At 72.8% G+C, this 115343-nt stretch carries 93 protein-coding genes and 5 pseudogenes (1 of these 98 only partly in view); 44 read left to right on the forward strand and 54 right to left on the reverse strand.

What is annotated here, in order from left to right:
• Positions 1–141 carry the start of a helix-turn-helix domain-containing protein gene (locus tag BKD26_RS26755; protein ID WP_084903090.1) on the reverse strand. It extends 729 nt beyond the left edge of the window, so 141 of the gene's 870 nt are visible here — the first part of the coding sequence; the start codon lies at positions 139–141; the stop codon falls past the left edge of the window.
• A 193-nt stretch (positions 142–334) separates the two neighbouring features.
• Here BKD26_RS26755 and BKD26_RS26760 point away from each other — a divergent pair, with 193 nt between their 5' ends.
• Positions 335–1387 (forward strand): hypothetical protein, encoded by a 1053-nt coding sequence (locus BKD26_RS26760; protein ID WP_084903092.1) that lies wholly within the window; start codon positions 335–337, stop codon positions 1385–1387.
• A 522-nt stretch (positions 1388–1909) separates the two neighbouring features.
• Here the strand turns inward: BKD26_RS26760 and BKD26_RS26765 are convergent.
• Positions 1910–2941, reverse strand: a complete 1032-nt coding sequence (locus tag BKD26_RS26765) for a PHP domain-containing protein (protein ID WP_084903095.1) — start codon at positions 2939–2941, stop codon at positions 1910–1912.
• Positions 2941–5034 (reverse strand): SpoIIE family protein phosphatase, encoded by a 2094-nt coding sequence (locus BKD26_RS26770; RefSeq protein ID WP_084903098.1) that lies wholly within the window; start codon positions 5032–5034, stop codon positions 2941–2943. Before BKD26_RS26770 ends, BKD26_RS26765 begins: the two co-directional genes overlap by 1 nt.
• Before the next feature lie 222 nt (positions 5035–5256).
• On the opposite strand from BKD26_RS26770, the gene BKD26_RS26775 reads away from it, so the two are divergent.
• Together BKD26_RS26775 and BKD26_RS26780 are read left to right on the forward strand one after the other, a co-directional pair.
• Entirely contained in the window at positions 5257–7755 is a 2499-nt protein-coding gene (locus BKD26_RS26775; RefSeq protein ID WP_241518870.1) for an alpha-L-arabinofuranosidase C-terminal domain-containing protein, read from the forward strand.
• A gap of 186 nt (positions 7756–7941) precedes the next feature.
• The gene (locus BKD26_RS26780; RefSeq protein WP_084903103.1) at positions 7942–8952 is read left to right on the forward strand and encodes a LacI family DNA-binding transcriptional regulator; all 1011 of its coding nucleotides are present in this window, start codon (positions 7942–7944) and stop codon (positions 8950–8952) included.
• Here BKD26_RS26780 and BKD26_RS26785 read toward each other — a convergent pair.
• The 5 genes from BKD26_RS26785 to BKD26_RS26805 are packed head-to-tail and all read right to left on the reverse strand — an operon-like array spanning position 8939 to position 16927.
• Positions 8939–11140 (reverse strand): glycoside hydrolase N-terminal domain-containing protein, encoded by a 2202-nt coding sequence (locus tag BKD26_RS26785; RefSeq protein ID WP_107418017.1) that lies wholly within the window; start codon positions 11138–11140, stop codon positions 8939–8941. The two genes, BKD26_RS26780 and BKD26_RS26785, sit on opposite strands and share 14 nt — an antisense overlap.
• Positions 11137–13113, reverse strand: coding sequence for a beta-galactosidase (locus tag BKD26_RS26790; protein ID WP_084903108.1), 1977 nt, complete (start codon positions 13111–13113; stop codon positions 11137–11139). The genes BKD26_RS26785 and BKD26_RS26790 overlap by 4 nt, the downstream gene beginning before the upstream one ends.
• Before the next feature lie 44 nt (positions 13114–13157).
• A complete protein-coding gene (locus tag BKD26_RS26795; protein WP_084903110.1) occupies positions 13158–14069 on the reverse strand; it encodes a carbohydrate ABC transporter permease in 912 nt (303 codons plus the stop codon).
• Positions 14066–15169: an ABC transporter permease subunit gene (locus tag BKD26_RS26800; RefSeq protein WP_241518863.1), complete on the reverse strand. Its 1104-nt coding sequence runs from the start codon at positions 15167–15169 to the stop codon at positions 14066–14068. Before BKD26_RS26800 ends, BKD26_RS26795 begins: the two co-directional genes overlap by 4 nt.
• A gap of 36 nt (positions 15170–15205) precedes the next feature.
• The gene (locus BKD26_RS26805) at positions 15206–16927 is read right to left on the reverse strand and encodes an extracellular solute-binding protein (protein ID WP_084903113.1); all 1722 of its coding nucleotides are present in this window, start codon (positions 16925–16927) and stop codon (positions 15206–15208) included.
• Positions 16928–17261: 334 nt separating this feature from the next.
• On the opposite strand from BKD26_RS26805, the gene BKD26_RS26810 reads away from it, so the two are divergent.
• Complete coding sequence (locus BKD26_RS26810; RefSeq protein ID WP_241518864.1) at positions 17262–20108, forward strand: glycoside hydrolase family 3 protein; 2847 nt, start codon at positions 17262–17264, stop codon at positions 20106–20108.
• 114 nt (positions 20109–20222) lie between these two features.
• Positions 20223–22292: pseudogene (locus BKD26_RS26815) on the forward strand (SpoIIE family protein phosphatase).
• Between the two features lie 10 nt (positions 22293–22302).
• Here the strand turns inward: BKD26_RS26815 and BKD26_RS26820 are convergent.
• From BKD26_RS26820 to BKD26_RS26850, 7 genes are all read right to left on the reverse strand, one after another.
• Entirely contained in the window at positions 22303–23451 is a 1149-nt protein-coding gene (locus BKD26_RS26820) for an aldose epimerase family protein (protein WP_084903114.1), read from the reverse strand.
• Positions 23452–23474: 23 nt separating this feature from the next.
• On the reverse strand, positions 23475–24704 hold the full coding sequence (gene mmsB, locus BKD26_RS26825; protein ID WP_193791269.1) for a multiple monosaccharide ABC transporter permease: 1230 nt from the start codon (positions 24702–24704) through the stop codon (positions 23475–23477).
• A gap of 9 nt (positions 24705–24713) precedes the next feature.
• On the reverse strand, positions 24714–26249 hold the full coding sequence (mmsA, locus tag BKD26_RS26830) for a multiple monosaccharide ABC transporter ATP-binding protein (RefSeq protein ID WP_084903336.1): 1536 nt from the start codon (positions 26247–26249) through the stop codon (positions 24714–24716).
• A 20-nt stretch (positions 26250–26269) separates the two neighbouring features.
• Positions 26270–27382: a multiple monosaccharide ABC transporter substrate-binding protein gene (gene chvE, locus BKD26_RS26835; protein ID WP_084903117.1), complete on the reverse strand. Its 1113-nt coding sequence runs from the start codon at positions 27380–27382 to the stop codon at positions 26270–26272.
• Positions 27383–27385: 3 nt separating this feature from the next.
• Positions 27386–28354 carry a hypothetical protein gene (locus BKD26_RS26840; protein WP_084903119.1) on the reverse strand — a complete coding sequence of 323 codons (969 nt, stop codon included), beginning with the start codon at positions 28352–28354 and terminating at the stop codon, positions 27386–27388.
• Between the two features lie 102 nt (positions 28355–28456).
• On the reverse strand, positions 28457–29467 hold the full coding sequence (locus BKD26_RS26845) for an alcohol dehydrogenase catalytic domain-containing protein (protein WP_084903122.1): 1011 nt from the start codon (positions 29465–29467) through the stop codon (positions 28457–28459).
• Positions 29464–30618: a mandelate racemase/muconate lactonizing enzyme family protein gene (locus BKD26_RS26850; RefSeq protein ID WP_084903124.1), complete on the reverse strand. Its 1155-nt coding sequence runs from the start codon at positions 30616–30618 to the stop codon at positions 29464–29466. The genes BKD26_RS26845 and BKD26_RS26850 overlap by 4 nt, the downstream gene beginning before the upstream one ends.
• Positions 30619–30836: 218 nt before the next feature.
• Here BKD26_RS26850 and BKD26_RS26855 point away from each other — a divergent pair, with 218 nt between their 5' ends.
• The 7 genes from BKD26_RS26855 (at position 30837) to BKD26_RS26885 (ending at position 39123) form a co-directional block, all read left to right on the forward strand.
• Complete coding sequence (locus BKD26_RS26855; protein ID WP_084903127.1) at positions 30837–31610, forward strand: IclR family transcriptional regulator; 774 nt, start codon at positions 30837–30839, stop codon at positions 31608–31610.
• Complete coding sequence (locus BKD26_RS26860; RefSeq protein WP_084903129.1) at positions 31607–32461, forward strand: SMP-30/gluconolactonase/LRE family protein; 855 nt, start codon at positions 31607–31609, stop codon at positions 32459–32461. The genes BKD26_RS26855 and BKD26_RS26860 overlap by 4 nt, the downstream gene beginning before the upstream one ends.
• A gap of 157 nt (positions 32462–32618) precedes the next feature.
• Positions 32619–33182, forward strand: coding sequence for a SigE family RNA polymerase sigma factor (locus tag BKD26_RS26865; protein ID WP_084903338.1), 564 nt, complete (start codon positions 32619–32621; stop codon positions 33180–33182).
• Positions 33170–33790 carry a hypothetical protein gene (locus BKD26_RS26870; protein WP_084903131.1) on the forward strand — a complete coding sequence of 207 codons (621 nt, stop codon included), beginning with the start codon at positions 33170–33172 and terminating at the stop codon, positions 33788–33790. Before BKD26_RS26865 ends, BKD26_RS26870 begins: the two co-directional genes overlap by 13 nt.
• Positions 33791–33888: 98 nt before the next feature.
• Positions 33889–34746 carry a pectate lyase gene (locus tag BKD26_RS26875; protein ID WP_084903133.1) on the forward strand — a complete coding sequence of 286 codons (858 nt, stop codon included), beginning with the start codon at positions 33889–33891 and terminating at the stop codon, positions 34744–34746.
• Between the two features lie 69 nt (positions 34747–34815).
• Complete coding sequence (locus tag BKD26_RS26880; RefSeq protein WP_084903136.1) at positions 34816–35709, forward strand: arginase family protein; 894 nt, start codon at positions 34816–34818, stop codon at positions 35707–35709.
• 144 nt (positions 35710–35853) lie between these two features.
• The gene (locus BKD26_RS26885) at positions 35854–39123 is read left to right on the forward strand and encodes an AfsR/SARP family transcriptional regulator (RefSeq protein ID WP_179166722.1); all 3270 of its coding nucleotides are present in this window, start codon (positions 35854–35856) and stop codon (positions 39121–39123) included.
• Between the two features lie 3 nt (positions 39124–39126).
• On the opposite strand, the gene BKD26_RS26890 is transcribed toward BKD26_RS26885, so the two are convergent.
• Positions 39127–39963: a siderophore-interacting protein gene (locus BKD26_RS26890; protein ID WP_084903139.1), complete on the reverse strand. Its 837-nt coding sequence runs from the start codon at positions 39961–39963 to the stop codon at positions 39127–39129.
• 160 nt (positions 39964–40123) lie between these two features.
• Between BKD26_RS26890 and BKD26_RS26895 the strand changes: the two genes are divergently transcribed.
• The gene (locus tag BKD26_RS26895; RefSeq protein WP_073756061.1) at positions 40124–40324 is read left to right on the forward strand and encodes a hypothetical protein; all 201 of its coding nucleotides are present in this window, start codon (positions 40124–40126) and stop codon (positions 40322–40324) included.
• A 706-nt stretch (positions 40325–41030) separates the two neighbouring features.
• On the opposite strand, the gene BKD26_RS26900 is transcribed toward BKD26_RS26895, so the two are convergent.
• Complete coding sequence (locus BKD26_RS26900; RefSeq protein ID WP_084903141.1) at positions 41031–42071, reverse strand: iron-containing redox enzyme family protein; 1041 nt, start codon at positions 42069–42071, stop codon at positions 41031–41033.
• On the reverse strand, positions 42068–43642 hold the full coding sequence (locus tag BKD26_RS26905; RefSeq protein ID WP_084903144.1) for an FAD-dependent oxidoreductase: 1575 nt from the start codon (positions 43640–43642) through the stop codon (positions 42068–42070). The genes BKD26_RS26900 and BKD26_RS26905 overlap by 4 nt, the downstream gene beginning before the upstream one ends.
• Before the next feature lie 64 nt (positions 43643–43706).
• On the opposite strand from BKD26_RS26905, the gene BKD26_RS26910 reads away from it, so the two are divergent.
• Genes BKD26_RS26910 through BKD26_RS26925 form a run of 4 tightly spaced genes read left to right on the forward strand, consistent with a single transcriptional unit; the run spans position 43707 to position 45281 of the window.
• Positions 43707–44366, forward strand: a complete 660-nt coding sequence (locus BKD26_RS26910; protein WP_179166718.1) for a HemK2/MTQ2 family protein methyltransferase — start codon at positions 43707–43709, stop codon at positions 44364–44366.
• Positions 44350–44559: a CDGSH iron-sulfur domain-containing protein gene (locus BKD26_RS26915; protein WP_277622420.1), complete on the forward strand. Its 210-nt coding sequence runs from the start codon at positions 44350–44352 to the stop codon at positions 44557–44559. Before BKD26_RS26910 ends, BKD26_RS26915 begins: the two co-directional genes overlap by 17 nt.
• Positions 44560–44604: 45 nt before the next feature.
• Positions 44605–44850 (forward strand): DUF6480 family protein, encoded by a 246-nt coding sequence (locus BKD26_RS26920; RefSeq protein WP_084903149.1) that lies wholly within the window; start codon positions 44605–44607, stop codon positions 44848–44850.
• A gap of 14 nt (positions 44851–44864) precedes the next feature.
• A complete protein-coding gene (locus BKD26_RS26925; RefSeq protein ID WP_084903152.1) occupies positions 44865–45281 on the forward strand; it encodes a CBS domain-containing protein in 417 nt (138 codons plus the stop codon).
• A 138-nt stretch (positions 45282–45419) separates the two neighbouring features.
• Here the strand turns inward: BKD26_RS26925 and BKD26_RS26930 are convergent, their stop codons facing one another.
• Together BKD26_RS26930 and BKD26_RS26935 are read right to left on the reverse strand one after the other, a co-directional pair.
• The gene (locus BKD26_RS26930; protein WP_084903154.1) at positions 45420–45809 is read right to left on the reverse strand and encodes an ATP-binding protein; all 390 of its coding nucleotides are present in this window, start codon (positions 45807–45809) and stop codon (positions 45420–45422) included.
• Positions 45810–45900: 91 nt separating this feature from the next.
• Entirely contained in the window at positions 45901–46542 is a 642-nt protein-coding gene (locus BKD26_RS26935) for a fasciclin domain-containing protein (protein ID WP_084903157.1), read from the reverse strand.
• A gap of 379 nt (positions 46543–46921) precedes the next feature.
• On the opposite strand from BKD26_RS26935, the gene BKD26_RS26940 reads away from it, so the two are divergent.
• Both BKD26_RS26940 and BKD26_RS26945 read left to right on the forward strand, forming a co-directional pair.
• Positions 46922–47506 carry a sigma-70 family RNA polymerase sigma factor gene (locus tag BKD26_RS26940; protein WP_084903159.1) on the forward strand — a complete coding sequence of 195 codons (585 nt, stop codon included), beginning with the start codon at positions 46922–46924 and terminating at the stop codon, positions 47504–47506.
• Complete coding sequence (locus tag BKD26_RS26945) at positions 47503–48246, forward strand: anti-sigma factor (RefSeq protein WP_084903162.1); 744 nt, start codon at positions 47503–47505, stop codon at positions 48244–48246. Before BKD26_RS26940 ends, BKD26_RS26945 begins: the two co-directional genes overlap by 4 nt.
• A gap of 66 nt (positions 48247–48312) precedes the next feature.
• On the opposite strand, the gene BKD26_RS26950 is transcribed toward BKD26_RS26945, so the two are convergent.
• The 3 genes from BKD26_RS26950 to BKD26_RS26960 all read right to left on the reverse strand — a co-directional run bounded on the left by BKD26_RS26950 (position 48313) and on the right by BKD26_RS26960 (position 50785).
• On the reverse strand, positions 48313–48762 hold the full coding sequence (locus tag BKD26_RS26950; protein ID WP_179166719.1) for a DUF4383 domain-containing protein: 450 nt from the start codon (positions 48760–48762) through the stop codon (positions 48313–48315).
• A gap of 79 nt (positions 48763–48841) precedes the next feature.
• Entirely contained in the window at positions 48842–50410 is a 1569-nt protein-coding gene (locus BKD26_RS26955; RefSeq protein WP_084903164.1) for a molybdopterin-dependent oxidoreductase, read from the reverse strand.
• A 60-nt stretch (positions 50411–50470) separates the two neighbouring features.
• Positions 50471–50785, reverse strand: a complete 315-nt coding sequence (locus BKD26_RS26960) for a hypothetical protein (RefSeq protein ID WP_084903166.1) — start codon at positions 50783–50785, stop codon at positions 50471–50473.
• Between the two features lie 132 nt (positions 50786–50917).
• Between BKD26_RS26960 and BKD26_RS26965 the strand changes: the two genes are divergently transcribed.
• The 4 genes and pseudogenes from BKD26_RS26965 (at position 50918) to BKD26_RS26980 (ending at position 56922) form a co-directional block, all read left to right on the forward strand.
• Positions 50918–52096 (forward strand): acyl-CoA dehydrogenase family protein, encoded by a 1179-nt coding sequence (locus BKD26_RS26965; RefSeq protein ID WP_084903168.1) that lies wholly within the window; start codon positions 50918–50920, stop codon positions 52094–52096.
• A gap of 9 nt (positions 52097–52105) precedes the next feature.
• Positions 52106–52960, forward strand: a pseudogene (locus BKD26_RS26970) (oxygenase MpaB family protein); the annotation flags it as partial.
• Positions 52961–53071: 111 nt separating this feature from the next.
• The gene (locus BKD26_RS26975) at positions 53072–55336 is read left to right on the forward strand and encodes a serine/threonine-protein kinase (RefSeq protein WP_084903173.1); all 2265 of its coding nucleotides are present in this window, start codon (positions 53072–53074) and stop codon (positions 55334–55336) included.
• Between the two features lie 32 nt (positions 55337–55368).
• Positions 55369–56922, forward strand: coding sequence for an NAD(P)/FAD-dependent oxidoreductase (locus BKD26_RS26980; RefSeq protein ID WP_084903175.1), 1554 nt, complete (start codon positions 55369–55371; stop codon positions 56920–56922).
• A 4-nt stretch (positions 56923–56926) separates the two neighbouring features.
• Here BKD26_RS26980 and BKD26_RS26985 read toward each other — a convergent pair whose 3' ends face one another.
• From BKD26_RS26985 to BKD26_RS26995, 4 genes are all read right to left on the reverse strand, one after another.
• Positions 56927–57817 carry an NAD(P)-dependent oxidoreductase gene (locus BKD26_RS26985; RefSeq protein ID WP_084903178.1) on the reverse strand — a complete coding sequence of 297 codons (891 nt, stop codon included), beginning with the start codon at positions 57815–57817 and terminating at the stop codon, positions 56927–56929.
• A 322-nt stretch (positions 57818–58139) separates the two neighbouring features.
• Positions 58140–58316, reverse strand: a complete 177-nt coding sequence (locus BKD26_RS40545; protein WP_158071137.1) for a hypothetical protein — start codon at positions 58314–58316, stop codon at positions 58140–58142.
• A 188-nt stretch (positions 58317–58504) separates the two neighbouring features.
• Positions 58505–58699 carry an antitoxin gene (locus BKD26_RS26990; RefSeq protein ID WP_084903182.1) on the reverse strand — a complete coding sequence of 65 codons (195 nt, stop codon included), beginning with the start codon at positions 58697–58699 and terminating at the stop codon, positions 58505–58507.
• An 86-nt stretch (positions 58700–58785) separates the two neighbouring features.
• Positions 58786–60564 (reverse strand): serine hydrolase domain-containing protein, encoded by a 1779-nt coding sequence (locus BKD26_RS26995; RefSeq protein ID WP_084903348.1) that lies wholly within the window; start codon positions 60562–60564, stop codon positions 58786–58788.
• Between the two features lie 178 nt (positions 60565–60742).
• Here BKD26_RS26995 and BKD26_RS27000 point away from each other — a divergent pair, with 178 nt between their 5' ends.
• The 3 genes from BKD26_RS27000 to BKD26_RS27010 all read left to right on the forward strand — a co-directional run bounded on the left by BKD26_RS27000 (position 60743) and on the right by BKD26_RS27010 (position 64719).
• Positions 60743–61849, forward strand: coding sequence for a nitronate monooxygenase family protein (locus BKD26_RS27000; protein WP_084903185.1), 1107 nt, complete (start codon positions 60743–60745; stop codon positions 61847–61849).
• Complete coding sequence (locus tag BKD26_RS27005) at positions 61849–63402, forward strand: acyl-CoA synthetase (RefSeq protein WP_179166720.1); 1554 nt, start codon at positions 61849–61851, stop codon at positions 63400–63402. The genes BKD26_RS27000 and BKD26_RS27005 overlap by 1 nt, the downstream gene beginning before the upstream one ends.
• A 201-nt stretch (positions 63403–63603) precedes the next feature.
• Positions 63604–64719 (forward strand): ionic transporter y4hA, encoded by a 1116-nt coding sequence (locus BKD26_RS27010; protein WP_084903190.1) that lies wholly within the window; start codon positions 63604–63606, stop codon positions 64717–64719.
• On the opposite strand, the gene BKD26_RS27015 is transcribed toward BKD26_RS27010, so the two are convergent.
• Together BKD26_RS27015 and BKD26_RS27020 are read right to left on the reverse strand one after the other, a co-directional pair.
• Complete coding sequence (locus BKD26_RS27015) at positions 64709–67120, reverse strand: penicillin acylase family protein (protein ID WP_107418018.1); 2412 nt, start codon at positions 67118–67120, stop codon at positions 64709–64711. The genes BKD26_RS27010 and BKD26_RS27015 overlap by 11 nt on opposite strands.
• A gap of 65 nt (positions 67121–67185) precedes the next feature.
• Complete coding sequence (locus BKD26_RS27020) at positions 67186–68280, reverse strand: glutamate--cysteine ligase (RefSeq protein ID WP_179166721.1); 1095 nt, start codon at positions 68278–68280, stop codon at positions 67186–67188.
• A 163-nt stretch (positions 68281–68443) separates the two neighbouring features.
• On the opposite strand from BKD26_RS27020, the gene BKD26_RS27025 reads away from it, so the two are divergent.
• The gene (locus BKD26_RS27025) at positions 68444–69130 is read left to right on the forward strand and encodes a restriction endonuclease (RefSeq protein ID WP_084903196.1); all 687 of its coding nucleotides are present in this window, start codon (positions 68444–68446) and stop codon (positions 69128–69130) included.
• Between the two features lie 44 nt (positions 69131–69174).
• Here BKD26_RS27025 and BKD26_RS27030 read toward each other — a convergent pair whose 3' ends face one another.
• The 3 genes and pseudogenes from BKD26_RS27030 to paaK form a co-directional block, all read right to left on the reverse strand.
• Positions 69175–70800 (reverse strand): serine/threonine-protein kinase, encoded by a 1626-nt coding sequence (locus BKD26_RS27030; RefSeq protein WP_084903198.1) that lies wholly within the window; start codon positions 70798–70800, stop codon positions 69175–69177.
• A gap of 37 nt (positions 70801–70837) precedes the next feature.
• Positions 70838–71056: pseudogene (locus BKD26_RS27035) on the reverse strand (DUF664 domain-containing protein); the annotation flags it as partial.
• Positions 71057–71078: 22 nt separating this feature from the next.
• Entirely contained in the window at positions 71079–72371 is a 1293-nt protein-coding gene (paaK, locus tag BKD26_RS27040) for a phenylacetate--CoA ligase PaaK (RefSeq protein ID WP_084903204.1), read from the reverse strand.
• A gap of 127 nt (positions 72372–72498) precedes the next feature.
• On the opposite strand from paaK, the gene BKD26_RS27045 reads away from it, so the two are divergent.
• Entirely contained in the window at positions 72499–73374 is an 876-nt protein-coding gene (locus BKD26_RS27045; protein WP_084903207.1) for an alpha/beta hydrolase, read from the forward strand.
• Positions 73375–73615: 241 nt separating this feature from the next.
• On the opposite strand, the gene BKD26_RS27050 is transcribed toward BKD26_RS27045, so the two are convergent.
• Both BKD26_RS27050 and BKD26_RS27055 read right to left on the reverse strand, forming a co-directional pair.
• Positions 73616–74107, reverse strand: coding sequence for a GNAT family N-acetyltransferase (locus tag BKD26_RS27050; protein WP_084903210.1), 492 nt, complete (start codon positions 74105–74107; stop codon positions 73616–73618).
• 46 nt (positions 74108–74153) lie between these two features.
• Positions 74154–75770: an acyl-CoA synthetase gene (locus BKD26_RS27055; RefSeq protein ID WP_084903212.1), complete on the reverse strand. Its 1617-nt coding sequence runs from the start codon at positions 75768–75770 to the stop codon at positions 74154–74156.
• Positions 75771–75924: 154 nt separating this feature from the next.
• Between BKD26_RS27055 and BKD26_RS27060 the strand changes: the two genes are divergently transcribed.
• The 5 genes from BKD26_RS27060 to BKD26_RS27080 all read left to right on the forward strand — a co-directional run bounded on the left by BKD26_RS27060 (position 75925) and on the right by BKD26_RS27080 (position 80621).
• The gene (locus BKD26_RS27060; protein ID WP_084903351.1) at positions 75925–76725 is read left to right on the forward strand and encodes a crotonase/enoyl-CoA hydratase family protein; all 801 of its coding nucleotides are present in this window, start codon (positions 75925–75927) and stop codon (positions 76723–76725) included.
• A gap of 329 nt (positions 76726–77054) precedes the next feature.
• Complete coding sequence (locus BKD26_RS27065; protein ID WP_084903215.1) at positions 77055–78041, forward strand: OB-fold nucleic acid binding domain-containing protein; 987 nt, start codon at positions 77055–77057, stop codon at positions 78039–78041.
• The gene (locus BKD26_RS27070; protein WP_084903218.1) at positions 78038–79117 is read left to right on the forward strand and encodes a thiolase domain-containing protein; all 1080 of its coding nucleotides are present in this window, start codon (positions 78038–78040) and stop codon (positions 79115–79117) included. The genes BKD26_RS27065 and BKD26_RS27070 overlap by 4 nt, the downstream gene beginning before the upstream one ends.
• Positions 79107–80276: a thiolase domain-containing protein gene (locus BKD26_RS27075; protein ID WP_084903220.1), complete on the forward strand. Its 1170-nt coding sequence runs from the start codon at positions 79107–79109 to the stop codon at positions 80274–80276. Before BKD26_RS27070 ends, BKD26_RS27075 begins: the two co-directional genes overlap by 11 nt.
• A gap of 102 nt (positions 80277–80378) precedes the next feature.
• Positions 80379–80621: a DUF397 domain-containing protein gene (locus BKD26_RS27080; protein ID WP_084903223.1), complete on the forward strand. Its 243-nt coding sequence runs from the start codon at positions 80379–80381 to the stop codon at positions 80619–80621.
• Here BKD26_RS27080 and BKD26_RS27085 read toward each other — a convergent pair.
• Positions 80614–81186: a hypothetical protein gene (locus BKD26_RS27085; protein WP_084903225.1), complete on the reverse strand. Its 573-nt coding sequence runs from the start codon at positions 81184–81186 to the stop codon at positions 80614–80616. The genes BKD26_RS27080 and BKD26_RS27085 overlap by 8 nt on opposite strands.
• Entirely contained in the window at positions 81183–81560 is a 378-nt protein-coding gene (locus tag BKD26_RS27090) for a PadR family transcriptional regulator (RefSeq protein ID WP_084903354.1), read from the reverse strand. Before BKD26_RS27090 ends, BKD26_RS27085 begins: the two co-directional genes overlap by 4 nt.
• 87 nt (positions 81561–81647) lie before the next feature.
• Between BKD26_RS27090 and BKD26_RS27095 the strand changes: the two genes are divergently transcribed.
• From BKD26_RS27095 to BKD26_RS27110, 4 genes are all read left to right on the forward strand, one after another.
• Entirely contained in the window at positions 81648–82283 is a 636-nt protein-coding gene (locus BKD26_RS27095) for an ABATE domain-containing protein (RefSeq protein WP_084903228.1), read from the forward strand.
• Positions 82284–82388: 105 nt separating this feature from the next.
• A complete protein-coding gene (locus BKD26_RS27100) occupies positions 82389–82790 on the forward strand; it encodes an ACT domain-containing protein (RefSeq protein ID WP_084903357.1) in 402 nt (133 codons plus the stop codon).
• Between the two features lie 135 nt (positions 82791–82925).
• Positions 82926–83426, forward strand: a complete 501-nt coding sequence (locus BKD26_RS27105) for a hypothetical protein (protein WP_064070633.1) — start codon at positions 82926–82928, stop codon at positions 83424–83426.
• 35 nt (positions 83427–83461) lie between these two features.
• The gene (locus tag BKD26_RS27110) at positions 83462–83851 is read left to right on the forward strand and encodes an RNA-binding S4 domain-containing protein (protein WP_084903230.1); all 390 of its coding nucleotides are present in this window, start codon (positions 83462–83464) and stop codon (positions 83849–83851) included.
• A 27-nt stretch (positions 83852–83878) separates the two neighbouring features.
• Here the strand turns inward: BKD26_RS27110 and BKD26_RS27115 are convergent, their stop codons facing one another.
• The 4 genes from BKD26_RS27115 to BKD26_RS27130 form a co-directional block, all read right to left on the reverse strand.
• On the reverse strand, positions 83879–86215 hold the full coding sequence (locus BKD26_RS27115) for a terpene synthase family protein (protein WP_241518865.1): 2337 nt from the start codon (positions 86213–86215) through the stop codon (positions 83879–83881).
• A 181-nt stretch (positions 86216–86396) separates the two neighbouring features.
• Complete coding sequence (locus tag BKD26_RS27120; RefSeq protein WP_241518866.1) at positions 86397–88274, reverse strand: peptidoglycan recognition family protein; 1878 nt, start codon at positions 88272–88274, stop codon at positions 86397–86399.
• 248 nt (positions 88275–88522) lie between these two features.
• Positions 88523–90280, reverse strand: a complete 1758-nt coding sequence (locus tag BKD26_RS27125) for a PP2C family protein-serine/threonine phosphatase (RefSeq protein ID WP_084903235.1) — start codon at positions 90278–90280, stop codon at positions 88523–88525.
• Between the two features lie 111 nt (positions 90281–90391).
• Positions 90392–90676: a GlsB/YeaQ/YmgE family stress response membrane protein gene (locus tag BKD26_RS27130; protein WP_073756124.1), complete on the reverse strand. Its 285-nt coding sequence runs from the start codon at positions 90674–90676 to the stop codon at positions 90392–90394.
• A gap of 233 nt (positions 90677–90909) precedes the next feature.
• Between BKD26_RS27130 and BKD26_RS27135 the strand changes: the two genes are divergently transcribed.
• On the forward strand, positions 90910–91293 hold the full coding sequence (locus tag BKD26_RS27135) for a hypothetical protein (protein ID WP_084903238.1): 384 nt from the start codon (positions 90910–90912) through the stop codon (positions 91291–91293).
• A 42-nt stretch (positions 91294–91335) separates the two neighbouring features.
• On the forward strand, positions 91336–91656 hold the full coding sequence (locus BKD26_RS27140; RefSeq protein WP_084903240.1) for an ANTAR domain-containing protein: 321 nt from the start codon (positions 91336–91338) through the stop codon (positions 91654–91656).
• Positions 91657–91770: 114 nt separating this feature from the next.
• On the opposite strand, the gene BKD26_RS27145 is transcribed toward BKD26_RS27140, so the two are convergent.
• A complete protein-coding gene (locus tag BKD26_RS27145) occupies positions 91771–92889 on the reverse strand; it encodes an aminoglycoside phosphotransferase family protein (protein ID WP_084903243.1) in 1119 nt (372 codons plus the stop codon).
• A gap of 234 nt (positions 92890–93123) precedes the next feature.
• Between BKD26_RS27145 and BKD26_RS27150 the strand changes: the two genes are divergently transcribed.
• Positions 93124–94617 carry a hypothetical protein gene (locus tag BKD26_RS27150; RefSeq protein WP_073756128.1) on the forward strand — a complete coding sequence of 498 codons (1494 nt, stop codon included), beginning with the start codon at positions 93124–93126 and terminating at the stop codon, positions 94615–94617.
• Positions 94618–94844: 227 nt separating this feature from the next.
• On the opposite strand, the gene BKD26_RS27155 is transcribed toward BKD26_RS27150, so the two are convergent.
• On the reverse strand, positions 94845–96305 hold the full coding sequence (locus tag BKD26_RS27155; protein WP_084903245.1) for a SpoIIE family protein phosphatase: 1461 nt from the start codon (positions 96303–96305) through the stop codon (positions 94845–94847).
• 163 nt (positions 96306–96468) lie between these two features.
• On the reverse strand, positions 96469–97251 hold the full coding sequence (locus BKD26_RS27160) for an SDR family oxidoreductase (protein WP_084903249.1): 783 nt from the start codon (positions 97249–97251) through the stop codon (positions 96469–96471).
• Positions 97252–97454: 203 nt separating this feature from the next.
• On the opposite strand from BKD26_RS27160, the gene BKD26_RS27165 reads away from it, so the two are divergent.
• Positions 97455–98483: an SDR family oxidoreductase gene (locus tag BKD26_RS27165; protein WP_084903252.1), complete on the forward strand. Its 1029-nt coding sequence runs from the start codon at positions 97455–97457 to the stop codon at positions 98481–98483.
• Between the two features lie 21 nt (positions 98484–98504).
• Here BKD26_RS27165 and BKD26_RS27170 read toward each other — a convergent pair whose 3' ends face one another.
• Positions 98505–100073 carry a hypothetical protein gene (locus BKD26_RS27170; RefSeq protein WP_084903254.1) on the reverse strand — a complete coding sequence of 523 codons (1569 nt, stop codon included), beginning with the start codon at positions 100071–100073 and terminating at the stop codon, positions 98505–98507.
• 322 nt (positions 100074–100395) lie between these two features.
• Here BKD26_RS27170 and BKD26_RS39375 point away from each other — a divergent pair, with 322 nt between their 5' ends.
• Positions 100396–101130 carry a hypothetical protein gene (locus BKD26_RS39375; RefSeq protein WP_107418020.1) on the forward strand — a complete coding sequence of 245 codons (735 nt, stop codon included), beginning with the start codon at positions 100396–100398 and terminating at the stop codon, positions 101128–101130.
• A 133-nt stretch (positions 101131–101263) separates the two neighbouring features.
• Here the strand turns inward: BKD26_RS39375 and BKD26_RS27185 are convergent, their stop codons facing one another.
• The 5 genes from BKD26_RS27185 to BKD26_RS27205 form a co-directional block, all read right to left on the reverse strand.
• Entirely contained in the window at positions 101264–102535 is a 1272-nt protein-coding gene (locus tag BKD26_RS27185; RefSeq protein WP_084903261.1) for a cation:proton antiporter, read from the reverse strand.
• Positions 102532–103338, reverse strand: a complete 807-nt coding sequence (locus BKD26_RS27190) for a VOC family protein (protein WP_084903363.1) — start codon at positions 103336–103338, stop codon at positions 102532–102534. Before BKD26_RS27190 ends, BKD26_RS27185 begins: the two co-directional genes overlap by 4 nt.
• Before the next feature lie 136 nt (positions 103339–103474).
• Positions 103475–104356, reverse strand: a complete 882-nt coding sequence (locus tag BKD26_RS27195; RefSeq protein WP_084903264.1) for a YhjD/YihY/BrkB family envelope integrity protein — start codon at positions 104354–104356, stop codon at positions 103475–103477.
• A 96-nt stretch (positions 104357–104452) separates the two neighbouring features.
• The gene (locus BKD26_RS27200; RefSeq protein ID WP_084903267.1) at positions 104453–105112 is read right to left on the reverse strand and encodes an HAD family acid phosphatase; all 660 of its coding nucleotides are present in this window, start codon (positions 105110–105112) and stop codon (positions 104453–104455) included.
• 161 nt (positions 105113–105273) lie between these two features.
• Positions 105274–105849, reverse strand: a complete 576-nt coding sequence (locus tag BKD26_RS27205) for a TetR/AcrR family transcriptional regulator (protein WP_084903269.1) — start codon at positions 105847–105849, stop codon at positions 105274–105276.
• A gap of 51 nt (positions 105850–105900) precedes the next feature.
• Here BKD26_RS27205 and BKD26_RS27210 point away from each other — a divergent pair, with 51 nt between their 5' ends.
• Positions 105901–106800, forward strand: a complete 900-nt coding sequence (locus BKD26_RS27210; protein WP_084903271.1) for a DUF2867 domain-containing protein — start codon at positions 105901–105903, stop codon at positions 106798–106800.
• Positions 106801–106821: 21 nt separating this feature from the next.
• Here BKD26_RS27210 and BKD26_RS41625 read toward each other — a convergent pair.
• A pseudogene (locus BKD26_RS41625) lies at positions 106822–108045 on the reverse strand (tannase/feruloyl esterase family alpha/beta hydrolase); the annotation flags it as partial.
• Positions 108046–108129: 84 nt separating this feature from the next.
• Positions 108130–109395 (reverse strand): annotated as a pseudogene (locus BKD26_RS39380) (PHB depolymerase family esterase); the annotation flags it as partial.
• Positions 109396–109861: 466 nt separating this feature from the next.
• Here BKD26_RS39380 and BKD26_RS27220 point away from each other — a divergent pair.
• Positions 109862–110053 (forward strand): hypothetical protein, encoded by a 192-nt coding sequence (locus tag BKD26_RS27220; RefSeq protein ID WP_084903276.1) that lies wholly within the window; start codon positions 109862–109864, stop codon positions 110051–110053.
• Between the two features lie 45 nt (positions 110054–110098).
• On the opposite strand, the gene BKD26_RS27225 is transcribed toward BKD26_RS27220, so the two are convergent.
• The 3 genes from BKD26_RS27225 to BKD26_RS27235 form a co-directional block, all read right to left on the reverse strand.
• A complete protein-coding gene (locus tag BKD26_RS27225; RefSeq protein ID WP_241518867.1) occupies positions 110099–110449 on the reverse strand; it encodes a hypothetical protein in 351 nt (116 codons plus the stop codon).
• 66 nt (positions 110450–110515) lie between these two features.
• Positions 110516–113347 (reverse strand): PQQ-dependent sugar dehydrogenase, encoded by a 2832-nt coding sequence (locus BKD26_RS27230; RefSeq protein ID WP_084903281.1) that lies wholly within the window; start codon positions 113345–113347, stop codon positions 110516–110518.
• A 273-nt stretch (positions 113348–113620) separates the two neighbouring features.
• Positions 113621–114538, reverse strand: coding sequence for a S1 family peptidase (locus tag BKD26_RS27235; protein WP_084903284.1), 918 nt, complete (start codon positions 114536–114538; stop codon positions 113621–113623).
• Positions 114539–115343: the final 805 nt, after the last annotated feature.

The raw sequence follows: 115343 nt of genomic DNA on the forward strand, positions 1-115343 counted from the left end.
GTGCAGGATCTGGTCGATCTGTGCCTGCGAGAGCCCGCGAGCGCGCCTGCCCTGCCGCGTGGGGCGCGACAGGCCCTGGCTCTCCGGCGTGATCGACGCCCGGCGCTCGCTGAGCAGGAGACGCAGTGCAGCCTTGTCCATGACGTTTCTTCCCCAAGGGGGCGGCCGCCGGTTGTGCCGTGGCCGCCGTGGTGTGCCGTGGGCCGTTCCGGGAAGAGGAGCCCGGGAGGGCCACACCGGTACGCTGGCCCGTCGTACGTCAGCGATCAAGCGTCTGTGTGGTGCGTACATGCGCACGGCGCACACACGCAGGCGTCAACGGGGGCATGGGGCGATGGACCAGGACAATTCCGCGCGCGGCCAGTCCGGCGCCCGCGCCGGTGCGCAGGCCGACGCGCGGGACAGCCTGTCGGCGGCCGCGAAGGCGCTGTACGCCGGGATCACCCGGGGCGAGCCGGTCGGCGCGGCGGACGACGCCGCGCTGCGGGAACTGCTGGCGTGGCGCCTGGTCGCCGTCGACCCCGACCGGCCCGAGGCGCCGATCGCCCTGGACCCCCAGGAGGCGGGCCGGCGCCGGCTCGACGAAGGGCTGCGCGAACTGGCCGCCCGGGCGGCCGGCATGGCCGCCGTACCCGACGTCGCCGACGAGCTCGCGCTGCACTTCGAACGCGCCAAGTGGCGTTCCGGCTCGGGCAGCGAGTTCCTCGCCGAGCCCGAACAGGTCGGCGCCCGGATCGGCGAGGCCGCCGGGCAGGCCGAGACCGAGCTGCTGATCGCCCACCCGCTCGGCCCGCGCGGCACCGACGTCATGGCGGCCGCGCTGGCCCGGGACGCCCGCGCCCTGGCCCGAGGGGTGAGCGTGCGCACCCTGTACCGCGACGGTGAGCGGGACGACCCCGCGACCCGCGACCGGGTGACCGGGCTCACCGCGAAGGGCGCCCAGTTCCGTACGCTGGCCGCCCCCTTCCAGAGCTGTGTCGTCGTCGACCGGCGCCAGGCGTTCATCCCCGACCACGTGGTCAACTCCAGTCCCACGCACGCCGCCTGGCACGTCATGGACCGGGCCCTGGTGGCGTTCATCGCCGAGGGGTTCGAGGACGCCTGGCGCCGCGCCGACATCTGGTACGGCGACGCCCGGCGGGCCGTCCCCGACGGCGGGACGGGACTGACCCACCGCCAGCGCGAGATCCTCATCGACACGGCGGCCGGCATCGACCAGCGCATCACCGCCCGGCGCCTGAGCATCGGCCTGCGCACCCTCACCAAGGAACTCGGGGTGCTGCGCGCCCGCTGGGGCGCCCCCACCCTCGCGGCGCTCTCCTACCAGTGGGCCCTGTCCGCCGAGCGGCGGCGAATGGCCGAAGAGGCGGCCGGGCCGGAGGGGTGACGATCCGGCCTCCGGCGGCCGCGCGATGGCCGAAGGTTTTTCACCGAAGAAGCATCAGAAGAAATCGCTGGAGGATTGCTGCATCCTGGACGAGTTGATCGGCACGTCCTCCGGGTACCGGCCGGTCCACGAAACCGCTATTACGGGGGGCGTTGTCCGCGCCTCATGCCAGAAACGGGCAACGCAGGGCACGGGCAGCGTGTCCTGCCGGGCATCGCGTGGATACCGCAAGGTCGAGCCAGGGCCTTCCGGGCCGCCACACCGGATCATCGGTACGTCCCCCGTGATAGGGCGGCCTCCAGTCGGCCGAGGGGCAGTTGCCCGGGACCAGGCCCCGTCGGGCCGGTCTTGCCGGGCTCGCGTGCCCTGGCACGCGCATCTGCGGCGTTGTCGTCGGTCGCCGATGTCCCCCGTAGCCCTTCGGGCACGGGAGGTGCCCCCACCGCAGTGGCTCCCCCCTCCGCCTTGCATCTGCACGCACCAGACCCCGCTCACTGATCCGGCCTGACGACCGGACAGGACCTAGCCGTTCGGCGCCATCCGCGTGCGCGTCCAGGCGAGCAGGTGCTCGGCGGGCCAGGTGTTGATCACCCGGTCGGCCGGTACGCCGCACTCCTCGGCACGCGCGCAGCCCAGGATCTGCCAGTCCAGCTGCCCCGGCGCGTGCGCGTCGGTGTCCACCGCGAAGAACACCCCGGCGTCCACGGCCTGCCGCAGCAGCCGCCGCGGCGGGTCCAGCCGCTCCGGACGGCTGTTGATCTCCACCGCCGTCCCCGACTCGGCGCACGCCGCGAAGACCCGCTCCGCGTCGAACTCCGACTCCGGCCGCTTCCCGCCCACCAGCCGGCCCGTACAGTGCCCCAGCACGTCCACCAGGGGATTGCGTACGGCCTTCACCATCCGCCGCGTCATCGCCGGAGCGTCCATCCGCAGCTTGGAGTGGACCGAGGCGACCACCAGATCGAGCCGGTCGAGCAGCTCGTCCTCCTGGTCCAGCGAGCCGTCCAGCAGGATGTCGCACTCGATGCCGGTGAGCATCCGGAACGGCGCCCACCGCTCGTTGAGCTCCGCCACCACGTCCAGCTGCTCCCGCAGCCGCTCCGCCGACAGGCCGCGGGCCACCGTCAGCCGGGGCGAATGGTCGGTCAGCACCACCCACTCGTGGCCCAGCTCCGCCGCGGCCCACCCCATGGCGTCGATCGGGCTGCCGCCGTCCGACCAGTCGGAGTGCGTGTGGCAGTCGCCCCGCAGCGCCGCCCGCAGCGCCACGCCCCGCTCCGGCGCGTCGCCCTCCGCGCCCTCGGCCTCGCTCTCCAGCCGCTTCAGATACGCCGGTACGTCCCCGGCGAGCGCCTCCCGCACGACCTGCGCCGTCTTGGGCCCGACGCCCTTCAGCTGCTCCAGGGTCCCGGCCGCCGCCCGCCGCGCCGCCTCGCCCTCACCGAGCGCGGACAGCGCCGCCGACGCCGTACGGAACGCCTTGACCCGGTACGTCGGTGCCTGTGAGCGCTCCAGCAGGAAGGCGATCCGGTCCAGCGCCTCGACGGGGTCCATCACGGGCCTCCTCGCCTGTCCGGGCCCATCCGGGCCTCTCCGGGCCGCGACGACGGGCCGATCTCGCACCACACCGCCTTGCCCTCGCCGCGCGGCTCCACCCCCCAGCGCAGCGCCAGCGCGTCCAGCAGCAGCAGCCCCCGACCCGACGTGGCCGCCTCTCCCGGCGTACGGCGCCGGGGCCACGCGCTGGAACGGTCCTGCACCGTCAGCCGCACCCGCCGCACCGGTTCCGGCAGCACCTCCAGGGTCAGCACCGCGCCGCCCTCCGTGTGCAGCAGCACATTGCCGAGCAGCTCCCCGGTCACCAGCTCGGCGTCGTCGGCGAAGCCGCGCATGTCCCAGTCCCGCAGCGCCCGCCGCACCACCGCCCGTGCCTCCGACAGCCCTTGCGGGTCCGCCTGGTGGATGTACTGGTGGATGCGCGGCGCCCGTGGCGTACCCGGGTCCGGGCTGCGCCGCAGCACCAGCAGCGCCACGTCGTCGCCCGCCCCCCAGCGCTCCCAGAACCGCTGCGAGAGATGGTCCGCCAGCGCCTCCGCGCCCGGCGGCCCGCTGCTCACCGCCGCCTCCAGCGCGGCCATCCCCTCCCCGATGTCCACCCCGGGCTGCTCGACCAGCCCGTCGGTGCACATCACCAGCGTCTCGCCGGGCACCAGGTCCAGCCGCGTCTCGGGGAACTCCTCGTCCCCGAAGACCGACGCCACCCCCAGCGGCAGGCCGCCCGGCAGCTTCGGCTGCCCCACGCGCCCGTCCGTGTGCCGGATCAGCAGCCCCAGGTGGCCCGCCCGCACCGCCCGTACCGTGCCGGAGTCCAGGTCCACCTGCGCGTACGTACAGGTCGCGAACCGCTCCGTGTCGAGTTCGGCGAGGAACCGGGACGCCCGGGCCAGCACCGTGGAGGGGGCGTGGCCCTCACCGGCGTACGCCCGCAGGGCGATCCGCAGCTGGCCCATGATCGCGGCGGCGTGCGTGTCGTGGCCCTGGACGTCGCCGACCACGATCCCCACCCGCCCCCGGGGCAGCGGGATCACGTCGTACCAGTCGCCGCCGACCTGCCGGCCGCTCCACGCCGAGTGGTACCGCACGGCGATCTCGCCGCCCTCGACGGCCGGGATGCGGCGGGGCAGCATCGTGGCCTGGAGACCGGTGGCGAGCTCCCGCTCCTCGTCGAAGAGGATCGCCCGCTGGAGCGACTGGGCCACGATGGCGGCCAGGCCCAGCGAGAGGTTCCGCTCGTCGGCGCTGAAGGCGGTGCGCCCCCGGTAGAACAGCGCCATCCCGCCGAGCGTGCGCGCCTGGGCGACCAGCGGCAGGTAGGCGGCCGCCCGGAACCGCAGCCGCCCGGCGAACGGGGCGAGCACCGGATAGTCCTTGATCAGCTCCTGGAACGAGCTGCTGAACAGCGGGCGCCCGCTCAGCACCGTCTCCGCCAGCGGCATCCCCGGTTCCAGTCGTCGCACCCGCAAATGCTCCAGGACGTCCAGGGACTCACCACTGAGCGCGATGATGTTCAGCGAGCCGTTCTCCACCAGACCCAGCGCGAACCCGTCCGCGCCCAGCCGGGCGAGGCCCCCGGGGCCGGTCAGCGCGGCCGTGACGTCGTCCACCGTCACCGCCCGGGACAGCGCCTGCGTGGTGCGCTCGACCATGTTCGTCTGCCGCTGCCTGCGCTTCTCCAGCTCCAGCACGAACGCCGAGTGGGTGATCTCGGACGTGGCGTCCCGGACGATCCCGACGATCCGGTGCGCCCGGCCGTCCCGGTCGCGCAGGATGCGGGCCTGGACGTGCGTCCACTGCACCGACCCGTCGTCGAGCGGGATCTGGAACCGCGCGGCGTACGAGGACCGGCCGCTGACCAGCGCCTCCTTGATCACGGCGTCCAGGCGGGCGCGCTCCTCCGGTTCCAGCCGGTGCACCAGGGAGGCGGGCCGGGAGTCGAACGTGCCGGGCGCCAGGCCGAACACCAGCAGTCCCGCCTCGTCGATGTCGATCGTGCCCGCGTCGAGATCCCAGTCGAAGCTGCCCGTGCGGTTCATGGCGAGCCGCTCGGTGGGCCCGATCTCGCCGCTGTGTGCCCGGTTGTCCGTCATCCCCCTCATTGTCGAGCCGGTCAGGTGGGAACGCCAAGGCGTCGGTCCGGCCGGGTGGGCCAGGCCCGGCGCCGTCCCGGTGGGTTGACGCCTCAACCGCCCCTGCCTATCTTCCTGTTCGAAGTCCTGGTCAATGTCCGATATCTCGAACAACTGAAGAAATCCAGGAGCACACACATGGCACCCATACGGCCGAGGCTCGTCCTCGCGCTGGCGGCCCTCATGGTGGGCACGGTGATGGCCGCCCCCACCAGAGCCGATGCACCGCCCCCGGCCGACTACTCGCTCACCGTGTCCCCCGACCGGGCCGGCCCGGCGATCGATCCGACCATGTACGGCGTCTTCTTCGAGGACATCAACAACGCCGCCGACGGCGGCCTGTACGCCGAACTCGTACAGAACCGCTCCTTCGAGTTCGGCCCCGCCGACAACCGGGCCTACACCCCGCTCACCGGCTGGCAGCAGACCGCGACCGGCGGCGCCACCGGCACCGTCCAGGTGGTGAACGACGCCGAGCGCCTGAACGACCGCAACCGCAACCACCTGCGCCTCGGCCTCGCCGGAACCGGCGGCTCCGGCGCCCGCTTCGGCGTCGTCAACAGCGGCTACGGCGCCGGGATGGCGCTCAAGGAGGGCGCGCGCTACGACTTCTCCGTCTGGGCGCGTACGGACAGCGGCGCGGGCGCACGCCTCACCGCCGAACTGCGCTCCTCCGACGGCACCGTCCTGTCGTCGCCGCTCGGCATCACCGTGCGCGGCGACCGGTGGACCAAGTACACCGGCACGCTGACCCCCAAGGTGTCGGCCACCGGCGGCCGCCTCGCCGTCACCGCCGCCGGCAGCGGCACCGGCCCCAGCACCGTACGCCTCGACATGGTCTCGCTCTTCCCCCGCGACACCTACAAGGGCCGGGCGAACGGGCTGCGCAAGGACCTCGCCGGGAAGATCGCCGCCCTGAAGCCCGGCTTCGTCCGCTTCCCCGGCGGCTGCCTGGTCAACACCGGCAGCCACCGGGCGTACGAGGCCCCGGACTGGGAACGCCGCCGCTCCTACCAGTGGAAGGACACCATCGGCCCGGTCGAGCAGCGGGCCGTCAACGCCAACTTCTGGGGCTACCACCAGAGTTACGGGCTCGGCTACTACGAGTACTTCCAGTTCGCCGAGGACATCGGCGCGATGCCGCTGCCCGTCGTCCCCGCCCTCGTCACCGGCTGCGGCGAGAACAAGGCCACCGACGACCCGGCGCTGCTGAAGCGGCACATCCAGGACACCCTCGACCTGATCGAGTTCGCCAACGGCCCCGTCACCACCGAGTGGGGCCGCAAGCGGGCCGCCATGGGCCACCCCAGGCCCTTCGGCCTGACCCACCTGGGTGTCGGCAACGAGGAGAACCTGCCCGACCAGTTCTTCGCCCGCTTCACCGCGTTCCGCGAGGCCATCGAGGCGAAGCACCCGGACATCACCGTCATCTCCAACTCCGGCCCCGACGACGCCGGAGGCGTCTTCGACCGCGCCTGGCAGCTGAACCGTGAGGCCGGCGTCGACATGGTCGACGAGCACTACTACAACAGCCCGCAGTGGTTCCTGGAGAACAACGACCGCTACGACGCCTACGACCGCCAGGGCCCCAAGGTCTTCCTCGGCGAGTACGCCTCCCGCGACAACCGGTTCTTCAACGCCCTGTCCGAAGCCGCCTACATGACCGGCCTGGAACGCAACGCCGACGTCGTCAAGCTCGCCTCCTACGCCCCGCTGCTCGCCGACGTGGACAACACGCAGTGGCGCCCCGACATGATCTGGTTCGACAACCACCGCTCCTGGGGCTCCACCAGCTACGAGGTGCAGAAGCTGTTCATGAACAACACCGGCGACCGGGTGGTCCCCAGCCGGGCCACCACCACCCCGGCCGTCTCCGGCCCGATCACCGGCGCGGTCGGCCTGTCCACGTGGGCGACGAGCGCCGCGTACGACGACGTGGAGGTCACCGCCGCCGACGGCACCACGCTCCTGAAGGACGACTTCTCGGCCGGTGACGCCCGCTGGACGCGGGCCGCCGGGCGCGGCGACTGGGCGGTCGTCGACGGCGCGTTCGTCCAGTCCGACACGGCCGCCGAGAACACCCTGGTGACGGCGGGCGACAGCGGCTGGCACGACTACGACCTGCGGCTCAAGGCCACCAAGAAGGCCGGCAAGGAGGGCTTCCTGATCGCCTTCGGGGTGCGCGACACCGGCAACCACTACTGGTGGAACCTGGGTGGCTGGAACAACACCCGCTCCGCCGTCGAGAAGTCCGTCGACGGCGGCAAGGAGACGCTGGCCGACAACGGCACCACGATCGAGACCGGCCGGACGTACGACCTCCACGTCAAGGTGCGCGGCCGCCAGGTCACGCTCCACCTCGACGGCAAGGTGTGGGGGAGCTTCACCGACGACAAGGCCGCCGAACCGTTCCGGCAGGTGGTGACCCGGGACAAGGGCGACCTCGTCGTCAAGGTCGTCAACGCCCAGGCCGTGCCCGCCCGGACGCGGATCGACCTCGGTACGGCGAAGGTCGCCCCGGCCGCCCGGCTCACGACCCTCCAGGGGGCGCCGGACGCCGTGAACACCGCGGACGCCCGGCCGGTCCGGCCGCAGGAGTCGACTCTGCGGGGGATCGGAAAGGAGTTCACGTACACCTTCCCGGCGCATTCGGTCACCTTCATGCGCGTCAAGACCGGGTAGGGGCTCAGAGCCGCACGTTTCACTACTCTGGCCGGGGAGGGCGCGCCTGCCCTCCCCGGCCCTTCCACATGCGCGTCGAAGCGCTTCGACGCATTCCCTGGACAGGTCATCGTGGCGGCTCTAATCTCGGGTGAACCCGTCGAAGCGCTTCGACTCCCTGCCGCCCCATCCGACCTGGAGAGCTGAATGGTCACCCTTGCCGACGTCGCTCAGCATGCCGGAGTCTCCGCCAGCACGGTGAGCTACGTCCTCAGCGGCAAGCGGTCCATCTCCGCCTCCACCCGCGAACGCGTCCAGCGCAGCATCGAACAGCTCGGCTACCACCCCAACGCCGGCGCCCGCGCCCTCGCCAGCAGCCGGTCCAACATCATCGCCCTGATGATCCCGCTCCGCACCGACATGTACGTACCGGTGATGATGGAGATCGCCATCGCCGTCGCCACCACCGCCCGCGCCCACGGCTACGACGTCCTGCTGCTGACCGGCGAGGAGGGCCCCGCCGCCGTACGCCGCATCGAGGGCAGCGCGCTCGCCGACGCGATGATCCTGATGGACGTGGAGCTGGACGACGACCGGCTCCCGCTGCTGCGCGAGGCCGCCCGGCCCGGCGTCCTCATCGGCCTGCCCGCCGACACCACCGGACTGAGCTGCGTCGACCTGGACTTCGAGGCCGCCGGCGCCCTGTGCGCCGAACACCTCGCCTCCCTCGGCCACCGCGAGATCGCCGTCATCGGCGAGGCCCCCGCCGTCTACGAACGCCACACCGGCTTCGCCGAACGCACCCTCGCCGGCCTCCGCGACCACAGCCACGACCTGGGCCTCCGCCTCCTGCACCGCCCCTGCGAGGGCAGCTACGCGGCCGTCGCCGCCACCCTCGCCCGCGTCCACGACGAACGCCCGGGCACCACCGCCTTCGTCGTCCAGAACGAGGCCGCCACCGATCCGCTCCTCGCCCTGCTCCGCCAGCAGCGCCGCGCCGTCCCCGAGGACGTGTCGGTGATGGCCATCTGCCCCGACCAGGTCGCCGCGCACGCCTCCGTACCGCTCACCTCGGTCGCCGTACCCGCCCAGAAGATGGGGCAGTACGCCGTCCAGCAGGTCGTCGCCAAGCTGGAGGGGCGCGGCACCGACGAAGTCGTCCTGCTCGCACCGGAGCTGACCGTCCGCGACAGCACGGGCCCCCTCAGCGCACGCTGAACCGCAGGACGCGCTCCTCGCCGGCCACCAGGGTGAGCGACTCCGCGCCGTCAGGCCTCCTCAGATCGATCCGCACCGTACGGGACGGCCGGATCGTCGCCGTGCACGTCCCCTCGCCCCACACCAGGTCCACCTCGGCGCCGAAGCCGGTGCGGATACCGCGCAGCTCGCCCGCCGGATGGGCGGCGGGCAGCGCGGGCAGCAGGACGAGGCGGTCCGGCGTGGACTGGACGAGCATCTCGACCAGCAGCGCGGGCAGGGCGTGCGCGGCGTCGGCGTTGTAGACGTCCCGCCCCGGATAGTGCGCGCTCATCAGCGAGACGTGGAAGAAGTCGCCGCCCAGGACCCGGCCGAGAGCGGCCGCCGCCCGCTCCCCGTCCCGCAGCCGCGCGGCAACCAGCGCGTGGTGGAGGTGACCGTGGGCGGAGTCGTTCTCGGCGCCGCGCAGCTGAAGCGCCCGGTGCGCGGCGCGGGCGAGCCCGGGGGTGTCGTACGGGTTGATCTCGCCGAGCGGCCACACCGGGTACAGGTGGCTGAGGTGGCGGTGGACGTAACGGTCGCCCAGCCCCGGCCACGCCCACTCGGCGAGCGCGCCGTCCTCGTTGATCCGGTAGCCGGGCAGCCGGCCGGCGAGGGCGCGCAGCCGTGACGCGTGCGCCGGGTGGTGGTCCGCCGCCGTGGTGAGGGCGTGGCGGGCGGCCGCGATGTCCATCGTCGCGTTGAGCGCGCCCCAGCTTCCGCCCACGGGCCGGTTCTCCGGGGAGTACGAGGGCACGATCACGATCCGCCCGTCGGGGGCGGTGCGGGTGAGGAAGTCCTCGTAGAACAGGGCCACTTCGGCGAGGGCGTCCGTCAGGCGGGCATCGGCGACGCCGGTCGTCCCGGCGGCCTCCAGCAGCGGGTGCAGCAGCCAGTCCGCGCCCGCCGTCCACAGGTGCAGCGGGTAGGCGCGCTGGAAGTGGTACGTGTGCCCCGACACGCCGTCCGTGTGGGACGGCGCCACCACGCCCCGGGCGCCGAAGATCGCCCGGGCGTTGTCCCGCCAGTCCGCCAACTGCCCGTACACCAGGGCCGCGTGGGCCTCGGTGACCTCCGGGAGGGCGGCGGCCGCCGCCGACGCCACCTGGAGGTTGAGGTTGGCGTTCGTGGTGAACGCCCCGGACCACGCGGTGTTCCAGTCGCCGGTCCACAGGCCCACCAGGCGGGGCGGCAGCATGCCGCTCGCCGACAGCAGGTGGTAGCGGCCCGCTGCGAAGAGCCGCTCCACCAGGGCGGGGCTCGTGGCCTTCAGGAGCAGCTCGCCGCCGGGCAGCGCGCGGTCGGCCGGGCTGCCGCCCAGATCCAGCGCGACCCGCTCGTACGCGGTGCGGTGCAGCCGCTCGTGCCGGGCGAGCAGCCGCGCGTACGCGTCCAGGGGCGCCTCCGCTCCGGCCGTCAGGGCGCGCAGGGACGCCATCTCGGCCGGGACGTCCAGGTCACCGGTGTGGCGGCGCACCCGCGTCAGCAGCAACAGGCCCGTCGCCCCCGCCACCTGGACGCCGCCCGGGCCGACCGAGGCGCGGCCACCCGCGACGACCGCCAGGGTCACGCCCGTGTACGACACGTCGCTGCCGGGGTAGCGGGCCCGCAGGGTGAGCAGCGCGCCGCCGTCCGGGGACAGGACGGTGCCCCGGCCCACCGCCAGGGCGCCCGGGGCACCCGGCAGCCGGGGGTCGAGGGTGACCGTGGCGGTGACGGGCCCGCCGCCCACGTACTGGACGATCACGTCGTCGGCGCGGGAGACGAACACCTCGCTGGCGCGGCCGGCGCGGACGGAACGCACCACACCGGTCGCGAAGTCGACCGAGCGGCGGCAGCCGCCCGTATCCGGGGCGTCCCGCCGCACCCGTACCTGGAACGCCGGATGGAAGGCGCCCACCCAGCGCAGCTCACGCCCGTCCGTGAACCGTTCGGCGGCCTCCGTGTCACCCGCCAGCAACCGGTCCTGGAGCCCCGGCAGTTCGGCGGCGAGCCGTGGCGGGGCGGTGTTCTCCACCGGCCGCACCAGCGCGTGGTGGTTGACGACCACCCGATCGTCGTCCGGATCGCCGAACACCATGGCGCCGTGCCGGCCGTTGCCGCTCAGGAACGCGTCCTCCCAGCGGCCCGCGGGCCGGGGCTCCCACGTGCCGTGCACCGGGCCCCTCACCGACCGGTCTCCCGCAGCACCGCCACCCCGTACCGCTCCAGAGAGACCGCCCCGCGGACCTCCGCGCCGGTCAGCACCTCGCGGTACACACCCGGCACGCCCACCCTCACCGGCTCCCGCCCATGGTTCAGGACGAACAGCAGCGCGCCGCGCCGCACCGCCTCCACGCCCGCCGGCAGCCCGTCCAGGACCGGCCGTACGCCCGCCTCCCCGGCCACCCGGGCGAGCAGGTCGCGCAACGCAGACGGCACCGGCAGCGTCGACACGTACCAGGCACGGCCGTGGCGCAGCACCGCCGGGAGCCCGTCGAGCTCCCCGCCCCGGTACGCGGCGACCACCTCCCCGCCGTCCGCCGCCAGCTCCTCCGACCACAGGGTGCCGTCGAAGCCGTCGCACCCGACGGTCTCACCCGCCTCCAGCGGCCACCACTCGTGCACCGTGCCGATGCCGAACAGCGCCCGCAGCCGCGCGTCCATGCCGCCCTCACGCACCCGGTCGTCGCCGTCGGCGACCCCCGTCAGGAAGCCGGACACCAGGGTGCCGCCGCCGCGTACGTACGCCACCAGGTTGCCGATCACCCGGTCGGTGAGCAGGTACAGGTGCGGGACGACGACCATCCGGTAACCGGTCAGATCGTGCTCGGGGTGGGCGAAGCCGGTGGCGAGGTGCGCCTCCCACAGGGCGCGGTGCCAGGCGCGTACGACCTCCTCGTAGGCCACCTCGGTGGACAGCCGGCCGTCCTGCTGACCGGCCCACCAGGAGTCCCAGTCGTGCAGCACCGCGACACCGGCCGTGGTACGCGTGCCCGCCACCTCGGGGGCGAGCGCGGCGAGCTCGGCACCGATCCGCTTGACCTCCTGGAACGTACGGCTCCGCTCACCCGCGTGGGACACCATCCCCGAGTGGAACTTCTCGGCGCCCTGGCGGGACTGGCGCCACTGGAAGTAGCAGATGGCGTCCGCGCCGTGGGCGACGGACTGCAGGGACAGCAGCCGGTTCAGGCCGCGCGGTCTGGGGTGGTTCACCCCCCGCCAGTTGACCGGGCCGGCCGCCTGCTCCATCACCATCCACGGGCCGCCGCCCGCCTGCGACCGCGTCATGTCGCCGATCATCGCGTTGTACTGGCCGCCCAGCGGGTCCTTCGGATCGGGGTAGACGTCGACCGACACCACGTCCTCCCGTCCCGCCCACGCCCACGCGTCCTGCCCCGGCCACAGCGGCATGAAGTTCGTCGTCACCGGGATGTGCGGGGTGTGCCCGGCGACGATGTCGCGCTCCGCGACGTAACACTCCATCAGCGCGTCGGACGTGAACCGCTTGAAGTCCAGTGTGTGGGCGGGGTTGCGCAGGTACTGGGCGCGGCGCGGCGGGATGATCTCGTCCCAGGTGTCGTAGCGCTGGCTCCAGAAGGCCGTGCCCCACGCCTCGTTGAGGGCGTCGAGGGTGCCGTGGCGGGCGTGCAGCCAGCGCCGGAAGTGGCGGGCGGTCTCGTCGCACCAGCAGTGCGTGCAGTACTCGTTGTTGATGTGCCACATGGTGAGGGCCGGGTGCGCCCCGTACCGCCGCGCCAGGTCCTCGGTGATGGCGGCGGCGTACGAGCGGTAGGTGGGGGAGCTGGGGCAGAAGTGCTGGCGCGAGCCCCACCACACGGTCTGCCCGTTCTCGTCGCGCGGCAGCGTCTCGGGGTGGCGCGCGCCCATCCAGGGCGGGGGAGAGGCGGTCGGGGTGGCGAGGACGACCCCGATGCCGTGCGCGTGCAGGAGGTCCATCAGCCGGTCGAGCCAGCCGAAGTCGCGGGCACCGGGGCGGGGTTCGAGCCGGGACCAGGAGAAGACGCCGAGCGTGATGGAGTTGACGCCGGCGTCCTTCATCAGCCGGACGTCGTCCTGCCAGGTCTCCTCCGGCCACTGCTCGGGGTTGTAGTCGCCGCCGAACAGCAGGCGGCCGCGGGTGGTGTCGTCGAGCGAGGGCATCGGGCGGGGTCTCCAAACGGGTTCGGCGGGGCCGGGCCGGGGGCTCAGCCCTTGACGGCGCCGGTGAGCATGCCCTTCCTGAAGTGCTTCTGGACGAAGGGCGACGCGATCGCGACCGGCACCAGGGCCAGCACCATGACCGCCATCTGCACGGACAACGGCGACAGCTGATTGGTCCTGATCATCTGGCCGAGCCCGGTCGGGGGTTCCTGCTTCTGCACGATCTGGATCATGACGTTCTGCAGCGGCATCATGTCCTGGTCGGTGAGGTAGATGGAGGCGTTGAACCACGCGCTCCAGTACCCGACCGCGTAGAACAGCGAGATCACGGCCAGCACCGCCCGGGACAGCGGCATGACGATCCGCCACAGGATCCGCACGTCGCCCGCCCCGTCGATCCGGGCGCTGTCGATCAGCTCCGGCGAGATGTTCATGAAGAACGCCCGCAGCACCAGAATGTTGAAGACACTCACCGCACTCGGCAGGATCAGCGCCAGATACGTGTCGGTCAGGCCCAGCGCCTGCACCAGCAGATACGTCGGGATCAGTCCCGCGCCGAAGAACATCGTCGCCAGCAGGGTCATCAGCACCCAGCGGTGTCCGAGCGAGCCGGGGCGCGACAGCCCGTACGCGCACAGCACCGACACCGTCATGCTGAACAGGGTGCCCACGGCGGTGACACCGAGGCTGACCAGCGCCGCCCGCTGCACCTGGCCCCCGCCCAGCAGCTCCTGATAGGCGACGAACGTGATGTCCCGCGGGATCACGACCAGGCCCCCGGCCCGGCTGATGGTCTGCGGCGTGGACAGGCTGGTGACGATCACGATCCACAGCGGGAAGAGGACCGCGAGGCACGCGCCGGCCAGCACGATGCCCTTGCCCGCGAGGCCCGTCCTGCTCGGCGGCTCCTCCCACACCGGCCGGGGCGGCGCGGCCCACCGGCTCACGGCACTCACTTCCTGTACACCCCCTGCTCGCCCATGAGATGGGCGACCTTGTTGGCCGCCAGGACCAGCCCCAGCCCGACGACACCCTTGATGAGGCCCGCGGCCGCGGCGTAACTGAAGTCCTGGTTGCGGATGCCGTTCCACCACACGTACGTGTCGAGCACCTCGGCGGCGTCCGGGCCCACCGCCTCGCGCTGGAGCAGCAGTTGCTCGAAGCCCACGGTCAGCGCGTCACCGACCCGCAGCACCAGCAGCAGGGCGATCACCGGGCGCAGCGCGGGCAGTGTCACATGCCACATGCGCCGCCAGCGCCCGGCCCCGTCCATCGCGGCCGCCTCGTACAGGTCGTTGCTGACGGACGACAGCGCGGCCAGGAAGACGATGATGCCCCAGCCCGCGTCCTTCCAGACGCCCTCCGCCGTCACCAGGAGCTTGAAGATTCCCGGGTCGGTCATCAGGTCGAAGCCCTCGATGCCGTGCTGCCGCAGCGTCTGGGCGATGATGCCCGCGCCGCCGAAGATCTGCTGGAAGACGGTGATGACCAGCACCCAGGAGAAGAAGTGCGGCAGATACAGGATCGCCTGGGCGACCGCGCGCACCCGGGGGCGGACGATGCTGTTGATCAGCAGTGCCAGCAGGACGGGGACCGGGAAGAACAGCACCAGCTGGAGGAAGAACAGCACCAGGGTGTTCTCGACCGCCCGCCAGAACGCCGAGTCGGCGAAGATCCGCTCGAACTGGGCGAACCCGGTCCACGGGCTCTCCAGCATGGCGATGAAGCCGTTCTCGCTGAGATACGGGTCGTAGTCCTGGAACGCCACGACATTGCCGAGGATCGGTACGTAGGTGAAGACCAGGACCAGCAGCAGCGCGGGCACGGTCATCAGCAGGAGCGTGCGGTCCCGCCGCCACCTGAGGCGCCGGCTGGGCTTCCCGGCGGTTCTCCCGCCGCCGCGGCCGTCCGGGCCGGGCGGGTTCGCGGCGTGGAGCGCGGGGGCCGCCGGGCGGGGCGGCACGCCGTCACCGGACGCGCCCCGCGCACCGGGTGCGTCCGCGGCGTCTTCCCGGGCCGGGCCGGGCGCGCCCGGCACCGTGCTGTGCTGCGACACGGTTTCCCTCCTCGCGTCTGTCTCGCGCGCGGCCGGTCAGTTCGCAGCGGCCGAGCCGGTCGCCGAGCCGGTCTCGTCGAGCAGCTTCCGGTACCAGTCGCGCAGCTGGTCGCCGCCCTTGTCACGCCACTCCGACACGGCCTGCTGGACGTCGCCGATCTTCTTGCGGCCGCGCACGACGTCGTCCTCCAACTGCTCGAAGTCGTCCGCGAGGTTGGCCCAGCGGGCCGGCTCGGTGATGGTCAGCCCGTAGAAGGAGGTCTTCCTGGTGAAGGCGCCCATCCGCTGCTGCCACCCGACCTGGAGCCGGGTGATGTCGGGCCGGTCGGGGTGGGCGATGTACGCGGCCGGGTCGCCCAGGTAGTCGAAGGCGCCCACGACCTGGAGGTTGCCGGTGTCGTTCTTGACCGGCAGGCCCTTCTCCAGCGTGTAGTGGGTGCCTTCGACGCCGTAGTCCGTGAGCATGCGCTCCTTGGTGCCGTACGGCGCGGCGCAGAAGTTCGCGATGGCGAGGACGTCCTTGACGACGGCCTCGGAGGCCTTGGTGCTGACGAAGGTCCAGATGTTCGCCGGCTGGGTGGCGTAGAGGACCGGGTCGGAGCCGTCGTGTCCGGTGATGTCGAAGGCGCCCATCCGGAAGCCGGGGTTGCGCGCGGCCTGTTCGGCGCTCTTGCTGTACCAGTGGGAGAGGTCCTGGTTGTAGACGAGGACCTGGCCGGCGGTGAAGCGGTTGCCCGGGTCCCCCTGTGTGGAGCCCGCCCTGGCGTCCGGGTGGACGACACCCGCCGCGAAGAGCTTGCGCGTCCACTCCAGGGCCTCGAGGTACTCCTCGGTCTCCACGCGGTTGACCAGCTTGCCGTCGACCAGGTTCCACCACAGCGCCTTGTCGCCGCCGGGCAGGACGCCGAACATGCTGAAGGCGGTCCACTTCATGTCGTCGCAGGCCCACACCTTCGCCCGCGCGTCGGTGGCCTCCTTCGCCCAGGCGAGGAACGCGTCCGCGCTCTTCGGCACCGGGTAGCCCTCCTTCTCGAAGACGTCCTGCCGGTAGAAGGGCGCGATGTTGACGACGGACGAGCCGGGCATCGGGATGCCGCGCAGCGCGCCGCCGAAGATGGAGCGCTGCCACGCGTCCGTCGGTACGGCGGCCAGGTTCGGGTAGGCCTTGACCTTGTCGCCGGAGAGGTACGGGCCGAGGTCGGCGAACTTGGCGCCGACGGCGCTCGGGATCTTGCCGGTGAGGTTCCAGGCGGGCACGACCACCACGTCGGGGATGTCGCTGGAGGCGAGCACCGCGCCCAGTTTCTCGTCGTACGTGTTGCCGTCCTGGTTCTGCCAGACGGTCCGGACGCCGATGGCCTCGTCCATGGCCCTGTAGTACGCGTTGTCGCTCTTGGGCGGGCTGCCCCACAGCGGCGCCATGATCCGGACGGTGCTTCCCCGGCCCGCCTTCCGCGTCACCGACGTCTTCAGCCGCTCCGTCGCGATCGCCGTGGTGAAACCGGCCGAGGAGCCGTTCTTCGACGGGAGGTCGGGCGCGACGACGTTCTGCGCCACGAAGGCCGGAAGGATCTTCCTTGCGTCCTTGCCGGAGGTGGTGCCGTCCTTCTTCGCACGCGGCGCGCCCCCGCAGGCCGCGAGCAGGGGCACCCCGCCGGCCACCGCGGTCGCGGCGAGGGCCGTGGAGGCGAGGAAGCTTCGCCGGCCGACGCCGGAGCCCGGGGCGGTGGTCGGTGCGGGGGAGGAGCTCGGCGTCATTGCGTCAACCCTTCATGGCGCGCCAGGACACCCGGCGGATGCCCGCCGGTCGGCTGCGGTGTCGGTGCGGGCGGGAACTGGCCCAATGGAAGCGGCAGTTCGTCGAAGCGCTTCGATATTGCTGCGAGGTTAAGTGAACCCCTGCGGCCGCACAAGGGTCGATGGCAATATTGCTGGGACCTGCCCGGGGCGCGCTGGCCCGCAACGTGCCACGGTGGCCGCCGGGTTGGTGCCGCGCCGTGTCTTGACACCCGGCCTCGGCCGACCCGAGCATCGAAGCGCTTCGAAGGAGCGCGTTCCGAACTCCGTAAGAACTCCGCAAGGGGAACCGCACGTGACCGCAGACCGGCCGCCCTTCCGCGACCCGCAGCTGCCCCTGGCCAAGCGCGTCGACGATCTGCTCGGGCGCCTCACGCCCGCCGAACGGATCGCGATGCTCCACCAGTTCGCGCCCGCCGTCGACCGCCTGGGCGTCGCCGCCTTCCGCACCGGCCAGGAAGCCCTCCACGGCGTCGCCTGGATGGGCCCCGCGACCGTCTTCCCCCAGGCCGTCGGCCTCGGCGCCACCTGGAACGACGACCTCGTGCGCCGCGTCGGCGAAGCCGTCGGCAACGAGGCGCGGGCCATGCGCGCCCGGGACGACCGCGTCGGCCTCAACGTCTGGGCCCCCACCGTCAACCTGCTGCGCAACCCCCTGTGGGGGCGCGGCGAGGAGGGCTACTCCGAGGACCCCGCCCTCACCTCCGCCATCGCCGTCGCCTACACGCGCGGCCTGCGCGGCGACCACCCCACCTACTGGCGCACCGCACCGGTCCTCAAGCACTGGCTCGCCCACAACAACGAGACCGACCGGGACACCACCTCCGCCTCCGTACGCCCCCGCGTCCTGCACGAGTACGACCTGCGCGCCTTCCGCCCCGCCGTCGAGGCGGGCGCCGTGGCCGGCGTCATGCCCGCCTACAACCTGGTCAACGGCCGCCCCAACCACCTCTCGCCCCACCTGCGCGACCACCTGCGCACCTGGACCGACCGTGAACTCCTCGTCTGCTCCGACGCCGGCGCGCCCAGCAACCTGGTCGACTCCGAGCACTACTTCGCCACCCACGAGGAAGCCACCGCCGCCGCCCTGCGCGCCGGAGTCGACAGCTTCACCGACCACGGCACCGACAGCACCACCACCGTGGCCCGGCTGCGCGGCGCCCTCGACCGGGGGCTCATCGACGAAACCGACATCGACACCGCCGTACGCCGCCAGCTCCACGTCCGCTTCTCGCTCGGCGAGTTCGACCCGGACCTCGACCCCTACGCGGCGACGACGGCCTTCGACACCGACGAGCACCGCGCCCTCGCCCAGGAGGCCGCCGAACAGGCCGTCGTGCTCCTCACCAACGACGGGACCCTGCCGCTGGACGCGGCCGCCCGGCCGCGCGTCGCCGTCGTCGGCCACCTCGCCGACGCGTGCAAGCTCGACTGGTACAGCGGCACCCTCATCCACCGCTCCACACCCCTGGACGGCCTGCGGGAACGGTTCGGCGCCGAGAACGTCACCCACGCCGAAGGCACCGACCGGGTACGGCTGCGCTGCGCCGCCGGGTACCTCCGCGTTCCTGACTCCGAGGCCCCCACCGGCACCCGCGGCGCCGAGGGCTCCCTCGACCCCGCCCTCCTCACCGGCCGCACCGACCTGCCGCCCCTCCACCCGGACGCCCACGGCACCGAACTCGCCCTCACCGACTGGGGCGACGGCGTCCTCACCCTCCGCGCGCCGGACGGCCGCCACCTCTCCGTCGCCGACGACGGCCTGGTACGCGCCTCCGCCGACCAGCCGGGCGGCTGGGTCGTCCAGGAGACGTTCCGGCTCGAACCCCATGCCGACGGTCACCTCCTGAAGCACATCGGGACGGGTGGGTACGTCTCCGTCGCCGCCGACGGCGCGAAGGTTGCCGCCCACGCCGACCAGGCCGAGGTCTTCACGGTCGTCACCACCGAGCGCGGCGCGGACGCGGTCGCCAGGGCGGCCGCCGGCGCGGACGTCGTCATCGTCGTCGCCGGCAACGACCCGCACATCAACGGCCGCGAGACCGAGGACCGCACCACGCTCGCCCTGCCCGCCGCCCAGGACCGGCTCTGGCGCGCCGCCCACGCGGCCAACCCGCGCACCGTGCTCGTCCTCGTCTCCTCCTACCCGTACGCCGTGCCCGACGCCGCCACCGAGCTGCCCGCCCTGCTGTGGACCGCGCACGGCGGGCAGGCCGCCGGCACCGCCCTCGCCCGCGTCCTCGCCGGGGACGTCTCCCCGGCCGGGCGGCTGCCCCAGACGTGGTACGCCACGGACGACGACCTGCCGGGCCTGCTGGACTACGACATCATCGGCAGCCGCCAGACCTACCTCTACTTCGACGGCACCCCCCTGTTCCCGTTCGGCCACGGCCTGTCGTACGCGTCCTACGCCTACGCCGACGCCACCGCCGAGCGCCACGACGGGACGCGGACGATCCGGGTCGCGTTCACCGTCACCAACACAGGGCCCGTCGCCGCCGACGAGGTCGCCCAGCTGTACGTACGGGCCGTCGCGCCCTCCGTGCCCCGGCCGCTGCGGGAACTCGTCGGGCACCGGCGCGTCCACCTCGCGCCCGGCGAGGCGCGGCGCCTGGAGTTCGACGTGCCCGTCCCCGCGCTCGGGTTCTGGGACGTCGCCCACGGCCGCTGGACGGTCGAGCCGGGGGCGTACACGTTCCTCGCCGGCGCCTCCAGCACCGACATCCGGCTGACCGCCACCGTCACCGTCGACGGCCCGGCCCGCGCCCCGCGTCCGGTCCTCGACCGGCCCCTCGCCGCCGCCGACTACGACGAGGAACACCTCACCGAGCTGGCCGACCGCACCAAGGTCCGCGGCGACTGCGTCACGCCGGCCGCCCCCGGCCGCGCGGGCGGCCTGCTCTTCCGCGACTGCGACTTCGCCACCGGCGCCTCGGCCGCCGCCCTGGAGGTCTCCGGCACCGGCACGGTCACCCTCACCCTCGGCGACGGCACCGCGCTCGCCTCCGTGGACGTGGCGGCGCCCGGCGGCCCGTACGACTACACCACCCTCACCACACCCGTCGACGTACGGGGCGTGCGGGACGTACGCGTCGGGCTGACCGGCACCGTACGGCTGGCGTCCCTCACCTTCACCCGCTGAGGGCACCCGGCCCGAACTGCGCCCGCCGCCGGGGCGGGGCACGCTTGAACCGTGAAGAATCCCGGGGAGACGGGCTCGGGCCTGCGGTCGCTGGGCGCCGCCCTGTCCGACGTCATGCGGCGGACGGGTGCCACCATCGGCATGGTGTACCTGCGGCCGCCGGGGGACAGCGCGCTGCGGCTGGCGGTGCTGAGCGGCGTCTCCCTGGAGTTCGCCGCGCCCTGGATGCGGGTGGCGCCGCGTGACCCCGTCCCGGTGGCGGACGCCGTGGCCGAGCGGCGCCTGGTGTGGATCGGGGACCGGGAGGAGATGGCCCGCCGCTACCCCCGGCCGGGCCTCGTCCTGCCGTACCCGTTCTCCCTGGCCGCCGCGCCGATCGCCGACGGCCCGGCCGCCGGGGGCGGCCTGGTGCTGCTGTGGCCCGGAGGCCACGCGCCGCAGCTCTCGGCACCCGAGGAGGACGCCGTCCGGGCCGGTTGCGACCGGATGGCGCTGGTGCTGGCGCGGGCCGTCGACCGGGGCAGCCCCGTCCTGCCGGGGGCGCAGCCGTGGATCGTCCGGCCCTCCCGGCGCACCCCCGGGCCCGTCGAGGCCACGGCGGCGGTGTAGTTCATCGACCGCCTGCCCGGGGGAAGCTGCGCGCTGGACCTGAACGGCCGCATCACGTTCATCACCGCGGACGCCGCCGACCTGCTGGGAGCGGAGGCCGAGGACCTGACCGGCGCCCTGCCGTGGGAGGCCCTGCCGTGGATGGACGACCCCGCCGTCGAGGACCGGTACCGGGCCGCGGTCATCAGCCGCCGGACCACGTCGTTCACCGTCCTCCGGCCGCCCGACAACTGGCTGCGCTTCGAACTGCACCCGGACGCCACCGGCGTCAGCGTCCGCATCACCCCGGCCGCCGCTGCCGCCGACCGGGGCGACGAGGCCACCATCGCCGCCCCGGAACACACGGCGCACTCGCCGCTGCCGAGCCGGGCCACCGCCCTGTACCACCTGATGCACCTGGCCGCCACGCTCACCGAGGCCGTCGGTGTACAGGACGTGGTGAACCAGGCCGCCGACCAGATCACGCCCGCCCTCGGCGCCCACGCCCTCGCCCTGCTCACCACGGAGGACGGCCGGCTGCGGGTCGTCGGCCACCGCGGGTACACCACCGACGCCATGGCCCGGTTCGACTCCGCGCCCGTGACCTCGGACACCCCGGCCGTACGCGTCCTGACCAGCGCAGCCCCGCTCTTCTTCGGCAGCCGCGAGGAACTCGAACGCGACTACCCGTCCGCCTTCGTGCTCGACAGCGAGGGCGCCGCCTGGGCCTTGCTCCCACTGATCGCCTCCGGTCGCCCGGTCGGCTCGCTGATCATCGCCTACGACCGGCCCCGGCCGTTCCACCCCGGAGAGCGCGCCATCCTCACCTCCCTGGCCGGGCTGATCGCCCAGGCCCTGGACCGGGCCCGGCTCTACGACAGCAAGCACGAGCTCGCCCACCGCCTCCAGGCAGGCCTCCTCCCGCACACCCTGCCCCACATCCCCGGCCTGGAGGTCGCCTGCCGCTACCTCCCCGCCGGCCACGGCACGGGCATCGGCGGCGACTTCTACGACCTGATCAGGCTCAGCGGCACGACCGCCGCCGCGACCATCGGCGACGTCCAGGGCCACAACGTCGAGGCGGCCGCCCTCATGGGCCAGGTACGAGCCGCCGTCCACGCGAGCGCCGGCGCGCCGCCCGGCGAGGTCCTCGCCCGCACCAACCGCCTGCTCACCGACCTCGACCCGGGCCTGTTCACCAGCTGCCTGTACGCGCACATCGACCTCAGGCACCACCGGGCGCTGCTCGCCACCGCCGGGCACCCTCCTCCCCTCGTACGCCACCCCGACGGGCACACCGAGGTGCTCGACCTGCCTCCCGGCCTCCTCCTCGGCATCGACCCGGCCGCCGACTACCCCACGGCCGGGGTCACCCTGCCCATCGGCACCGTGCTGGCCCTCTACACCGACGGCCTCGTCGAGGCACCCGGCGTCGACATCGACGACGCGACCGCCGAACTGGCCGGGAAACTCGCCGAGGGCGAGGCGCTGAGCATGGACGACCTCGCCGACACGCTCATCGGCCACGCCCACGGCCCGGCGCCCCGCGACGACGACATCGCCCTGCTCCTCCTCCGTACGACCGCGCCGTCATGAGCCCCGTGGCTCAGCGTGCCGAGAAGCCGTGCACCGTCGTCGACCGGTAGGTCTCCCCCGGCCGCAGCACCGTCGACGGGAACGTGGCCTGGTTGGGCGAGTCGGGGAAGGCTTGCGTCTCCAGGCACAGCCCGTCGCCCTGCCGGTACGTACGCCCCGACGGCCCGGCCAGCGTGCCGTCCAGGAAGTTCCCCGAGTAGAACTGCACGCCCGGCTCCGTCGTCGCGATCGTCATCGTGCGCCCCGATCCGGGGTCGCGCAGCGTCGCGAAGGGCTCCGGCCGGTCCGTGACGCCCTTGTCCAGCACCCAGTTGTGGTCGTACCCCTTGGCCAGGACCAGCTGCGGGTGCGTCGTACGGATGTCCTCGCCGATGGTCTTGCCGTGCCGGAAGTCGAACGGCGTGCCCGCGACCCTCGCCCGCTCACCGGTGGGGATCAGGGTCGCGTCGGTCGGCGTGTAGCGGGACGCGGCGAGCCGCAGCTCGTGGCCGAGGATGTCGCCGCCGCCTTCGCCCGCGAGGTTGTAGTACGTGTGGTTCGTCAGGTTCACCACCGTCGCCCGGTCGGTGGTCGCCGTGTAGTCGACGCGCCAGTCCCCGCGCGCGGTGAGGGTGTACGTCACCGTCACCTTCAGGGTGCCCGGGTAGCCCATCTCGCCGTCCGCGCTCACATACCGCAGCACCAGCCCCACACCCGTGGCGTCCGTGAACGGCTCCACGTCCCACACGCGCTTGTCGAACCCCTCAGCGCCGCCGTGCAGACTGTTGGGCCCGTCGTTCACGGACAGCTGGTAGGTCGTACCGTCCAGGGTGAAGCGGCCGCCGGCGATCCGGTTGCCGTACCGGCCGATCAGCGCGCCGAAGAACGGCGACGACGACACATAGGCGTCGAGGTCGTCGAAGCCCAGCGACACATTGGCGTACCGGCCGCGCCGGTCCGGTATCTCCAGGGACTGGACGATGCCGCCGTACGACAGCACCTTCAGCCGGGTCCCGCCGTTCTCCAGCGTCCAGCGGTACACCTTCGTGCCGTCGTCGAGCGTCCCGAAGAGCTCCCTCACCGGCTTCCTTCCGTTCGAGGCGTACGACGGGGAGCCCGCCGCCGCCATGAGTCCCGTGGCGGCCGCGGCCGCCAGCACCGTGCGTCTGCTCGTTTCCATCCACAACTCCTCGGGAAGAACGGTTACTTGCCGGCCTTGCGCTTGTTCCAGACGTCGAACCCGACCGCCGCCAGCAGCACCAGGCCCTTGATGACCTGCTGGTAGTCCGTGCCGATGCCGACCAGCGACATCCCGTTGTTGAGCACGCCCAGCACCAGGCCGCCGATCACGGCACCCATCACCGTGCCGACGCCGCCGCTCATCGAGGCGCCGCCGATGAACGCCGCGGCGATCGCCTCCAGTTCGAAGTTCAGGCCCGCCTGCGGGGTGCCCGCGTTCAGCCGCGCCGCGTACACACAGCCCGCCAGCGCCGCCAGCACGCCCATGTTGACGAAGACCAGGAAGGTGACCCGCTTGTCCTTGACGCCCGACAGCTTCGCCGCCGCCTTGTTGCCGCCCAGCGCGTACACATGGCGCCCGATGACCGCGTTGCGCATCACATAGCCCAGCCCGATCAGCAGCGCGCACATGATGAGCATGACCACCGGTACGCCGTGGAAGCTGGCCAGCGTCAGCGTGAACGCCACCACCGCGGCCGTGATCGCCACGCACTTCAGCGCCCAGATGCCGGCCGGCAGCACGTCCAGCTCGTACGCCACCTGCCGCCGCCGGTCGCGCCACTCGCGCAGCAGCAGGAAGACGACCGCGACGAGCCCGAGGAACAGGGTGGGGTTGTGGTACTGGGTGTAGGGGCCCATCTCGGGGATGAAGCCCTTGGCGATGTTCTGGAAGCCCTCCGGGAACGGGGCGATCGACTGGCCCTCCAGCACGATCTGCGTCAGGCCCCGGAAGAGCAGCATGCCGGCCAGCGTCACGATGAACGACGGGATGCCGACGTACGCGATGAAGAACCCCTGCCAGGCGCCCGCGACCGCGCCGATCAGCAGCGACAGCACCAGCGCCAGCACCCACGGCATGTCGTGTTTGACCATCATCACCGCCGACATGGCGCCGACGAACGCGACGACCGAACCGACGGACAGGTCGATGTGGCCGGCGATGATGACGATCATCATGCCCATGGCCAGGATGAGGATGTAGCCGTTCTGCTGGATCAGGTTGGAGACGTTGTTCGGCAGCAGCAGCGTGCCGTCGGTCCAGATCTGGAACAGCACGACGATGAACGCGAGGGCGATCAGCATGCCGTACTGGCGCATGTTGCCGCGCAGCCCGTTCAGCAGCAGGGCCGCTGTCGAGGGCTGCGGCGGGGCGTCCTGTGGCTGGGGACGCGGGGGAGTGGTCGTGGTGGTCATGACGGTGCCTCAGCTTCTGTTCATGGTCATCTGGCGCATCAGGACTTCCTGGGTGGCCTCCGCGCGGGCGACCTCACCGGTCAGCCGGCCTGAAGCCATCGTGTAGATCCGGTCGCACATCCCGAGCAGCTCCGGCAGTTCGGAGGAGATGAACAGCACGGCCTTGCCCTGCGCCGCGAGCCGGTCGATGACGGTGTAGATCTCGTACTTGGCGCCCACGTCGATCCCGCGCGTCGGCTCGTCGAGGATCAGCACCTCGGGGTCGGCGTGGATCCACTTGCTGAGGACGACCTTCTGCTGGTTGCCGCCCGACAGCCGCCCCACCTGTTCGAAGACGGTCGGCGCCTTGATGTTCATGGTGGTGCGGTAGCGCTCGGCGACCCGGCGCTCGTGGTGCTCGTCCACGACCCCCCGGCGCCGCATCCCGGGCAGGGAGGCCAGCGAGATGTTGCGGTTGATGGTGTCGATGAGGTTCAGGCCGTACTGCTTGCGGTCCTCGGTGCAGTACGCCAGGCCCGCGTCGATCGCCGCCGGCACGGTCTTCGTCACCACTTCGCGCCCGCCGACCTCGACCGTCCCGGCCACGTACTGGCCGTAACTGCGCCCGAAGACGGACATCGCGAGCTCCGTGCGGCCCGCGCCCATGAGCCCCGCGATGCCCACGATCTCGCCGCGCCGCACGGTCAGCGACACGTCGTCGACGACCGTGCGCTGGTGGTCGACAGGGTGGCGGACCGTCCAGCCGCGCACGCTCAGCGCGACCTGGCCGGCGTCCTCGCCCTCGTACGGCGTACGGTCCGGGAAGCGCTGGTCGAGGTCGCGGCCGACCATGCCCCGGATGATCCGGTCCTCCGACAGCCGGGGCTCGTCGTCCGGGGTCTCGCGGACCGTGAGGGTCTCGATGGTCCGCCCGTCGCGGAGGATCGTCACCGCGTCGGTGATCCGCCGGATCTCGTTCAGCTTGTGCGAGATGATGATGCAGGCGATGCCCTGGTCGCGCAGCTCCAGGATCAGGTCCAGGAGCTTCGCGCTGTCCTCGTCGTTGAGCGCGGCCGTCGGCTCGTCCAGGATGAGCAGCTTCACCTCCTTGGCCAGCGCCTTGGCGATCTCCACCAGCTGCTGTTTGCCCACGCCGATGTCGGTGACCGGCGTCTGCGGCTTCTCGCGCAGCCCCACGCGCTTCAGCAGGACGCCCGCCCGGCGCAGCGTCTCGTTCCAGTCGATGACACCGTTGGTGGCCTGTTCGTTGCCGAGGAAGATGTTCTCGGCGATCGACAGGTACGGGACGAGCGCCAGCTCCTGGTGGATGATCACGATGCCGTGCCGCTCACTGGCGCGGATGTCCTTGAAGGCCACCGGCTCGCCCTCGAACCGGATCTCACCCTCGTACGAGCCGTGCGGATGGACCCCGCTGAGCACCTTCATCAGCGTCGACTTGCCCGCGCCGTTCTCGCCGCAGATCGCGTGGACCTCCCCGGCCCGCACCGTCAGGTTCACTTCGGAGAGCGCCGTGACGCCGGGGAACGTCTTGGTGATCCCGCGCATCTCCAGTACGGGGCGGCCGCTCACCGCAGCTGCCCGGCGGTGAAGTAGCCCTCGTCGACGAGGAGCCGCGTGTTCGACTGGTCGATGCTGACCGGGTCCAGCAGGAACGACGGCACGGTCTTCTTGCCGTTGTGGTAGTCCGTGGTGTTGTTGACCTCGGGCTTCTTCCCGTTGAGGACCGCGTCGCCCATCTTCACCGCCTGCGCGGCCAGCTTGCGCGTGTCCTTGAAAACGGTCTGCGTCTGCTCGCCCCGGATGATCGACTTCACCGAGGCCAGCTCGGCGTCCTGCCCGGTGACGACCGGCAGCGGCCGGCTCTTGGTGCCGTAACCGGCGCTCTTGAGGGCCGAGATGATGCCGATGGAGATCCCGTCGTAGGGGGACAGGACCGCGTCGACGCGCTCCTCGCCGTAGTTCTTGCTGATCAGGTCGTCCATCCGCTTCTGCGCGGTGCCGCCGTCCCAGCGGAGCGTGGTCGCCTGGTTCATCCGGGTCTGCTTGCTGCGCACCACGAGCCGGCCGCCGGCGAGGTACGGCTGGAGCACCTTCATGGCGCCGTTCCAGAAGTACTTGGTGTTGTTGTCGTCCGGCGAGCCCGCGAACAGCTCGATGTTGTACGACTTCCCCTCGGCGTCCGGCGGGCCCAGCTTCAGCGCGTCGACGATGTACTTCGCCTCCAGCTCACCCACCCGCTCGTTGTCGAACGACGCGTAGTAGTCGACGTGCTCGGTGCCCATGATGAGGCGGTCGTACGAGATCACGGGGATCCCCGCGTCCTCCGCCCGCTGGAGCACCTCGGTGAGCGCGGAGCCGTCGATGGCGGCGACCACCAGCAGCTTGCGCCCCTTGGTGATCATGTTCTCGATCTGGGCGATCTGGTTCTCGACCTTGTCGTCGCCGTACTGGAGGTCGGTGTCGTAACCCGCCTTCTCGAACTGCTCGGCCATGTTCTGCCCGTCGGCTATCCACCGCTCGGAGGCCTTGGTGGGCATGGCGAGCCCGATGGTGCCGCCCTTGCCTCCTGACGCCTTGTAGCGGCTGCCGCCCCTGGCCTCCTGGCCGCAGGCGGCGAGCGAGAGGGTGAGCAGGGCGGCGAGCGACACCGCCATGGTGGTTCTGCGGGTGATGCGCATGGTTCAGTGGCCTTCCGGGACGGGGAAACGGCGGAGCTCCCCCGGCAGTCGCGAGCCGAGCGGGGACATCCCGCCGTCCGCGCCGTGCCGGGCCAGCAGGTCGAGGACGAGCCGCCCCCGGCGGACCCGCTCGCGGGCAGTGGCGAGCGCGGTGTCGCGCAGCTGCGCGCCGTACGGGTAGATGCCTGGGGAGCGGCTCAGGCCGAACTTCAGGTAGAGCGGCGCGCCGCGCCGGATCAGCTCGGCCGCCTCGTACATCCGGATGTAACCGCCGAGGTCGTCGGGCGCCTCGACGTACATGTCCATCGGCGCGCGGGCGGCCAGCCGGATCTCGGTGAGGTGGTCCAGGGTCAGGTCGGACGGCACGTTGATGGAGTCCGCGCCGAGCGCCTCGTACACGGCGTACGAGGCCGGGTTGACCGGGCCGGTGAGCGCGGACAGCTTGAGCGTGGTGCCGGCGGGCAGGTGCCCGGCCGCACGCAGCCGGTGCAGCGTCCACAGCACGCCCTCGTCGGCGACGAGCAGGCAGCGCACCCCGAGTCCGGTGGCGCGGCAGGCGTCCTCGACACAGCCGGCGAGCGCGTCGTGCCCCCGGGCGCGCAGCCCGGCGCCGCCCGAGTCGGTGCGGGTGCCCGCGCCGATGTCCCAGGTGCCGCGCGGGCCGGTGAACAGGCACAGCTCGATGTCCCGTTCGGCGCAGGACTCCACCATCTCGGTGATCTCGGAGTCGGTGAGCATCCAGACGCCGCTGCCCTGGCTGATGCGGTGGATCGGTACGTCGAGCCGGGAACTCTCCTTGAGGACGACGGCCAGGGCCTCCGGGCCCTCCACGGAGGGGATCTCGGTGCGCCAGGTGCCACCGTCGGGGAAGGCGTGCGGCGAGGCGTCGGCCGGGTCGACGGCGGGCGCCGGATGGCCGATGGCGGCCAGGGCGTCGGCGCCGGGACGGCGAGGTGCTGACGGGGCGGTCACAGGACTCCAATGTTCGATATTTCGGACGTGGTTCGTGGAGTTGGGTGTACGGCGGTACGGAGTGCGAGCAGGGCACCCCGTACCGCCGTACGGCAGGGTGGGTTACGGAATCAGCAGCACCTTGCCGGTCTTCGGGTCGCCGCCGCCCACCAGCGCGACGGCGTCCGTGAACCGCTCCAGCGGGAACTCGTGCGTGATCAGCGGCGCCGGATCGAGCAGCCCGAGCCCGAAGGCCCGCACCGCGTCGCACCACGCCGACGACGGCGCGCCGAAGACGCTGCGGATCTCCAGCTGGCTCACCGACAGGTGTACGGGGTCGATGCCGACCGCACCGGGCGTGAACATCCCGGTCAGCACCACCCGGCCGCCCCGCCGCGCCAGCAGGCACGAGGCGGCCGCCGTGGACGGCGCCCCGGCGGTCTCCACCACCAGGTCGAAGCGGCCGTTCAGCCCCTCCGCCTCGGCCGGCCCGATCGCCTCGGTCGCCCCGAACGCCACGCCCTGTTCGGCCCGGGCCGCCCGCGGGTCGATCACCGTCAGCTCGGCGGGGGAGGAGGCGGCCAGCAACTGCACGGCCAGCAGCCCCAGCGTCCCCGCGCCCACCACCGCGACCCGCTCACCGGGGCGCGGCCGCCCCGCCCGTACCGCCGCCGCGACCACGGCGGCCGGCTCCAGCAGGGCCGCGGCCCGCAGGTCGGCGGCGTCGTGCAGCGGGTGCAGCAGCCGCGCCGGCACGGCGACGTGGTCGGCGAAGGCGCCCGGCTCGGTGAACCCGGTCTCCGCGTACCCGCCCTCGCAGAGGCTGGTCTCGCCGCACCGGCAGCGCTCGCACGCCCCGCACGCCCGGAACCCCTCCGCGACCGTCTTCCGGCCGACGAGCGCGGGATCGACGCCCTCGCCCACCGCCTCGACGGTCCCGGCCCACTCATGGCCCGGGACCACCGGGTAGCGGACGTACCCGGGGTCCCGGTGGCCGTCGTACACCTCACGGTCGCTCATGCAGATCCCGGCCGCGGCGACCCGGACGAGCACCTCGCCGGGGCCGGGCGCCGGCACATCGCGCTCGACGATCCGGTGCGAACCCGGCTGGTGGATCACCAGCGCACGGCTCACTTCGGGGCCCTCTTCTCCCAGCCCTCGGCCCACAGGTCGAACCGGGCCCGCTGCTGCGGGAACTCGGCCGCCGCGTCCACGTCCAGCTCCACGCCGAGACCCGGCGCGTGCGACACCTCGAAGCAGCCGGTGGCCGGGTCGACCTGAGGCGCGCCCTTGACGACCTTCTTGATCTCCGCGTCCGCGAAGTCGTTGAAGTGCTCCAGGATCTTGAAGTTGGGCGTGCAGGCCGCCAGTTGGAGGGACGCCGCGGTGAGCACCGAACCGCCCACGTTGTGCGGGGCGACCAGCATGTAGTGCGTCTCGGCGGTCGCCGCCAGCTTGCGGGCCTCCAGGATGCCGCCGATGTGCCCCAGGTCGGGCTGGATGATGTCGACGGCCTGCGACTCGAACAGCTCGCGGAACTCGATCCGGTCGTGGATCCGCTCGCCCGTCGCCACCGGCAGGTCCACCTTCTCGGCCACCTTCGCCAGCGCCTTCAGGTTCTCCGGCGGCACCGGCTCCTCCAGCCATGCGGGCGTGAACGGCGCCATGTCCTTCGCCAGCCGTACCGCCGTGGCCGGGCTGAACCGCCCGTGCATCTCCAGCATCAGCTCCGCGTCGGGCCCGATGGCGTCCCGCACCGCCTCGATCAGCGACACCGCGTACCGCGTCTGCTCGGCGTCCAGCTCGAAGTGCCCGGTGCCGAACGGGTCGATCTTCAGCGCCCGGTAACCGCGCGCCATGACCTCCTTCGCCGCCTGGTGGTACGCCTCGGGTGTCCGCTCGGTGGTGTACCAGCCGTTCGCGTACGCCTTGACCCTGTCGGTCACCTTGCCGCCGAGAAGCTGCCAGACCGGCACCCCCAGCGCCTTGCCCTTGATGTCCCAGCACGCCATCTCGACGACCGCGATGCCCGACATGACGATCTCGCCCGCCCGGCCGTAGTCGCCGTACTTCATACGGCGTACGAGATCCTCCACCGCGAAGGGGTCGGAACCCGCGATGTGGTTGGCCTCGGCCTCCTTGAGGTAGCCGATCAGCGCGTCCGTATGCCCCAGCATGCGCGTCTCGCCCACACCGGTGAGTCCCTCGTCGGTGTGGACGAGCACATAGGTGAGATTGCGCCAGGGGGTCCCGACGACATGAGTGCTGATTCCCGTGATGCGCACGGCAGTTGCCCTCTCCGAGCTCGTTCGATATTTCGTCACACGTTCGAAATCTTGGCGTGACCGTAATCAGCCACTCGGGAGGTGTCAATGGTTCGCACCGCTCTGCTTCCGGATCCGTTTCCCCCGCGGCCATTGCCCGGCGAAGTCGGCTGCGGTTAGCCTGTGTTCGTCATACCGGTCAAAGGCCGAAGTTTCGAACGAAGGGGTGGGTGGACGGTATGGGTCGTCTTGTCCCCGCTGTGACCAGGGCGCTCGACATCCTGGAACTGTTCCTGGAGGGCGACGGAACCCTCTCCGCACCGGAGGTCACCCGCAAGCTCCAGCTGCCCCGCACCACCGTCCACGAACTGCTCACCACCCTCGCCGCCCGCTCCTACCTGGTGCCCCTGCCCGAGCAGCCCGGCCGCTACCGCCTCGGCGTACGCACCTACCAGCTCGGCAGCCGGTACGCCGAACAGCTCGACCTCGCCGCCGAGGGCCAGCGGGTCGCCCGGGAGGTCGCCGAGACCTGCGACGAGACCGTGCATGTCGCCATCCTGGAGGACACCGACGTGATCTACATCGCCAAGGTCGACTCCACCCACGCCGTCCGCATGGTCTCGGCGGCCGGCCGCCGGCTCCCCGCCCACTGCACATCCGTCGGGAAGATGCTCCTCGCCTCCCTGCCGCAGCGTGAACGGGACGCCCGGATCGAGGGGCGGGACCTGGTCGCGATGACCCCCAACAGCCTCACCGACCCCGACGCACTGCGCGCCGAGCTCACCGCGATCCGCGAGCGCGGCATCGCCTCCGAGCACCGCGAGTCCAACCCGGACGTCAGCTGCGTCGCCGCCCCCGTGCGCGACAGCGCCGGCCGGGTCGTCGCCGCCCTGTCCATCTCCGTCCCCATGATCCGGTGGAGCGAGGAGCGCGAGGCCGAACTCGCCGAACTCGCCGCCAAGGGCGCCGACGACCTCTCCGTCAGCCTCGGCCACCGCGGCGGCGGCCGGTGAGGCGGGCGACCGGTGTCGAGCTCGCCGTACGGGAGTACGCCAGGCTCGGCGAAGGCCCCACCTGGGACCCCGCCGGTCGGCGGCTCATCTGGGTCGACATCCTCGGCTCCCGCGTCCACACCTACGACCCGGCGAGCGGCCGCCGTACCGTCATGGCCACCGAGCAGCACGCCGGCGCGGCCAAACCGCGGGCCGGCGAGGGACTGGTCGTCAACCTCAGGGACGGCATCGGACTGTACGACGCCGATGGGGCGTTCTCCTGGCTGGTCCACGACCCCGTCCCCGGGCGGCGCGGCAACGACGCGGCCGTCGCCCCCGACGGGGCGCTGTGGGCGGGCACGATGCGCTACGACGAGGCGGCCGGCGGCGGCACCCTCACCCGTATCGCCCCCGACGGGACCGCCACCACCGTCTTCCCCGGCGTCGCCGTCAGCAACGGCACCGGCTGGAGTCCGGACGGCACCCTCATGTACTACATCGACAGCCCCACCCGGCGCGTCGACGTGTGCCGCGTCGACGGCGAACGGGTTGTCGAACGGCGCCCATTGGTGGCGATCGAGCCCGGCGCCGGCTTCCCCGACGGCCTCACCGTCGACACGGACGGCTGCGTCTGGGTCGCCCTCTGGGACGGCGCCGCGATCCGCCGCTACACGGCGGACGGCACCCTGGACAGAGTCGTCGAGCTGCCCGTACGCCGCCCCACCGCCTGCGCCTTCGGTGGCCCCGGACTGCGGGACCTCTACATCACGACCGCCCGCACCGGCCTCACCCGCCCCCATCCGCTCTCCGGCTCGCTGCTGGTGCTCCCGGACGCGGGACAGGGCCTGGAGGGCGTGCCGTTCGGGGGCTGACATCCGGCGGCAAGCGCTTGCTACGATCGCGCCCTCGCACCGGCGGAGCGGGGGCCGTGCGAGCCCATCACCACCAGCTACGCAACGCGCGACGACGCGCAGGGAGAGGCCGCCGGTGATTCCCCTGACCCCCCACCCCCAGAAAGCACCGAGACCCCTGCCCCGGCCCGTCCCCGCACGGCGGGGGACAGCCGCCGACAGTGACGCCGCCGCCGAGTTCCACGACTTCTTCGAGCGTCACTACGCCGAACTGGCCCGCCTCGCCCACCTGCTGACCGGCGAGGCCGACGCCGCCGACGACCTCGCCGCCGACGCCCTGCTCGCCCTCTGGCACCGCTGGGACCGCGTCCGCGCCGCCGAACACCCCGCCGCCTACGCCCGCGGCGTCGTCGCCAACCTCGCCCGCAGCCGCATCCGCAGCGCCGTACGCGAACGCCGCCGCATCGCCCTGTTCTGGTCCCAGCACGCCACCCACACCGACGACCCGGACATACCGTCGGTCGTCGACGTCCAGGGTGCCCTGCGCACCCTGCCGTTCCGCAAACGCGCCTGCGTCGTCCTGCGCCACGCCTTCGACCTGTCCGAACGGGACACCGCCCTCTCGCTGGGAATCTCGGTCGGTACGGTCAAAAGCCAGACGTCCAAGGCCATGGCCCAGCTCGAACGGCTGCTCGGCGGCCGGGCGGCGACGCACCTCATGGGGAAGACATGGACGAGCTGAAGCGCCGGCTGCGGGACGCGGCCCACGCCCACCACCCCGACCGCGCGCGCATCCTCGCCCGTGTCGCACACGGCATGGCACCGGCCGCGACACGTACGCCGTGGATCAGGGTCGCGGGCGTCACCGCCGCGGTCGCCGTGGTGCTGGGCGCCGGGGCCTACACGGCGGCCGCCGGGCTCGGCTCCGACGTGGCCGACCGGAGCGTGAGCGCGCCGCGCCCGGGCCGCGTCCTGGCGGACGGCGCCGTCGCCCCGCACGGCAACCGCTTCTGGGCCCAGAACAACATCACCCTCACGTCCCCCCGGCCGCTCACCGCCCTCACCATCGACCTGCGGGTCACCCAGACGGGCGGCGTCGCGAGCACCGGCCACTGGCGCACCCTGCCCGCCGACGACTTCACCGTCTTCGTACGCGAGGACAAGGACGGCGCCCTCCACTACACCTGGACGCTCAAGCCCGGCCGTACCGCCCCCGCCGGACGGCACGTCTTCGCGGCCCAGTACAACCACGCGGAGGGCGGCCGCGACGCCACCGGAGACCGCTATACGGTCACCGCCACCGGCGCCGACGGCGAACCGACGTCCGTACGCGGCGACTTCGTCCCGTAACCCGCGCGCAACAATCTCCGTTCCGGCGGCAACCCTTCCGGTGGCGGCGACGACCAGCACCCGCAAGGTCTCACCCCCACACGAAGGAAACGGGACACATGAGTCAACGAGCCTCCGCACGGCCCGCACGGGCCGGACGTTCCACACGGGCCGCACACTCCCCACGGCGCACCGGGCGCCGCGCCCTCGCCGCCCTCACCGGCGCGGTCGCCCTGACCGGCGCCGCCGTCACCGCCGGCGTCGCCCTCCCCACCGCCGGTGCCGCGGCCGCCTGGCCGACCCCCAACGGCAGCAAGCCCGTTCCGGCGACCATCGAGTTCTCCGGCACGTACGACGGCGGCATGGCACGCCACTACGGCACCGGCGACCTCGGCGACGGCGGACAGGACGAGGGCCAGTCCCCGCTGTTCACCCTGGCGGACGGCGCCGTCCTGAAGAACGTCGTCCTCGGCTCCCCGGCCGCCGACGGCGTCCACTGCCTGGGCAGCTGCACCCTCCAGAACGTCTGGTGGGAGGACGTCGGCGAGGACGCCGCCACCTTCAAGTCGAAGTCGTCGAGCGCCGTGTACACGGTCACGGGCGGCGGCGCGAGGAAGGCGTCCGACAAGGTCTTCCAGTTCAACGGCGCGGGCAAGCTCACCATCACCGGCTTCCAGGTCTCGGACTTCGGCAAGCTGGTCCGCTCCTGCGGCAACTGCTCCACCCAGTACAAGCGCACCATCGTCGTCGACAACGTCGACGTGACCGCGCCCGGCGGCAGCATCGCCGGCATCAACACCAACTACGGTGACACCGCCACCTTCCGCAACATCCGCATCCACGGCGACAGCAGCAAGAAGATCAAGCCGTGCGTGCGCTACACCGGCAACAACACCGGCGCCGAGCCGGTCCAGACGGGCAGCGGTCCCGACGGCACGTACTGCCGCTACACGGCCTCCGACATCACCTACCAGTGACGACGCGGCCCTGCCGGCACCGGTTCGACCCCGGTGCCGGCAGGGGCCTTCGCCGGTAATGTCCGCTGCATGGTCACCATCATCGAGGCGCCGTCCGTGCTGGGGCTGCGACCCTCCGGCGTCCAGGACCTGCCGACGGCCCTGCTCGACGCAGGTCTCGCCGACCGCCTCGGTGACGCGGTACGCGCGGGCCGCGTCGACCCACCCGCGTACGACCCGAGGCGCGACGACGCCACCGGAATCCTCAACCCGGACGGCATCGCGCGGTACGCCGTCGACCTGGCCGACGCGGTCGGCGACGCCCTGGACTCCGGCCGCTTCCCCGTCGTCCTCGGCGGCGACTGCAGCATCCTGCTCGGCACCCTCCTCGCGCTGCGCCGCCGCGGCCGCCCCGGGCTGCTGTTCCTGGACGGCCACACCGACTTCTACCAGCCGTCGGCGGAACCGGCCGGCGAGGCGGCCTCGATGGAACTCGCCCTGGCCACCGGCCGGGGCCCGCGCCCCCTCACCGACCTCGAAGGCCGGGGGCCGCTGCTGCGGGACGAGGACGTCGTCGCCCTCGGCTTCCGCGACGCGGAGGAATCCGCCGAAGCGGGAATGCAGCCCCTCCCACCGGGGCTGTACGCCATGGACCTCGACGCCGTACGCGCGGTGGGCGCCGCCGCAGCGGCCCGCCGGGCGGTCGACCGGCTCACCGGCGGCGACAGCGACGGGTACTGGGTCCACCTCGACGCCGACGTCCTGGACGACGCCGTCATGCCGGCCGTCGACTACCGCATCCCGGGTGGGCTGACCTGGCAGGAGCTCGAAACCGTGCTGAGGACGGCACTCGCCGACGAGCGGGCCCGGGGGCTCGACGTCACGATCTTCAACCCGCGCCTCGACCCCGGCGGCCGTATCGCGGCCCGCCTGACCGAATGCCTGGCACGGAGCCTCGCGGCCCGCGCCCGCACCGGCCACTGAACCGGGACGCCGGGGGGCCGCGCCGGCCGTCGCCCCTGAGGCATCGTCCGGGGCGACAATGATCCCGTGACGAACGGCTCGCTCGACAACGGTGCGGTGGACGACGGTGTGGTGCACCGGGACGACGGGGTGAGCGACGACGGCGTGGTGGGCCACAGCGCGGCGGCGCGGCGCTACCGCGTGCTCGGCTCCACCCAGGCGCTCCGCCCCGACGGGACGGAGGCCCCGGTCGCCGGGGCGCGGCTGCGGGCGGTGCTCACCGCGCTCGCCGCGGCCGGAGGGCGGGCCGTCCCGGTCGGGCAACTCGCCGCCCAGGTGTGGACCGGCGCCCCGCCCGCCGACGAACCGGCCGCGGTGCAGGCCCTCGTCGGGCGGTTGCGCCGGGCGCTGGGCCGGGACGCCGTGGTGTCCGTACCGGGCGGGTACCGGCTGGGCGCCCGCCCCGAGGACGTCGACCTGTTCCGCTTCGAGCGGCTCGCCGCCGACGGGGCCACCGCGCTCGGCGCCGGCGACCCGGCGTGCGCCGCCCGGCTGCTCGACGAGGCGCTCGGCCTGTGGCGCGGGCCCGCCCTGGCCGACCTGCCCGGCCGGGACGGCGATCCCCTCGCCGTACGGGCCGAGCGCCGCCGCACCGAGGCGCGCCGGGACCGGCTGGCCGCCGACGTCGCGCTCGGCCGTCCGGAGGGCGCCCTGGCGGGCCTCGCCGAACTGGCCGCCGAACAGCCGCTGGACGAGCCGCTGGCCGCGTTGCGCATCCGGGCGCTGCGGTCGGCCGGCCGCCCCGCCGAAGCCCTCGCGGCGTACGAGGAGGTACGCACCCGCCTCGCCATCCGGCTCGGCACCGACCCCGGCCCGGACCTCAAGGCGCTGTACGCCGACCTGCTGGCGGCCGGCCCGGCACCCGAACCCGGCCGCCCCACGCCCGGCAACCTGCGCGCCCGGCTCACCACCTTCGTCGGCCGGGCCGGCGAACTGGCCGCCCTCGCCGACGAGGTGCGCGAGCGGCGGCTGGTCACCCTGCTCGGGCCCGGGGGCGTCGGCAAGACCCGCCTGGCACTGGAGGCCGCCGACGCCGCGCAGGACGCCTGGCCCGACGGCACCTGGCCCGACGGCACCTGGCCCGACGGCACCTGGGTCGCCGAACTCGCCCCCGTACGCGACGAAGCCGACGTCCCCGAGGCCGTACGGAACGCCCTCGGCGCCCGCGAACCGGTGCGCTGGGGCGCCGAAACCCCGGCCCGTGACCCGCTCGCCCACCTCCTGGACCACTGCGCCGGGCGCCGTCTGCTCCTGGTGCTCGACAACTGCGAGCACCTCGTCGGCGCGGCGGCCCGCCTCGCGGAGGCGCTGCTCACCACCTGCCCCGGCGTCACCGTCCTCGCCACCAGCCGCGAACCGCTGGGCGTCCCCGGCGAAGCCGTACACGCCGTCGAACCCCTGCCTGAAGACGCGGCGCTCCGGCTCCTCGCCGACCGCGGCGCGGCCGCCCGCCCCGGCTTCCGCACCGACGACGACCCGGCGGCGTGCGCCGAGATCTGCCGCCGCCTCGACGGGCTGCCCCTCGCCCTCGAACTGGCCGCGGCCCGGCTGCGCGCCCTGACCCCCCGCCAGATCGCCGACCGGCTCGACGACCGCTTCCGCCTCCTCGACCGCGGCAGCCGCACCGCCCTGCCGCGCCGGCAGACCCTCCGCGCGGTCGTCGACTGGTCCTGGGACCTGCTCGACCGGACCGAGCGCACGGTCCTGCGGCGGCTGGCCGTCTTCTCCGGCGGCTGCACCCTCGACCAGGCCGAAGAGGTCTGCGCCGAGCCCGACACCCTCGCGTGCCTCACCTCCCTCGTCGACAAGTCGCTCGTCGTCGCCGCCCCCTCGCCGGCCGGTGACGCAATGCGCTACCGGCTCCTGGAGACCGTCCTCGACTACGCCGCCGAACGGCTCGCCGAGGCGGGGGAGCGGGAGGCCACCGCCCGCCGCCACCTGACCGCCGTACGCGAACTCGCCCGCACCGCCGGTCACGACCTGCGCGGCCCGCGCCAGACCGCCGTGCTGGAGACGCTCGACACCGAGCACGACAACATCCGCGCCGCCCTCCGGACCGCCGTCGACCTGCGCGAGGAGCACGAAGGACTGTGCCTGGCCCTGTCGATGAGCTGGTTCTGGCAGCTGCGCGGCCACCTGAGCGACGCCCGCACCTGGTCCTCGGCCGTCGCCGCACTCGGCCCCGACCCGTTCCTGCCGCCGGTACGACACGCCGTGCCGCTGCCCGGACGGTGCACCGACACGCCGCCGCCGTGGGCCGAGGAACAGTTGTGGGAGGCCAGGCGGGGCGTACGCCTGATGGTGCTGGCCGCCGACGACAGCCAGGGCGCGACCCGCCCGTACCTGGAGGCGGTCGCCGAGGCGTACCGGCCCGGCATGCCGCAGAACGGCCGCCAGCCCGGCGCCATGTGGTTCTTCGCCCGGCTGCTGCTCGGCGAGTTCGGCGGTCTCGGCGAGACACTGGACGCGTACGTGGCGTCCTGCCGGGAGTACGGCGAGGACGCGGACCTCGGACTCGCCCTGCTGATGCGCGCCAGGCTGTCACCGGACGGCGGCGGCGACGCGGCCGAGGCGCTGGGCCGGTTCGAGGCGGCCGGCGACCCGTGGGGCGTCGCCGAGGCGCTGTCGGCGCGCGGCGAGGCGCACGACGCGGCGGGCAGGTACGCCGAGGCCGCCCTCGACTTCGAGCGGGCCATGGAGAGCGCCGAGCGGATCGGCGCGCGCGGCCAGGTCCCGGTCTTCCGGGCGCGGCTGGCGTCCGTACGGCTGCGCGGTGACGCCGGAGCGGCGGAGCGTGAGCGCGCCGAGCGCATGCTCGTGGAAGCGGCCGAGGACGCGGCGCGGCACACCGTCGAGGCGGTCGGCACCGCCCGGCTGCTGCTCGCCCAGCACTACGGACGTACCGGGCGCGTCGCCCTCGCCAGGCAGCAACTGGACATCCTCCGGGCGAGGTCCGTGCCCGGCACGCCCCAGATGTTCACCGGGATCATCCTCGGCCTGCACGGCTGGCTGGACTGCCTCGACGGCGACCACACGCGCGCCCGGCAGCGTCTGGCGGAGGCCGTGCGCCGGCTGGAGACCCTGGCGTACACGGTCGCCCCGGACCTGATCCTCAGCCAGTTCCCCACCGCCGCCTGGGCCATGGCCCGGCAGGGCGACCCGCGCGACGGGGCACGGCTGCTCGGCGCGTACGACCGGCACGCCGACGGCCCCGCCGGTACGGGCTTCGGCCGGCTCCCCCTCGACGTGGAGGCGGACCTCAGGCGCCGTGCCGAGGCGGAACTGCGCGCGGTGCTGGACGGCGAGGCGTACGCCCGCGCCCACGCCGAGGGCGGCGACCTCACGGTGGAGGGCGCCGCCGCCCTCGTACGCTGACGGCTACCCTCCCGCCGACCGCTCCCGCGCCTCGGCGAGGTCGGCGTCCGTCGGCGCGTCGTCCTGGCTCAGCCGGCGGCGCCAGTACCCGGTGAAGTCGACCGACCGCTTGTCCAGGCCCCGCTCGTCGACCAGGTGCCGGCGCAGTGCGCGCACCACGCCCGCCTCCCCGGCCAGCCACGCGTACCCGGTCCCCGACGGCAGTCGGGCCGCCCGCACCGCGTCGAGCAGCAGCCCCTCGCCGTGCAGCCAGTGCACGGTCAGTTCCCCGTAACCGATCAGCGGCTGTTCCTCCGCCGCGTCGGGCACCTCGATGTACGCCACCGCCCGTTGGCCTGCCGGCAGCGCCTCCACCAGGGTGCCGAGGGCGGGCAGCGCCGACTGGTCCCCGGCCAGCAGCGTCCAGTCGGCCCGCCCCAGGACGACCGGCCGGGCGAACGCCTCCGACGGGCCGAACATCCCGAGCGTGTCCCCCGGCCGCGCGGCCCGTGCCCAGCGGGTCGCGGGCCCTTCGTCGCCGTCGTGGAGCACGAAGTCGATGTCGATCGTCCCGCGCCGCGGATCGTGCGCCCGGACGGTGTAGCTGCGCATCCAGGGCCGTTCGTCCTCCGGTATGGCGCTGTACGCCGCGTACCAGCGCATCACGTCGCCGTCCGCCCCGTCCGGTTCGGGCAGCACCGGTGTGGCCCGGCCCGGCTTCGGGAAGTACAGCTTCACCTGCTGGTCGGGACCGGCCAGAGCGAACCCGGCGAGCGCCTCCCCACCGAACGTGACCCGCACCATGCGAGGGGTGACCCGCCGGACGGCGGTCACGTGGACGTGGCGGACTGGCAGTGACATGCGGTTCTCCCTCGGTCGAAAGGTTCACCGCCCACGGTGGCGCCCGCCGCCGACATCCCTCCGACACCGCGCCCACACGGCACCCGCACCCGTTTGGTGTAGGGGATGCGATCCGGGTACCCGGCGACGACAATGACTGCAGGACGAGCAAGGAGGCGGCATGAACGCTGAGCCCGATTCGACCTCCCAGCGAGAGGGCGTCACGCCCGACAGGCTTCTGCACAGCGGCGCCGAAGGCGAATTCAACGCGGAAGACCTGGTCCTCGCTTCAGGACGTGACGTCAACCCCAAGAACCTGGCCTGGGCCGAGCGCAGGCTGGCCGAGAAGGGCAAGGCCGCCCTCGACGAACTCCTCCCCTGACGGCAGGCACCCCCGGGCCACGCGGCCCACCGCCGCGTGGCCCCCTCGCCTGGGGCCTGCGCTTCGGCACAAACCGCTACGGCGGGGCTTCGGGCCGGCCCCGGAGGGGGACGCGCAGTGGGGCGTGTTCTGGGCGTAAAACGACTGAGCTTGCGAGGGAGAGCCCAGGACATGCCCCCGGAGCGGACCCAACGGCAACCGCGCCCGGACGGGCGACCCACAGGAACCGGGCCGGCACGGCAACCGGCCGCTGAACCGGGCCGCGCCGCGCTCGCCGTCTCAGCCTGGGCCCGCACTTTGATGTGGCGCCTTCCCCCTGGGGCCTGCGCTTCGGCCGGGCGCCTTCGTCCCGGGCCCCACGCCCGCCCGCAGAAGCCTCCGCAACCAGCCGCGTCGCGGGCTCCGGGCGTGCCGCCAGGACCGGGCCCGGGGTTCGCGCCCGCGATCCTGGCAACCGCCAGTAACCGGCACGCCGGTGCACGCGTTGCCCCATGACTCCGTCGGGCGCCTGTCGCCACCGGCCCGCGTCGTGGCCGCACGCCCGCACCGGCCCAGCGGGCCGGGGACCGGCCGTTCCCCGTCAGTTACCGCCGGCCCGCGCCGCGGCGCCGCGCCCGCCACGACGAGGGCCGGCACGGGCCGGCGCCAGGCGCCCGGACGACCCGTGACGCCCCGCTCGCCCCGTGGGCCGGAGCGGGCCAGTCGGTCACGACGCCGACGTATCCGACGTACCCGCCATACTCGACGTACCGGACGCCCCCGGCGTAACAGCGCTCAGCGGTCGCCGCAGCGACGAGCGGCCGTGGTCCCAGGCCGCCAGCACCCGGCTCTCCCAGAGCTCGTCGAGCCAGACCGTCGCCCGGATGCCGAACGCCACGTCCCCGGCCAGCTCCGGCTCGCGGGCCAGCAGGTCGCCCAGGACGTCGCGGCGCATCACCTGCTCGTGGACCGCGTCCGCCTCGATGTGCTCGGTGAAGAACCGGACGCACCGCTCCTCGGCGCCCAGCCGCTCCAGCGCCTTGGCCATGCGCCGGGCGCCCGGCGGTGAGGTGATCTCCAGGACGGCGAAGTTCCCGGCCGCCGCGCCCCGCAGCGAGCGGTGCAGCCCGAACAGCGACATCACGTTCACCGTCGCGAGCGTGGTGGCCGGGGCGAGATCCAGGTAGCGGCCGTACGAGGCGTCCAGCCCCGCCCCCTCCATGAGGTCCGCGAACAGCCGGGCGTGCACCCGCTCGCCGCGCCCCGCGCCGAACTCGTCGTACGCCACCGCCACCAGTGACGCCTTCGCCTGCCCCTCCAGGCGCGGGATCAGCCACGCCTGCGGATCGGACTCCTTGAGCTGGTACAGCGAGCGGTGCACCAGGTACTCCCGCATCAGCGCCCAGGTGCCGTCCTCCAGCAGGCGGTGCGACACCCCGTGACCGTCGACGGGCTCGAGCAGCAGCGGGTCCAGCGCCGCCGCCACGTCGTCGCCGCCGGGCACCGCCTCCCGCAGCGCCCCGAGGAACGCCTCCTCCATAGGGCGGCGCAGCCCGAGCAGCCCGGCGTCCCACTCCCGCTCCCCGGCGACGCCCTCCAGGTCCCGGTAGTGCGGTTCGTACGACAGGTACAGCGCCAGCTGGAGGTCCTCGCCCAGAGGGTCGGCACCGGCCACGGTCACCTCCGGCGCCGTCCCGCCCAGCAGGACCTGCCGTACGGCGGCCGAGAGGGGGCCCCGTTCCTCCGGCAGGGGAGCCGCCACCGTCATTCGCCCTCCTCCACGTCCACCACGTTCTCCGTGTCCTCCACGTCCATCTGCTCCAGCGGCCGCAGCGCCGGCCCCTGCACCACCTTGCCGTCCACGTCGAACCGAGAACCGTGGCAGGGGCACTCCCACGCGCACTCCTCGTCGTTGAAGTGGACGATGCACCCCAGGTGCGTGCAGCGCGCCGACACCCCGTGCAGCGTGCCCGCCGCGTCCCGGTGCACCGCCAGCCGCCGCCCCCCGACCCGTACGACCGCACCGCCGCCGCGCGGGATGTCGGCCGTCGAGTCGGCGTGCGCGCCCGGCAGCCGGTCGCCGATGAAGTGCTTGCCCACCTGCGCCTGGAGCCGCAGCATCGCCGGCGCCTCGCGCACCGGGTGCAGCCGTACCGGGTCATACAGGCTCGTCCAGGCGGGCTCGCGGCCACGGATGCGGGAGGCGATCAGGTCGCCCGCCATCACGCCGTTGCTCATGCCCCAGCCGGCGAAACCACTCGCCACGTACGCGTGCCGCGACCCGGCGTGCAGCCGCCCCACGTACGGCACCCGGTCCGTCGTGACGTTGTCCTGGGTGGCCCAGCGGTGCGTGAGCTCCACGCCGGGGAAACGCTCCCGCGTCCAGGAGGTGAGCTTCTCGTAGCGCTCGCCGACCTCGCCCTCCTCCACGGTGCCGGGGGTGAACTTCTCGCCCGTGACGATGAGCATCCGCCGCCCGTCCTCGCCGTACGGCGCCGTCCGCACCGAGCGCGTGTTGTTCTCCCACGTCAGGAACATCCCGTCCGGGTCCTGCCCGTCCGGGACCGGTCCGGCCACCACCAGCTCCCGCTTCGGCTCCAGCCGGGTGAACAGCAGCGCCCGGTCGAAGACGGGGTAGTGGGTGGCGACGACCACGTCACGCGCCTTGATCGTGTGCCCGGCGCTCGTGGTCAGCTCGCACGGCGAGCCCTCCTGGAGCCGGGTCACCCGCGTCCGCTCGAAGATCCGCCCGCCCAGCACCTCCAGGTCGGCGGCGAGCGCCAGCAGGTACTTGCGCGGATGGAACTGCGCCTGGTTCTCCACCTTGACCGCGCCCACCACCGGGAACGGCAGCGGCGTCTCGGTCACGTACGAGGCGGCCAGCCCCGCCGCCCGTGCCGCCTCCGCCTCCTCGCGCAGCTGGTCCGCCTTCGCCGGATCCTCGGTGTACGTGTACGCGGGCAGCCGCTCCAGATCGCAGTCGATGCCCAGCTCCTCGCTCACCTCGGCCACATGGTCGATGGCGATCTGCTGCGAGTGGGCGTAGAGCCGGGCGGCCCGGGAGCCGTGGATCCTCGCGATGTCCGCGTACACCATGCCGTGCAGCGCCGACAGCTTCGCCGTGGTGTGGCCGGTCACGCCGGACGCGATGCGGTCGGCCTCCAGCAGCACCACCGGGTGCCCGGCGCGGGCCACCTCCCACGCCGTACACAGCCCGGCGATCCCGCCGCCCACCACGGCCACCTCGGTCTCGATGGGACCGTCCACGGCCGGGCGGCCTGGTCCGGGGGCGTACTCCATCCACAGAGAACCGGAACCGGAACCGGACGGAAAGCTCATCGCTCACTCCTTACACAGCAGGTCACCGGCGTTTCGCCGGGGAAGTCCGAGGTACCCGCTGTGCATGCGTCTACTCAGACCACGCGGCGTGTACGCGCCCCAGGAGGACACGGAACTGCTTGCCCAGGCGGCGCGCAGCGAACTGCGCACGCTGCGCGCCCAGCCCGGCGTCGAGGTGCTCGACGTCGGGACGGGCACCGGCGCGCTGGCCCTGCTGGCCGCCGAGTGCCCGGGGGCACGGGTGACAGCCGTCGACATCTCCTGGCGCGCCGTGCTCGCCGCGCGCTACAACGCCTGGCGCCTCGGGCTGCCGGTCGTCGTCCGCCACGGCGATCTGACGAAACCCGTCGAAGGACGGCGGTTCGACCTGATCCTGTCCAACCCGCCGTACGTCCTGTCCCCGGGCCCCGTTCGCGGCGGGGCGGACCGGACCTGGAACGCGGGTGCGGACGGGCGCCAGATCCTCGACCGGCTGTGCGCGCGGGCGCCGGACCTGCTGCGGGACTCGGGGGTCCTGTTGCTGGTGCAGTCGGCGCTGGCCGGGGTGGACGCCACGCTGGACCAGTTGCAGGACAGGGGTCTGTCCGCGCGCGTCGAACTGCGCGCCAGGATCCCGTTCGGGCCCGTGATGGCCCGGCACGCCGAGTGGCTGGAGCAGCAGGGGCTGATCGCGCCCGACGAACGCAAGGAAGACCTGGTGGTGATCCGTGCGCAGCGAAATTGAAGGCTCGGCCGAACGGGTGGTGATCGACCCGGAGGGGCCGCTCCTGATGGAGGGGCCGGTCGAGGTACGGCTGCCGGACGGTACGACGGCGTGTTCCGACCGCTTCATGGTCGCGGTGTGCACCTGCCGCCGCAGCCGCCGCTACCCGTGGTGCGACACGAGCCACCGGCGCCGCACGCGGGCGGAGGAATGAAAGGCCGCCGGGATTGAAAGGGCCCGGCCTGCGCACTCGTACGACATGACCGACCCCAACCCGAACCCGAACCCGGACCCTGATCCGGACCGCACCCCGGGTCTCGACGCCGGTGGCGGCGTCCCGCCGGGCGACACGCCGCCCGCGGAATCGAGCATGCCCGGGGCCGGGCCGAGGGAGACGCACAACCCGCCGACCGGCTGGGCGAAGGCACCGATGGTGCTGATCCTGCTGGTCGTCGTCCTCGTGGCGGCGCTGTTCGCCGCGATGGCAGTGGTGATCGCACTCTGAAGGGAGCTCAACGTATGACGACCGCACGTCAGCTGATGACCAAGGGCGTCGACTGCGTCGGCGAGGGCGACACCGTCCTCCAGGCTGCCGAGATGATGAAGCAGCTCGGGGTGGGCGCGATGCCCATCTGCGGCTCCGACGACAAGCTCAAGGGCATGCTGACCGACCGCGACATCGTGGTGAAGGCGCTCGGCGCCGGCAAGGACCCGGCGAGGACGACGGCCGGCGAACTCGCGCAGGGCGAAGTGGTGTACGTGGACGCGGACGACGACGTGCAGATGGTGCTGCGCAAGATGTCCGAGCACAAGGTGCGCCGGCTTCCGGTGATCGACAACCACCGCCTGGTCGGCATGATCGCCCAGGCGGATGTCGCCCGAGCGCTCCCCGACCCCCAGGTCGGCGACCTTCTGGAAGCCCTCTCCACCGACTGACCCCCACCGTGCCACCCGCCACGACGGCGGATACCGGACCCGCCCGCCGCGGTTGCCGCATCGGGCGGGTCCGGCACACCCTGCGGGCCCTTGCGCTGTCCCACGCCCGTGTTGCCGTGCGCCGGGCTTCCCCGCGGGTCACATGCCCAGTCGGGCCCAGGTGGTGTGACCGTGGGCGTGCACCGTGTCGCCCCAGGAGTCGGCCAGGGCGTTCACGATGAACAGGCCGCGGCCGCCGTCGGCGAAGGTGTACGAAGGGTGACGCCAGCGGGCACGTACCCATGCGACGTCGACGCCCGGTCCGGCGTCCTCCACTTCCAGCAGGAGGCAGTGCCGCCCGTCCTCGTCGTGCGTCCGGCGGACGCGAATGCTCACCGGCGGCACTCCGTGGCGGACGGCGTTGCCCGCGAGTTCCGTGATGACGAGCAGGGCGTCGTCGGCCAGTGCGTCCAGATGCCAGGTGGCCAGCCGGTGGCGGACTTCCGCGCGGATGCGCGCCGTGCCCTGGGACGCCGTTTCCGTTCTCATGCCCCTTATTCGTGACCGCCCGTGCCGTGGATGGGCCGGGAGGGGCGCGGAAGGGCCCGGGCGGTGCCCGGGCCCGAGTCCGCCGAGGCGGTCACATCTTCGGCATGAGGACGGTGTCGACGATGTAGACGGTGGCGTTCGCCGTGGGCACGTTGCCGCACACGACGTTCGCGGTGTCGTTGACCTTGTACGACTCGCCCGATCCGGCCGTGGTCAGCGTGCTCTTCTCCAGGGTTTCGAACGTGCCGCTCTCCAGCTGCTTCGGTGTGAGCTTCTGGCCGACCACGTGGTAGGTGAGGATCTTCGTCAGGGTGGCCCTGTCGTTGAGGACCTTGTCGAGGTCCGCCTTCGGGATCTTCGCGAAGGCGTCGTTGGTCGGGGCGAACACCGTGATGTTCTGGGCGTTGTTCAGGGTGTCGACCAGGCCGGCCTTCTTCACGGCCGTGACGAGGGTCGACAGGGCGGGGTTGTTCGACGCGGCCGTGGCGACGGGGTCCTTCGCCATCCCGTCGAAGCTTCCCGCACCGTCCTTGGGCACCGACGCGCACGCCGGGCCGAACGGGCCGTCCGCCGTCACGTTCTCCTCGGTCTCGCTCGGGGTGGAGGCGGCGGTGGCCGGCGTGTCCGACGTCGAATCGGCCGAGTCGTCCATGCCGCAGGCCGTGAGGGCGAGCGGCAGGGTGACAGCGGCTGCGACAGCGGCGAGAGCACGGCGGGAGCGGATCGTGAGCATGGGTCGGTCTCCTCGTTGAGCGATGCCGGCACCGCTGGGGTGCCGAGCGGGGTAAGAGAGGACAGCAGTCAGGACTCGAAGCCCGGGAACAGGTGGAAAGTCCTCCCGCTGCCCTCACGCCCCCCATTCGGAAACGCCGGCGCAGCGGATTGGCCCGGGCCGGAAAATCCCCTGAAGAGCCGCACCCCGCGGGACGTCATACGGACGGACGGCCCACGAACCCATCCGCGAACGGCCGGGCTACGAATCAGCGGCAAGGAATGCGGAAGCATGGGCGTATCTCGCCTTCTTCCGGGACGACACACGTGAAGGGGTCGCTCATGGACGACCAGCAGGCCGCCACCCGTCCAACGGGCCGTGCCCGCCGGGCGGGTGCGCGGTGAGGGAGATCGCACGGATCGGCGGCTCGCCCCGCCGGGAGCCGGATCTGTCGGAGACCGTCGCCCGGGTGGCCGGCGGTGACCAGGATGCTTTCGCCACGCTCTACGACTCGATCGCGGGACCGGTGTTCGGGCTGATCCTCAGGGTGCTCAGGGACCCGGCCCAGTCCGAGGAGGTGGCGCAGGAGGTCATGGTGGAGGTGTGGCGGCACGCCGCCCGGTTCCGGCCGGAGCAGGGGAGCGTCATGACCTGGGTGATGACCATGGCCCACCGCCGTGCCGTGGACCGGGTCCGCTCCGAGCAGGCGGCGACCGAGCGCGACCGGCGCAGTGCGCGCCGGGAGCACACACCCGCGTACGACCAGGTGAGCGAGGAAGTGGCGGTCCGGCTGGAGAGCGAACAGGTACGGCGGTGTCTCCAGTCCCTGACCGACCTGCAGAGGCAGGCGGTGACACTCGCCTACTACCAGGGGTACACCTACCGGGAGGTCGCCGCCTCGCTGTCGGCGCCCCTCGGGACGGTCAAGACGCGTCTGCGTGACGGACTGATCCGGCTGCGGGACTGCATGGGAGTGAACGCGTGAACGAGGAACATCTGCATGCGCCCTCCGGTGCCTATGCGCTCAACGCGCTGCCGGACGACGAGCGCGCCGAGTTCGAGCGCCACGTGCGGGACTGCCCCGCGTGCGCGCAGGAGGTCCGCGAGCTGTCCGCCACCGCCGCCCGCCTGGGATCCGCCGTGGCTTCCGCCCCGCCGGCCGGGATGAAGCAACGGGTCCTTGGCGAGATCTCCACCGTCCGCCAGCTCCCACCCGCACTTGCGCCTGGCGTCTCTGTGCCGCAGCCCATGTCCGGCCGCGGGGGGCGGCTGCCGCGCCTGGTCCTCGCCGCGTGCGTCGCGGCTGCCACCGCGTTCGGCGGCGTGGCGGTGTGGCAGCACCAGGAGGCGCGGCAAGCCGAGGAGCAGGCGCAACGAGCGGAACAGCGGGCGGCCGACATGGCCCGGGTGCTGGCGGCCCCCGATGCCCGCACCGTCACGAGCGGCAAGGGGGAGGCCAAGGCCACCGTGGTCGTCTCCCGCGAGGAGAACAGTGCCGTGTTCCTGGCGTCCGGCCTGCCCGAGCTGCCGTCCGGCAAGACGTACCAGCTGTGGTTCGCCGACGGCGGCACGATGAGGCCCGCGGGTCTCACCCGCACCGACGGCGGCCTGGTGATGGAGGGCGACGTCGGCGACGCCACCGGGGTGGGCGTCACGGTGGAACCCGCCGGCGGGTCACCGCAACCCACCGGTACGCCCGTGCTGCTCATGGCGCTTCCCACCTGAAGCGTGCGACTCCGCTGAGGAGCGGCCCGCAGCCTCGCGGCTGCGGGCCCTCCGGACGTGCCGTTGTCAGCGTTCGGCAGGGGAGCGGCGGGTGAGCAGGACACCGAGCGCGATCATGCCGATGCCGAGTACGAAGTGCAGCCAGTTGTCGGCCGAGTTGAGGGGGACGAAGTTGGCCGCGCTGTCCTGGTCGACGATCAGGCCGTAGATCCACAGCACCAGGTACACGGCGCCGCCGCCGATCAGGAAGGCACGGGCGGTGGTGGCGGCGCGCGCGAGGGCGAGGCCGGCGACGCCGAACAGCAGGTGCACGATGTTGTGCAGGACCGAGACCTGGAACACCCCGAGGAGCTTTGCCTCGGAGTGGTGCTCGGCGAACGTCATCGACTCGTAGTGGGTGGTCACCCCGGGAATGAATCCGAGGATGCCGACCAGGACGAATACCGCCCCGACGACCAGGGCGGCCCGCCGCACGAGGGTCCGGGACGTTACGGGGATGGCGTGATGAGTGGACATGACGGTGGTGTCCTTCCGGGGTACATGCGGTGTCGCGGTGTGAGTGAGGTGAATCGACTGCCCGTTCGTGCCACGCGGCTCAGTCCACGGTGACCACCACCGAATGCCATCCGCTCGCCCCGTCGGGGATGGTGCGGGTGCGTTCCCGTGTCTGTGTCTCACCGGTGCGGTCGGTGGCGCGGACGGTCAGGGTGTGGCTGCCGGGGGTGGCCTTCCAGGGAAGGGACCACTGACGCCAGGTGTCGATCGTGTCCTCGGCGGCGAGGTCGGCCCGTCGCCAGGGGCCGTCGTCGACGCGTACCTCGACGCGGTCGATGCCCCGGTGCTGGGCCCATGCGACGCCGGCGACCATGACGGTCCCGGCGGCGGGGCGGGCGAACGGCTTGGGCGTGTCGATGCGGGACTGGGTCTTGACGGGCGCCCTGCGCGCCCACTTCCGCTTGACCCAGTACGGGTCGTAGGCGTCGAACGTGGTGAGCTCGATGTCCTCGATCCACTTGCAGGCCGAGACGTACCCGTACAGGCCAGGCACCACCATGCGGACGGGGAAGCCGTGGTCGAAGGGCAGCGGCTCGCCGTTCATCCCGATGGCGAGCAGCGCGTCGCGCCCGTCCATCACCTCCTCGACCGGGGTGCCGAGCGTCATGCCGTCGACGGACCGGGCCACCAGCTGATCGGCCGGACCGCCCTTGGACGGCGGCTTCACACCGGCCTCGGCCAGCACGTCGGCCAGGCGTACGCCGAGCCAGCGGGCGTTGCCCACGTACGGGCCACCGACCTCGTTGGAGACGCAGGCGAGGGTGATGTCCCGCTCGACCAGCTCCCTGTCGAGCAGATCCTGGAAAGTGAGCGCGAGTGACCTGGCCACGCCCCGGCCGTGGATCCGCAGCCGCCAGCGCGTGGCATCCACCTTGGGCACGACCAAGGCGGTGTCGACACGGTAGAAGTCCTTGTTGGGGGTGACGAACCGGCTGACACCGGCAACGCGCAGCTGCGCGCCCCTGGGCACGGGCGCGGCGGGCGAGTCCGGCCGGGGAAGAACGACAGCCGCCCGGGAAGCCATGGCGTTCCGCGCACGCGACGCGCCCAGCGTCCGGCCCAGAACTCCGGCGCCGGTGGACGCCACGGCGGCGGCGCTCGCAGCGATCAGGAAACCGCGCCGATCCCAGCCCTCCCCGGGCGCCGACGCCCGTGCGGGCGCGGTGAGCCGGCCGGTCAGCCAGTGGAGGAGCGCGGCCCCCGCGAGCGCCCCCGCCAGGGACGGCACCCCGTCGGCGAAGGAGTCGGAGTCCGGGCGGGTCGTGGCCGCGACGGCTCCCACCACGCCGAACAGCAGCACCGCGGACGCGCCCACCCGCCGGTGGCGCAGCGCCAGAAGGCCCAGCATCAGGGCGAGGACTGCGAGGACGGCGACAATGCCCAGCAGCAGGACCAGCTTGTCGCTCTCGCCGAAGGTACGGATCGCCCAGTCCTTGACCGGCGCGGGGGTACGGTCGATGGCGGCTCCGCCCACTGCCGCGACGGGCCCCGCCTCGGGGCGGACAGCGGCAGCGGCGAGCTCGGCCACCGCAAGCGCCGCGTACCCGGCGAGCAATCCACTCAGGCCGGCGAGCAGCCGACGGAACCAGAGGCTTTCAGAAGCAGTCACACCCCCTCTTCGGAGCCGGACGGCACACAGATGGGTCCCTTGGCCCGAAGGGTGGAACGGTCACGGATCAGACCGCCGGGCGTCCGCGTGAAGCAGCCCCGGCACCCGCACGCCCCCGGAGGGGGCCGACACGGGGGCCGAGGCGCCGCCCCGGCTCACTTGCCGCGTTCGCCCTTCGGGCCGCGGCCCCGTTCCGTCTTCGGGCCTCGGGAGCGGAGCCCCCTCGTCGTCCTGCAGGGCGTTGGCCTCCTGGTTCGCGTCCTGGTCGGACACGCCCCGGTTCTCCTCGTCCTTGCGGGTACGGGTACGGGTACGGGTGCGGGTGCGGGTGCGGGCGCGTCGGACGTCGTACTTCTTGCTGCCTGGCTCGGGCATCTGCGATCACCTCCGGCCCCGCCGGGCAGCCACCCCGTCCCAGCGAGAACCCCTCACGGGGCTTCCGCATTACTGGAACGCGTTCTACTCTGTGCCGCGCCGCAGGGACTGGCCGCGACGCCTGGAGGGGCCGTGCACCTCGAATACACACCGGAGCAGCACCGGCTGCGCGCCGAACTGCGCGCCTACTTCGCCGGACTCGTACCCGAAGGCGCCCACCCGGGCGACGCCGACCCGACCGCCCGCAAGCGGTTCTACCGCGCCACCATCCGCCGCCTGGGTGCCGACCGCTGGCTCGGCGTCGGGTGGCCCGAGGAGTACGGCGGGCGCGGGCTCACGCCCATGGAGCAGTTCATCTTCTTCGACGAGGCCGCCCAGGCCGGCGTACCGCTCCCGCTCATGGCGCTCAACACCGTCGGGCCCACGATCATGCGGTTCGGCACCGACGAGCAGAAGGCGTACTTCCTGCCCCGCATCCTCTCCGGCGAGATCGACTTCGCCATCGGCTACAGCGAGCCCGACGCCGGCACCGACCTCGCCGCGCTGAAGACGAAAGCCGTCCGGGAGGGCGACGAGTACGTCGTCAACGGCCAGAAGATCTGGACCACCAACGGCGACACCGCCGACTGGGTGTGGCTCGCCGTCCGTACGGACCCGGACGCCCCGCCCCACAAGGGCATCACCATGCTCCTCGTCCCGACCTCCGACCCCGGATACTCCTGCACCCTCATCAACACCCTCGCCGGGCACGACACCACCGCCAGCTACTACGAGAACGTCCGCGTCCCCGTCTCCCACCGCATCGGCGAGGAGAACAAGGGCTGGCGGCTGATCACCAACCAGCTCAACCACGAGCGCGTCACCCTCGCCGCGCACGGCACCATGGCCATCCGGGCCCTGCACGACGTGCAGCGCTGGGCCGCCGGCACCAAGCTCGCCGACGGCCGCCGCGTCATCGACCTCGGCTGGGTCAGGAAACGCCTGGCGCAGACGCACACGAAACTCGACGCCATGAAGCTGCTCAACTGGCGGATGGTCACCGCCCTCCAGCACGGCACCCTCACCCCGCAGGACGCCTCCGCCGTCAAGGTGTACGGCTCCGAGGCGCGCCGCGACGCCTACGCCTGGCTGATGGAGGTCGTCGGCTCGGCCGCCCCGCTGAAGGAGGGCTCGGCCGGCTCCGTGCTCCACGGCGACCTGGAGCGCGGCTACCGCTCCGCCGTGATCTTCACCTTCGGCGGCGGCAACAACGAGATCCAGCGCGAGATCATCTCCTGGATCGGCCTGGGCATGCCCCGGGTACGGCGGTAACGTCACCCCATGCGTGACAGCGGCGACGCGGATCCCGGCCTCTTCGGGCCCGGCTCCGTGACCTGGCAGCTGCACAGCGACCCCATGATGTGGATCGCCGGCGTCCGGGCCCTGTACCTCCAGGCGCTGCACCCCGCCGCCGTACGCGGAGTCATGATCAACAGCAGTTTCCTGGACGACGCCTGGGGCCGGCTGATGCGCACCGCCGGCTTCGTCGGCACCCTCACCTACGGCACGACCGAGGCCGCCGAGAAGGCCGGAGCCCGGGTCCGGCGGATCCACCGGCTCCTGGGCGTCGACGACCCCGAGCTGCTGCTGTGGGTCCACTGTGCCGAGATCGACTCCTACCTGCACGTCGTACGCCGCTCCGGCATCCCCCTCAGCGACGCCCAGGCCGACCACTACATCGGCGAACACCGCGAGAGCGCCCGGCTGGTGGGCCTCGACCCGGCCCGCGTGCCCGCCTCGGCCGCCGAACTGGACGCGTACTTCGCGGCGATGCGCCCCCACCTCGCCGCCGGCGCCGACGCCCGCACCGTCGACGCCTTCCTGCGCCGGCCCCCCGTCCCCACCGCGCTGATCCCCGCCCGCGCCCTGCTCTGGCGGCGCGTGGCGGCCCTCGCGTACAACTCCCTCCCTCCCTGGGCCCACGCCCTGTACGGCAGGCCCGCGCCGAGCCCCGGCACCGTCACGTACCACCTGATCGCGACCGGCAACCTGCTGCGCTGCGTCCCCTCCCGTATCCGCTGGCAACTGCCGCCCCAGCACATCCTCAAAGCCGTGTCCAGACTGGGACCCGACACCCGCCCGGCCCCGTACACACTCCGCGGACGGCCCGCCATACTGGACGGGCCGGGGAGGGCATAGCGCGGGGACGACGGGCAGATCGACGGGCAGATCGACGGGGACTGTACGCGGACGGTACGCGAACTGCACGGGTACTCAACGGGGACTCAACGGGGGCGATGGCACGCGATGGGGGACACCAGGCTGCTTCAGGGCCGCTACCGGCTGGAAGAGTTGATCGGGCGCGGCGGCATGGGCGAGGTGTGGCGCGCCACCGACGAATCGCTCGGCCGCCGCGTCGCGGTCAAGTGCCTCAAGCCGCTGGGGCCGCAACAGGACCCGAACTTCGTCACCGTACTGCGCGAGCGCTTCCGCCGCGAGGCACGCGTCGCGGCCGCGCTCCAGCACCGCGGCGTGACCGTCGTCCATGACTTCGGCGAGTCCGACGGTCTGCTCCACCTGGTCATGGAGCTCCTCGAAGGCCGCAACCTCAGCCAGCTCCTGGAGGACAACCGACAGCACCCGCTGCCCGTCCATGACGTCGTCGACATCGCCGAACAGGTCGCCGACGCCCTCGCCTACACGCACCGGCAGGGCATCGTGCACCGGGACCTCAAACCCGCCAACATCATGCGGCTGGCCGACGGAACGGTGAAGATCTGCGACTTCGGCATCGCCCACCTCGGCGCCGACATCGGGTTCACCGCCCGCCTCACCGGTACCGGCATCGCCATGGGCACCCCGCACTACATGTCGCCCGAGCAGATCAGCGGCGGCCACGTCGACCACCGCAGCGACCTGTACTCGCTGGGCTGCGTCCTGTACGAGATCGCCACCGGCGTACCGCCGTTCGACCTGGGCGACGCCTGGGCGATACTCGTGGGCCACCGCGACACCCCGCCCGAGCCGCTGCGCAACCACCGGGCGGAGCTCCCGGAGTTCTTCGAGCGGATCGTCCTCGACCTGCTCGCCAAGGCGCCCGACGGCCGCCCCTCCGACGCCGCCGACCTGCGCCGCCGCATCGCCGACGCCGCCCGCCCGGCCCTCGCCATCGCCCCGGCCCCCGCCCCCGCCGCCGTGCTCCACGCCCCCTTCCCCCTCGCCCCCGCGTACCCGTACGCCCACCACCACCTGCCGTCCTGGACCCGCGGCATGACCACCGGGCACAAGGCGGTCGGCACCACCCTCCTGCACACCGCCCCGCCGCCCGACCCGGCGGCCGGCCTCACCGGCGAGTGGACCACCTCCACCGATCCGCGCGGCACCGCCCTCCCCGTACCGGCACCGCCCCGGCTCCAACGCCCCACCCCTCCGCCCGAGGTGCTCGCCCACCTGGCCGGCCGCCACAACGCCGGCCTGAGCCTGGGGCGGCTGGGCCGCTGGGAGGAGGCCGGGGAGGTGCACCGCGCGGTCGCCGCCGAGCGGGAGCACGCCCTGGGCCCCGACCACCCCGACACGCTCACCAGCCGCTACGAGGTCGGCTTCACGCTCAGCAGGACCGGCCGCGACGCCGACGCGCTGCGCGAGTTCGGCCACGTCGCCGAGGGCCGGGCCCGCGTCCTCGGCCCCGACCACCCCGACACCCTCACCGCCCGGCAGGAGATGGCGTACGTCCTGGGCCGGCTCGGGCGCCACTTCGAGGCCCACCAGGCGTACACCTCCGTCCTCGACGCCCGCACGCGCACCATGGGCGCCGACCACCCCGACACGCTGCGCTGCCGCCACAACCTGGCGTTCAACCTCGGCCGGCTCGGGCGCCTGGAGGAGTCGTACCGGATGGCGTACGACGTGGCCGCCGCCCGCGCCCGGCTGCTGGGGCCCGAGCACCCCGACACCCTGGTCACCCTGTACGAGGTGGCGTACACGCTCGGCCAGCTCGGACGCTGGCCCGAGGCGCTGCGCACCTACCGCGAGGTGGCCGCCGCACGCGCCCACGCCCTCGGCCCCGACCACCCCGACACGCTCGCCGCCCGGTACGAGGTCGGGATAAGCCTCGGCAGGCTCGGCCGCAGCCACGAGGCGCTGGAGCTGTACCGCGACCTCGTCGACGCCCGCACCCGGGCGCACGGCCCCGACGACCCGGAGACGCTGCGCGCCCGGCACGGCCTGGGCGTCAACCTCGGCCGGCTCGGCCGCTGGCAGGAGGCCCTGGCCGAGGCCCGCGAGGTGTACGGCATCCGCGAACGCGTGCTGGGGCCCGACCACCCCGACACGCTGGTCAGCTGCCGGGAGGTCGCGGTCGGGCTCGGCTGGCTGGGCCGCTGGGCCGAGGCGCTGGCCGTGTACGAGCGGGTCGCCGAGGCCCGGGACCGGGTGCTCGGCACCACCCACCCCGACGCCCTGGCCAGCCGCAACGACCAGGCGCACTGCCTGCAGCAGCTGGGCCGGCAGACCGAGGCCGTCGAGCTGTACCGGCGGGTCGCCGACCTGCGCCGCCGGCGGAGCGGCCCCTAGAGGATCCGTACGGGCGCGTGTTACGAAGGGCCATGACCGCACCGCGCTCCTACGACGCCGTCATCGTCGGCGGCGGCCACAACGGCCTGGTCGCCGCCGCCTACCTCGCCCGCGCCGGGCGCTCCGTCCTCGTCCTGGAACGCCTGCCCGCCACCGGCGGGGCCGCCGTGTCCACCCGGCCCTTCGCCGGGGTCGACGCCCGGCTCTCGCGCTACTCCTACCTGGTGTCCCTGCTGCCGCCGAAGATCGTGCGGGATCTGGGCCTGCGGTTCGCCGTCGCCCGGCGCACCATCTCCTCGTACACCCCGGTCGAGCGCCGGGGCCGGGCCGCCGGCCTGCTGGTGGGCGGCGAGCGCACCCGGGAGTCGTTCGCCGCGCTCACCGGCTCGGACGCCGAGTACGCGGCCTGGCAGCGGTTCTACGCCAGGACCGGCCACGTCGCCGAACGGGTGTTCCCCACCCTCACCGGGCCGCTGCCCACCCGCGAGGAACTGCGCGCCCGGATCGCGGACGACGAGGCGTGGCGGATGCTCTTCGAGGAGCCCGTCGGCGTCGCCATCGAGGAGCACTTCGCCGACGATCTCGTACGCGGGGTGGTGCTCACCGACGCGCTGATCGGTACGTTCGCCGACGCCCACGACCCGTCCCTCGTCCAGAACCGCTGCTTCCTCTACCACGTGATCGGCGGCGGGACGGGGGAGTGGAACGTACCCGTCGGCGGCATGGGCGCCCTCACCGGCGCCCTCGCGGACGCGGCGCGCTCGGCCGGCGCCGAGATCCGCACCGGCCACGAGGTGACCCGGATCGAGACGGACGGCCGCGCCGCCGAGCTCACGTTCCGTACGGAGGCGGGGGAGGGCATTGTCGCCGCCCGGCACGTCCTGGCCGGGGCGTCACCGCACGCGCTGGCCGCCCTGCTGGGCGAGCCCGCCCCGCCGCCCGCCGAGGGCGCCCAGCTGAAGGTGAACATGCTGCTGAAGCGGCTTCCCCGGCTGCGGGACCGCTCCGTCGACCCGCGTGACGCGTTCGCCGGGACGTTCCACATCTCCGAGGGGTACGGGCAGTTGGCGGCCGCGTACCGGGAGGCGGCGGCCGGCCGGCTGCCGAGCGCCCCGCCCTCCGAGATCTACTGCCACTCCCTGAGCGACCCGTCGATCCTCGGCCCCGACCTCGCCGCCCGCGGGTACCAGACGCTGACGCTCTTCGGCCTGCACACCCCGGCACGCCTCTTCGCCGCCGACAACGACACCGCCCGCGCCGCCCTCCTCGAGGCCACCCTCGCCCAACTCGGCGCCCATCTGGACGAACCGCTCGCCGACTGCCTCGCCACCGACGCGGAAGGCCGCCCCTGCATCGAGGCCAAGACCCCGCTCGACCTGGAACGGGACCTGCGGCTGCCCGGCGGCCACATCTTCCACGGCGACCTCTCCTGGCCGTACGCCACCGATGCAGCCGACGCCACCGGCCGGTGGGGCGTGGAGACCGCCCACGCCAACGTGCTGCTGTGCGGGGCGGGCGCGGTGCGCGGCGGCGGCGTCAGCGGCATCCCCGGCCACAACGCGGCCATGGCGGTGCTGGAGCGTTGAGCCGTCAGGGAGCGGGCGCCTCGTCGAAGCTGGCGTAGTAGGCGGCGGCCATGTCCTTGTCGCCGTGACCCTGGGCGGCGGCGCGCGCCAGGCGTTCGGCGCCTGCGGCTGCCACGTCGAGGCGGATGCCGCGCCGCTGCCCGGCCTCGACGATGAGCCGGGCGTCCTTCACGGCGGTGTCGACCGCGAAGCTCGCCGGTGAGAGGCGGTCGTTCAGGACGAGGTCGGACTTGGCGCGCAGGTAGCCCATGTCGAGCGGGCCGCCGGCGATGATGTCGAAGAAGCTCCGTGGGTCCACCCCGAGGACCTTGGACAGGGCGAGCGCCTCACCGGTCGCGGCGGTGGCCGCGATGACCCAGCTGTTGGCCACGAGCTTGAGGCGGGTGGCGCCGGCCGACGCACCGTCGTCGCCGGTCCATACGGTGCGGGTCCCGACGGCGTCGAACACCGCTGCCACGGCGTCCCGGCGGTCGCCGGGGCCGGCGGCCAGCACGGTCAACTGCCCGGCCTCGGCGGGCTCGCGGGTGCCGAGGACGGGCGCGTCGAAGAAGACCAACTCGTGCTCCCTGGCGAAGTCTGCCAGTTCGCCGACGGCCTCGATCCCCGTGGTCGTGGACTGCACCCACGCGGTGCCGGGCCGCAGTGCGGGCGCGGCCTGCCGCATGCTGTCCAGGGCCGCGGCGCCGTCGTGGAGCATGGTGAGAACCACGTTGGCGTCCTGTACGGCTTCGGCGGGGGTGTCGGCGATGTGCGCGCCGTCGGTGGCCAGGGGCTCCGCCTTGGCCCGCGTGCGGTTCCACGCGCGGACGCTGTGTCCGGCCCGGGCGATGTTGCGCGCCATGGCGGCCCCCATGACTCCGGTGCCCAGGACGCTCACGGTGAGTATGTCGGTCATACGTTGGCCTTCTGTTCCTCTGCTCGTACGGTGCCGTGCGTGCGGTGCGGCGCAGCGCGGTGGGAGCCGGTGCGCCAGGACTGAGGCGGACCAAGCTCCCGGCAGTCTGCCCGATTACCCGTTCGGACGCGGGCCTTTCCACCGAGGCGCGGGCCGTCCAGCCAGTCCTGGTGGCGGTGGCGTCGTGCGTCACGTCGAGCTGCTCGTCACGGCCCCCCACGGAACCCTCTCGTCGGCACACGGCAGGACGGGCGGCGACACATCGATGGCCGACGGCACACGGATGGGCGCCACCAGGGCGCCCATCCGTGTGCCGTTCGGGTCAGCCGACGTCCCAGCAGGTGGCCTCGTGGTGCTTCACGTGGACCTTGCCGGCCTTCACGTGGCCGCCGGACCCCCAGCAGCCTTCCACGTCCGAGCCGTGGGCGGCGGCAGGGGCCGCGGCCATGAAGCCGACCGCCATCAGACCGGCCAGAACGAGCGAGATGCGCCGAAGCATGAGTTTCTCCTTCGAGTTGGGGACTCACCACGACTGTTCATCAGCCGCCGCTCCACCGCACGCCGAGTCGCGCGGGCGGGTGGTGGAGCCACTCGAAGGTGCTGGTCGCCGGCGCGCCTGACGCCGGGCACACCTCGTCCCCGGCGGCCGTGGCGACACGGCCGCCGGGGACGGAGGGCCGTTGTGGCTCAGGCCCGGGGCGGCGGGTCCTGCGGACGGTCCCCGCCAAGCTGCTGCTTGAGCTTGTCCTGGGAGGTGTCGACCTGGCTGCTGTACTTGCCCTGGGTCTTCTCGTCGACGAAGTCGCCCGCCTTGTCGATGCCTTGCCCGGCCTTGTCCTCGTGGCCTTTGAGCATCTGCTTGAGCTTGTCCATCACGGACATAGGGTCATCCTCTCCTCGCAGAGTGACCCCCCGCCCCTCAGTTTCGCTCGCCCGTACGAAACCCGCATCCGCACCGCCCTGACCTGTCAGTTCGCCGAGGCGGCCCACCCCTGCGCCTCGACACGGGCGGCGTCCGCGGGCCGTGCTTCGTCGAACAGGGTGCGGGAGCCGTCCAGGACGCGGATACCGTCGACGTACACCCCGCGGCCGACGTGGAGCCGGTCCGTCGCGTACCGCCAGCGCAGCCGGACCGGGGTGCCCCGCCAGTCGGACAGGTCGGCCTCCAGCCGGTGCCAGACCCGCCCCGACCAGCCGCTCACCGACCCGGTCGGGTGCGGCCGCGGCTCCTGCCCGTGACGTACGGTCACGAACGGCACCGGGCGCCACGTCCCGCCCGCGTCGCCCGACGCCTCCAGGAACAGGGCGTCCGAGCCCGGCTCGGTGTCCCACCACATCCAGCAGCGCAGCCGGGGGCGTGGCGAGGCGGGCGTCACCTCGGGAACGGTGAGCGTCGCCGCCGTACTCGACGCCATGCCCGCGTACCACGCGGTGCCGCCACGCGCCGGGCGTACGGGAACGGCGCGCGCCAGGTTGTTCGCGGCGGCCACGCGCGGCGCGGATCCGGAACGCCAACTGCGCACCGGGTGCACCGAGTTGCCGAGCACGACCAGGAAGGAGTCCGTGGTCGGATCGATGACCAGGCTGGTGCCGGTGAAACCGGTGTGGCCCGCGGTGTACGGGGTGGCCATGGCGCCCATGTACCAGTGCTGGTGGAGCTCGAAGCCCAGGCCGTGCTCGTCTCCGGGGAAGGCGGTGTTGAAGTCGGTGAACATCAGCTCCACCGACTTCGGTTCCAGGATGCGGGCGTGCCCGTAGACGCCGCCGTTCAGCAGCGTACGGGCGAGGACGGCCAGGTCCCACGCGCAGGAGAAGACACCGGCGTGGCCGGCGACGCCACCGAGGCTGTACGCGTTCTCGTCGTGCACCTCGCCCCACACCAGGCCGCGGTCGAGGCCCGACCAGGGAGCCCGGGCGTCCTCGGTGGCGGCGGTCTTCGATCTCCAGGAGGCGGGCGGGTTGAAACGCGTGCGGTGCATCCCGAGCGGAGCGGTGATCTCGTTACGGAGCAGGGCGTCCAGGGAGTGACCGGTGATCTCCTCCAGGATCAGTTGCAGCGCGATCAGATTGAGGTCGGAGTAGAGGTACCGGGTGCCGGGCGGACTGATGGGCGCCTCCTGCCACAGCAGCCTCAGCTTCCCCTCCCGCGTCGGCTCCTTGTACAGCGGGATCCACGCGCGCAGGCCGGAGGTGTGCGTGAGCAACTGCCGCACCGTGATGTCCTGCTTCCCGCCGCCCTCGAACTCCGGGAGATACGCGGTGACCTTCCCCTCCAGCTCCAGCGCCCCGCGCTCGATCTGCTGCACCGCCAGCACCGCCGTGAACAGCTTCGAGACCGACGCCAGGTCGAAGACCGTGTCCTCGGCCATCGCGATCCGCCGCTCCGGCGGCAACTCCACGCCCGTGTCGGTCTTCTCGTCGTACGCCGCGTAGCGCACCGCGTGCCCGATCGCCCGGTGCAGCGCCACCGTCCCGCCGCGCCCCGCCAGCAGCACCGCTCCCGCGTACCACGGGCGCTTGGGGGAGGGGTCCAGGAACCGCTCGGCGTCCGCGACCAGCCGGTCCAGGTGCTCGGGCAGCAGCCCCGCCCGCTCGGCGGAGCCCAGCCGCAGCGTCGGCCGACCGTGTTCCGTCGAGCCGCCGCCGCCGACCGCCACCGCGGCCCCCGGAATCGAACCGATCACCAGCGCACCTCCCAGGGCCAGCACCCCGCCACCGAACCGGCGACGGTCCATCCCCTCCGTCATGCCCACCATGCTCCCCCTCCCTGAACGATTCCTGAAAGAATCCTTCGTCGCCGCCCGCACCACGTGAAACTTTCTTACCGCCCCCCGTCCCCGTCAAGAACCGGCCACCCGGAAAGAATCTGACGCTTCATCAGAAAATCTCTTCCCTCGTCCGCCCCGCTGCGGCATCCTGCCGCCCATGGAGACGGAGCTGAGCAAGAGACTGGGTGTCGAGCACGCCATCTTCGGCTTCACGCCCTTCCCCGCGGTGGCGGCCGCCATCACCAGAGCCGGCGGGTTCGGCGTACTCGGGGCCGTCCGCTACACCGCCCCCGACGACCTCGCCCGCGACCTCGACTGGATGCAGGACCACACCGACGGCCTGCCCTACGGCCTCGACGTCGTCATGCCCGCCAAGAAGGTGGAGGGGGTGACCGAGGCCGACGTCGAGGCGATGATCCCCGAGGAGCACCGCCGGTTCGTCGCCGAGACCCTCGCCAAGCACGGCGTACCCGAACTCCCCGACGGCGAGGCCTCCGGCTGGCGCATCACCGGCTGGATGGAACAGGTCGCCCGTGGCCAGCTCGACGTCGCCTTCGACTACCCCATCAAGCTCCTCGCCAACGCCCTCGGCTCCCCGCCCCCCGACGTCGTCCAGCGCGCCCACGAGCACGGCATCCTCGTCGCCGCCCTCGCCGGCAGCGCCAAACACGCCCGGCGCCACGCCGAGGCGGGCATCGACATCGTCGTCGCCCAGGGGTACGAGGCGGGTGGCCACACCGGCGAGATCGCGTCCATGGTCCTCACGCCCGAGGTCGTCGACGCCGTCCACCCGCTGCCCGTCCTCGCCGCCGGCGGCATCGGCAGCGGCGAACAGATCGCCGCCGGGCTCGCCCTCGGCGCCCAGGGCGTCTGGCTCGGCTCGCTCTGGCTCACCACCAGCGAGGCCGACCTCCACTCGCGCGCCCTCACCGCCAAGCTGCTGGCCGCCGGTTCCGGCGACACCGTCCGCTCCCGCGCCCTCACCGGCAAACCCGCCCGCCAACTGCGTACCGAGTGGACCGACGCCTGGGACGACCCGGACGGCCCCGCGCCCCTCCCGATGCCCCTGCAGGGCCTGCTGGTCGCCGACGCCGTCTCCCGTATCCAGAAGTACGAGGTCGAGCCGCTGCTGGGCACGCCCGTCGGGCAGATCGTCGGCCGGATGACCTCCGAGCGCCCCGTCCAGGAAGTCTTCGACGACCTCATCCGAGGCTTCGAACGGGCCGTGGACCGCCTCACCCGTATCGCGAACAGGAGCCGGTGATGACCGACCGACCCAACGGCTTCTGGGCCCAGGCCACCGCCGACCCCACCCGTAAGGTCCTGACCGCACCCGACGGTGAGGAGTGGACCGCCGGCCGGCTGCACGCCGCCGCCAACCGGCTCGTCCACGGACTACGCGCGGCCGGCCTGGAAAGCGGTGACGCCTTCGCCGTCGTCCTGCCCAACGGCGTGGAGTTCCTCACCGCCTACCTCGCCGCCTCCCAGGCGGGTTTCTACCTCGTCCCGGTCAACCACCACCTCGTCGGCCCCGAGATCGCCTGGATCGTCGTCGACTCCGGCGCCAAGGTGCTGATCGCGCACGAACGGTACGCCGGCGCGGCCCGCGCCGCCGCCGACGAGGCGAACCTCCCGCCGAGCAGGCGGTACGCCGTGGGCGGCGCCATCGAGGCGTTCCGCCCGTACGCCGAACTCCTCGACGGACAGCCCGAGTCACCGCCCGCCGGGCGCACCCTCGGCTGGGTGATGAACTACACCTCCGGCACCACCGGCCGCCCGCGCGGCATCCGCCGCCCACTGCCCGGCAAGCCCCCGGAGGAGGCGTACCTCGGCGGCTTCCTCGGCATCTTCGGCATCCAGCCGTACGACGGGAACGTCCACCTGGTCTGCTCGCCGCTCTACCACACCGCCGTGCTCCAGTTCGCGGGCGCCGCCCTGCACATCGGCCACCCGCTCGTCGTCATGGACAAGTGGACGCCCGAGGAGATGCTGCGCCTCATCGACACCCACCGGTGCACCCACACCCATATGGTGCCCACCCAGTTCCACCGCCTCCTCGCCCTTCCCGACGAGGTCAGGGCGCGCTACGACGTGACCTCGATGCGCCACGCCATCCACGGGGCGGCCCCGTGCCCGGACCACGTCAAACGCGCCATGATCGAGTGGTGGGGCCGTTGCGTCGAGGAGTACTACGCGGCCAGCGAGGGCGGCGGCGCGTTCGCCACCGCCGAGGACTGGCTGAAGAAGCCCGGTACGGTCGGCAAGGCCTGGCCCATCAGCGAACTCGCCGTCTTCGACGACGACGGCCGTCCGCTGCCGCCCGGAGAACTCGGCACCGTCTACATGAAGATGACGACCGGCGGCTTCAGCTACCACAAGGACGAGGCCAAGACTCGCAAGAACCGCATCGGCGACTTCTTCACCGTCGGCGACCTCGGCTACCTCGACGAGGACGGCTACCTCTTCCTCCGCGACCGCAAGATCGACATGATCATCTCGGGTGGCGTCAACATCTACCCCGCCGAGATCGAAGCCGTCCTGCTCACCCACCCCGCCGTCGCCGACGCCGCCGCCTTCGGCATCCCGCACCCCGACTGGGGCGAGGAGGTCAAGGCGGTCGTCGAGCCCGCCGACGGCCACACCCCGGACGACACCCTGGCGGCCGGCATCCTCGCCCACTGCGCCGAACGCCTCGCCGGCTACAAACGCCCCAAGAGCGTCGACTTCATCGCCTCGATGCCCCGCGACCCCAACGGCAAGCTCTACAAACGCCGCCTCCGCGACCCGTACTGGGAGGGCCACGAGCGCCCCGTCTGACGGCCCCCGCACCACCGCGCGCCCCGGCACGCCCCGTCCCGCGCGAGGCACGACTCCCGCGCCGAGCCGTCGCACCGCGCCGAGCCGTCCGGCGCGGAACGCGCGGCCGACGCGCCGAGCCGCCCCAGCGGTGCCGACGGCCCGTACCCGTTTCGGTCACCACACCGCGCGGTGCGGCGCCCGCTCTGGCAGCGTGGCGGCATGAGCACCGGCACGGACACCGGCACGGCAGGGCTGACACGGCAGTGGACCACCTGGGTGCCGGTGGTCGCCGTGCTGGTCCTGGGCATCAGCTGGGGGCGGGACCTGCCGGGACCGGTCGTGGCCGTCGTCGGGCTCTGCCTGATCGGCTCCGTCCTGTCGGCCGTGCACCACGCCGAGGTCGTCGCCCACCGCGTCGGTGAGCCGTTCGGGTCACTGGTCCTCGCCGTCGCCGTGACCGTCATCGAGGTCGGGCTCATCGTCATGCTGATGGCCGGCGGGGGTGACAAGGCGTCCACCTACGCCCGGGACACCGTCTTCGCCGCCGTCATGATCACCTGCAATGGCATCGTCGGCCTGTCCCTCCTCGTCGCCGCCCTGCACAAGCGGCGCGTCGCCGTCTTCAACGCCGAGGGATCCGGCGGCGCGCTCGCCACCGTCATCACCCTCGCCGCCATGACGCTCGTCCTGCCCAGCTTCACCACCAGCCAGCCGGGCCCCGAGTTCACCGGGGTGCAGCTGGCCTTCGCCGCCGTCGCCTCGCTCTGCCTGTACGGGATCTTCGTCGCCGTACAGACCGTCCGCCACCGCGACTACTTCCTGCCCGTCGCCCGCGACGGTGACGCGACGGGCGAGGAGGAACACGCCCCGCCGCCCACCGTCCGCGAGACGTGGTGGAGCCTCGGCCTGCTCCTGGTGGCCCTCGTCGCCGTCGTCGGGAACGCCAAGCTCGTCTCGCCGACCATCGAGGACGGCGTCGAGTCGGCCGGCCTGCCCCACGCGGTCGTCGGTGTCGTCATCGCCCTGATGGTGCTGCTGCCCGAGACCCTCGCCGCCGTCCGCGCCGCCCGCCGTGACCGCGTCCAGACCAGCCTCAATCTGGCGTACGGCTCCGCCATCGCCAGCATCGGCCTGACCATCCCGGCGATCGCGCTCGCCTCGATCTGGCTGTCCGGGCCCCTGGTCCTGGGGCTGGGGCCGCTCCACCTGGCGCTGCTCACGCTCACCGCCGTGGTGAGCGCCCTGACCGTGGTGCCCGGACGAGCCACTCTCCTCCAGGGCGGCGTTCACCTGGTGCTGTTCGCCGCCTTCGTGTTCCTGTCGTTCAGCCCCTGACCCGCACCACCCTCAGCTTCGGATCGGTCAGGATGTCCTTCTCGCAGAAGCGGGCCGTCACCCACCGCTCGCCCGAGAACAGCGCCGTCTGGTCATTGAAGTGCGGCGAGTTCGGGTTCGACGACTGGGAGTACGTCAGCAGGGTCCGCGCCACGGGACAGCGTCCGCCGTCCCAGCCGACCGCCTGGACGTGGCTCGTCCCGTGCGCCACCTCCGTGTAGCCGCCGCCCGCCGCGTTCCACACGGGCTCGGTCTTGTTCCAGATGCCCAGCGCCTCCGTACCGCCGGACACCGGGATGCGCGTGCCGCCCCGTACCACGAACTGGTGCTCACCGAGCGGCGCGTCCAGCGGGATCCCGGCCGCCCGCAGCTCGGCGACGGCATCGCCCAGCGCCTTCGCGAAGGCGGGCGAGGCGGTGTCGAGGGTGTGCGGCGTACGGACCGGGTCGGCGGCCGAGAAGGGCACCTTCCACAGCTGGGCCGCCGGCACGGCCGCCGTGAGCTTGCGCCAGAAGCGGTCGAAGAGCAGCGCGCCCCGGCTGTCGGTGTCCACCGTGCGGTCCCACCGCGCGATCACCGCGCACGCCGCCGGGTCGCCCGGCAGCGCGGCCGGGCACGCCTTCGCCGCGTCGGCCGCCGCCAGGTCTCCGGCCGGCGCCCGGTTCGCGAACTGCTGCCGTTGCAGGTCGGCCACCGTCAGCCGGCCCCGCTCCGCCATCCCCGCCACGTCCTCGATCCCGCCCCGGGTCCGTAGCGAACGGGGCGTCGCGATCGTCCCGAACACCCGCTCGTAGCCGGTCAGCGGCCGGTCGGCGTTGGTCAGCCACGCGCTGTCGTTGGAGTTCACGGCGTACGGCGCGTCCTGGAGCACCGGCATCCGCGACGGTCCGAAGATCCCCGGCTGCACCGCGTCCCGGTCCGACCCCGGCGCGCACCCGGTACGCGAACCGTCCAGCACCGCCACGCCCGACGCCGGGTACGTCACCTTGCCCAGCGGGGTCGAACAGCGCTCGGCGAGCTCGTCGGTGATGCGTGGCAGCACCTGCGACTGGCTGAACAGCGTGTGGCCGCCCGCGTCCGCGGCGATCGTGTTCACCCACGGCAGGCCCTGCGTGCGGCGCAACACTTCCCGCATGTCCCGCGTCGAGCGGGCCTTGGCGAAGCCCAGCGCGGTGTCCGTGGCGCGCAGGTTGACGGCGTTGGGGTCGTTCAGCGCGTACGCCGTCGTCGCCGACCACGGCAACGGCAGCGACGCGCCGAGCGAGGTGACGACCGGCCCGTACCGCGTCCACCACTGGGTACGCGTCACGGGGGCGCCGCCCCTGACGGGTACGGTGACCGTGCGCTTCCTCATCCGCTCCGGCCTGCCGTCCACCACGTACACGGTGGGGTCCGTCGGGTCCAGCGTGAGCTGGTGCAGATTGAGCGTGACGCCGGTCGCCACGGTGTGGCTCCACGCCACCCTGTCGGTGAACCCGATGCCCACCGCCGTAGTGCCGAGCAGCGAGCCGCCCGAGACGTTCAGCTCACCCGGGATGGTCTGCTGCGACTGCCAGAAGCGCCGGCCGCCGTGCCACGGGTAGTGCGGGTTGCCCAGCAGCAGACCCCGGCCGTTCGCGGTCGTCCCACCGCTGAACGCCACCGCGTTGGAGCCCATGTCGGCGCTCTCGGCGGCGAACAGGGCCCGGGCCGCCGCGGCCGTACGTGCCGGGTCGACGGACGGGACCGGACCGGCGCCCGGCGGCCGGGCAGCGGTGATGCCGTCGACGGCCCGGCCCTGCCCGCCCAGCACCGCGAGGGCGAACCCGCGCCGGGCGACATCGAGCCGGGTGACCGGCCGGACCCAGTCGGCGCCCGCGCAGGCCGGGTCGGTGACGCGGTTCTGCTTCAGCCAGGCGTTGTAGCCCGCCGCCCAGCCCCGCATCAGCTCCCGCACGTCACGGCTGGGCCCGGCCGGAGCGGGGACGGCCAGCAGCCGCTCCACCGTTCCCGCGTCCCGTACACCACGGAAGTACAGGTCGCTGGAGAGGTTCGTCGTCGCGGACGACAGCGCTCCGTCGGGCGCGCCGTCCGGCCCGAAGTGGCGCGAGCGCTCGCCGCGCACGGTCACGAAACCGTCGGCGAGTACACACACCTGATCGGCGGCCTGCGCCCACCCCGTACCGAAGCCGAGGGTCGCGTAGTCCTCGGCCACGATGTGCGGAATGCCGTACTCGGTGTAGCGGATGACGGCCGACAGGCCGCCGCCGGACGGGCGGTGGCGTTCGTCCGGTACGGCGGGGCTCGCCGTACCGGCCACGGTCGCGAGCGCGACCACGGCCGGCACCAGATGTCTTCTCAGGCGGGTACGGAAGAGCAACGTGCCTCCCAACGGAACGGAAGTGAAAGCTCGTTGGGCCATGCACCCATCCAGGGCCCCGCCCTGTCAACATCCCGTTCGGTATCCTCCGCGCCCCGGGCGCCGCCTCATCCCCGGGTGAGGCGTACGCACTCGGCGACCAGCTCGCGCAGGCTCCCGGTCCGCCGCAGCAGTTCCCGCTGCACCCGGGCGCCGTTGCCGGTCTTCAGCAGGGCGGCCAGGGCCTCCTGGGCGGGCACCACGTCACCGCTGTCCTCCAGCGCGTCCCTGACGTGCTCGAACAGCGCCCGCACCACCGCCTCCGCCGGCGCCGGCCGCATCGTCACCGGGTGGACGAGCTCGTCCTCCAGCCCGGACCGGGCCGCCCGCCAGGCGGCCAGCCGCAGCAGCGCCACACCGTGCCGGGCCGGCGGCTCACCGTCCCGCCACTGCCGCGCCGCCGTCTCCACCAGGCCGCGCACCAGCGTGGCCAGCAGCACCGTGGTGGACGGATCCAGACAGACGTCCGCCACCCGTATCTCGACCGTCGGGTACGTGTGGGACAGGCGGGCGTCGAAGTAGACCATCCCCTCGTCCCGCAGCACCCCGCTCGCCACCATGTCGGCGACCTGCTCGTGGTAGCGGTCGGCGGACCCGAAGATCTCCACCGGGCCGGCCGACGGCCAGCGCCCCCACACCCGGTTGCGGTAACTGGCGTACCCGCTCTCCTCACCCTGCCAGAACGGGGAGTTCGTGCTCATGGCCAGCAGCACCGGCAGCCAGGGCCGGATGCGGTCCAGAACCGCCACGCCCTCCTCGTCCGACTCCACCGACACGTGGACGTGACAGCCGCACGTCAGCTGCTCCTGAGCGGTGAGACCGAAGTGCTCCTTCAGCCACTGGTGGCGCTCACCGGTGCCGATGGTCGGGCTGACCGGGAGCGGTGAGGTCGCCAGCGCGGCGACCGACGCGTCCAGTCCCTCGGCGTGCCGCGCCGCCTCCGCCCGCCACCGCCGGATCTCGTCGCCCAGATCACCCATGACGGTCTGCGGGCGCGTGGCGAACTCCAGCTGCTGACGCTGCAGTTCGCTCTCGAACACCTCGTCGTTGCCCTGGGGGTCCAGGGCCGCGGCCGCCAGTACGGCCGTCGACAAGGCCCGCGGTTCCCCGGTCCGGCTGTCCACCAGGAGAAGTTCCTCCTCGACACCCACACTGCGCACCATCGTCCTGCCTCTCTACGGAATGACCGTCGTTTGCCCCCGATCCGGCCCCTCACGCATCGGCGCCCACCCCCGCCCACCTGGACAGGTGTGCGGGGACGCGCGGACGGGGCATACGGGCAGCACAAGATCATCCGCGTATGAGAGACGAGAAGGGAGCCCGCAGATGGCGATACCCGTCCGCAGGCCACGCATGGACCGTCCCGCCCGCCGAGCGGGCTTCAGCCTGCGCGAGACCACGCTGGGCTTCGGTCTGGTGGCCATCTTCCTGTGCGGTACGGGAGTGATGGCGCGGGCGGCCGTCGGTGACTCCGCCGACGTGCCCGCCGCCGCACTGGCCGTGGCGGGCACCCTGGCAGTGGCCCTGGCCCTGGTGCGCGCCGCCCGCCGGCGCCGCGCCCCGGCCGCCCCGCTCGCGGAGCCGGCCGTGTACGTGGACTACGCGGCCATGGACGCGGACGCCTTCGAACAGGCCGTCGCGGACCTCTGCGTACGGGACGGCTGCCTGGACGTCGAGGTCGTCGGCGGCGCGGGGGACCTGGGGGCGGACGTGCTGGCCACCGCGCCGGACGGCCGGCGCGTCGTCGTCCAGTGCAAGGCCTACGGACCGGACAACAAGGTGGGCTCCCAGGACGTGCAGCGCTTCGGCGGAACGTGCTTCGCCGTGCACGAGGCCCACGTCGCCGCCGTCGTGACCACCAGCGAGTTCACCGAGCCGGCTACGCAGTACGCCGCCCAGTGCGGCATCCTCTGCGTCGACCGCCAGGGCCTGGACGCCTGGACGGACGGCACCGGCCCGGCACCCTGGCTCCAGGCCGACACCTCAGCCGGCTGCGGGCCGCACCGCCGCTGACGCACCGGTTCCTGTGCGGCACCGCCGGACTCGGCCTGACGGAGCTACAGGTCGCCGATCCGGTACTCGGAGCGCGCCTTGTCCAGCAGGTCCTCGGCGGTGGCCTCGGCCGACTTCCCCGCCGGTACGTCGACGCCCAGGGTGAGACGCTCCTGCCGGGAGTTGATCACGACGAGCGTCTTGGACAGGCGGCGTGGTGTGCCTTCCCCTTCCCTGCTGTACGTGAGGGTGAGGACGGCGGCATCACGTCCCTGCTCGGTGGTGGACTGCACGGAGGCGACGGCGGCGGAGCCACCGGTCGGCGGGGTGGCCGTCTCGTACTCCTGCTTCCAGCGCTGCGCCGTCGCCATCGCGGTCTCGGTGGTCTTCTCCTTCTTGTCCACGAGCAGCGTCATGTCACCCTTGGGGGAGGTGTAGCGGGTGCCGGTGTAAGCGCCGTCCGAACTGTCGAGGTCGTCCGCCGTGGTGATGGTCCAGTCGGCCGGGGCGGCGACGGTGACCCGCATGCGGTACTCCTCGTAGCGCTTCCACCCGTCGGGCAGGTCGTCATCTCCGAACGGGAGGACCAGGGCGACGAGCAGGGCCACCACCAAGGCGGCGCCGGTGGCGAGCGGCAGCGGCCGCAGCAGCCGGCGCTTGAGGGAGCCGGGCCGCGCCGCCGACGGGCCGTCCTGTCCGGGCGGCGCGGCCGCTGAGGCCGAGGCTGAGGCGGACGGCCGGGGGAGAGGGGCGGCCGCGGATCGCAGCATCGGCAGCGCCGCCTGGGCGGTGAGCCGGCTCTCCGGCTCCTTGCGCAGCAGGCCGGTGACGACCGCGGTCAGTTCCGCGGAGTGCTGCGGCGGGGGCAGCTCGGCGAGGAGGATGGCCTGGAGGGTCGACGGCGTGGTCTGCCGGCGGAACGGCGACACACCCTCGACGGCCTGATAGAGCATCACCCCGAGCGACCACAGGTCGGACTCCGATCCCGGACGGCGCCCCAGCACCCGCTCGGGGGCGATGTACTCGGGCGAGCCGACGAAGCCCCCGGTCTCGGTGAGCTTCTGCTCGCCCTCCATCTGCGCGATGCCGAAGTCGGTGAGTACGACGCGGTCATGGCGGCCCACCATGACGTTGCCGGGCTTCACGTCACGGTGCAGCACACCGGCCTCGTGCGCCGCGGTCAGCGCACCGAGGACCGCGAGCCCGATCCGGGCGGCCTCCTGCGGGGACACGGTGCCCTCGTCCAGCACCTCGGCGAGGGACTTCCCGCGCAGCAGCTCCATCACGATCCACGGGCTGTCGCCCTCGGTCACCACGTCGTGGATGGCGACCACCGAGGGGTGATCGATGCGCGCGGCGGCGCGGGCCTCCCGCTGCATGCGCAGGTACGCGGTGTGGCGCTCCCCGGCGGTGAAGTGCTCCGGGACCCTGGGCTCCTTGATGGCCACATCGCGGTCGACCACCTCGTCGCGGGCCCGCCAGACGGTTCCCATCCCGCCGGACCCCAAGCGCTCCAGCAGCCGGTAGCGCCCGCCGACCAGCCGGCCCGCGCCGGCCTCCGGACCGGAAGCGCCCGCCTCACCGCCCCCTGGCGGGCGTTCCAGGTGCCCTTCCGGCTCCCGCGCCCCCGGGACCGGTGGCTGCAATGCGTAGCTCGTCGGCTCTTCCAGCCGTCCCCCGTCGTTGCTCATGCGCCCATCATGCACCGCCGGGTCACGGTACGGGGAATCACCGTTCGGCGGTGGTACTCGCCCCGTCGAGCGCTTCCCGGATGATGTCGGCGTGGCCGGCGTGCTGGGCGCTCTCCCGGATCAGGTGCAGCAGGATCCGGCGCACCGGCCAGTGGACCGTCTCCGGCGGTGACCACGGAGTCCTGGGCAGGGGCACGGTCCTGTCCATGTCCGGCAGGGCGCGCACAGCCTCTTCGGTCCCCTGTGCCGCGCCCGCGTACGACTCCCGGCGCGGCGCTTCACTCGGCGCCTCGCAGGTCCACGATCCGCCTGATCTTGCCCACCGACCGCTCCAGCGTCTCCGGGTCGACCACCTCCACCCCGACGGACACCCCGATCCCGTCCTTCACGGCCGCCGCGACCAGCCGCGCGGCCTCCGCGCGCACCTCGTGACCGGCGTCCGCCCGCGCCTCCGCGCGGACGGTGAGCGCGTCCAGCCGCCCCTCACGGGTCAGCCGCAGCTGGAAGTGCGGCGCGAGACCCGGCGTACGCAGCACGATCTCCTCGATCTGGGTGGGGAAGAGGTTCACGCCCCGCAGGATCACCATGTCGTCGCTGCGCCCCGTGACCCTCTCCATCCGCCGGAACGCCGGCCGCGCCGTCCCCGGCAGCAGCCGCGTCAGGTCACGCGTCCGGTACCGGACCACCGGCATGGCCTCCTTGGTGAGCGAGGTGAACACCAGCTCGCCCCGCTCGCCGTCCGGCAGCACCTCGCCCGTGAACGGGTCCACGACCTCCGGGTAGAAGTGGTCCTCCCAGACATGGAGCCCGTCCTTGGTCTCCACGCATTCCTGCGCGACGCCCGGGCCGATCACCTCCGACAGGCCGTATATGTCGACCGCGTCGATCGCGAACCGCTCCTCGATCTCCCGCCGCATCTCCTCCGTCCACGGCTCCGCACCGAAGATGCCCACCTTCAGGGAGGTGGAGCGCGGGTCGACGCCCTGCCGCTCGAACTCGTCCAGCAGCGTGAGCATGTACGACGGCGTCACCATGATGATCTCGGGCCGGAAGTCCTGGATCAGCTGCACCTGACGCGCCGTCATGCCACCGGAGGCCGGGACGACCGTGCAGCCGAGCCGTTCGGCGCCGTAGTGCGCCCCGAGCCCGCCGGTGAACAGTCCGTACCCGTACGCCACATGGACCATGTAGCCCGGCCGGCCCCCGGCCGCGCGGATCGAGCGCGCGACCACGTCCGCCCAGGTGTCCAGGTCGCGGTCCGTATACCCCACGACGGTGGGCCGGCCGGTCGTACCGCTGGACGCGTGGACCCGGCGTACCCGCGACTGGTCGACCGCGAACATCCCGAAGGGATAGTTGTCACGCAGATCCGCCTTCGCGGTGAACGGGAAGCGGGCCAGGTCGGCGAGCGTACGACAGTCCTCCGGGCGCAGCCCCGCCTTGTCGAAGGCCTGCCGGTAGAAGCCCACGTTCTCGTACGCCTGGCGCAACGTGGCCCGCAGCCGCTCCAGCTGGAGCGCCTGGAGCTCCGCGCGGCCGAGCCGTTCCCCCGCGTCGAGCACATCCGTCATCCGCCGTACTCCCGTCCTCACCCCATCACCGTCCCGACCGATCATTCGGTTGATTCATCGGGATGGCAAGGGGGCGGCCACATTTTCTCGTTGCGGGAGCGGACGGACGGCTGTGAGGATCGCGGCCATGCCGACCTTCAGCACGTACGACGGGACCCGACTCGCCTACCACCTACGAGGAGAGGGCGAACCGCTCATCTGCCTGGCCGGCGGCCCGATGCGTGCCTCCGCCTACCTCGGCGACCTGGGCGGCCTCGCCGCCCACCGCCGCCTGATCCTGCTGGACCCGCGCGGCACCGGCGACTCCGCCGAACCCGCCGACCCCGCCACGTACCGCTGCGGCCGGCAGGTCGCCGACGTCGAGGCGCTGCGCGAACACCTCGGCCTGGAACGGATCGACCTCCTCGGCCACTCGGCCTCCGGCACCCTCGCCGTGCTGTACGCGGCCGCGCACCCCGAGCGGATCGCCACGCTCACCGTGGTCACCGGCGGGACGCGCGCCGTCGGCATCCGGGCGAGCGAGCAGGACTGGCGCGACGCGACCGCCCTGCGGGCGGGGGAGCCCTGGTACGAGGCGGGGCGGGCCGCCTTCGAGGAGGTGTGGGCGGGCCGGGACATGGCGGAGGTGGTCGACCTGATCACGCCGTTCGTGTACGGACGCTGGGACGCGAACGCCCACGCGCACGCCGCGACCGCCGACGAGCAGATCAACTGGGCGGCCTCCGCCGCGTACTTCGCTGACGGCGCCCTGCCCGACCCGGCGGCGACCCGTGCCGCGCTCGCCGCCGTCACCGCGCCGGTGCTCGTGTACGCGGGCGAGTACGACGGCGGCCCGACGCCCGCCCGTGCCGCGGAGCTGGCCACGCTGTTCCCGCACGGCGAAGTGGCCGTGCAGCGCCGCGCGGGCCACTACCCGTGGGTGGACGACCCGGGCGCCTTCTCCCGCACCGTCGCCGCGTTCCTCGACCCCGCCGTACGGTCCCGCATCCCGTACCGCACCTAGGGCGAGGCGAGCCCGCCGCCCGCCGTCCTGGCCCACGGCCGCCGCGTGTACGCCGTCGACCAGTGCGGCCACGGCCTGAGCGACTGGCCCGGTCACTGCACCGTCGAACGGCTCCGCGACGACCCGCGCGCCCCCTTCGGGGCCCTCGGCCCGGCGGTCGTCCCCGACACGGACCCAGCCGAACGACCCGGCCCCGGCCTGGCGGGAACGGCTCACTCGCGGCCCTCCGTGACTTCGGCTGCTAGACCGCGATCACCAGCTCCGGCCGGTCCCACATCACCGTCGGCGGGTTGGCGATCACGGTGCCGACCCGCCGCGCGCCCACGCTGCGGTAGAAGCCCTCGGCGGGCGGGTGGGAGACGACCCGTACGGCCGTCACCCCGGCCGCCCGCGCCCGCTCCGACATATGGGTCATGAGCGTACGGCCGACACCGAGCCCCTGGGCGGTGTCGGCGACGAACATGAGGTCCAGCTCCGGCGGGGACAGGACGAGCGCGTAGAAACCGACCACCCGGCCGTCGTCGCCGACGGCGACATGGACCTCATGGGCGTCGATGTAGTCGGGCCCCACCCGGTAGCCCGCCACCATCGGCGCGTAGGGGCCTTCGTACGCGCGCGAATTCCGCACCAGAGCGGTCAGCCGCTTCGCGTCCCGGGCCGTCGCCCGCCTGATACGCACCGGCCACGCGCCCGGTCGGCCCGCGGTGCCGCGCCCTGTCATATGCGAACTCATGCAGAGAGTATTACCCGCCGACCCATCCCCCGGGGAAACGAGCAGGTCAGCGCGGATCGGCGTCCACCGCCGCCACCGACCGCGCCCAGCGGTAGTCCGCCTTGCCGCTGGGCGAGCGCTGGATCCGGTCGGTGATCACCAGCCGGCGGGGCACCTTGTACCCGGCCAGCCGGGTGCGGCAGTGGTCCTGGATGTCGTCCAGCGAGGGCCGCGCCGCGCCCGCGCGCAGCTGCACCACGGCCGCCACATGGTGGCCCCACCGGGGATCGGGCACGCCGGCGACCAGCGCGTCGTACACATCCGGATGGGACTTGAGCACCTGCTCGACCTCCTCCGGGTAGACCTTCTCGCCGCCCGTGTTGATGCACTGCGAGCCGCGCCCGAGGACGGTCACGATTCCGTCGTCGTCGACCGTCGCCATGTCGCCGAGCAGCACCCACCGCTCGTCACCGCGCCGGAAGAAGGTCTCGGCGGTCTTGGCGGGGTCGTTGTAGTACCCGAGCGGGACGTGGCCGCGCTGGGCGATGCGCCCGACCTCGCCCGGCGTCACCGGTTCGTACGTCGCCGGGTCGACCACCTGCGTACGGCCGTTGACCCGCAGCCTGAACCCCTTGTCGCTGCCCGAGTCCTCCGTCGCCGTGCCGTTGAAACCGGATTCGGAGGAACCGAAGTTGTTCAGCAGCATCACATGCGGGACCAGTGCCAGGAACTGCTCGCGCACCGTCTCCGACATGATCGCGCCCGACGACGACACGCTGAACAGCGACGACAGATCGACACCCTGCAGTGGGCCGCTCAGCGCGTCGATCAACGGTCGGAGCATCGCGTCCCCGACCAGTGACACACTGGTGACCTTCTCCTTCTCGATCGTCCGCAGCACCTCGTGGGGCACGAACTTGCGGTGCAGGACCACACGCTGGCCGAAGTTGAAGCCGATGAACGCGGTGAGCGTCGACGTGCCGTGCATCAGCGGGGGAGTGGGGAAGAAGGTGATCCCCTCGCCGCCCGCCGCGACCCGCTCGGCCAGCTCCTCGGGGGACTTCACCGGCTCCCCGGTCGGCGCGCCACCGCCGAGCCCGGAGAAGAACAGGTCCTCCTGGCGCCACATCACCCCCTTGGGCATACCGGTCGTGCCGCCCGTGTAGATGATGAACAGGTCGTCCCCCGAGCGCGGCCCGAACCCCCGCTCCGGGGAGCCGTCCGCCTCCGCGTCCGCGAACGCGAGCCCCGGCCCGCCCTCAGCAGCCGCCCCCACCCGCACCAGATGCCGAAGCCTCTCCGTCTTCGGCAGCGCGGCCGCGACCCGCCCCGTGAACTCCGCGTCGAAGACGAGCCCCGCCAGGTCCGCGTCCCGGTAGAGGTAGACCAGCTCCTCCTCCACGTACCGGTAGTTGACGTTCACCGGCACGAGCCGCGCCTTCAGGCAGCCGAGCACGGTCTGCAGGTACTCGACGCCGTTGTACAGGTGCAGCCCCACGTGCTCACCGGGCCGCAGCCCCGCACCCAGCAGGTGGTGGCCGACCCGGTTGGCGGCGGCGTCGAGCTCGGCGTACGTCAGCCGCCGCTCCGCCCCCGTACCGGGGTGGTCGACGTACACCAGCGCCTCTCGGTCCGGGACCACGTCCACGACCGACTCGAACAGGTCGGCAAGGTTGAACTCCACCGCTCCTCCTCCACTGGCTCGGCGGTCATTAGAGCGCCGCCGCGCACAAGTGGGAAGGGTCCCCGCAGAAGAATCTGACTGACTGTCAGAAAACTATTGAACTGGCACCCCCACTCCTGCAACCTGTTCTGGATCTGGAAACGGGAGGATGGCCATGAGCGGTACGGAACACCTCACCGTGCGGCGCGAGGGCGCCACACTGGTACTCACCCTGAACAGGCCGGAGGCGAGGAACGCGCTGTCCCTGCCCATGCTGGTAGGGCTGTACGACGGCTGGCTCGAGGCCGACGAGGACGACGCCATCCGCTCCATCGTGCTCACCGGAGCCGGTGGCGCCTTCTGTGCGGGCATGGACCTCAAGGCCCTCGCCGGGGACGGAATGGCCGGCCAGGAGCACCGGGAGCGGCTGAAGGCCGACCCCGACCTGCACTGGAAGGCGATGCTGCGCCACCACCGCCCCCGCAAGCCGGTCATCGCCGCCGTCGAAGGCCCGTGCGTGGCCGGCGGCACGGAGATCCTCCAGGGCACCGACATCCGGGTCGCCGCGGAATCCTCGACCTTCGGGCTCTTCGAGGTCCGCCGCGGCCTCTTCCCGATCGGCGGCTCCACGGTCCGCCTGCCGCGCCAGATCCCGCGCACCCACGCCCTGGAGATGCTCCTGACGGGCCGCCCCTACAGCGCCGCGGAAGCGGCCCGTATCGGCCTGGTCGGACACGTCGTACCCGACGGCACCGCCCTCGACAAGGCCCTGGCCCTCGCCGAACAGGTCAACGCCTGCGGCCCGCTCGCCGTCGAGGCGGTCAAGGCATCCGTGTACGAGACGGCCGAACTCACCGAAACCGACGGCCTGACCGCCGAACTCAAGCGCGGCTGGCCCATCTTCGACACCGCCGACGCCAAGGAAGGCGCCCGCGCCTTCACCGAGAAACGCGCCCCCGTCTACCGCCGCGCCTGAGAACGCCCTCGTGTCCACGGCCCGCACCCGGCACCCGGCCGGGGCGGGGCCGTACAGGGTCGTCCCCGCAGAGCTTGGGGGAGGCGCCGTAACGGCTCCCTATCCCGTACCCAAGGCCGCCGGCCTTGAGGAGACGAGCCCGGAGGGGGCCACGCCCCCCACTCACTGGAAGAAGCCCCCACCCACCGGCGGGAACCGCCCCGCCCGACCGGCAGCGGCTCCGGCTCCACCGGCCGGAGCCACCCCACGGCCGCAGCCACCCGCCCACCCGCGCCCCAGCGATCCGCGCCCGCCGCGCCGCGCCGCGCGCGGAGATCGGAGCACCGCCCATGACAGCCGCCCCCACACCCGAGGCGCTCCGCGCCCCGCTGGTCGTGGAGTTCCCCTTCACCCGCTCCCTCGGTCCCGTCCAGTCCGCCTTCCTCACCGGCCTGCGCGAACGCACCGTCCTCGGCGTACGCACCACCGACGGCAGGGTCCTCGTCCCGCCCGTCGAGTACGACCCGGTCACCGCCGAGGAGATACGTGACCTCGTCGAGGTCGCCCCCACCGGCACCGTCACCACCTGGGCCTGGAACCCGGAGCCCCGTCGCGGCCAGCCCCTGGACCACCCCTTCGCCTGGGTTCTGGTCAGGCTCGACGGCGCGGACACCGCCCTCCTGCACGCCCTGGACGCACCCGGCGGCCCCGACACCGTACGCACCGGAACGCGCGTCCGCGTCCGCTGGGCACCGCACCGAACGGGCGCCATCACCGACATCGCCTGCTTCGAACCGTACGACGGCGAACCGTGCAACGACGCCGACAACGCCAGTGGCCCCCAACCCCGGCCCCACACCGGCCAGTTCACCGACCCCGTCACCGGCATCGTCGCCCCCGCCCGCCTCGACTACACCTACTCGCCCGGCCGCGCCCAGACCGGCTACCTCCACGCCCTCGCCGACCGCCGCGCCGTCGGAGAGCGCTGCCCCTCCTGCCGCAAGGTGTACGTCCCGCCCCGCGGCGCCTGCCCGACGTGCGGCGTCGCCACCACCGAGCAGGTCGAGGTCGGCCCGCGCGGCACCGTCACCACGTACTGCATCGTCAACATCAAGGCCAAGAACCTTGACATCGAGGTGCCGTACGTCTACGCCCACATCGCCCTCGACGGCGCCGACCTCGCCCTGCACGGCCGTATCGGCGGCATCCCGTACGACCAGGTGCGCATGGGCCTGCGGGTCGAACCGGTCTGGACAGAGGGCAGCCGCTACCCCGACCACTACCGCCCCACCGGCGAACCGGACGCCGACTACGACACCTACAAGGAGCTCCTGTGACGCCACCGGCCAGGGAACCCGCCAGGGACATCGCGATCGTCGCCTTCGCCCAGACCGCGCACCGCCGCCGCACCGACGAGCTCTCCGAGGTCGAGATGCTCATGCCGGTCCTGCATCAGGTACTGGCCGACACCGGCCTGAAGACCGGCGACATCGGCTTCACCTGCTCCGGTTCCTCCGACTATCTCGCGGGTCGTGCCTTCTCCTTCACCATGGCCCTGGACGGCGTCGGTGCCTGGCCGCCCATTTCCGAGTCGCACGTGGAGATGGACGGCGCCTGGGCGCTGTACGAGGCGTGGGTGAAGCTGCTGACCGGCGAGGCCGACACCGCCCTCGTCTACGCGTACGGCAAGTCGTCCCCCGGCCCTCTCAGGGATGTGCTCACCCGCCAGCTCGACCCCTACTACCTCGCCCCCCTCTGGCCGGACTCCGTCTCCCTCGCCGCCCTCCAGGCCCAGGCGCTGATCGACGCGGGCGAGACCGACGAACCGCAGCTCGCCACCATCGCCGCCCGCAACCGGGCCGCAGCCACCGCCCACAACCCGCAGGCCCAGCTCAAGGGCCCCCGCCCGCAGGGCGACTACCTGGTCCGCCCCCTGCGCACCGGCGACTGCCCGCCCATCGGCGACGGTGCCGCCGCCGTCGTCCTCGCCGCCGGGGACAGGGCGCGCGAGCTGTGCGACCGGCCCGCCTGGATCCGCGGCATCGACCACCGCATCGAACCGCACGGCCTCGGCGTGCGGGACCTCACCGACTCGCCCTCCACCCGCCTCGCCGCCGAGCGCGCCGGTGCCTTCGACCGGCCCGTCGACACCGCCGAGCTGCACGCCCCGTTCACCTCCCAGGAGGTGATCCTGCGCAAGGTGCTCCAGCTCGACGACACGGTGGACATCAACCCCTCCGGTGGCCCCCTCGCTGCCAACCCCGTCATGGCGGCGGGCCTCATCCGGCTCGGGGAGGCCGCCGCCCGTATCCACCGGGGCACCTCCGACCGCGCCCTCGCCCACGCCACCTCCGGCCCCTGCCTCCAGCAGAACCTGGTCGCCGTCCTGGAAGGAGAGCCCCGTGCCGCATAAGGAGCCCGTGGCCGTCGTCGGCGTCGGCCAGACCAAGCACGTCGCCGCCCGCCGTGACGTCTCCCTCGCCGGACTCGTCAGGGAGGCCGCCCACCGTGCCCTGCTGGACGCCGAACTGACCTGGGCGGACATCGACGCCGTCGTCATCGGCAAGGCCCCCGACTTCTTCGAGGGCGTGATGATGCCGGAGCTGTATCTGGCCGACGCCCTGGGCGCGGTCGGCAAGCCGATGCTGCGCGTCCACACCGCCGGCTCGGTCGGCGGCTCCACCGCACTCGTCGCGGCCAACCTCGTTGCCGCACGGGTCCACTCCACCGTCCTCACTCTCGCCTTCGAAAAGCAGTCGGAGTCCAACGCCATGTGGGGCCTGTCGCTGCCCGTTCCGTTCCAGCAGCCGCTGCTCGCCGGCGCGGGCGGCTTCTTCGCCCCGCACGTGCGCGCCTACATGCGCCGCACCGGCGCACCGGACACGATCGGCTCCCTCGTCGCCTACAAGGACCGGCGCAACGCGCTGAAGAACCCGTACGCGCACCTCCACGAGCACGACATCACCCTGGAGAAGGTCCAGGCGTCCCCGATGCTCTGGGACCCCATCCGCTACTCCGAGACCTGCCCCTCCTCCGACGGCGCTTGCGCCCTCGTCCTCACCGACCGGGCCGGCGCGGCCCGTTCGCCGAGGCCACCGGCCTGGGTGCACGGTGGTGCCATGCGCAGCGAGCCGACGATGTTCGCGGGCAAGGACTTCGTCTCGCCGCAGGCCGGCAAGGACTGTGCGGCCGACGTCTACCGGCAGGCCCAGATCGCCGACCCGCGCCGGGAGATCGACGCGGTGGAGATGTACGTGCCGTTCTCCTGGTACGAGCCGATGTGGCTGGAGAACCTGGGCTTCGCCGCCGAGGGAGAGGGCTGGAAGCTCACCGAGTCGGGTGTGACCGAACTCGACGGCGATCTGCCCGTGAACCCCTCGGGCGGCGTCCTGTCCACCAACCCCATCGGTGCCTCCGGCATGATCCGATTCGCCGAGGCGGCGCTCCAGGTGCGCGGTCAGGCGGGGGAGCACCAGGTGCCCGGAGCCCGCCGCGCGCTGGGGCACGCCTACGGCGGCGGCGCCCAGTTCTTCTCCATGTGGCTGGTCGGTGCCGAACCACCGGCCTCCTGAACGCCGCAGAACCACCGTATGCCGGTCGCGCGCCGCGCCCTGTCCGTGACCGGCCCCGATGGCTAGTCTGAGCCCGGACGACGAACCGGGAGGAGCAGGCACGTGGCGGAGACCATCACCACCCAGCAGCAGCTCGCAGGCTGGGAGAAGCCGGACCTCGACCTCAGCAACGCGGACTGGCAATCGGGCAGTCAGGGGGCGGGCGACGTCCAGATCGCCTTCGTCGAGGGATTCATCGCGATGCGCAACGGCGGCCGTCCCGAGAGCCCGTCGCTGATCTTCACCCCCGCCGAGTGGCGCGCCTTCGTGCTCAATGCCAGGGAGGGGGAGTTCGACCTCACCTGACGGTGACTTCCCGGTCCACCTGCTGCCGGGCACGTGTGTCGGTGACGGCGAGTGCGAGTCCCGGCAGTATCAGCAGGGCCGTGACCCACAGCGGCATGGGGAACAGCGGCTCGTCGCCGGCCAGCATGTCGGCCGCCAGCGCGACCGGCAGGCCGACGACGGCCGCTACCAGCCAGCTCTTGGCCATCCCCAGCGAACCGCGCCGCAGCTCCACGGTCACCGTGACCGCCGCGACGGCCCCGATCAGAGCGAGGCGGCCGACGGTGACAGGAAGCGTGGTGGTCCGCCACAGCAGGTGGGAGACCAGCATCAGCACCCCGACCACGAACGGCACTATGGCCGCGATCCGCGCCGCCCTCCGGCGCAGTGGCTGCCGGGCCCGCGCCCAGGACGCGGCGAACGCCGTGACGTCGTCGCCGACCACGGCCTGCGGTCCGCGCCCCGCCGCCGCGGCGTCCTCCAGGTGTGCGGACAGCTCGGCGAGCATCTCGCGCACGGAGGCGTTGTCGATGCCGCGGTACTCCCAGTTGGCGCGGCAGACCGCCAATACCCGCTCGTTGGTCATGGTGTCGTTTCCCCCGTCTTTTCGTTGTCGGTCAGGACCCGGCCGGCCTGCGTGGTGAACTCCCCCCAGACGGCCCGGCCACGGGTCAGCTCGGCCCGGCCGGCTTCGGTCAGCCGGTAGTACTTGCGCGGTGCCCCGCCGCTCGACGACGCGGCGCGGTACGACTCGACCAGCTCCGCCCGCTCCATCCGCGCGAGCAAGGGATAAATACTGCCTTCGCTGACGAGCTCCAGCCCGCTCTCGGCGAGAGCCTCCACGAACTCATAGCCGTACCGGGGCCGTTGGGCGATCAGCGACAGCAGACACAGGTCGAGCACTCCGCGCAGAAGCTGACTGCGCCGCTGGTCACCGGTCGCCGGAAGCTCCTTTGTCATGCGGTACATGATAGTCACGCACTCTCATGCCGCGCAAGACACTTGCGCCGTACGATAATGGCCGACCGACGCGCTTCCGTTGGCCGCATGGCCGTACACCCGCTCGCGCTGGACCTCGCCCTCACCATCCGTCACGACGGCCAGGGCGGCGTGGCCGACGATCTCGAGCGCCCGGACGGACTCGGCCGCTGGGTCCGGGAACTCGCGGACGCCTTGGCTGCCGTACCCGTCGCCGTGCCGGTCGCCGGCGCGGGCACCTTCTCCTTCGACTTCGCCGCCGACTCCGTCCCCGGCCACGACACCCTCGCGGCCGTACGCGACCTCCGCGCCGCCGTGCGCGCCCTGTTCGCCCGCGCCGTGCGGGGCGACCCCAGCCCCGCCGACGCCCGGCACCTGCTGCCCGTCGACACCGCGCTGCGGCGGCTCAACGAGGCCGCGGCCGCCGCCCCCGCCGTACCCCACCCGACCTGGACCGACGAAGCCGGCCCTGTGGCCGTCCGGCGTCCCGTCCGGCCGGTCTCCGCCCGGGACGCGCTGGGCGCCGCCCTGGCCCACGACGCCATCGCCTTCCTCGCCGGACCGGACCGCACCCGGCTGCGGGCCTGCCACGCCCCGCGCTGCGTGCGGTACTTCCTCAAGGAGCATCCGCGCCAGGAGTGGTGCAAGCCCTCCTGCGGCAACCGCGCCCGCGTCGCCCGCCACCACGACCGCCACCGTGCCTGACGGCCAACCGTGCCTGACGGCCCACCGTGCTGGACGGCCACCGTGCCTGAGGGCCCACCGTGCCTGACGGCGCATGCCCGGCCCAGGGGGCCTAGGGTGGCGATCATGACTGGAGAGCGTGATCTGACCCGGCTGCTCGCCGGTATGCGGCCCGAGCTGAACCCCGGGCACTTCGTCTTCGCCACCGTCGACGGCCCAGCCGTCCCACCCGGCCTGCACCCCGTCGTCACCGTCACCGAATCGGAGGGCCTGACCCTGGTCGTACCGCAGGACGAGGCGGACGCCGCCTCGCTCCCGTACGACTACGTGGCCGGCTGGATCACCCTCCGTGTCCACTCCGCGCTGGACGCCGTGGGGCTGACCGCCGCCGTCGCCCGGGAACTCGCCGACGCCGGCCTGAGCTGCAATGTCGTGGCGGGCTTCCACCACGACCACCTCTTCGTCGAATACGCCAGAGTGGGCGAGGCCCTCACGGCACTGCGCCACCTGGCGGAACGCTCCGCCTGACCGGCACGCCCGGAGGGCGTCGCCCGAAGCGGTGAATCACGGACACCCCCGCGGGCCGTGCGACGGGGCCGTGCCGGGGGCGGGACGCATGGGGCCGGGGGCCGGTTCGGGGGTCCGGGCACGTACCATGGCGGCATGTCCTTCCTCCGCCGCCGCAGCGCCGCCACACCCGCGGGCCCGGACTTCGACGTCCTGGCCATGGACCCGGGCGACTGGCCCGGCAACCTCGGCGCCGGTCTCCTCCCCGCTCCCGACGGCACCTGCCAGGGCGTCTTCCTGCGGTACGACCTGTTCGGCGGCCGTGGCCCCGCGATGATCATCGGCAACCTCCCCGAGGGCTCCCCGGCGCGCGAGCTCGCGGAGGGACAGATCCCCTTCGAGGTCGCGCAGCTCCTGGCGGCGCTGGAGAACGACGAGCCGGTCGAGGTCGTCGAGACCGAGGACGTACCGGTCATGCAGGGCGACAACCTGCTCATCGTGCGCCGTCTCAAGCTCTCCGAGAGCCGGATCTCCTGCGTGCAGTTCGACCGCAGCGACAACGTGCTGGTCACCATCGCCAGCTGGGACCGGCCGATCACGGACGACCTGTACGCGCTGCTCAAGCCGCTGCCCGCGGAGCTCTTCCAGCAGGGCTGAGCTGTTCCACCCCGGGCCGGATTAAAGTCGGCACCATGGCAGCACACGAAGGGAACCCGACCGCGCGGGTCGACAGCTGGATCTGGGCCGTACGGCTCACCAAGACGCGCTCGCAGGCCGCCACCGCGTGCCGGGCCGGGCACGTACGCGTCAACGGCGAGCGCGCCAAGCCCGCCCAGCCCGTCAAGCCCGGCGACGAGGTCCGGCTGTTCCACGCCGGCCGCGAGCGCATCGTCGAGGTGAAGCAGGTGCTCACCAAGCGTGTCGGTGCGCCCGTGGCCGCCGAGGCGTACGTCGACAACAGCCCGCCCCCGCCGCCCCGCGAGCACGTCGCCCTGGCGGGCGTACGCGACCGCGGCACCGGTCGCCCCACCAAGCGGGAACGCCGCGAACTGGACCAGCTCCGCGGCATCCGCCCGTCTTGATCCACCACCGCGGTCGCGCGGCAGCGGCTACGACGTGAACAACCCCGCCAGCCGGGCCGCCGAGGTCCCCAGCCCCGTCGGCCCGGTCGGAAGCGCGGCGCTCGCGAGGTCATGGCCCGCAAGCCCGGCACCCGCAACCCCGGCACTCGCGAGACCCGGCTCCGGCATGCCGGAACCACCCGGCACGCCCGAGCCCGGCACCGCCCGGCCCGCCAGGCCTACCAAGCCCCCGGTCCGCAGCCGGGCCGTACCGGCACCCGAGCGGACGTCCTCGTCCCGGTAGCGGCGTACGTTGCGGTGCCAGTTGAGGATCCCGGCGAGCCAGTCCTCCAGCTCCCGCACATACGCGGTGAGGGCGGCCCTGGCCTCCCGGCCGAGCTCGAACCGCTCGCTCAGCACCGGCAGTTCATGCTCCTTCACATGCTCGAACTGGCGCAGCCGGCTCCGCATCAGATCGTCGATGATCGACACACCCGTGCGGTAGTCGCAGTTGAAGAAGGACTGCACCACCAGCACCCCGTTGTGCACCTCACCCTCGACCTCGATCTCCTTCTGGTACGAGAAGAGGTCATTGACCATCGTGGCGTAGTCCGACACGGAGTTCTCCAGGCTCCGCATCGTCCCGCTCCGCAGCACCTCCGGCGGCAGAGCGTGCTGGTGCCGCAGCCGCGACAGGCTCATGGTGAGATCCGAGCCGAACGTCAGGCGCCGCATCTCGATGTAGTCGACCGGATCGGGCACCCGGTGCTGGGCCTGGTTGTGCAGCTCCCACAGCCAGCTGTCCAGCATGTCGTCCATCGCCCGGCGCAGCGAGGCACGCGCCTCCGGCCCCATCGGCCCCGCGGTGCGTCCCCACAGATCGGCGAGCGCGCGCTCCATCGGGCTCTTCGCCGCCGCCGCCCCGGCCTCGGGGGCGGTGACGGGCATGCAGGTCTTCAGCCGCTCGGTGCACAGCTTCGCCCCGTCGAGGTCACGCGGCCGCCCGAACACGAGCGGGTAGTAGTCGTCCCCGTACGTCCCCCAGGTCAGCCATTCGGCGCTCAGCTCCAGCTCCTCGACGGTGGCGTCCGGGTCGAGGCCGGCCGAGCAGAGCGCGAAGTCGAAACCGGCCAGCATCGGCTCGTCCCAGATGTCGTCCAGCAGCCCCATCCGGCCCGCCCAGGCGATGGACTCGGCGCGGGCGTCCTCGTGGTGCGGGCTGAGCGAGAGCGGGTACGGCAGGTCGAACTCCGGCAGCAGCGAGGGGCCGACCTGCTGATGCGGTACGTGGGTGAGGCTGCGCGCCCGCGCCGCGGCCGGCCGGCCGAAGAGCGTCGTGATGTCGAGTGCCGACGTGCCGAGGACCCCGCTGAACATCGACGGTCCGCCCAGCGCGCCCTCGTTCATATAGCGGCTGGAGCGCATGTGCCATTCATGGCCGCCCGACTGCCAGTCCTGAAGCCCCTTGGTGTACGCGGCGATCGCGGCGCACTCGTCCGGGCTCAGGCCCTTCTCCAGGCACAGCCCGGGTACCTCGGTCAGCGCGGTGTTCTCGAACTGCTGCCACCGTGAGGTCAGCAGGTCGTTGACCGCCTCGGCCGCTTCCTGTGTCGTACAGCGCAGGAACTTCTCCAGCACCAGGACGCCGTTGCTGTTCTCGCCCTCGTCCTCGACCTCACGCTGGTAGGAGAACAGGTCGTTGCGCAGGTGCACGGCGTCGGCGAACGCGTCGCGCAGCACCCGCAGCGGCCGGGAGTCCGCCACCGGCTCGGGCACCTCGGCGCCCGCCGCGTACTCCACCAGCCCCGCCGACCAGGGCGCGCCACCGACCTTGCGCCGCATCTCGATGTACTCGACGGGGTTGGCGATCCGCCCCTCGTTCATGTTCGCCAGTTCCCACAGGGACTCGTTGAGCAGGTTCTCGGTCGCTTCCGCGAACCGGGAGCGCCAGCCGGTCGACATGCTCGGCACGGTCCGCGCCCACAGGTCGGCGAGCCCCGCCTCCACCGGGTTCGCCGGCCCGGGCATGTCCTGGGCGAGGTCCAGCGGCATGAAGGCCGGCATCCGGTCCAGATACGCCTTGCCGCCCGCCAGGTCCTGGGTGCGCTTGAAGACCTCCAGGAAGTGGTCGTCGAAGAAGAACACCCACACGTACCAGTCGGTGACCAGGGACAGGGCGTCGGCGTCGCAGTCCGGGTGGGTGTAGGCGCACAGCAGGGCGTAGTCGTGGGAGTCGAGGTCGTGTTCCTCCCAGATTCCCGACCCCTCCAGCATCCCCATCCGCCGGGCCCACTGCCTGGTGTGGGAACGGGCGGCCTCCACGTGGGGATTGAGGCGTGCCGGATAGGGCATGTAGAAATCCGGCAGAACGAAGGGCTGTGCCATGCGTGCGGGGCCTTTCGGTGAAGGTGGACATACCGGGCCACCCCCTACCCCCAGCCGGCATGATCCACGCCGCGAGCCGCATTAGTCATATGAACGTTTTGGTGTGGTGGGGTCATGCGCGTGAGACGGTCACGTCCGACGCCTTCACGAAGGCCACCCGGTGCCCGAACTGGATCTGGTACTACGCCTCCTCGCCCCGCACGACCCGGTGCCCGGACGCGTCGAAGGCCGGGGCGTAGGAGTACTCGCCCGGTACCCGGTCACCGACCACGTACCGCTGGCCCGCCAGGAGCCTGTACGGCAACGGTGACACCGCCTGGACCGGCACCCCCGCCGGGTAGGCGGACGCCTCGGGGTAGGCCCGCCCGTACACCGGGATGTCAGCAAGGCCCTCCCCCGGCGTCAGGACCCAGCCGCGCGCGCCCACAGCGGTCGGCCGCGTACGGGGGTTGTGGAACCAGGCCTTCTGGCCCAGGTACCAGATCGCCGTCCACTCCCCGTGCCGCTCCGCCACCGCGTACTGCTGGCCCGTCGAGGCCCGCGCGCCCGTGTCGTTGACGTCGACGGTCGACTCCTGGCCGCCCGGCCGCAGCCCGATGTCCTTGACAAGAGGGGTGCTCTCGCCGGGCTCCGTGTGGAGCCGGACGGCGCCGCTGCCGTGCGGCGGGCAGGCCTCACCGGGCTTCGCGCAGCCCGTGTAGAGCGGCTGGTGGGCGGTGTAGCGGGGGCGGATCGTCACGACCGCGGCCCGCGGCCCGGCGGTCGGTGTGAACGGCCGGCCCAGCAGTTCGAAGTAGTGCGCCCAGTCCCAGTACGGTCCCGGGTCCGTGTGCATGCCCCGGACCGTCGTGGCGGTCGGTCCCGGCACATTGTCGTGGCCCAGGATGTGCTGCCGGTCCAGCGGAATGCCGTACCGCTTCGCCAGGTACCGCACCAGCCGCGCGGACGTGCGGTACATCGCCTCCGTGTACCAGGCGTCCGGCGCCACCAGGAAACCCTCGTGCTCCAGGCCCACCGCCTTGGCGTTCACGTACCAGTTGCCCGCGTGCCAGCCGACGTCCTTCAGCGGTACGTGCTGGGCGATGTGCCCGTCGGACGACCGCACCGAGTAGTGCCAGGACACATACTCCGGGTCCTGCACCAGTTTCAGCGTCACGTCCCAGGTCGCCTCGGTGTCGTGGACGACGATGTGGTCGACCGACTGGGACGCGGGCCGGTCCGCCTTGTCGTGGTTGCCGTAGTCGCCCTCGCCGAACTCCTCGTACGGAGCCGGGACCCACTCGCACGCCACCGTCCTCGGACACTCCGTCCCGTCCGTCGCGGCCGTCCGCAGCCCGAGCCCGGCGGCCTGCGTGGTCTCCGGAGCGACGTCCGGGTCGGCGGGCAGGGCCACCACCTGCCCGCTGTCCGTCGTCCGACGCTCACCCGAACGGATGATGTCGTACACGTCGTCGGCGTACGTCGTCGCGGTCGCCGTGTCGTCGGCACCCGAGTAGCGCGCCACCGCGCCGTACCAGTCGCCGGGGTCGACGCTCGCCGGCCGGCCGAGCTCCCGCTGGGCGGCCGCCAGGAGGGCCGCGCCGCCGCGGATGTTGGCGGCCGTGCTGGTGCGCAGCCGCTCGGGGGAGAGCCCGGACAGCCCGGCCGCCCGCTCCAGCGTCCGCAGCCGGGCCGGTAAGGCCGACGGCCCGGGCAGCTCGGCGGGTGTCCCGTGCTTCGCGGTACGGGAGGTGTCGCCGCGCGCGTCCTCCGTGCCGTGCGAGTGGTGCGGCGCCGAGGCGAGCGCGGTGCGCGCGTCGGTGAGGTGCATCGGCCCGTAGCCGCCGGTGACGCTCGGTGCGCCACCGTGCCCGTCCCAGCGGGACTGCAGGTACGAGACGGCGAGCAGCACGCTCTGCGGCACCCCGTACTCGGCGGCGGCCGCGGCGAAGTCGTCCTGCAACGCCCCGGAGTCGGGCGACGCCCCGGAGTCGGGCGACGTCCCGGAGGCGGGCGGCCGCCCGGCGGTCGCGGACGGGGCCGCCGAGACCAGCGGCAGCAGCAGCGCGACGGACGCCACCGCGGCGCCCGCTGTCCTTGAGCGTCGTACGTGTCGACGAGCCGGAGCGGGCAAGGCGGCCTCCTGGACGGGTGGTGTGCGGCAGGACCCGTACAGGGGTATCGGCTGCCGGACCGCCCGTCAATCAGGGGTCCACCCAGAGAAGTTGCCGTGTCAGCGCGTTGACGCCCGAGGTTTCACGTCGTCAGGCGCGCCTGCCTGCGGCACATCACCGGAGTGCACCAATGACGCCCGGCCGGCCGGTCGGCTCAGTCCACCCGGACCGCGAGCAGGCATGCGTCGTCGTCGTGGACGCCGCGCTCGTACTCCTCGGTGAGCCGGTCGACGATCCGCCGCGGGGGCAGACCGCTGCTCGCCGCCAGCAGCCCCGTCAGCGCGTTGATGCCCTCGGTGATGTCCTGGCCCCGCCGCTCGACCACCCCGTCGGTGTAGAGCAGCAGCACATCACCCCGCTCCAGCGGGAACTCCGCCGTTTCGTAGGCGTGCCCCGGCAGCACACCCAGCAGCGGCCCTCGGTGCTCCGTCGGCAGCGCGTACGCGCGCCCCTCACGCAGCAGCAGCGGCGCAGGGTGTCCCGCACACGTCCACCGGAAGACCCGGTCGGCGCCAATGTGCCCGACTGCCATGGTCGCCGTCGCCGAGGTGGGGTCACTGCACACCAGCTCGTTCAGCCAGGTGGTGACGTCCCCGGCGCACGCCTCCGTCTGGGCGAGCCCCGCCGTCGCATGCCGCTGCTGGGCCATCCGGGCGACCGCCTCCAGACCGTGCCCGCTCGCGTCCCCGATGGCGATCAGCGCCCGGCCGTCCGCCAGCGGCCGGCACTTGTACCAGTCGCCGCCCACCGCGGCGTCCGGCTCGGCGGGCAGATAGGCCGCCGCCACGGTCAGGCCCAGCTCCGCCAGCCCCTCGGAGTACGTCGGGAGCAGTGCCTCCCGCAGCGCCGAGGCGACGTGCCGCTCCGCCGCGGCCTGCTGCCTCAGCTGCTCCGTCTCCACCTGCTTCTCCACCAGCCGGCGGCGGCTGCGTATCTGGGGAGTGAGGTCACGGGCCACGATCTGCAGCGCCCAGGGCCGGCCGTCCGTGCCCGCCACCGGGCGGCCCAGCAGGTCGACCGTCCGGATCTCGCCCAGCACCAGGAACCTGATCCGGGTCCAGGCCGGCTCCTCACCGGCCAGCACGGAGGCGATGAACTCGCCGAACGGCCCCACATCGGCCGGCACCAGCGCGTCGCACAGCTCCAGCAGCGACCACGGCAGCGCCGGATCCGTACGGAAGATCCGCTGCAGCCCCTCCGACCACGTCACCGACCCGGACAGCAGGTCCCAGTGCCCCCACCCCATGGACGCCAGGTGCTGCGCGTCGATGGTGAGGAGCTCCGCCTGGCTGCGCACCGGGCGCCACGTCGTCAGCACCCGGTCGCCGCAGGACGACGCGTAATGCACCAGCTGGACGCGCCTGAGCGTGCCGTACCGCTCCTCGGTGTAGTCCACGACCAGGCCGTTCAAGGCGCGGCCCGTCGCCATGACCTCCTTGAGCGCGGCCAGCAGCCCGCCGGCGGCCGCTCCCGGGCGGGCCTCCCCGAAGAACCGCTGGCCCACCTGCTGGTCGGGCGAGACCAGCCATTCGGCCGAGCGAATGTGATTGCCGGCGCGGATGACGAAGTCCGTGATGCCACCGGAGTCGTCCCGCACCGGCGTCAGCAGCGCCGCCGACACCGGAATGGCCGGCAGCGCCGCGCACAGGCACGTCCGGGGGTCGTGCCCCTCACCGGCGTCCACGCACGTGTGCGGGGCGCCGTGGCCCTGGCCGCACGGGCACTGGGCCTTCCCACCCCGGCCGTCGGCCTCCGGCGACGGCGCTGCCGCCTCGCCGGGGGCCCGGCCGGCCGAGGGCTCCGCCACGCCGGCCGTCTCCGCCCTGCGGCGCACCTCCGCCCGCAGCGTCGTGATCTCGCGCTCGATGAACGCCTTCAGCGACGCCACATCGGCGGTGTGCGACCGGATCATGAGGGCGCCACGCCCCCGGCGCTCACCGTCGCCCCGGCGGCCGGAGCCGTTCTCGTACCGGTGCCGGGAAGGTTCATGGTGACGGCCTTTCTCCTCGTACTCCGTTCGGGGTCAGGCGTGAACCCCGTGTCCCCGGTGTCCCCGCCCGGTGAAGACCCGGTAGAGGGCGAGAACGATCACTGAACCGACGATCGCGGCGATCCAGGTCGACAGGTCGAAGAAGCCGTCGATCGACTCCACGCCGAAGATGACCTTGCCCAGCCAGCCGCCCAGCAGACCGCCCACGATGCCGATCAGCATGGTCACCAGGATGCCGCCCGGGTCCCGTCCCGGCATCAGCGCCTTGGCGATCGCCCCGGCGAGCAGCCCGATGATGATCCACGCGATGATTCCCATTCTCGACCTCCCATAGGTTTCCGCACGCCGCGCGTCGCGGCGGGACCTTTCACCGCGTTGCCGCACCGGGGGGCGATAAACACCGGTGGCCTTCACCCACCCGGCGCAGGGCCGAACGGCCCGGCCCGAACGAGCCGAAAGTCCCGTAACGGACAGGCCGGTCGGCGTGCTTGCCCCCGTCCCGTACCGGCAACACCAACGGCAGCCGCTCACCGAAGAGAAGAGAACCGCCCATGAAGTGGATGGCCCGTACCAAGGCCCGACTCCTGCGCGCCACCGACCGGTTCTGCCCGTCCCGCGTCCTGCCGCCGCAGCGCCCGGACTCGCTGCACGTCCGCAGCCCCGCGGAGGGGACCCGCTGGACCTGTGTGGAACGGCACCGGATCAGCTGGCAGTACACCGGCGCCCTGTGGCACCCCTGTGACGTGATGCTCGAACGGCGCACCGACGAGGGCTGGACCCCGGCCGTGCTCCTCGCCGCGCACGTCGACCCCCGCGCCCTGGGCACCTCCGTCGTCGTACCCGACCTGCCCTCGGGGCCGTACCGCGTCCTGATCACCTCGCCGGAGCTGCCCGCCGCGGCCTGCAGCCCGCCCCTGGTGATCAGCCACCCGTGACCCCGCCCGGCCCGCACCGGCCCGCACCAAGGATCCGCGTACGTGAAGCAGAACGAACTCACCCGCCTCGCCACCGAGGTGACCCAACTGCGCCAGGCCCTCGACAGCCGTGCCGTCATCGACCAGGCCCAGGGCATGGTCATGGCGCTCACACCCTGCCCGGCCGAACAGGCGTGGCAGGTCCTGGTGGAAACCTCCCAGCACGGCAACACCAAGCTGCGCGACGTCGCCGCCGCCCTGGTCGCCACCGCCCACGGCCGCCCGCTGCCGCCCCGGCTGCGCGCCCCGTTCACCCGGGCCCTTCACCGTGCCCGGGCGGACGTGCCCGGGCGGGCGGCCTGCAGCCGGCCAGGTACCGGCTGAGTCGGTTCGTCGGCGCGCCCGATCCCGCTCCCTGGCCGGGCGGGCGTACGACAGCGCGCTGCGTGCCCGGTGTGTCGGCACCGGTCACACAGCGCGCTTCCCCCTCGTCGCCGGTCAGCGTGTGCCGACCGCCGCGCGCACGGCCCGCCGTGCCAGTGCGCAGTCATCGTGCAGCCGCCGCAGCAGCAGCCGCTGCTCCTCCCCGGTCGACACCGCCCCCGGCGCGGCCGGCACCGAACCGACGGGTGGCGCTTCGCGTATCGTGCGCTGCACGGCCGTCTCGTACGTACGGATCTCCCGCGTCAGCACCAGCATCAGGTTCACCAGGAACGCGTCCCGTGCCGTCGGGCCCTCACGCTGGGCCAGCTGACTGATGTGACGCCGGGCCGCGGAGGCGTCGCCCAGCACCGCCCACAGCGTCGCCAGGTCGTAGCCCGGCAGGTACCACCCGGCGTGCTCCCAGTCGACCAGCACGGGACCGGCCGGCGACAGCAGGATGTTGGAGAGCAGCGCGTCCCCGTGACAGAACTGGCCCATGCCCTGGCGCCCGCCCGCGTGCGCCAGCCCGTGCAGCAGCTTCTGCAGGTCGTCCCGGTCCCGGTCGGTGAACAGGCCCAGCTCGTGGTAACGGGAGATCCGCGAGCCGTAGTCGAGTGGGGCGTCGAACGTCCCGGCCGGCGGCCGCCACCCGTTGAGCCGCCTGATCGCGCCGAGCGCGGCCCGCAGATCGGCCCGGGGCGGCGCGTCCAGCGGGTGACGTGTGAGGGCCGCGGCCCGGCCCGGCATCCGTTCGATCACCAGGGTGCAGTTGTCGGGATCCGCCGCGATCAGCCGCGGCACCCGCACCGGGGGCCGGTGCCGTACGAAGGCCCGGTAGGCGGCGATCTCGTGGCGGAACCGCTCGACCCACGCGGGGGAGTGGTCCAGTAAACACTTGGCGACGGCGGTGGCGCGTCCGGTTGTCCCGACGAGCAGGACCGAGCGGCCGCTGCGCCGCATCACCTGCACCGGGTTGAACTCCGGGCAGATCCGGTGCACCGACGCGATCACCTTCCGCAGCTGCGCGCCCTGGGTGCCGGACAAGTCGATTCTCCCGCTGAGCGGTCCGGCCACCGTCCCCGCCCAGCGCCGGGCCCGACCCGCCTGGGTGGGATCCAGATACGGTCCGCTGCCGGCCGGGACGGTGCGCTGCGGCCGGGGCGGGGCGGACACGGAGGACGATGCTGTGTACATGGGCGAGACAGATCCCTTCGTGCGCCGACGATTTGCGTACGCTGCCCCGTCCCGGCAACCGGCCGACACCCTGGGGAATGAGGGCCGGTTGCCGGGGCGGGGTGGCGCTTTCCTACCTGACACCCGGGCGCGGGTGGCACACCATCTGGCGGACCCTGGCGAACCCTGGCGAATAGTCGCCAGCCCTATGACAGCGGGTTAGTGTCAACTCAGCCGAGAACCTGGGGGCTTGACGTGACCGGAGAACCCAACACCCGCCTTGCAGACCTGTTCGGCCTGGCCGGCTGGTCCAAAGGGGAACTCGCAAGACTCGTGAACCGGCAGGCGGCGGCCATGGGCCACCCCCAGCTGGCGACCGACACCTCGCGGGTCCGGCGCTGGATCGACATGGGGGAGACCCCGCGCGATCCCGTACCCCGGGTGCTGGCAGCCCTGTTCACCGAGCGACTCGGCCGTGTCGTGACCATCGAGGACCTCGGGTTCGTACGACACGGGCGCGCCGGGAAACGGCGGGACGTCAGGAACACCGACAACCCTGACGGGCTGCCCTGGGCGCCCGAGCGTACGGCTGCGGTCCTCACCGAATTCACGGGAATGGACCTCATGCTCAACCGACGCGGCTTGGTGGGCGCGGGCGCCGCGCTCGCCGCAGGCTCCGCACTCACCAGCGCCATGCACGACTGGCTCCACACCGACCCCGCTCTCGCCGCCGACGCCCCCCGCCTCGACGATCCCCTGCATGCCGACCCCGCCGGTTTCGACCGCTACGAGGCCGCCCCCATCGGGTCCCAGGAGATCGAGGCGCTGGAGCGCTCCGTCGAAGTGTTCCGCGCCTGGGACGCCGCCCGTGGCGGCGGGCTCCAGCGCAAGGCCGTCGTCGGCCAGCTCAACGAGGTGGGCGGCATGCTCGCCTACCGCCACCCCGATCACCTCCAGCGCCGGCTCTGGGGCGTCGCCGCCAACCTGGCGGTCCTCGCCGGGTGGATGTCCCACGACGTGGGCCTGGAGCCCACCGCCCAGAAGTACTTCGTCATCGCCGCCCACGCGGCGCGTGAGGGCGGTGACCGGCCGCGCGCCGGTGAGGCCCTCTCCCGCGCCGCCCGCCAGATGGTCCACCTGGGCCGCCCCGACGAGGCCCTGGACCTGATGAAGCTCGCCAGGTCCGGCTCGGGCGAGGAGATCCTGCCGCGTACGCAGGCCATGCTGCACACCATCGAGGCCTGGGCACAGGCGTCCATGGGCCGCGGCCAGGCGATGCGCCGCACCCTGGGCGAGGCCGAGGAACTGTTCGTCTCCGACAAGGCCGACGTGCCCCTGCCGAGCTGGATGCAGACCTTCAGGAGCGAGGACCTGTACGGCATGCAGGCGCTCGCCTACCGGACGCTGGCCGAGCACGAGCCGGCCGCGGCCCGGCAGGCGCAGTACTTCGCGCAGAAGGCGCTGGCACTGCGCAACGACGGCCGGCAGCGATCGAAGATCTTCGACTACCTCTCCATGGCGTCGGCGTGCTTCATCGCGGACGACCCCGAACAGGCCGACCGGTACGCGCGGCTCGCCCTGATGTCGATGGGCGAGACGTCCTCCCAGCGCACCTGGGACCGGCTGCGGGAGATGTACCGGCTCACCGGACAGTACGCGGGCTACTCGAAGATCGAGGACCTCCGCGAGGAGATCCAGCTGGCCATGCCGAAGAGCACGGCGAAGCGGTCCCGGCGCGGCCAGGTCTGACGACACCCGGGCGGTCGCCCGCACGCCGACGTACCACCATCACGGCTCACCGTCACTGCCCAGCGGTCGCTCGGCCGCCGCATGCCGGTGCGCCGCACCACTTCCTACGACCCGCGTTCGGCGCCGCATGCCGGCGCGCCGCACCACTTCCTACGATCCCGGCCCCACACATCAACGACCGCGCCCACGCATCGCGACCGTACGGAACACGACGCATGGGCACGGACTCACGACCGGCCGCCGCCGACCCTGGCGACCATCACACACGCGTCGCCCTCACGCGGTGAGCGACCGAACTCCTCCACCACCGTCCGCACACACTCCTGCGCATCGCGCGCCCGGGCGAACCGCGGTGCCAGCTCCAGCAATGTGTCCCTACGAGACGTGTCACCCGGACCGCGGGTCAGCCCGTCCGTGTGCAGCACCAGCAGGTCCCCGGGCAGCAGCCGGACCTCGGCCTGCTCGTACGCCGCCCCGGCCGTCGCCCCCAGCAGGGCTCCTTCCGGACGCGTCAGCGCGTACCCCGTCCCGCCGCGGAACAGCAGCGGGGCGGGGTGCCCGGCCTGCGCCCAGGTGAGCGTCCGGGTCCGTGGGTCGTAGCGGCAGCACACCGCACTGCCCAGGGCGGGCTGCGAGGAGGAGTCCAGCACCTGGTTGAGGTAGCCCATCAGGGCCCCGGGGCGGATTCCGGCGACCGCCATGCCGCGCAGGGCACCCAGCAGCATCGCCATCGTGGACGTCGCGGACACCCCGTGCCCGGTCAGGTCGCCCACGGTCAGCAGCGCGTCGCCGTCCGGCAGTTCCAGTGCGTCGTACCAGTCGCCGCCGATCGTCGCGCTGGACCCGGACGGCAGGTACTGCCCCGCCAGGTCCAGGCCGGCCGGCCCCCCGTGGGGGAAGCCGGAGGAACCGCGCCACGGCGGCAGGACCGCCTCCTGCAGTTCCACGGCCATCCGGTGCTCGGTCCGTTCGATGTGCCGGCGGCGCTGGAGCGAGTCGCGTGTCTCGCGCACGGCCCGCTCACTGCGGCGCAGCTCGCTGACGTCCCGTAAAACCGCCCACATCGACGCGGTGCACCCGTCGACGTCGAGGACGGGCTCGCCCATCATGTGCAGGGTGCGCACCCGGCCGTCCGTACGGACGATCCGGAACTCGCCGTCGATGGGCTTGCCGTCGATCAGACAGCCCGTCACCATCGCGGTCAGCAGCGACTGGTCCTCGGCGAACACCATGGAGGGCAGCTCGTCCAGGGTCATGGGCCCGGCGTCGGGGGAGCGGCCGAAAATGACGTACAGCTCGTCGGACCAGCTCACCTCGTCGGTGAGGAGATTCCACTCCGCGCTGCCGACCCGGCTGAGCAGCGACCCGGTGGGCGGCGGGTCCGCCGCCACCTCGTCGGTGCCCACGCTTCCGTACGGCTCCGCCGGCTCCACCGGCTCTCCGAGGGGGGTGGGAACGCCTTCCTTGAGCTGGCCCAACTGCGCACCCAGATCGTCGAGCTGGTGGACCGCGAGGTCACACAGTGCGCGCTGCCAGCGGCCCTGCGGGTCGTCCTCGTCCGCCACGGCGTCCCGGCGCACGGCATCGACGTCTCCGCGCAGCCGACGGGTCTGCGAGATCAGGGCGTCCAGCGTGCCGCGCTCGGGCGGCTGTGGGGCGGGACGGTCCGCGAACAGATGGGACGGCATGTCGTACTCCGATACGGGCGCGGCGCGGCCAGGGTCGTCAAAACAAGGACCGATTACGACTGTTGCACAGGCGGAGACTGCCTGTAAGGGGTTTGGCAACACTCGATACGGTGGTGCTTACGGCATATGCCAAAGGCCCGGTGGTAACCGGCCATGCGGTGGATCACGGCAGGATCGAATCCACATAGCCGCCGTCGACCCGCACCGCTGCACCGGTCGTCGCCGACGCCTGCGGGGAGCTCAGGTAGACCACCATGTGCGCGATCTCCTCCGGCTCGATCAGCCGCTGCAACAGGGACTGCGGCCGGTGCCTGCGCATGAACACGCGTTGGGCCTCGTCCCATGCCAGGTCCCGGTCCACCAGTTCGTGGACGAAGTCCTCGACCCCACCCGTGTGAGTGGGTCCGGCGATGACCGCGTTGACGGTGACGCCCGTCCCGGCGGCCTCCTTGGCGAAGCCGCGGCTCACTGCCAGCAGCGCCGTCTTGGACATGCCGTAGTGGATCATCTCGGCCGGGATCACGACGGCCGAGTCACTGGCGATGTACTGGACACGGCCCCAGCCGCGGCCCGTCATGCCCGGCAGGTACGCGCGGGTCAGCCGCACCGCCGCGAGCACGTTCACCTCGAAGTACCGCCGCCACTCCTCGTCCGTGATCTCCAGGGCGGGCCGCGGCTCGAAGATGCCCAGGTTGTTGACGAGGATGTCCACCTCGGGCAGCAGCTCCGCGCCCTCCCCGGTGGCGATGTCCGCGGCAACGGGGACCACCTCGGCGTCGGGGACCTCCGCCCGCAGCCGCTTCACGGCGGCCGTGACACTGTCCGAGGTGCGCCCGTTGACCGCCACCGTCGCCCCCGAGCGCGCCAGGGCGGTGGCGATCGCCGCGCCGATGCCCTGCGTCGAGCCGGTGACCAGCGCCGTCCTGCCCGTGAGATTCACCTGCATCCGCCGGTTTCCCTTCTCGCGTGCGGTCCCCCGCGTCCCATGCATCCCTTCCCGCTCCCCCGTCGCCGGAAGCGCCGGCGGGGGCGCCACCGTGCGCACACACCGCTCGTACGACGTGGAGTGCCGCACAGCGGGTACCCGGGCCTTCCGGCGCCGGGCCCCCGGGCCGGTGACCGATGTCGAGCCGTCGGAGGACAGGAGCCGTGAATATGAACGCCGGGAAGCGGGTCGTCGTCACTGGAGCCACCGGAAATGTCGGCACGAGTGTGGTGGCGGCCCTCGCCGCCGACCCCCAGATCGCATCCGTACTGGGCCTGGCCCGCAGGCTGCCCGGCTGGTCGCCGCCGAAGACCGACTGGGCCGAGGTGGATTTGCGGGACGAGGGGACCGACCTCGTCAGGCACTTCGAGGGCGCCGACGCCGTGATCCACCTGGCCTGGGCCTTCCAGCCCACGCACGACGCGGTGGCCACCTGGCGCACCAACGTCCTCGGCAGCCTCAAGGTGTTCCGGGACGTCTCCGCCGCCGGCGCGCCCGTGCTCATCCACGCCTCCTCGGTGGGCGCCTACTCGCCGGGGCCGAAGGACGGCGCGGTCGACGAGTCATGGCCCACGCACGGCTGGCCGGAGGCCGCGTACTGCCGGGAGAAGGCCTACCTGGAACGGGTCCTGGACGCCTTCGAGGCCCGCAACCCCGGGGTGCGGGTGGTGCGGATGCGCCCGGCGTTCCTGTTCAAGGAGGAGTCGGGGAGCGAACAGCGGCGGATCTTCGCCGGCCGGTTCATGCCGGGCCAGCTCGCCGGGCCCAAGACGATCCCCGTCGTCCCCGACATTCCCGGCCTGCGCTTCCAGGCCCTGCACACCGACGACGCGGCCCAGGCCTACCGGCTCGCGGTCACCAAGGATGTGAGCGGTGCCTTCAACCTGGCCGCCGAGCCGGCCCTCGACGCGCAGCAGCTCGCCGACCTCCTCGACGCCCGCGTGGTCCGGCTGCCACGGCCGGCCATCCGCGCCGCGCTGGCCGCCGGGTGGGGGCTGCGCCTGATCCCCGCCTCCCCGCAGCTCTTCGACGCCGTGCTGCGCCTGCCGATGCTGGACTGCACACGCGCCCGTGACGAGCTGGGGTGGCGCCCCGAGCGCACCTCCCTGGAAGCCATCGAGGAGATGCTGCGGGGGATGCGCAGCGGCGCCGGCATGGACACCGCCCCCCTCGCGGGCCGCAAGGCGAGCTGACCGCCCCGGCGGGGACCCGCCTCAACGGCGCTCGAACGCGGCGAAGGCCACCTCCTGGCGCCACTGCACGGCCGCCCTGGGGCTCGCGCGCAGGAACCGCGCGCACACCGGGCCCAGGGCGTGGCCGCCCGGCCGCTCGTGCCGGCACACGCGTACGGGGGTGTACGCGTGCGGGCCGGTCACCGTGCGCCAAAGGCTCCGCCCCGGCAGGAACGCGTACTCCAGCGAGGCGCGCGCCAGATCCTTCAGCTCCGGATACCCGAGCCCGTAGGTCAGCGCCGCCCGCTCGTACTCACGGCTGATGTCGGTACGCGACACCCCCGGGTCGTCGGTCGCCAGGACCACCGGGACGCCATGGCGCCGGTATGTCAGGAAGGGATGCTCCGCGCCGCGTACGCCGAGAATCTGGTCGTTGCTGGTCAGCGGCGTCTCCACGGCGATCTCGCGCTCGGCCATGGTCCGCAGCAGCCGCTCCCGGCCGGCCTCGTGGCGCACCGACACCCCGTGCCCGATCCGCTCGGCGCGACCCGTGCGTACGGCTTCCGTGATGTGGAACGTCAGCTCGCGCGGCTTCACCAGGCCCGGTACCAGCTCGCCCGCGTGGAGCGTGATGTGGGCGCGCGGGTAGCGGCGGTGCAGCAGGTCCAGCATCGACATGTGCAGGCGGTAGTCGCGCAGCGCCCGCTCGCCGTCCTCCGGCTGCACCAGGTTCACGGCGACGAACCGCTCGTCCCGCTCGGCGAGCTCCATCCCCAGCACCAGCTGCGTGAACACCCGCTCCGGCGCGCTCCCGCGGTACGCCTGGGAGATGAACCGTACGCTCAGGCCGCAGCCGGGCCCCGGCCGGGCCGTCCCGCAGCGCGCCGCCGACCGGAACTGGGCGTCGCCCGCGTCCGCCTCCGCCCGGGCCAGCGCCACCAGCCGGTCCATCCGCCCGCCCGCCAGCAGCCTGCCGTGCAGCCGGCCCAGGTCCGGATCGAACCCGACCTCGTCGGCGACCCGTTCCGCCTCGCCGGCGACCGGCGACACCATGGTCTCCAGGTGGACCTGGTTCTGGCGCGCCACCGAGTCCGCCACCTCGGCCAGCACCCGGCCGTGGCCCCGCCGGGCAACCTCCGCGAACCTGCCGAAGGTGGCGAAGAAGTGGTCGTGCCCGGGCCGGTCCGGCGGGAAGTCCTGCATCGACCAGGCCCGGACGATCCGCCGCCGGAAATCCGCGTCCACGCGCGCGTGAGCCGCCGGACGCGTCCCCGGGCCGCAGGGAGGCCGTACGGCGGTCATCGTCCTGGTGTCGACGCACAGCGCGTCCCGCCCGGCCAGCTCGATCAGGAACTCGGTCGAGGCGGCCCCGAACAGGTGGTTGTGCAGGTCGCCGCCTTTGGGCAGGGCCCGGAAGAACGCCCGCCGCGCGCCCGGCCGGTCCCGCAGCCCCGCCAGCTCCCGCGCCACCCGCCGCTCGGCCGCCGTGGCCTCCCGCTGCCCCGCCCCCTCGTGCGCGGCGGCGGCGTCCGGCACGGCGCCGGGCGGCACCGGCAGCACGGCGGCGAGCAGGACGGCGACGGCGGGCCAGGCGGCGCGTACGGAGGTCATCGCCGCATCATCGGGCGGCCCGCCCGCGCCACCGCACCCCGACAGGCGGTGGCCGATCGGTCACCACCCGCCCGGGTGACAGGTGACGCCGCCGCCCCCAGTGGGCAGACCGACAGGAGAGCGCGGGACGCCCAGGCGTCCCGACGTACACACACTGGATCAGGTGAAGGGGGCAACGGTGCCGGACAGGCGTCCTCGCGGTTATCAGCCCGACTGGCAACCACGCCCCGCGACACAGGAGTTGCTGGCCGCCGTCGAGTTCATCCTCGGCAGATATGCCGCACAGTTACCGTTGACGATACGTCAAATATGGTACGCGGCGGTGTCCCGCGGAGTCCTCGCGAAGCAGGAGCGTACGTACAAGCGTCTCGTCGACCTTCTCGGCATGGCCCGCCGCTCCGGCCGTGTCTCGTGGCTGGCGATCCGTGACGGCACGGACGCCGCCGTGGAACCCGTCGCCTATGACGGGCCCGACGAGTACCGCCGGGCCCAGCTGGACGCCGCCCGCGGCTTCCGCCTCGACCGCCAGGCAGGCCAGGAGTCCAGGCTGGAGGTCTGGTGCGGCACGGCGGGCCTGGTGCCACAACTGGCCACCGTCACCGATCCCTGGGGCGTGCCCGTGTACGCGTCCGCCGCCGGGCTCTCCGCCAGGCGCGCCGCCGCCCAGCGGGCCGCCGTGGGCGGCCACTCCTCCGTACGGATCATGGTGATCGGCGACTGGGACCCCACGGGGCTGCACCTGTTCACGGCACTCGCCGAGGACGTGACGGCCTTCGCCGCGCTCGACGCCCCCGACGTGACCATGCACTTCGACCGGCTGGCCGTCACCGAGGACCAGATCGCCGAGTTCGGCCTGCCCACGGCCCCGGTGAAGGCCAGTGACCGGCGCTCCTTCCCGGGCACGTCCACCACCCAGGCCGAGGCGCTGCCGCCCGACGCGCTGGCGTCACTGGTACGGGACGCGATCAGCCGCAGGCGCGACACCGGCATCCTGGCCGAGGTCCTGGAACGCGAGGAGGCCCAGCGGCGCGCCCTCCTGGAAGGCTTCCCGGCGTAGCGTCCATGGCGCCTGCCCGCAGCGCCGGTCCATGGCGCCCGCTCGTAGTCCCCGCCCATGAGCCCGGCCCGTAGCCCCTGCCATGGGCCCAGCCCATGAGCCCCGCACATAGGCCCGCCCTCAGCCGACCTCCTCACGGCGGTGGGTCGCCCGGCCCCGTCGTCCCGCGCAGCCGGTCGAGACGGCTGATCACCGGGGTCGCCGTCACCCCGTGCAGGGCGACCGAGGCGAGGACGGTGAAGGCCACGGCCGCCCACAGCTGCCGGTCAAGACCGGCGAAATCGTCCTGCCCCAGGGCGTACGCGAGGTAGTAGAGCGATCCGATGCCCCGCAGCCCGAACACCGCCGTGACGATCCGCTCGCGCGGCCCCGCGGCCGAGCCGAGCTGCGCCAGCCACCCGGTGACCGGGCGGACCACCAGCAATAGCAGCAGCCCGACGGCCGCCGACTGCCAGGTGAGGGCCGCGAGCCCGCCCCCGGCGACGTACCCGCCCAGGAGGAACAGCAGGAACGCGGTGAGCAGCCGCTCGATCTGCTCGGTGAACTCGTGCAGGACCTTGTGGTACCCGTGGCTGCGCTCGGCGGCGCGCAGGGCGCAGGCGGCGACGAACACCGCCAGGAAGCCGTATCCGTGCAGCAGCTCGGCGACTCCGTACGACAGGAAGGTGGCCGCCAGGGCGACGAAGCCCTCCATGTGCTCCGACAGCCGCAGCGCGGCCGCCCTGGCGCGGAAGAACATCCACCCCAGCAGCCGGCCCACCGCCACGCCCGCGACGACCCCGATCGCCACCTTGCCGAGCGCGTCGGACGGCACCCAGCCGCCGATCCACCCCGCCGACCAGCCGGTCCCCGCCGAGGCGGCGAGAGCGACGGCCGCGAGGACGAACGGGAAGGCGAGCCCGTCGTTGAGGCCCGCCTCGCTGGTGAGCGTGAAGCGCACCTCGTCCTCGTCCTCCTCCGTGTCGGTCGGCTCGCCCACCCGCACCTCCGCCGCCAGCACCGGATCGGTGGGCGCCAGCACCGCGCCCAGCAGCAGGGCCGCCGCGGGCGGCCAGTCCAGCACCGCCCAGGCGAGCACGGCGGTCACCACGATCGTGAGCGGCATCGTGACGCCCAGCAGCCGCCAGCTGCCCGCCCACGAGCGCAGCCCCGGCGGCCGGTTGATGGCCAGTCCGGCGCCCATCAGCGACACGATCACGCAGACCTCGGTGATGTGCTCCACCCACAGCCGGTCCGCCACCGGATCGACCACGGGCACCGGCAGGGGCAGCAACTGGACGGCGGCGCCCGCGGCGAGGAACACCATCGGCATGGAGAACGGACGGCTGAAGACCACCCGCGGCAGGACGGCGGCCGCCAGCGCACCGATACCCAGGCCGGCGTACACCAGGTCGGAAAAGGTCATTCAGCCAGAGTGCGCGTGGTGACCGTGAACAAACCCCCGTCCGGGTCGCGCAGGGTGGCCTGGACGCCCGGCTCGTGCTGGACCACGGTGCCGCCGTGGCGCTGCGCGGCCGACACGCACGCGTCGACGTCGCGTACCGGGAAGTGGACCTCCCAGCGGGGCCGGACCGTGGGGTCGGGCGCGGCTTCCAGAGCGCCGGAGCTGAGCCGGGCGACCACATGGCCGGCGCTGCGCAGCACGACCTCGTCCCCCTCGTACTCGACGTCGCAGCAGCCCGGCCGGCCGCAGGCCCAGTCGAAGACCTCCCCGTAGAAGATCGCGGCCTCGAAGGCGTCCCGGGTCTGGAGCCGGAGCCAGGCGGGTGCGGCGGCGCGCCAGGTCTCCCACCCGGAGAGCAGCTGGCCCTCCCAGATGCCGAAGACCGCGCCGTCCCGGTCGGCCGCGAGCGCTCCCCGCCCGACGACGAACCCGACCGGCCCGACGGCGACCGTCCCGCTGCGCTCCCTGATCCGGGCCGCCGTCTGGTCGGCGTCCTGGACGGCGAAGTACGGGGTCCAGGCGACGGCCACCTGGAGGGCGGAGGCCAGTGCCCCTATTCCGGCGACGGGGTTCCCGTCCTCCAGGGCGACGCTGAACTCCTTGCCGAGCCGTGCCGGACGGAATTCCCAGCCCAGCACCGCACCGTAGAAGTCCTGGGCGGCGTGCAGATCGCGGGTCATCAGGCTGACCCAGCAGGGGGCACCGAACACGGAGCTGCTGGACGTCACCCCTGACGCCGTGGTCGCTGTCGGCTTCCTGTTCATGTGCAAAACCGTCCCGGTGTCACCAGTGGTGCGGATGTGCAGCAGGTGTCCCTGCTCTCCCTGCTCGCTCTGCTGTCTCTTCTGCCTCTGCCCGGTGTCCATGGTTGCACTCTTTGCGGGGGATGGCCCTTCTGGTTCAGCCGCGCCGCCGGGGCGGGCGCAGGCGGGCGTGCCAGCGCCGCAGCAGCCGGGACAGGTGCCAGCGCTCCTCGTACAGCAGCCGCCCGACCAGCGCGCCGCCGAAGACGACGAAGCCGACGCCGACGAGCCACGACTGGACGACCAGGAACGTGCCGACAGGCCCGTACGCCACCGCGTTGGAGGCGATCAGCGGAGAGAACACCAGCCGGGAGAAGACCCGCAGCCCGGCCAGCCCGATCACGGTGCACACGGCCCCCGGCAGCAGGGCGCGCCAGGGCAGCCTGCCGCCCAGCAGCAGCCGTTGCGACCACCAGAAGAACAGCACCGCGCTGGCGAAGGCGAGCATCACGCGCCAGGCGAGGTCACCGCCGGTCGCGGGGCGGGAGAACACGTCCGCCGACAGCAGCAGGTAGCCGATGAGCAGGGCGAGCCAGACGCCGTGGCGCCACATCGTGTGCCAGCGGGCCGCGGGCAGCTCCCACACCTTCTCGTAGCCCGTCTGCACCACACCGCCGAACGTCAGACCGAACACGGCGAGCGCGGCGATACCGAACCCGGTGGTCGACTCCAGCGCCGCGCCCGGAGGCGCGAACAGCCGTTCCACCTCGTCCGTCGAGCCCTCCGCGACCCCGAGGCCGTCCGAGAGCCACTGGGCGAACCCGGTGCCGCCCGCCGGGTCGGCCGCCGCGATCACGATCAGCAGCGGTACGAGCGTGAGCAGCCCGAGGGCGGCGAACCCCATCGCGCGGTGCATCAGCTCCAGGTCGGTGCCGGTCCGCCAGCCGCGCCCGGCGGCCGAGCGGTGGAAGGCGCCGTGCAGCCGCCTGGGCCACCATGCGTGGGCCCCGCCGCCGGTGCCGGGAGACTTCTCGGACATGCACCTCGCATACCCGGCGGCGGCCCGCCCGGTACGGGTGGGCGCGGGGGAGGGCCCGAATGGACGCCTCCGCCCGCCTCCCGGCGCGGGCCGTCGCTACGACAGCCTGCCGTCGTAGTCCGGCAGCTTGAACGTCTTCTCGGCGTGACCGCCGGCCAGGTCCGTCGGCCGGTTGCCGATGTTGGCGATGATCGTGTACCCCTTCGCCTCGATCTCGCCGCGCTTGGCGGTCTTGTACGCGCTCACCTCGTCGAACAGGTCGGGCAGGTCGCGCACGTACAGCCCGTCGACCGGGTAGCCGGCCGCCGTGAGGTTGTACGCGGTGGGCGCGTGGAGGATGCCCGGGCGGGCGGTGACGAAGAAGACGGCCACGCCACGGGAGTCCGCGTACCGGACCAGGTCCAGGACCGGCCGGACGGCGGGCGTCGGGTACTCCCAGAAGTAGTGGAAGTCCGTCTCCAGCGACGTGTTGTCGATGTCGAGGACGACGGCGAGCTTCTCACCGGAGGGGGACGCGGTGCGCTGCTCGATGTACGGGCGGGCCTCGCCGAGGGCGGCGGCCACGTCGCGCTGCCAGGTGGCGTAGTCGACCCCGGCGAGCCGTGCGCCGGTGAAGGCGGAGCCGTTCGTGGTGGCGACCTGAGGGGCGGAGGCGGAGGCGGGGGCGGCCGTGGCGGTGGTGGCGGTGGTGGCCGTGGTGACGGCGATGGCGGCCATGGTGAGCGCCACCTGTGTTCTCCATCGAGCTGCGTGCATGGGGGGTTCAACTCCCGGGGGATGGGGACCGGTGAAAGCGTTGGCATGCTCGCGCTCAATAGTGGACGGAACAAGGCGTTCCATCTACTGGTCGGTAGCCATTTGGTGGGGCCATGAGATCGGCTCGCCATGAGCCGCGATCCCCAGGCCGGGCGTCGGCGTCAGGGGCGGAGAAGGGTCTCCAGGACGGAGTCCAGATAGGCCGGGTCCGATGGGAGGGTCTCCGGCACCGCGTGGGCCAGTTGGGTGTGGCCCAGGTAGGACGTGTACGCCAGCAGGCCGCGCCGGGCCGCTGTCGGTGGCGGGAAGCCCAGGTCCTCGAAGAGGCGGGCGACGTAGCCGATCCGGCGCTCCGTCACCCGGCGCAGGGCGGCGGCGACATGGGGGTGGCCCGCGTCCGCCAGGAGCGAGACCTCCAGGGGGTCGTTCACTGCTTCCGCCATCACCGTCCGGAACAGCGTGCGCAGCCGGGTCTCCGGGTCGGGCCGCCGTTCCGTGGCCTCGATGATCCGCTCCGTGGAGGTCTCCTCCCATCGCTCCAGCGCCGCCTCGACGAGCGCGTCGCGGCCGCTGAAGTGCCAGTAGAAGCTGCCCTTCGTGGTGCCCAGCCGGGCGGCCAGCGGCTCGACCGCGACGGCCGCCAGGCCGCCGCCCTCCGCCATGGCCGCGAGGGCCGCGTCGGCCCAGTCCTGGACGGTGAGCCTCTTACGGGCGCGGGCCGGTCGTTCGCGCGTCATGACCGTACGGTAGCGTACGGAAAAACATACGCTCCCGTATGGAGGTGCGGCATGCGCACGGTACGCAACGTCCACGCCCGTGTCATCGAGGCCCCCGCCGGGCGGGTGGGCGCCCTGCTCGACCGGATCGCCGCCGACGACGACCCCCTCTTCCCCACCCCCGCCTGGTCACCCATCAGGTTCGACCGGCCCCTCGGCGTCGGCGCCGACGGCGGTCACGGACCGGTCCGGTACCGGGTCACCGCGTACACCCCGGGCCGTAGTGTCCGGTTCGACTTCGCACCGCCCTCGAACGGCCACCACCGGCTCGACGTCGAGTCCCTCGGCCCCGGCCGCTGCCGCATGGTGCACACCCTGGAGCAGCGGCAGGGACCGGGGCAGGCGCTGGTCTGGTCGCTCCTGGTGCGCGCCGTCCACGACACGGTCGTCGAGGAGCTGCTCGACAACGCCGAGCGCGCCGCCACCGGCCGCACCGCCGCCCGCCCCGCCACCAGGACGCCACGGGTCCGGCTGCTGCACCGTCTGGGGTACGCCCGGCCCGCCGCCGCCCCGGTACCCGCCTCGGCGCGGCTCGCCCGCACCGCGTTCGCCCGCCCCGACTTCACCGACGCCTGGCGCCTCCCGCTCGCCCCCGGTATGGACCGCGACCCGCGCGCCTGGCGCGGCGTGCTGCCCTTCCCCGTCAAGGCGGTCGAGGGCGACGAACTCCTGCTCGGCGAGGACGCGGGCCACCTCGACTTCCGCGCCTCCCTCCTCGTCGACCAGGAGGGCGTCACCCTCAGCACGGTCGTCAAGACCCACAACCGCCTCGGCCGGCTCTACTTCGGCGTCGTGCGCCAGGTGCACCCGTTCATGGCCCGGCGGATGCTCCGCCGGACCCACCGCAGGCTCGCGCTCTCCGCGCCCACGGCCGGGGAGCGGCACTGGGCGCGGGAGACCACCCGCCGCTGAGGGCCGACCCGGCGCTGAGGGTCAGAGCCGGCAACCGGCCAGCAGCGCCGCCGGACCGGCCCCGGCCGGCATGGGCACGGTCCGGCCGGCCGGCGGGCGGTGGCCGCGCCCGAGCCAGTCCTCCAGGGCCGTGAACGCCGAGCGGTGGCACGGCACCAGCGGCCGGAGCCGGTCGGGGAAGGCGTCGACCAGGGCATCGGTGTGGGTACCGCCCTCGACGCGGTAGTAGCGGTGCAGGCCGCCGCGCCCCGCTTCCCGCACCATCCGGGCGTACACGTCCGAGTCCTGGCTGATGGGCAGCAGCACGTCCAGCGTGCCGTGCACGGTGATCAGCGGCTTGCCGATACGGCCCGTCAGCGCGATGCGGTCGACGGCCTGCCGGACCTCTTCCGGACGGGCGCCGTAGTCGTAGTCCGCGTCCGCCCCGGTGTAGCCCGGATCCAGCTCCTCCCGGTAGACGCGCTGTGTCAGGCCCCAGTAGTACGTGTGGTGGTACGGCCACAGGAACTCGGACCCGGCCGGGTAGCCGGCGGCGTGCATCGCGTCGCGGGCCGCCCCGGCGGCCGGACCGCCCGCCTCGTACACCGGGTAATGGCGCAGCGCGGGCGGCAGGAAGGTGAACAGGTTCGGACCCTCGGCGCGCCACAGGGTGCCCTCCCAGTCCACGCCGCCGTCGTACAGCTCCGGATGGTTCTCCAGCTGCCAGCGCACGAGATAGCCGCCGTTGGACATGCCGGTGGCGAGGGTGCGGGCGAGGGGCCGGTGGTAGTGCTGGGCCACCACCGCGCGGGCGGCGCGCGTGAGCTGCGTCAGGCGCGTGTTCCACTCGGCGATGGCGTCACCGGGTACGCGTCCGTCGCGCTGGAAGGACGTACCCGTATTGCCCTTGTCGGTGGCGGCGAACGCGTACCCGCGCGAGAGCACCCAGTCGGCGATGGTTCGGTCGTTGGCGTACTGCTCACGGTTGCCCGGGGTCCCGGAGACGACCAGGCCGCCGTTCCACCGGTCGGGCAGCCGGATGACGAACTGCGCGTCGTGCTTCCAGCCGTGGTTGGTGTTGGTGGTGGAGGTGTCGGGGAAGTACCCGTCGATCTGGACGCCGGGCACCCCGCTGGGAGTGGGCAGGTCCTTGGGCGTGAGGCCGGCCCAGTCGGCCGGGTCGGTGTGGCCCGAGGCCACGGTCCCGGCGGTGGTCAGCTCCTCCAGGCACGCCACCTGCTGGTGCGCTGCCCCCGGGACCCGGAGGGAGCCGGGGCAGTCGGCCTTCCGCTCCCGCGCAGCGGCCGCCGCGACGCAGCCGTCGTCGGCGAGCGTGTAGTAACCGGCGGGGGATTCCCTCAGGGTGTGCGTGACGAACGTGTTGTACAGGCCCATGGCCTGGTTCGAGCCCTTGGCGTACGTGTAGCCGCCGGTCGTCGTCGCCCGCCCCGCCTGCACGTGCTGGTAGTTGTTCCCCGTCCAGCAGGCGGCCGGGGCGCCCCCCGAGGTCCGCGCGGTGACCGTGGCGGACAGGGCGCCGGGCCGGCCGTCGGCGCCCCGGGCGGCCACCGCGTACGTGTGGGCCGAGCCGGGCGCGAGGCCCGTGTCGGTGAACGGCGGAGCGGTGGGCGTCGCCACCGGCGTGCCGTCGCGGTGGACCGTGTAGCCGGTGGCGCCGCTGACGGCCGACCAGTCGAGGGTGATCGTCGACGCGGTGGCGCCGGTGGAGACCAGGCCCGTCGGCGCGGGCAGCGCGCCCGACCCCGGGGGATCACCGGCGGAGTCCAGGCCGAAGAAGTCCACGATCCAGTGGCCGGCGCAGATCGTGTCGAGGAAGTACGCGGCCGTGGCACCGCACTGCTGGGGCCCCGTCCCGGGATCGACCGGGGTTCCGTGGCCCATGCCCGGCACCCGGTCGACCTCCACGGCGACCGTCCCGTCCGCGGCCACGTACTGCTCCTGGCGTGTGGAGTTGGGCCCGATGACGGCGGTACGGGTGGGTGTCTGCGACAGGCCGTGCAGCGCCGTCCACTGGTCGCGCAGCTCGTCGGCGTTGCGCGGCACCACCGTGGTGTCCCGGTCACCGTGCCAGATCGCCACCCTCGGCCACCGCCCCGTCCACGACGGGTGGGCGTCGCGCACACGCTGCGCCCACTGGGCGGGGGTGAGGTCCACACCGGGGTTCATGCAGGAGTACGCGGCGGCCGTGTCCCTGGCGCAGTCGTAGGGCAGCCCCGCGACGACCGCGCCGGAGGCGAAGACATCCGGGTAGGCGGCGAGCATCACCGAGGTCATCGCGCCCCCGGCGGACAGGCCCGTCACATGGACCCGCCGCGCGTCCGCGCCATAGGCGGACACGGCGTGCGCGACCATCTGCCGGATCGACGCCGCCTCGCCCTGGCCGCGGCGGCTGTCCGACGTCTGGAACCAGTTGAAGCACTTGTTGAGGTTGTTCGACGCGGTCTGCTCGGCCAGGACCAGCAGGAAGCCGTGCCGGTCGGCGAACTGCGCCAGGCCGGAGTTGTCCGCGTAGACCTGCGCGCTCTGCGTGCACCCGTGCAGCGCGACCACCACGGGCGGCGCGGCGGGCAGGGACGCGGGACGGTACACGTACATGTTCAGGGCGCCGGGGTTCGCCCCGAAGGCGGTCACCCGGGTGAGACCGACGGCGGCGTGGGCGGCGGGCGCCGGTGCGGTGAGGCCGGCGGCGACGGCCAGGACCAGGACGGTCACCGTGGCGAGCAGCCCGCGCAGACGTCTCGGTGGGGCCCCGCCTCCGGGGCGCGTACGGCGGAAGAACGACGGGGGCATGGCGGCTCCTCGGACACATACCGGCGGGTTCCCCGCACCGTAGGGCTCCCGGATACCGGCCGGTATGTCAGCGCGCACCACACTGGGGACCGCACCGGGCGGAGGCCGGGGGATTGCGCCGAGCCGCCCCGCCTGCTAGTCGCGCCGAGCCCCGTGGCAGCGTGCTGGGCGGGCTGCGCGCACCGCACCGGATCATGCCCCGTACACTCGTCCACCGCTGCCCGCAGCGGCGGTGAGCGATCAACAGACGTCTTCGGAAAGGTATTTCGACATGGACTCCGCCGTGCGAGGCGACGCGCCGATCTACGACAGCCTCATCGAGGAGCGCGGCGACGTTCCCGCCGACGTGCGCCGCGTGGCCGAGGAGACGCTCCGGCAGCTGACCCGGGCACTGGACTTCGGTGCCGTGGGCCGCTCACCGGGCTACCCGGGCATGGGCTTCCCGCCCCCGGCATCCATATGAGCGGGGGCGGGAAGCCGCCGATGCTGCACGGCCGGCCGCCGTGGTTCAGGGCTGTTCGTCGATGAGCCCGCACACCCAGGCCAGCGCGTCGTGCACGCCACGGACCTGGGCCGCGCGCTCGGCGCTCTCGGTCGGGTCCCCCAGCTGCACCACGGCCGCGTCCAGCTCCGCCGTGAGCAGGTGGCTGGACGGCACGCGGCCGGTGCCGGCGGCCCCCGTCACCGGGGCTTCGGCGGCCCGCCCGAGCGCCCACTCGAAGGCCGCCACAGCGCCGAGCGAGAACGGCGTCCGCAGCCCGGGCGTGGCCGCCTTGTGCTCCAGCCGCTGGTACGCCGCCTCGACCTGGGCCCGGGGCTTGGTGCCGATCAGCACATCCTGGTTACGTTCGGAATCCACTGCCATACATATATGTCTCACCGCAGCGGCCGATGCGATGCCCCGAAATGCGAAATTCCTTGAGGTTCAGGGCAGGGTCCATTTCTGATTGGGTCCGGTGTGGCAGGTCCACAGGTGCAGGCGGGTGCCGTCGTTCCACGTCCCGCCCTCGGCGTCGAGGCACTTCCCGGACTGGGGGTTGCGTACGGTTCCGTCGGCCTGGGGCTGCCACTGCTGGGCTCCGGTGCCGTTGCAGGTCCAGAGCTGGATCTTCGTACCGTCGGCGGTGCCGCCGCCGCTGACGTCCAGGCACTTGTTCAGCGCCCGCAGGGTGCCGTCGCCGGGCAGGGTCCACGCTTGCGCGGCGGTGGCGTTGCAGGTCCACAGCTGGATCTGGGTGCCGTCGGCGGTCGCACCATTGGCGACGTCCGCGCACTTGCCGTTCACACCCTTCACCGCACCCGTCCGGGGACCGGTGCTTCCCGTGGTGAAGCGGAAGTCGTCCACGTCGAACAGGGAGCCAGCACCTCCCTTGAAGACGAGGTACAGCGTCGTCGTACCGGCGGGCCGGTTGGTGAGCGCCGTGGAGACCTCCTGGAACGTCTCCCAGCCGCCCGTCACCGGCACCGTCGCCGTACCCAGCAGGGTTCCGGTGAGTGAGCCGGCCCGTACCTCGAGGGTGCCGCCGACACCGCCGGAGGAGACGCGGGCGGTGAACCGGGTGGCGTCGTCGAGCGCGTACGGAGTGAAGGAGATCCAGTCGCCGTTGTCGATGTGGCCGACCGTCTTCCCGCCGTGGGCGGGGGTGTGCGTGACGACCTGGACGCCCGACGAGCCGCCGTAGTGCTCGGCCTGCCGGTGGCTGGGCTGGCTGATGTTCTGGTCGTGCGTGGTCAGCGCGGGCTGGCCGTTCGCGCCCTTGTCGGTGTACTCCGCGTCCCAGACGCCGAAGATGTTGGCGTTCGGGTCGTGCTCGCCGTCCGCGATGGTCTGCACGGTGCCGGAACAGCCGGTCGCGGAGGTCTGCGGGTGGCCGTGGCTGTCGTGCCCGATGATGAAGGTGACCTTCACCTTCGTACAGTCCACGGTGCCGTCCTCCGGGTCGGAGACCGTGACCTTGAACGGAACGGCCGCGCCCGGGTCGATGATCCGGCCGTCGATCGGCAGCTCCAGCTTCACGGTCGGCGCCGTGTTGCCGACGGTCACCTGGACGGAGGCGGTGGCGCTGCGGCCGGTGCCGTCCGAGACGGTGACGGTGGCGGTGTACTGCCCGTTGGCCGTGTACGTGTGGGAGGGGTTGGCGGCCGTCGAGGTGGCGCCGTCGCCGAACTTCCAGGCGTACGTCAGCGGGTCGCCGTCCGGGTCGGAGCTGCCCGCCGAGGAGAACGCCACGGTCAGCGGCGCCTGCCCGGAGGCGCGGTCGGCCTTGGCCTGGGCGACGGGGGAGCGGCCCGTGGTGACGTGCTCGATGCGGTACAGGGCGGAGTTGGCGTCGCCGTTGAAGTAGCCGGTGCCGTAATCCAGGACGTAGAGGGCCCCGTCCGGGCCGAAGGCCATGTCCATCACCTGGGTGCCGTTCCAGGGGAAGGGGTTGATGGACTGGACGGTGCCGTCGGTGCCCTGCGCGATGCGCTTGATCCATTTGCGGCCGAACTCGCCGGCGAAGAAGTTCCCGTCGTAGCTCTGCGGGAACTTCACGTCCGACGTGGAGGCGGCGTCGTAGCGGTAGACCGGCCCGCCCATCGGCGACTCCGAGCCGCTGCCGAACTCCGGTACCGAGCCGCCGTCGTACGGGATCCAGGCGGGCTGCGCCGGAGGAAGGTCGGTGAGGCCGGTGTTGCGCGGCGAGGTGTTCTTCGGGGCCGCGCAGGTGAACTTGGCGCCGGTCGTGCCGGTGGCGAAGTCATGGTCGCCGTACGCGTCGTTCTTCCCGGCGCAGTACGGCCAGCCGAAGTTGCCGGCCTTGGTGATGCGGTTGAACTCCACCTGTCCGGCCGGGCCGCGGGTCGGGCTCGCGGTGCCGGCGTCGGGGCCGTAGTCACCGACGTACACGATGCCGGTGGGCTTGTCGACGCTCATCCGGAAGGGGTTGCGGAAACCCATGGCGTAGATCTCGGGGCGGGTCCTCGCGGTGCCGGGGGCGAAGAGGTTGCCGGAGGGGATGGAGTACGAGCCGTCCGCGTTGACCTTGATGCGCAGCACCTTGCCCCGCAGGTCGTTGGTGTTGCCCGACGAACGCTGGGCGTCATAGGCGGGGTTGCGGGAGGCGCGTTCGTCGATCGGGGTGTAGCCGTCGGAGGCGAAGGGGTTGGAGTCGTCGCCGGTGGAGAGGTACAGGTTGCCCTGGGCGTCGAAGTCGATGTCCCCGCCCACATGGCAGCAGATCCCGCGCGAGGCCGGTACGTCGAGGACCATCCGCTCACTGGCCGGGTCGAGGGTGCCGTCCGCGCGGAGGACGAAGCGGGACAGGCGGTTCACCCCGTCGAAGGGGGCGAAGTCGGCGGCCGTGCCGTCACCGGGGGCGTCGCCGCCCGGTGTGGTGAGCTTGGGCGCGTAGTACAGGTAGATGTGGCGGTTGGAGGCGAAGCCCGGGTCCACACCGACGCCTTGAAGGCCCTCCTCGTCGTGGGAGTAGACGTCGAGCTTGCCCGACACCTTCGTCGTACCGGCGGCGTCGGTGAGCCGCAGGGTGCCGTCGCGCGAGGTGTGCAGGACGGAGCGGTCCGGGAGGACCGCCATGGTCATCGGCTCGCCGGTCTCCGCCACGCCCTTGGCGAGGGTCACCTGCTGGAACTCCTCCGCCACCGCGGCGGTGCCGCCGTGGGCGGCCGCGGTGGCGGGGGAGAGGAAGGCCGCGGCGAGTGCCGCGGTGAGGACGAGGGCCGGCCCCCGGCGGGGCCGATACGGTCGTGTGCGCACAGGAGTCTCCCGGGAACGGTGGGGGAAGCCCGGCGGTCCGGGGTGTGGGACCGCAGGGGGAACACAGGGGGAGCACAGGCGCGCGCCGTCGCGCCGGAAGGTCGCCGGTCACGGCTCATGACCGGTTCGTTTCAAGGAAGTTAGCGGGCTTGGTCCGGTCGCGTAACCCCTTTCGCATCGGCTTTCGCAACTTCTTCCTCGGTCAGGACAAAGGGCCGGCGGCCCGCCTGGAGAGGCGGGCCGCCGGTGGAACGAGGGTCGTGGAGCGGGTGCTCAGAACACGCTCACGCCGTAGGCGCTCAGCGCCTCGGTGACCGGCTGGAAGAACGTGGTGCCCCCGCTGGAGCAGTTGCCGCTGCCGCCGGAGGTCAGGCCGAGCGCGGTGCCTCCCGAGAACAGCGCGCCGCCGCTGTCGCCCGGTTCGGCGCAGACGTTGGTCTGGATCATGCCGTAGACGACGTCGCCGCCGCCGTAGTTGACGGTCGCGTTCAGGCCGGTGACCGTGCCGCCGCGCAGGCCGGTCGTGCTGCCGCTGCGCTGGACGGACTGGCCGACGTACGCGTTGCCCGCGCCCGTGATGTCGCGGTAGCCGCCGTTGTACAGGTACACGCGGCCGTCCGCCGCCGAGGCGTTGGAGTGCCGGATGATGCCGTAGTCGTTGTTCGGGAAGCTGGAGCCCGTACGGGATCCGAGTACGGTGGTGTTGGAGGAGTTGGTGTACCAGGTGCTGCCGATGTTGGTGCAGTGACCGGCCGTCAGGGCGTAGTAGGTGCTGCCGCTGCGGACGTTGAAGCCGAGCGAGCAGCGTCCGCCGCCCACGTAGATGGCCTGGCCGCCCGCGATGAGCTTGGTGAACTTCCCGGGGGTCCGCTTGATGTCCAGGGCGCCGGCACGGTTGCCGACGGCCTCTTTGACGCGGGCGAGTTCGGCGGCCGAGACGGTGGAGTCGGCCGTGACGACGAGCTTGCCGGTCTTCGCGTCCGTGTACCAGGCGGTGCCCGGTACGTCGGCGTTCAGGACGGCGTCGCTCGCCTGGGCCAGCTGGGCGGCGCTCGCCGGCGCGCCGTCGCGCGGGGCGGCGCCGGCGCTCGGTGCCGCAAGCGCGGAGGCGGCCATGAGAGCGGCTGCGACGGCGGTCAGCCGCGCGCCTCTCGCGATGCCGCCGAGGGGGGTGAAGCGCTTGAAGTTCACTGCATCCTCCGGTGGGGGATCCATGGCCCGCTGGGTGGGCGGGCTCGACAGGGCGCCGGCAGGGCGGTACGCGACGGATGGTTTCCGTCATGTGCCTGACAAGCGACGCGGTAGGAATCCTGGGCTCCGGTCGGGTGCGTGGGCAAGATCGCCTTTTGGCCGGGCTACGCGCGTCCTTCGGCCGCGTGCTCTGGCGCGCTCCGGACAGGCTCGCTGCGGCACACCGGGCGCCATGATCCGGCTTCCCGCGGCGGCCGGTTGCTGTGCGTGGAGCGGTGGGGAGCAAAGGCAGGGAAGTGTTTGCTGATCGTTCATCAGCTCGCTAGTGGTGCGGGTGGGGCCAGGTGAGCGCCGGTGAGCGCGTGGCCGTGGCGGACGGCAGTCGAATGCGCCGTTCGAGCAGTTCAACGTTTAACGGAACGTCGGTGCGGGGGTGCGGTGGCGGAAGCGGGCGGCGCCCGTCCCCAGGGACGCCGACGGGGGAGATGGCAGTCGGCGGTTGCAGTGGCTCCCGCAATCCGGACGCCACGGAGCCAGGAAGGCCCTTCGGCGGTGATGGCGCGATGGGACCTGCGCCGCCCAAGGAGCGGCGGCCGCCCGTCGTGGACCTCGCGGACGCACGCGCCACTTCCCGCGCGTCTCCTTATGTGCCCATCACTCCCGTTCGCCCGGCCCGCCCGCGTGTCCGGATCCAGTCCCTGCCTCTCCCCGCCCGGTCCTTCGGACGCCGCTGCCTGCACACGGGGTGCACCGGGTGTAAAGAGCCCGGCCGCGAGGAAGTCGGGAAGCACCGGCGAAGCCGGGT

The organism is Streptomyces sp. CB03238 (assembly GCF_002099185.1).
Lineage (GTDB): Bacteria > Actinomycetota > Actinomycetes > Streptomycetales > Streptomycetaceae > Streptomyces.

What these genes read in the sequence shown, in the direction of transcription:
- BKD26_RS27015 (WP_107418018.1), bottom strand. Translation starts at nt 67,120, where the DNA reads ATGGCCCAACGAGCTTTCACTTCCGTTCCGTTGGGAGGCACGTTGCTC.
- BKD26_RS26930 (WP_084903154.1), bottom strand. Translation starts at nt 45,809, where the DNA reads ATGAGAACGGAAACGGCGTCCCAGGGCACGGCGCGCATCCGCGCGGAA.
- BKD26_RS27005 (WP_179166720.1), top strand. Translation starts at nt 61,849, where the DNA reads ATGACCGACCGACCCAACGGCTTCTGGGCCCAGGCCACCGCCGACCCC.
- BKD26_RS26805 (WP_084903113.1), bottom strand. Translation starts at nt 16,927, where the DNA reads ATGACGCCGAGCTCCTCCCCCGCACCGACCACCGCCCCGGGCTCCGGC.
- BKD26_RS27105 (WP_064070633.1), top strand. Translation starts at nt 82,926, where the DNA reads ATGTCCTTCCTCCGCCGCCGCAGCGCCGCCACACCCGCGGGCCCGGAC.
- BKD26_RS27025 (WP_084903196.1), top strand. Translation starts at nt 68,444, where the DNA reads ATGGCGATACCCGTCCGCAGGCCACGCATGGACCGTCCCGCCCGCCGA.
- BKD26_RS26975 (WP_084903173.1), top strand. Translation starts at nt 53,072, where the DNA reads ATGGGGGACACCAGGCTGCTTCAGGGCCGCTACCGGCTGGAAGAGTTG.
- BKD26_RS26935 (WP_084903157.1), bottom strand. Translation starts at nt 46,542, where the DNA reads ATGCTCACGATCCGCTCCCGCCGTGCTCTCGCCGCTGTCGCAGCCGCT.
- BKD26_RS26900 (WP_084903141.1), bottom strand. Translation starts at nt 42,071, where the DNA reads ATGACGGTGGCGGCTCCCCTGCCGGAGGAACGGGGCCCCCTCTCGGCC.
- BKD26_RS27060 (WP_084903351.1), top strand. Translation starts at nt 75,925, where the DNA reads ATGAGCGGTACGGAACACCTCACCGTGCGGCGCGAGGGCGCCACACTG.
- BKD26_RS26870 (WP_084903131.1), top strand. Translation starts at nt 33,170, where the DNA reads ATGGACGAGCTGAAGCGCCGGCTGCGGGACGCGGCCCACGCCCACCAC.
- BKD26_RS27190 (WP_084903363.1), bottom strand. Translation starts at nt 103,338, where the DNA reads ATGAACAGGAAGCCGACAGCGACCACGGCGTCAGGGGTGACGTCCAGC.
- BKD26_RS27095 (WP_084903228.1), top strand. Translation starts at nt 81,648, where the DNA reads ATGGCCGTACACCCGCTCGCGCTGGACCTCGCCCTCACCATCCGTCAC.
- BKD26_RS26890 (WP_084903139.1), bottom strand. Translation starts at nt 39,963, where the DNA reads ATGTCACTGCCAGTCCGCCACGTCCACGTGACCGCCGTCCGGCGGGTC.
- BKD26_RS26770 (WP_084903098.1), bottom strand. Translation starts at nt 5,034, where the DNA reads ATGACGGACAACCGGGCACACAGCGGCGAGATCGGGCCCACCGAGCGG.
- BKD26_RS27030 (WP_084903198.1), bottom strand. Translation starts at nt 70,800, where the DNA reads ATGAGCAACGACGGGGGACGGCTGGAAGAGCCGACGAGCTACGCATTG.
- BKD26_RS26925 (WP_084903152.1), top strand. Translation starts at nt 44,865, where the DNA reads ATGACGACCGCACGTCAGCTGATGACCAAGGGCGTCGACTGCGTCGGC.
- BKD26_RS27160 (WP_084903249.1), bottom strand. Translation starts at nt 97,251, where the DNA reads ATGCAGGTGAATCTCACGGGCAGGACGGCGCTGGTCACCGGCTCGACG.
- BKD26_RS26775 (WP_241518870.1), top strand. Translation starts at nt 5,257, where the DNA reads ATGGTGGGCACGGTGATGGCCGCCCCCACCAGAGCCGATGCACCGCCC.
- BKD26_RS27110 (WP_084903230.1), top strand. Translation starts at nt 83,462, where the DNA reads ATGGCAGCACACGAAGGGAACCCGACCGCGCGGGTCGACAGCTGGATC.
- BKD26_RS27050 (WP_084903210.1), bottom strand. Translation starts at nt 74,107, where the DNA reads ATGAGTTCGCATATGACAGGGCGCGGCACCGCGGGCCGACCGGGCGCG.
- BKD26_RS26880 (WP_084903136.1), top strand. Translation starts at nt 34,816, where the DNA reads ATGGTCACCATCATCGAGGCGCCGTCCGTGCTGGGGCTGCGACCCTCC.
- BKD26_RS26820 (WP_084903114.1), bottom strand. Translation starts at nt 23,451, where the DNA reads ATGGAAACGAGCAGACGCACGGTGCTGGCGGCCGCGGCCGCCACGGGA.
- BKD26_RS27085 (WP_084903225.1), bottom strand. Translation starts at nt 81,186, where the DNA reads ATGACCAACGAGCGGGTATTGGCGGTCTGCCGCGCCAACTGGGAGTAC.
- BKD26_RS26760 (WP_084903092.1), top strand. Translation starts at nt 335, where the DNA reads ATGGACCAGGACAATTCCGCGCGCGGCCAGTCCGGCGCCCGCGCCGGT.
- mmsB (WP_193791269.1), bottom strand. Translation starts at nt 24,704, where the DNA reads ATGACCACCACGACCACTCCCCCGCGTCCCCAGCCACAGGACGCCCCG.
- BKD26_RS27090 (WP_084903354.1), bottom strand. Translation starts at nt 81,560, where the DNA reads ATGACAAAGGAGCTTCCGGCGACCGGTGACCAGCGGCGCAGTCAGCTT.
- BKD26_RS26875 (WP_084903133.1), top strand. Translation starts at nt 33,889, where the DNA reads ATGAGTCAACGAGCCTCCGCACGGCCCGCACGGGCCGGACGTTCCACA.
- BKD26_RS27020 (WP_179166721.1), bottom strand. Translation starts at nt 68,280, where the DNA reads ATGGTGCGCAGTGTGGGTGTCGAGGAGGAACTTCTCCTGGTGGACAGC.
- BKD26_RS26780 (WP_084903103.1), top strand. Translation starts at nt 7,942, where the DNA reads ATGGTCACCCTTGCCGACGTCGCTCAGCATGCCGGAGTCTCCGCCAGC.
- BKD26_RS27135 (WP_084903238.1), top strand. Translation starts at nt 90,910, where the DNA reads ATGAAGTGGATGGCCCGTACCAAGGCCCGACTCCTGCGCGCCACCGAC.
- BKD26_RS26980 (WP_084903175.1), top strand. Translation starts at nt 55,369, where the DNA reads ATGACCGCACCGCGCTCCTACGACGCCGTCATCGTCGGCGGCGGCCAC.
- BKD26_RS26960 (WP_084903166.1), bottom strand. Translation starts at nt 50,785, where the DNA reads ATGCCCGAGCCAGGCAGCAAGAAGTACGACGTCCGACGCGCCCGCACC.
- BKD26_RS27010 (WP_084903190.1), top strand. Translation starts at nt 63,604, where the DNA reads ATGAGCACCGGCACGGACACCGGCACGGCAGGGCTGACACGGCAGTGG.
- BKD26_RS27100 (WP_084903357.1), top strand. Translation starts at nt 82,389, where the DNA reads ATGACTGGAGAGCGTGATCTGACCCGGCTGCTCGCCGGTATGCGGCCC.
- BKD26_RS26895 (WP_073756061.1), top strand. Translation starts at nt 40,124, where the DNA reads ATGAACGCTGAGCCCGATTCGACCTCCCAGCGAGAGGGCGTCACGCCC.
- BKD26_RS27125 (WP_084903235.1), bottom strand. Translation starts at nt 90,280, where the DNA reads ATGATCCGGTCGCACACCGCCGATGTGGCGTCGCTGAAGGCGTTCATC.
- BKD26_RS27220 (WP_084903276.1), top strand. Translation starts at nt 109,862, where the DNA reads ATGGACTCCGCCGTGCGAGGCGACGCGCCGATCTACGACAGCCTCATC.
- BKD26_RS26790 (WP_084903108.1), bottom strand. Translation starts at nt 13,113, where the DNA reads ATGCCCTCGCTCGACGACACCACCCGCGGCCGCCTGCTGTTCGGCGGC.
- BKD26_RS27210 (WP_084903271.1), top strand. Translation starts at nt 105,901, where the DNA reads ATGCGCACGGTACGCAACGTCCACGCCCGTGTCATCGAGGCCCCCGCC.
- chvE (WP_084903117.1), bottom strand. Translation starts at nt 27,382, where the DNA reads ATGCGCATCACCCGCAGAACCACCATGGCGGTGTCGCTCGCCGCCCTG.
- BKD26_RS27065 (WP_084903215.1), top strand. Translation starts at nt 77,055, where the DNA reads ATGACAGCCGCCCCCACACCCGAGGCGCTCCGCGCCCCGCTGGTCGTG.
- BKD26_RS27155 (WP_084903245.1), bottom strand. Translation starts at nt 96,305, where the DNA reads ATGCCGTCCCATCTGTTCGCGGACCGTCCCGCCCCACAGCCGCCCGAG.
- BKD26_RS27145 (WP_084903243.1), bottom strand. Translation starts at nt 92,889, where the DNA reads ATGTACACAGCATCGTCCTCCGTGTCCGCCCCGCCCCGGCCGCAGCGC.
- BKD26_RS26950 (WP_179166719.1), bottom strand. Translation starts at nt 48,762, where the DNA reads ATGTCCACTCATCACGCCATCCCCGTAACGTCCCGGACCCTCGTGCGG.
- BKD26_RS27200 (WP_084903267.1), bottom strand. Translation starts at nt 105,112, where the DNA reads ATGCACGCAGCTCGATGGAGAACACAGGTGGCGCTCACCATGGCCGCC.
- BKD26_RS27170 (WP_084903254.1), bottom strand. Translation starts at nt 100,073, where the DNA reads ATGACCTCCGTACGCGCCGCCTGGCCCGCCGTCGCCGTCCTGCTCGCC.
- BKD26_RS27045 (WP_084903207.1), top strand. Translation starts at nt 72,499, where the DNA reads ATGCCGACCTTCAGCACGTACGACGGGACCCGACTCGCCTACCACCTA.
- mmsA (WP_084903336.1), bottom strand. Translation starts at nt 26,249, where the DNA reads ATGCGCGGGATCACCAAGACGTTCCCCGGCGTCACGGCGCTCTCCGAA.
- BKD26_RS26855 (WP_084903127.1), top strand. Translation starts at nt 30,837, where the DNA reads ATGGGTCGTCTTGTCCCCGCTGTGACCAGGGCGCTCGACATCCTGGAA.
- BKD26_RS27000 (WP_084903185.1), top strand. Translation starts at nt 60,743, where the DNA reads ATGGAGACGGAGCTGAGCAAGAGACTGGGTGTCGAGCACGCCATCTTC.
- BKD26_RS26905 (WP_084903144.1), bottom strand. Translation starts at nt 43,642, where the DNA reads ATGAGCTTTCCGTCCGGTTCCGGTTCCGGTTCTCTGTGGATGGAGTAC.
- paaK (WP_084903204.1), bottom strand. Translation starts at nt 72,371, where the DNA reads ATGACGGATGTGCTCGACGCGGGGGAACGGCTCGGCCGCGCGGAGCTC.
- BKD26_RS26765 (WP_084903095.1), bottom strand. Translation starts at nt 2,941, where the DNA reads ATGGACCCCGTCGAGGCGCTGGACCGGATCGCCTTCCTGCTGGAGCGC.
- BKD26_RS27115 (WP_241518865.1), bottom strand. Translation starts at nt 86,215, where the DNA reads ATGGCACAGCCCTTCGTTCTGCCGGATTTCTACATGCCCTATCCGGCA.
- BKD26_RS26995 (WP_084903348.1), bottom strand. Translation starts at nt 60,564, where the DNA reads ATGACGGAGGGGATGGACCGTCGCCGGTTCGGTGGCGGGGTGCTGGCC.
- BKD26_RS40545 (WP_158071137.1), bottom strand. Translation starts at nt 58,316, where the DNA reads ATGCTTCGGCGCATCTCGCTCGTTCTGGCCGGTCTGATGGCGGTCGGC.
- BKD26_RS26990 (WP_084903182.1), bottom strand. Translation starts at nt 58,699, where the DNA reads ATGTCCGTGATGGACAAGCTCAAGCAGATGCTCAAAGGCCACGAGGAC.
- BKD26_RS27205 (WP_084903269.1), bottom strand. Translation starts at nt 105,849, where the DNA reads ATGACGCGCGAACGACCGGCCCGCGCCCGTAAGAGGCTCACCGTCCAG.
- BKD26_RS26985 (WP_084903178.1), bottom strand. Translation starts at nt 57,817, where the DNA reads ATGACCGACATACTCACCGTGAGCGTCCTGGGCACCGGAGTCATGGGG.
- BKD26_RS27185 (WP_084903261.1), bottom strand. Translation starts at nt 102,535, where the DNA reads ATGACCTTTTCCGACCTGGTGTACGCCGGCCTGGGTATCGGTGCGCTG.
- BKD26_RS26920 (WP_084903149.1), top strand. Translation starts at nt 44,605, where the DNA reads ATGACCGACCCCAACCCGAACCCGAACCCGGACCCTGATCCGGACCGC.
- BKD26_RS27130 (WP_073756124.1), bottom strand. Translation starts at nt 90,676, where the DNA reads ATGGGAATCATCGCGTGGATCATCATCGGGCTGCTCGCCGGGGCGATC.
- BKD26_RS26910 (WP_179166718.1), top strand. Translation starts at nt 43,707, where the DNA reads ATGCGTCTACTCAGACCACGCGGCGTGTACGCGCCCCAGGAGGACACG.
- BKD26_RS27195 (WP_084903264.1), bottom strand. Translation starts at nt 104,356, where the DNA reads ATGTCCGAGAAGTCTCCCGGCACCGGCGGCGGGGCCCACGCATGGTGG.